The sequence below is a fragment of the Longispora fulva genome (assembly GCF_015751905.1).
GTDB classification, from domain to species: Bacteria; Actinomycetota; Actinomycetes; order Mycobacteriales; family Micromonosporaceae; genus Longispora; species Longispora fulva.
In genome coordinates, this window is sequence record NZ_JADOUF010000001.1 from 1,780,013 (window position 1) to 1,888,645 (window position 108,633).

At 72.5% G+C, this 108,633-nt stretch carries 126 protein-coding genes and 1 riboswitch (2 of these 127 only partly in view); of the genes, 60 read left to right on the top strand and 66 right to left on the bottom strand.

From position 1 onward, the window contains the following. Both IW245_RS07715 and IW245_RS07720 read left to right on the top strand, forming a co-directional pair. Positions 1-15 carry the 3' end of an amidohydrolase gene (locus IW245_RS07715; protein ID WP_197002492.1) on the top strand. It extends 1,122 nt beyond the left edge of the window, so only the last 15 of its 1,137 coding nucleotides appear in the window; its start codon lies off the left edge, out of view; its stop codon occupies positions 13-15. A 109-nt stretch (positions 16-124) separates the two neighbouring features. Beyond that, a complete protein-coding gene (locus IW245_RS07720; RefSeq protein ID WP_197002493.1) occupies positions 125-697 on the top strand; it encodes a hypothetical protein in 573 nt (190 codons plus the stop codon). Positions 698-701: 4 nt separating this feature from the next. Here the strand turns inward: IW245_RS07720 and IW245_RS07725 are convergent, their stop codons facing one another. Both IW245_RS07725 and rpsD read right to left on the bottom strand, forming a co-directional pair. Next, a complete protein-coding gene (locus IW245_RS07725) occupies positions 702-1,382 on the bottom strand; it encodes a thymidine kinase (protein WP_233472498.1) in 681 nt (226 codons plus the stop codon). A gap of 36 nt (positions 1,383-1,418) precedes the next feature. After that, positions 1,419-2,027: a 30S ribosomal protein S4 gene (gene rpsD, locus IW245_RS07730; protein WP_197002494.1), complete on the bottom strand. Its 609-nt coding sequence runs from the start codon at positions 2,025-2,027 to the stop codon at positions 1,419-1,421. A gap of 67 nt (positions 2,028-2,094) precedes the next feature. Between rpsD and IW245_RS07735 the strand changes: the two genes are divergently transcribed. Beyond that, positions 2,095-2,547 carry a hypothetical protein gene (locus IW245_RS07735; RefSeq protein ID WP_197002495.1) on the top strand — a complete coding sequence of 151 codons (453 nt, stop codon included), beginning with the start codon at positions 2,095-2,097 and terminating at the stop codon, positions 2,545-2,547. Between the two features lie 72 nt (positions 2,548-2,619). Here the strand turns inward: IW245_RS07735 and IW245_RS07740 are convergent, their stop codons facing one another. The 7 genes from IW245_RS07740 to IW245_RS07770 all read right to left on the bottom strand — a co-directional run bounded on the left by IW245_RS07740 (position 2,620) and on the right by IW245_RS07770 (position 7,087). Continuing rightward, positions 2,620-3,489 carry a GNAT family N-acetyltransferase gene (locus IW245_RS07740; RefSeq protein ID WP_197002496.1) on the bottom strand — a complete coding sequence of 290 codons (870 nt, stop codon included), beginning with the start codon at positions 3,487-3,489 and terminating at the stop codon, positions 2,620-2,622. 118 nt (positions 3,490-3,607) lie between these two features. After that, positions 3,608-4,522 (bottom strand): tyrosine-type recombinase/integrase, encoded by a 915-nt coding sequence (locus IW245_RS07745; protein ID WP_197002497.1) that lies wholly within the window; start codon positions 4,520-4,522, stop codon positions 3,608-3,610. A 49-nt stretch (positions 4,523-4,571) separates the two neighbouring features. Further along, the gene (locus tag IW245_RS07750) at positions 4,572-4,979 is read right to left on the bottom strand and encodes a hypothetical protein (protein ID WP_197002498.1); all 408 of its coding nucleotides are present in this window, start codon (positions 4,977-4,979) and stop codon (positions 4,572-4,574) included. Positions 4,980-5,012: 33 nt separating this feature from the next. Continuing rightward, complete coding sequence (locus tag IW245_RS07755; RefSeq protein ID WP_197002499.1) at positions 5,013-5,294, bottom strand: NIPSNAP family protein; 282 nt, start codon at positions 5,292-5,294, stop codon at positions 5,013-5,015. Further along, positions 5,294-5,752: an SRPBCC domain-containing protein gene (locus IW245_RS07760; RefSeq protein ID WP_197002500.1), complete on the bottom strand. Its 459-nt coding sequence runs from the start codon at positions 5,750-5,752 to the stop codon at positions 5,294-5,296. Before IW245_RS07760 ends, IW245_RS07755 begins: the two co-directional genes overlap by 1 nt. Beyond that, positions 5,749-6,090, bottom strand: coding sequence for an ArsR/SmtB family transcription factor (locus IW245_RS07765; protein WP_197002501.1), 342 nt, complete (start codon positions 6,088-6,090; stop codon positions 5,749-5,751). Before IW245_RS07765 ends, IW245_RS07760 begins: the two co-directional genes overlap by 4 nt. 79 nt (positions 6,091-6,169) lie before the next feature. Continuing rightward, positions 6,170-7,087 (bottom strand): LysR family transcriptional regulator, encoded by a 918-nt coding sequence (locus IW245_RS07770; protein ID WP_197002502.1) that lies wholly within the window; start codon positions 7,085-7,087, stop codon positions 6,170-6,172. Positions 7,088-7,168: 81 nt separating this feature from the next. On the opposite strand from IW245_RS07770, the gene IW245_RS07775 reads away from it, so the two are divergent. From IW245_RS07775 to IW245_RS07785, 3 genes are read left to right on the top strand one after another with little or no spacing between them, the layout of a single operon-like run. After that, a complete protein-coding gene (locus IW245_RS07775) occupies positions 7,169-7,852 on the top strand; it encodes a succinate dehydrogenase cytochrome b subunit (RefSeq protein WP_197002503.1) in 684 nt (227 codons plus the stop codon). Beyond that, positions 7,853-9,781 carry a fumarate reductase/succinate dehydrogenase flavoprotein subunit gene (locus IW245_RS07780; RefSeq protein WP_197002504.1) on the top strand — a complete coding sequence of 643 codons (1,929 nt, stop codon included), beginning with the start codon at positions 7,853-7,855 and terminating at the stop codon, positions 9,779-9,781. Next, positions 9,781-10,521 (top strand): succinate dehydrogenase/fumarate reductase iron-sulfur subunit, encoded by a 741-nt coding sequence (locus IW245_RS07785; RefSeq protein ID WP_197002505.1) that lies wholly within the window; start codon positions 9,781-9,783, stop codon positions 10,519-10,521. The genes IW245_RS07780 and IW245_RS07785 overlap by 1 nt, the downstream gene beginning before the upstream one ends. Before the next feature lie 113 nt (positions 10,522-10,634). Here IW245_RS07785 and IW245_RS07790 read toward each other — a convergent pair whose 3' ends face one another. Continuing rightward, entirely contained in the window at positions 10,635-10,832 is a 198-nt protein-coding gene (locus tag IW245_RS07790) for a hypothetical protein (RefSeq protein WP_197002506.1), read from the bottom strand. Between the two features lie 78 nt (positions 10,833-10,910). Between IW245_RS07790 and IW245_RS07795 the strand changes: the two genes are divergently transcribed. Both IW245_RS07795 and IW245_RS07800 read left to right on the top strand, forming a co-directional pair. Continuing rightward, positions 10,911-11,390, top strand: coding sequence for a SigE family RNA polymerase sigma factor (locus IW245_RS07795; protein ID WP_197002507.1), 480 nt, complete (start codon positions 10,911-10,913; stop codon positions 11,388-11,390). Next, on the top strand, positions 11,383-12,759 hold the full coding sequence (locus IW245_RS07800; RefSeq protein WP_197002508.1) for a beta-propeller domain-containing protein: 1,377 nt from the start codon (positions 11,383-11,385) through the stop codon (positions 12,757-12,759). Before IW245_RS07795 ends, IW245_RS07800 begins: the two co-directional genes overlap by 8 nt. A gap of 9 nt (positions 12,760-12,768) precedes the next feature. On the opposite strand, the gene coaA is transcribed toward IW245_RS07800, so the two are convergent. The 4 genes from coaA to IW245_RS07820 all read right to left on the bottom strand — a co-directional run bounded on the left by coaA (position 12,769) and on the right by IW245_RS07820 (position 16,714). Next, positions 12,769-13,737, bottom strand: coding sequence for a type I pantothenate kinase (gene coaA, locus IW245_RS07805; RefSeq protein WP_197002509.1), 969 nt, complete (start codon positions 13,735-13,737; stop codon positions 12,769-12,771). 181 nt (positions 13,738-13,918) lie between these two features. Further along, complete coding sequence (locus tag IW245_RS07810) at positions 13,919-14,761, bottom strand: ABC transporter permease (RefSeq protein ID WP_197002510.1); 843 nt, start codon at positions 14,759-14,761, stop codon at positions 13,919-13,921. After that, positions 14,748-15,674 (bottom strand): ABC transporter ATP-binding protein, encoded by a 927-nt coding sequence (locus tag IW245_RS07815; RefSeq protein WP_233472496.1) that lies wholly within the window; start codon positions 15,672-15,674, stop codon positions 14,748-14,750. Before IW245_RS07815 ends, IW245_RS07810 begins: the two co-directional genes overlap by 14 nt. Beyond that, positions 15,671-16,714: a LolA family protein gene (locus IW245_RS07820; protein ID WP_197002511.1), complete on the bottom strand. Its 1,044-nt coding sequence runs from the start codon at positions 16,712-16,714 to the stop codon at positions 15,671-15,673. The genes IW245_RS07815 and IW245_RS07820 overlap by 4 nt, the downstream gene beginning before the upstream one ends. A gap of 80 nt (positions 16,715-16,794) precedes the next feature. Here IW245_RS07820 and IW245_RS07825 point away from each other — a divergent pair, with 80 nt between their 5' ends. The 4 genes from IW245_RS07825 (at position 16,795) to IW245_RS07840 (ending at position 19,820) form a co-directional block, all read left to right on the top strand. Continuing rightward, entirely contained in the window at positions 16,795-17,475 is a 681-nt protein-coding gene (locus IW245_RS07825; RefSeq protein ID WP_197002512.1) for a response regulator transcription factor, read from the top strand. Continuing rightward, positions 17,475-18,680: a sensor histidine kinase gene (locus tag IW245_RS07830; RefSeq protein WP_231398702.1), complete on the top strand. Its 1,206-nt coding sequence runs from the start codon at positions 17,475-17,477 to the stop codon at positions 18,678-18,680. Before IW245_RS07825 ends, IW245_RS07830 begins: the two co-directional genes overlap by 1 nt. Positions 18,681-18,756: 76 nt before the next feature. Further along, complete coding sequence (locus IW245_RS07835) at positions 18,757-19,212, top strand: hypothetical protein (RefSeq protein ID WP_197002513.1); 456 nt, start codon at positions 18,757-18,759, stop codon at positions 19,210-19,212. Between the two features lie 65 nt (positions 19,213-19,277). Then, positions 19,278-19,820 (top strand): LysM peptidoglycan-binding domain-containing protein, encoded by a 543-nt coding sequence (locus IW245_RS07840; protein ID WP_197002514.1) that lies wholly within the window; start codon positions 19,278-19,280, stop codon positions 19,818-19,820. 72 nt (positions 19,821-19,892) lie between these two features. Here IW245_RS07840 and IW245_RS07845 read toward each other — a convergent pair whose 3' ends face one another. Both IW245_RS07845 and IW245_RS07850 read right to left on the bottom strand, forming a co-directional pair. Beyond that, positions 19,893-20,657 (bottom strand): nucleotidyltransferase domain-containing protein, encoded by a 765-nt coding sequence (locus IW245_RS07845; protein ID WP_197002515.1) that lies wholly within the window; start codon positions 20,655-20,657, stop codon positions 19,893-19,895. Positions 20,658-20,712: 55 nt separating this feature from the next. Continuing rightward, positions 20,713-21,318, bottom strand: coding sequence for a superoxide dismutase (locus tag IW245_RS07850; protein WP_197002516.1), 606 nt, complete (start codon positions 21,316-21,318; stop codon positions 20,713-20,715). A 201-nt stretch (positions 21,319-21,519) separates the two neighbouring features. On the opposite strand from IW245_RS07850, the gene IW245_RS07855 reads away from it, so the two are divergent. After that, positions 21,520-22,188, top strand: a complete 669-nt coding sequence (locus tag IW245_RS07855) for a nitroreductase family protein (RefSeq protein WP_197002517.1) — start codon at positions 21,520-21,522, stop codon at positions 22,186-22,188. Here the strand turns inward: IW245_RS07855 and IW245_RS07860 are convergent. Beyond that, complete coding sequence (locus IW245_RS07860) at positions 22,165-22,533, bottom strand: DUF3052 family protein (protein WP_197002518.1); 369 nt, start codon at positions 22,531-22,533, stop codon at positions 22,165-22,167. The genes IW245_RS07855 and IW245_RS07860 overlap by 24 nt on opposite strands. 9 nt (positions 22,534-22,542) lie before the next feature. Next, positions 22,543-23,457, bottom strand: a complete 915-nt coding sequence (locus IW245_RS07865) for an alpha/beta fold hydrolase (RefSeq protein ID WP_197002519.1) — start codon at positions 23,455-23,457, stop codon at positions 22,543-22,545. A gap of 55 nt (positions 23,458-23,512) precedes the next feature. Between IW245_RS07865 and IW245_RS07870 the strand changes: the two genes are divergently transcribed. The 3 genes from IW245_RS07870 (at position 23,513) to IW245_RS07880 (ending at position 26,022) form a co-directional block, all read left to right on the top strand. Beyond that, positions 23,513-24,055 (top strand): TetR/AcrR family transcriptional regulator, encoded by a 543-nt coding sequence (locus tag IW245_RS07870; protein ID WP_197002520.1) that lies wholly within the window; start codon positions 23,513-23,515, stop codon positions 24,053-24,055. A 46-nt stretch (positions 24,056-24,101) separates the two neighbouring features. Continuing rightward, positions 24,102-25,364 (top strand): DUF2254 domain-containing protein, encoded by a 1,263-nt coding sequence (locus IW245_RS07875; protein ID WP_197002521.1) that lies wholly within the window; start codon positions 24,102-24,104, stop codon positions 25,362-25,364. 91 nt (positions 25,365-25,455) lie between these two features. After that, entirely contained in the window at positions 25,456-26,022 is a 567-nt protein-coding gene (locus IW245_RS07880; protein WP_197002522.1) for a hypothetical protein, read from the top strand. Between the two features lies 1 nt (position 26,023). Here the strand turns inward: IW245_RS07880 and IW245_RS07885 are convergent, their stop codons facing one another. Then, positions 26,024-26,512 (bottom strand): VOC family protein, encoded by a 489-nt coding sequence (locus IW245_RS07885; RefSeq protein ID WP_197002523.1) that lies wholly within the window; start codon positions 26,510-26,512, stop codon positions 26,024-26,026. 70 nt (positions 26,513-26,582) lie between these two features. Between IW245_RS07885 and IW245_RS07890 the strand changes: the two genes are divergently transcribed. From IW245_RS07890 to IW245_RS07905, 4 genes are all read left to right on the top strand, one after another. Continuing rightward, entirely contained in the window at positions 26,583-27,035 is a 453-nt protein-coding gene (locus IW245_RS07890) for a MarR family winged helix-turn-helix transcriptional regulator (protein WP_197002524.1), read from the top strand. Between the two features lie 105 nt (positions 27,036-27,140). Beyond that, positions 27,141-27,683 (top strand): MOSC domain-containing protein, encoded by a 543-nt coding sequence (locus IW245_RS07895; protein ID WP_197002525.1) that lies wholly within the window; start codon positions 27,141-27,143, stop codon positions 27,681-27,683. A 3-nt stretch (positions 27,684-27,686) separates the two neighbouring features. Further along, on the top strand, positions 27,687-28,301 hold the full coding sequence (locus IW245_RS07900; RefSeq protein ID WP_197002526.1) for a class I SAM-dependent methyltransferase: 615 nt from the start codon (positions 27,687-27,689) through the stop codon (positions 28,299-28,301). 98 nt (positions 28,302-28,399) lie between these two features. Beyond that, on the top strand, positions 28,400-29,458 hold the full coding sequence (locus tag IW245_RS07905; protein ID WP_197002527.1) for a cobalamin-independent methionine synthase II family protein: 1,059 nt from the start codon (positions 28,400-28,402) through the stop codon (positions 29,456-29,458). Between the two features lie 136 nt (positions 29,459-29,594). On the opposite strand, the gene IW245_RS07910 is transcribed toward IW245_RS07905, so the two are convergent. From IW245_RS07910 to IW245_RS07920, 3 genes are read right to left on the bottom strand one after another with little or no spacing between them, the layout of a single operon-like run. Further along, positions 29,595-29,945 carry a hypothetical protein gene (locus IW245_RS07910; protein ID WP_197002528.1) on the bottom strand — a complete coding sequence of 117 codons (351 nt, stop codon included), beginning with the start codon at positions 29,943-29,945 and terminating at the stop codon, positions 29,595-29,597. After that, the gene (locus IW245_RS07915; protein WP_197002529.1) at positions 29,942-30,415 is read right to left on the bottom strand and encodes an HIT family protein; all 474 of its coding nucleotides are present in this window, start codon (positions 30,413-30,415) and stop codon (positions 29,942-29,944) included. Before IW245_RS07915 ends, IW245_RS07910 begins: the two co-directional genes overlap by 4 nt. A 7-nt stretch (positions 30,416-30,422) precedes the next feature. Beyond that, entirely contained in the window at positions 30,423-31,319 is an 897-nt protein-coding gene (locus tag IW245_RS07920) for a LysR substrate-binding domain-containing protein (RefSeq protein ID WP_197002530.1), read from the bottom strand. A gap of 70 nt (positions 31,320-31,389) precedes the next feature. On the opposite strand from IW245_RS07920, the gene IW245_RS07925 reads away from it, so the two are divergent. Further along, the gene (locus IW245_RS07925; protein WP_197002531.1) at positions 31,390-32,271 is read left to right on the top strand and encodes a dihydrodipicolinate synthase family protein; all 882 of its coding nucleotides are present in this window, start codon (positions 31,390-31,392) and stop codon (positions 32,269-32,271) included. 64 nt (positions 32,272-32,335) lie between these two features. On the opposite strand, the gene IW245_RS07930 is transcribed toward IW245_RS07925, so the two are convergent. Next, positions 32,336-33,763 (bottom strand): MFS transporter, encoded by a 1,428-nt coding sequence (locus IW245_RS07930; protein ID WP_231398703.1) that lies wholly within the window; start codon positions 33,761-33,763, stop codon positions 32,336-32,338. 102 nt (positions 33,764-33,865) lie between these two features. Then, on the bottom strand, positions 33,866-34,759 hold the full coding sequence (locus IW245_RS07935) for a class I SAM-dependent methyltransferase (protein ID WP_197002532.1): 894 nt from the start codon (positions 34,757-34,759) through the stop codon (positions 33,866-33,868). Between the two features lie 77 nt (positions 34,760-34,836). On the opposite strand from IW245_RS07935, the gene IW245_RS07940 reads away from it, so the two are divergent. Further along, positions 34,837-35,421: a helix-turn-helix domain-containing protein gene (locus IW245_RS07940; RefSeq protein ID WP_197002533.1), complete on the top strand. Its 585-nt coding sequence runs from the start codon at positions 34,837-34,839 to the stop codon at positions 35,419-35,421. Positions 35,422-35,563: 142 nt separating this feature from the next. Here IW245_RS07940 and IW245_RS07945 read toward each other — a convergent pair whose 3' ends face one another. Together IW245_RS07945 and IW245_RS07950 are read right to left on the bottom strand one after the other, a co-directional pair. Next, positions 35,564-36,208 carry a response regulator transcription factor gene (locus IW245_RS07945; RefSeq protein ID WP_197002534.1) on the bottom strand — a complete coding sequence of 215 codons (645 nt, stop codon included), beginning with the start codon at positions 36,206-36,208 and terminating at the stop codon, positions 35,564-35,566. Then, on the bottom strand, positions 36,208-38,142 hold the full coding sequence (locus IW245_RS07950; RefSeq protein WP_197002535.1) for a sensor histidine kinase: 1,935 nt from the start codon (positions 38,140-38,142) through the stop codon (positions 36,208-36,210). Before IW245_RS07950 ends, IW245_RS07945 begins: the two co-directional genes overlap by 1 nt. Before the next feature lie 156 nt (positions 38,143-38,298). Between IW245_RS07950 and IW245_RS07955 the strand changes: the two genes are divergently transcribed. The 3 genes from IW245_RS07955 (at position 38,299) to IW245_RS07965 (ending at position 40,060) form a co-directional block, all read left to right on the top strand. Continuing rightward, complete coding sequence (locus IW245_RS07955) at positions 38,299-38,997, top strand: hypothetical protein (protein WP_197002536.1); 699 nt, start codon at positions 38,299-38,301, stop codon at positions 38,995-38,997. Next, positions 38,994-39,344, top strand: a complete 351-nt coding sequence (locus tag IW245_RS07960; protein WP_197002537.1) for a hypothetical protein — start codon at positions 38,994-38,996, stop codon at positions 39,342-39,344. The genes IW245_RS07955 and IW245_RS07960 overlap by 4 nt, the downstream gene beginning before the upstream one ends. A 134-nt stretch (positions 39,345-39,478) precedes the next feature. After that, positions 39,479-40,060: a TetR/AcrR family transcriptional regulator gene (locus IW245_RS07965; RefSeq protein ID WP_197002538.1), complete on the top strand. Its 582-nt coding sequence runs from the start codon at positions 39,479-39,481 to the stop codon at positions 40,058-40,060. A gap of 78 nt (positions 40,061-40,138) precedes the next feature. Here IW245_RS07965 and IW245_RS07970 read toward each other — a convergent pair whose 3' ends face one another. From IW245_RS07970 to IW245_RS07980, 3 genes are all read right to left on the bottom strand, one after another. After that, positions 40,139-41,026 carry a bifunctional 5,10-methylenetetrahydrofolate dehydrogenase/5,10-methenyltetrahydrofolate cyclohydrolase gene (locus IW245_RS07970; RefSeq protein WP_197002539.1) on the bottom strand — a complete coding sequence of 296 codons (888 nt, stop codon included), beginning with the start codon at positions 41,024-41,026 and terminating at the stop codon, positions 40,139-40,141. Continuing rightward, the gene (locus IW245_RS07975; protein WP_203787444.1) at positions 41,023-41,598 is read right to left on the bottom strand and encodes a cyclodeaminase/cyclohydrolase family protein; all 576 of its coding nucleotides are present in this window, start codon (positions 41,596-41,598) and stop codon (positions 41,023-41,025) included. Before IW245_RS07975 ends, IW245_RS07970 begins: the two co-directional genes overlap by 4 nt. A gap of 18 nt (positions 41,599-41,616) precedes the next feature. After that, positions 41,617-41,702: riboswitch (ZMP/ZTP riboswitch) on the bottom strand. Positions 41,703-41,795: 93 nt separating this feature from the next. Beyond that, a complete protein-coding gene (locus tag IW245_RS07980; protein WP_197002541.1) occupies positions 41,796-42,239 on the bottom strand; it encodes a MarR family winged helix-turn-helix transcriptional regulator in 444 nt (147 codons plus the stop codon). Positions 42,240-42,314: 75 nt separating this feature from the next. Between IW245_RS07980 and IW245_RS40410 the strand changes: the two genes are divergently transcribed. The 3 genes from IW245_RS40410 to IW245_RS07995 all read left to right on the top strand — a co-directional run bounded on the left by IW245_RS40410 (position 42,315) and on the right by IW245_RS07995 (position 43,999). Continuing rightward, a complete protein-coding gene (locus IW245_RS40410) occupies positions 42,315-42,686 on the top strand; it encodes a cupin domain-containing protein (protein ID WP_197002542.1) in 372 nt (123 codons plus the stop codon). A gap of 217 nt (positions 42,687-42,903) precedes the next feature. Continuing rightward, complete coding sequence (locus IW245_RS07990; protein ID WP_197002543.1) at positions 42,904-43,524, top strand: GTP cyclohydrolase II; 621 nt, start codon at positions 42,904-42,906, stop codon at positions 43,522-43,524. 1 nt (position 43,525) lies between these two features. Beyond that, the gene (locus tag IW245_RS07995) at positions 43,526-43,999 is read left to right on the top strand and encodes a MarR family winged helix-turn-helix transcriptional regulator (RefSeq protein ID WP_197002544.1); all 474 of its coding nucleotides are present in this window, start codon (positions 43,526-43,528) and stop codon (positions 43,997-43,999) included. Here the strand turns inward: IW245_RS07995 and IW245_RS08000 are convergent, their stop codons facing one another. From IW245_RS08000 to IW245_RS08015, 4 genes are read right to left on the bottom strand one after another with little or no spacing between them, the layout of a single operon-like run. After that, positions 44,000-45,988 carry a DUF8189 domain-containing protein gene (locus tag IW245_RS08000; protein WP_197002545.1) on the bottom strand — a complete coding sequence of 663 codons (1,989 nt, stop codon included), beginning with the start codon at positions 45,986-45,988 and terminating at the stop codon, positions 44,000-44,002. A gap of 50 nt (positions 45,989-46,038) precedes the next feature. Continuing rightward, entirely contained in the window at positions 46,039-46,899 is an 861-nt protein-coding gene (locus tag IW245_RS08005) for an ABC transporter ATP-binding protein (RefSeq protein ID WP_197002546.1), read from the bottom strand. Then, complete coding sequence (locus IW245_RS08010; protein WP_197002547.1) at positions 46,896-47,696, bottom strand: ABC transporter ATP-binding protein; 801 nt, start codon at positions 47,694-47,696, stop codon at positions 46,896-46,898. Before IW245_RS08010 ends, IW245_RS08005 begins: the two co-directional genes overlap by 4 nt. Beyond that, on the bottom strand, positions 47,693-48,733 hold the full coding sequence (locus tag IW245_RS08015; protein ID WP_197002548.1) for an ABC transporter permease: 1,041 nt from the start codon (positions 48,731-48,733) through the stop codon (positions 47,693-47,695). Before IW245_RS08015 ends, IW245_RS08010 begins: the two co-directional genes overlap by 4 nt. 78 nt (positions 48,734-48,811) lie before the next feature. On the opposite strand from IW245_RS08015, the gene IW245_RS08020 reads away from it, so the two are divergent. Then, on the top strand, positions 48,812-49,426 hold the full coding sequence (locus tag IW245_RS08020; protein ID WP_233472488.1) for a TetR/AcrR family transcriptional regulator: 615 nt from the start codon (positions 48,812-48,814) through the stop codon (positions 49,424-49,426). Between the two features lie 90 nt (positions 49,427-49,516). Here IW245_RS08020 and IW245_RS08025 read toward each other — a convergent pair whose 3' ends face one another. Beyond that, on the bottom strand, positions 49,517-50,242 hold the full coding sequence (locus IW245_RS08025; RefSeq protein WP_197002549.1) for a metallophosphoesterase: 726 nt from the start codon (positions 50,240-50,242) through the stop codon (positions 49,517-49,519). Between the two features lie 76 nt (positions 50,243-50,318). Here IW245_RS08025 and def point away from each other — a divergent pair, with 76 nt between their 5' ends. Together def and tsaD are read left to right on the top strand one after the other, a co-directional pair. Continuing rightward, entirely contained in the window at positions 50,319-50,840 is a 522-nt protein-coding gene (gene def / locus IW245_RS08030; protein ID WP_197002550.1) for a peptide deformylase, read from the top strand. Position 50,841: 1 nt separating this feature from the next. Continuing rightward, a complete protein-coding gene (gene tsaD, locus IW245_RS08035; protein ID WP_197002551.1) occupies positions 50,842-51,879 on the top strand; it encodes a tRNA (adenosine(37)-N6)-threonylcarbamoyltransferase complex transferase subunit TsaD in 1,038 nt (345 codons plus the stop codon). Here the strand turns inward: tsaD and IW245_RS08040 are convergent. After that, positions 51,860-52,633: a GNAT family N-acetyltransferase gene (locus IW245_RS08040; RefSeq protein WP_231398705.1), complete on the bottom strand. Its 774-nt coding sequence runs from the start codon at positions 52,631-52,633 to the stop codon at positions 51,860-51,862. The genes tsaD and IW245_RS08040 overlap by 20 nt on opposite strands. Before the next feature lie 66 nt (positions 52,634-52,699). On the opposite strand from IW245_RS08040, the gene IW245_RS08045 reads away from it, so the two are divergent. Further along, the gene (locus IW245_RS08045; protein ID WP_233472486.1) at positions 52,700-53,950 is read left to right on the top strand and encodes a class I SAM-dependent methyltransferase; all 1,251 of its coding nucleotides are present in this window, start codon (positions 52,700-52,702) and stop codon (positions 53,948-53,950) included. Beyond that, the gene (locus tag IW245_RS08050) at positions 53,943-54,515 is read left to right on the top strand and encodes a histidine phosphatase family protein (RefSeq protein ID WP_197002554.1); all 573 of its coding nucleotides are present in this window, start codon (positions 53,943-53,945) and stop codon (positions 54,513-54,515) included. Before IW245_RS08045 ends, IW245_RS08050 begins: the two co-directional genes overlap by 8 nt. Positions 54,516-54,636: 121 nt before the next feature. On the opposite strand, the gene IW245_RS08055 is transcribed toward IW245_RS08050, so the two are convergent. Beyond that, positions 54,637-55,140, bottom strand: a complete 504-nt coding sequence (locus tag IW245_RS08055; protein WP_231398706.1) for a gluconokinase — start codon at positions 55,138-55,140, stop codon at positions 54,637-54,639. 74 nt (positions 55,141-55,214) lie between these two features. Between IW245_RS08055 and IW245_RS08060 the strand changes: the two genes are divergently transcribed. From IW245_RS08060 to IW245_RS08080, 5 genes are all read left to right on the top strand, one after another. After that, positions 55,215-55,976: a VOC family protein gene (locus IW245_RS08060; RefSeq protein WP_197002555.1), complete on the top strand. Its 762-nt coding sequence runs from the start codon at positions 55,215-55,217 to the stop codon at positions 55,974-55,976. 602 nt (positions 55,977-56,578) lie between these two features. After that, complete coding sequence (locus tag IW245_RS08065) at positions 56,579-58,036, top strand: S1 family peptidase (RefSeq protein WP_197002556.1); 1,458 nt, start codon at positions 56,579-56,581, stop codon at positions 58,034-58,036. Between the two features lie 225 nt (positions 58,037-58,261). Further along, a complete protein-coding gene (locus IW245_RS08070) occupies positions 58,262-59,329 on the top strand; it encodes a hypothetical protein (protein WP_197002557.1) in 1,068 nt (355 codons plus the stop codon). Between the two features lie 90 nt (positions 59,330-59,419). Further along, positions 59,420-60,613 (top strand): endonuclease, encoded by a 1,194-nt coding sequence (locus IW245_RS08075; protein WP_197002558.1) that lies wholly within the window; start codon positions 59,420-59,422, stop codon positions 60,611-60,613. Positions 60,614-60,880: 267 nt separating this feature from the next. Next, the gene (locus tag IW245_RS08080) at positions 60,881-61,870 is read left to right on the top strand and encodes a hypothetical protein (RefSeq protein WP_197002559.1); all 990 of its coding nucleotides are present in this window, start codon (positions 60,881-60,883) and stop codon (positions 61,868-61,870) included. Between the two features lie 75 nt (positions 61,871-61,945). Here IW245_RS08080 and IW245_RS08085 read toward each other — a convergent pair whose 3' ends face one another. Next, complete coding sequence (locus tag IW245_RS08085; RefSeq protein ID WP_197002560.1) at positions 61,946-62,845, bottom strand: oxidoreductase; 900 nt, start codon at positions 62,843-62,845, stop codon at positions 61,946-61,948. Between the two features lie 60 nt (positions 62,846-62,905). Here IW245_RS08085 and IW245_RS08090 point away from each other — a divergent pair, with 60 nt between their 5' ends. Together IW245_RS08090 and IW245_RS08095 are read left to right on the top strand one after the other, a co-directional pair. After that, positions 62,906-63,478: a TetR family transcriptional regulator gene (locus tag IW245_RS08090; protein WP_233472484.1), complete on the top strand. Its 573-nt coding sequence runs from the start codon at positions 62,906-62,908 to the stop codon at positions 63,476-63,478. A gap of 4 nt (positions 63,479-63,482) precedes the next feature. Then, a complete protein-coding gene (locus tag IW245_RS08095; RefSeq protein WP_197002562.1) occupies positions 63,483-63,980 on the top strand; it encodes a GNAT family N-acetyltransferase in 498 nt (165 codons plus the stop codon). Here IW245_RS08095 and IW245_RS08100 read toward each other — a convergent pair. The 6 genes from IW245_RS08100 to IW245_RS08125 form a co-directional block, all read right to left on the bottom strand. Further along, on the bottom strand, positions 63,967-64,524 hold the full coding sequence (locus IW245_RS08100; RefSeq protein WP_197002563.1) for a dihydrofolate reductase family protein: 558 nt from the start codon (positions 64,522-64,524) through the stop codon (positions 63,967-63,969). The two genes, IW245_RS08095 and IW245_RS08100, sit on opposite strands and share 14 nt — an antisense overlap. A gap of 31 nt (positions 64,525-64,555) precedes the next feature. Beyond that, entirely contained in the window at positions 64,556-65,311 is a 756-nt protein-coding gene (locus IW245_RS08105; protein ID WP_197002564.1) for a dienelactone hydrolase family protein, read from the bottom strand. A gap of 143 nt (positions 65,312-65,454) precedes the next feature. Then, positions 65,455-67,980, bottom strand: a complete 2,526-nt coding sequence (locus tag IW245_RS08110; protein WP_197002565.1) for an ABC transporter permease — start codon at positions 67,978-67,980, stop codon at positions 65,455-65,457. Further along, positions 67,980-68,726, bottom strand: a complete 747-nt coding sequence (locus IW245_RS08115) for an ABC transporter ATP-binding protein (RefSeq protein WP_197008394.1) — start codon at positions 68,724-68,726, stop codon at positions 67,980-67,982. The genes IW245_RS08110 and IW245_RS08115 overlap by 1 nt, the downstream gene beginning before the upstream one ends. Before the next feature lie 117 nt (positions 68,727-68,843). Next, a complete protein-coding gene (locus IW245_RS08120; RefSeq protein WP_197002566.1) occupies positions 68,844-69,347 on the bottom strand; it encodes a GNAT family N-acetyltransferase in 504 nt (167 codons plus the stop codon). Positions 69,348-69,449: 102 nt separating this feature from the next. Continuing rightward, complete coding sequence (locus tag IW245_RS08125; RefSeq protein ID WP_197002567.1) at positions 69,450-69,893, bottom strand: hypothetical protein; 444 nt, start codon at positions 69,891-69,893, stop codon at positions 69,450-69,452. A gap of 30 nt (positions 69,894-69,923) precedes the next feature. On the opposite strand from IW245_RS08125, the gene IW245_RS08130 reads away from it, so the two are divergent. Together IW245_RS08130 and IW245_RS08135 are read left to right on the top strand one after the other, a co-directional pair. Beyond that, the gene (locus IW245_RS08130; protein ID WP_231399451.1) at positions 69,924-70,334 is read left to right on the top strand and encodes a GNAT family N-acetyltransferase; all 411 of its coding nucleotides are present in this window, start codon (positions 69,924-69,926) and stop codon (positions 70,332-70,334) included. A 70-nt stretch (positions 70,335-70,404) separates the two neighbouring features. Beyond that, positions 70,405-71,631 carry an MFS transporter gene (locus IW245_RS08135; protein WP_233472482.1) on the top strand — a complete coding sequence of 409 codons (1,227 nt, stop codon included), beginning with the start codon at positions 70,405-70,407 and terminating at the stop codon, positions 71,629-71,631. Positions 71,632-71,747: 116 nt separating this feature from the next. Here IW245_RS08135 and IW245_RS08140 read toward each other — a convergent pair whose 3' ends face one another. Beyond that, complete coding sequence (locus IW245_RS08140) at positions 71,748-72,317, bottom strand: copper resistance CopC family protein (RefSeq protein WP_197002568.1); 570 nt, start codon at positions 72,315-72,317, stop codon at positions 71,748-71,750. A gap of 128 nt (positions 72,318-72,445) precedes the next feature. Here IW245_RS08140 and IW245_RS08145 point away from each other — a divergent pair, with 128 nt between their 5' ends. The 6 genes from IW245_RS08145 (at position 72,446) to hypF (ending at position 79,793) form a co-directional block, all read left to right on the top strand. Beyond that, positions 72,446-72,979, top strand: coding sequence for a copper chaperone PCu(A)C (locus IW245_RS08145; RefSeq protein WP_197002569.1), 534 nt, complete (start codon positions 72,446-72,448; stop codon positions 72,977-72,979). Further along, positions 72,972-74,159: a Dyp-type peroxidase gene (locus tag IW245_RS08150; RefSeq protein ID WP_197002570.1), complete on the top strand. Its 1,188-nt coding sequence runs from the start codon at positions 72,972-72,974 to the stop codon at positions 74,157-74,159. Before IW245_RS08145 ends, IW245_RS08150 begins: the two co-directional genes overlap by 8 nt. 184 nt (positions 74,160-74,343) lie before the next feature. Further along, the gene (locus tag IW245_RS08155) at positions 74,344-75,375 is read left to right on the top strand and encodes a DNA polymerase IV (protein ID WP_197002571.1); all 1,032 of its coding nucleotides are present in this window, start codon (positions 74,344-74,346) and stop codon (positions 75,373-75,375) included. Then, positions 75,372-76,697 (top strand): MFS transporter, encoded by a 1,326-nt coding sequence (locus IW245_RS08160; RefSeq protein ID WP_197002572.1) that lies wholly within the window; start codon positions 75,372-75,374, stop codon positions 76,695-76,697. The genes IW245_RS08155 and IW245_RS08160 overlap by 4 nt, the downstream gene beginning before the upstream one ends. Positions 76,698-76,768: 71 nt before the next feature. After that, entirely contained in the window at positions 76,769-77,428 is a 660-nt protein-coding gene (locus IW245_RS08165) for a hypothetical protein (RefSeq protein WP_197002573.1), read from the top strand. A gap of 97 nt (positions 77,429-77,525) precedes the next feature. Beyond that, on the top strand, positions 77,526-79,793 hold the full coding sequence (hypF, locus tag IW245_RS08170) for a carbamoyltransferase HypF (RefSeq protein ID WP_197002574.1): 2,268 nt from the start codon (positions 77,526-77,528) through the stop codon (positions 79,791-79,793). Positions 79,794-79,853: 60 nt separating this feature from the next. On the opposite strand, the gene hypE is transcribed toward hypF, so the two are convergent. The 21 genes from hypE to IW245_RS08270 all read right to left on the bottom strand — a co-directional run bounded on the left by hypE (position 79,854) and on the right by IW245_RS08270 (position 96,985). Next, positions 79,854-80,942, bottom strand: coding sequence for a hydrogenase expression/formation protein HypE (hypE, locus tag IW245_RS08175; protein ID WP_197002575.1), 1,089 nt, complete (start codon positions 80,940-80,942; stop codon positions 79,854-79,856). Next, positions 80,939-82,066: a hydrogenase formation protein HypD gene (gene hypD, locus IW245_RS08180; RefSeq protein ID WP_197002576.1), complete on the bottom strand. Its 1,128-nt coding sequence runs from the start codon at positions 82,064-82,066 to the stop codon at positions 80,939-80,941. The genes hypE and hypD overlap by 4 nt, the downstream gene beginning before the upstream one ends. Positions 82,067-82,077: 11 nt before the next feature. Further along, positions 82,078-82,404, bottom strand: a complete 327-nt coding sequence (locus IW245_RS08185) for a HypC/HybG/HupF family hydrogenase formation chaperone (RefSeq protein ID WP_197002577.1) — start codon at positions 82,402-82,404, stop codon at positions 82,078-82,080. Positions 82,405-82,420: 16 nt separating this feature from the next. Beyond that, positions 82,421-82,930 carry a YceI family protein gene (locus IW245_RS08190; RefSeq protein ID WP_197002578.1) on the bottom strand — a complete coding sequence of 170 codons (510 nt, stop codon included), beginning with the start codon at positions 82,928-82,930 and terminating at the stop codon, positions 82,421-82,423. 4 nt (positions 82,931-82,934) lie between these two features. After that, a complete protein-coding gene (locus IW245_RS42605) occupies positions 82,935-83,039 on the bottom strand; it encodes a DUF6893 family small protein (RefSeq protein WP_372445110.1) in 105 nt (34 codons plus the stop codon). After that, positions 83,036-83,548 carry a hydrogenase maturation protease gene (locus IW245_RS08195; protein ID WP_197002579.1) on the bottom strand — a complete coding sequence of 171 codons (513 nt, stop codon included), beginning with the start codon at positions 83,546-83,548 and terminating at the stop codon, positions 83,036-83,038. The genes IW245_RS42605 and IW245_RS08195 overlap by 4 nt, the downstream gene beginning before the upstream one ends. Further along, entirely contained in the window at positions 83,545-84,936 is a 1,392-nt protein-coding gene (locus tag IW245_RS08200; protein ID WP_233472476.1) for a hypothetical protein, read from the bottom strand. The genes IW245_RS08195 and IW245_RS08200 overlap by 4 nt, the downstream gene beginning before the upstream one ends. Then, positions 84,933-85,574: a DUF6084 family protein gene (locus IW245_RS08205; RefSeq protein WP_197002580.1), complete on the bottom strand. Its 642-nt coding sequence runs from the start codon at positions 85,572-85,574 to the stop codon at positions 84,933-84,935. Before IW245_RS08205 ends, IW245_RS08200 begins: the two co-directional genes overlap by 4 nt. Next, positions 85,571-86,188 (bottom strand): DUF5947 family protein, encoded by a 618-nt coding sequence (locus IW245_RS08210; RefSeq protein WP_197002581.1) that lies wholly within the window; start codon positions 86,186-86,188, stop codon positions 85,571-85,573. The genes IW245_RS08205 and IW245_RS08210 overlap by 4 nt, the downstream gene beginning before the upstream one ends. After that, entirely contained in the window at positions 86,185-86,760 is a 576-nt protein-coding gene (locus tag IW245_RS08215; protein ID WP_197002582.1) for a NifU family protein, read from the bottom strand. Before IW245_RS08215 ends, IW245_RS08210 begins: the two co-directional genes overlap by 4 nt. A gap of 11 nt (positions 86,761-86,771) precedes the next feature. Continuing rightward, positions 86,772-88,559: a nickel-dependent hydrogenase large subunit gene (locus IW245_RS08220; RefSeq protein WP_197002583.1), complete on the bottom strand. Its 1,788-nt coding sequence runs from the start codon at positions 88,557-88,559 to the stop codon at positions 86,772-86,774. Then, positions 88,556-89,611, bottom strand: a complete 1,056-nt coding sequence (locus tag IW245_RS08225; RefSeq protein ID WP_231398707.1) for an NADH-quinone oxidoreductase subunit B family protein — start codon at positions 89,609-89,611, stop codon at positions 88,556-88,558. The genes IW245_RS08220 and IW245_RS08225 overlap by 4 nt, the downstream gene beginning before the upstream one ends. Then, positions 89,611-90,333: a D-sedoheptulose-7-phosphate isomerase gene (locus IW245_RS08230; protein WP_197002584.1), complete on the bottom strand. Its 723-nt coding sequence runs from the start codon at positions 90,331-90,333 to the stop codon at positions 89,611-89,613. Before IW245_RS08230 ends, IW245_RS08225 begins: the two co-directional genes overlap by 1 nt. Further along, the gene (locus IW245_RS08235; RefSeq protein ID WP_197002585.1) at positions 90,330-90,593 is read right to left on the bottom strand and encodes a HypC/HybG/HupF family hydrogenase formation chaperone; all 264 of its coding nucleotides are present in this window, start codon (positions 90,591-90,593) and stop codon (positions 90,330-90,332) included. The genes IW245_RS08230 and IW245_RS08235 overlap by 4 nt, the downstream gene beginning before the upstream one ends. After that, entirely contained in the window at positions 90,590-91,210 is a 621-nt protein-coding gene (locus IW245_RS08240; RefSeq protein ID WP_197002586.1) for a D-sedoheptulose-7-phosphate isomerase, read from the bottom strand. Before IW245_RS08240 ends, IW245_RS08235 begins: the two co-directional genes overlap by 4 nt. Before the next feature lie 137 nt (positions 91,211-91,347). Continuing rightward, positions 91,348-92,013, bottom strand: coding sequence for a hypothetical protein (locus IW245_RS08245; RefSeq protein ID WP_197002587.1), 666 nt, complete (start codon positions 92,011-92,013; stop codon positions 91,348-91,350). Between the two features lie 63 nt (positions 92,014-92,076). Further along, positions 92,077-93,066, bottom strand: coding sequence for a dTDP-glucose 4,6-dehydratase (gene rfbB, locus IW245_RS08250; RefSeq protein WP_197002588.1), 990 nt, complete (start codon positions 93,064-93,066; stop codon positions 92,077-92,079). 8 nt (positions 93,067-93,074) lie between these two features. Then, complete coding sequence (locus IW245_RS08255; RefSeq protein ID WP_197002589.1) at positions 93,075-93,830, bottom strand: GntR family transcriptional regulator; 756 nt, start codon at positions 93,828-93,830, stop codon at positions 93,075-93,077. A 54-nt stretch (positions 93,831-93,884) separates the two neighbouring features. Then, positions 93,885-95,456: a phosphonate degradation HD-domain oxygenase gene (locus tag IW245_RS08260; protein WP_197002590.1), complete on the bottom strand. Its 1,572-nt coding sequence runs from the start codon at positions 95,454-95,456 to the stop codon at positions 93,885-93,887. Continuing rightward, entirely contained in the window at positions 95,456-96,181 is a 726-nt protein-coding gene (locus IW245_RS08265; RefSeq protein WP_197002591.1) for a GntR family transcriptional regulator, read from the bottom strand. The genes IW245_RS08260 and IW245_RS08265 overlap by 1 nt, the downstream gene beginning before the upstream one ends. 102 nt (positions 96,182-96,283) lie before the next feature. Next, entirely contained in the window at positions 96,284-96,985 is a 702-nt protein-coding gene (locus IW245_RS08270) for a TetR/AcrR family transcriptional regulator (RefSeq protein ID WP_197002592.1), read from the bottom strand. Positions 96,986-97,090: 105 nt separating this feature from the next. On the opposite strand from IW245_RS08270, the gene IW245_RS08275 reads away from it, so the two are divergent. The 10 genes from IW245_RS08275 to IW245_RS08320 all read left to right on the top strand — a co-directional run bounded on the left by IW245_RS08275 (position 97,091) and on the right by IW245_RS08320 (position 107,134). Beyond that, the gene (locus IW245_RS08275; RefSeq protein ID WP_197002593.1) at positions 97,091-97,978 is read left to right on the top strand and encodes an NAD-dependent epimerase/dehydratase family protein; all 888 of its coding nucleotides are present in this window, start codon (positions 97,091-97,093) and stop codon (positions 97,976-97,978) included. A gap of 55 nt (positions 97,979-98,033) precedes the next feature. After that, a complete protein-coding gene (locus IW245_RS08280; RefSeq protein ID WP_197002594.1) occupies positions 98,034-98,975 on the top strand; it encodes a threonine/serine dehydratase in 942 nt (313 codons plus the stop codon). 160 nt (positions 98,976-99,135) lie between these two features. Beyond that, positions 99,136-100,164, top strand: coding sequence for a hypothetical protein (locus tag IW245_RS08285; protein ID WP_197002595.1), 1,029 nt, complete (start codon positions 99,136-99,138; stop codon positions 100,162-100,164). Positions 100,165-100,172: 8 nt separating this feature from the next. Next, entirely contained in the window at positions 100,173-101,771 is a 1,599-nt protein-coding gene (locus IW245_RS08290; protein ID WP_197002596.1) for a substrate-binding and vWA domain-containing protein, read from the top strand. Continuing rightward, complete coding sequence (locus IW245_RS08295) at positions 101,758-102,315, top strand: hypothetical protein (RefSeq protein ID WP_197002597.1); 558 nt, start codon at positions 101,758-101,760, stop codon at positions 102,313-102,315. The genes IW245_RS08290 and IW245_RS08295 overlap by 14 nt, the downstream gene beginning before the upstream one ends. Positions 102,316-102,357: 42 nt before the next feature. Further along, the gene (locus IW245_RS08300; RefSeq protein WP_197002598.1) at positions 102,358-103,725 is read left to right on the top strand and encodes a type I glutamate--ammonia ligase; all 1,368 of its coding nucleotides are present in this window, start codon (positions 102,358-102,360) and stop codon (positions 103,723-103,725) included. Next, the gene (locus IW245_RS08305) at positions 103,713-104,759 is read left to right on the top strand and encodes an amidohydrolase family protein (protein ID WP_197002599.1); all 1,047 of its coding nucleotides are present in this window, start codon (positions 103,713-103,715) and stop codon (positions 104,757-104,759) included. The genes IW245_RS08300 and IW245_RS08305 overlap by 13 nt, the downstream gene beginning before the upstream one ends. Positions 104,760-104,848: 89 nt before the next feature. Beyond that, on the top strand, positions 104,849-105,418 hold the full coding sequence (locus IW245_RS08310; RefSeq protein WP_197002600.1) for a hypothetical protein: 570 nt from the start codon (positions 104,849-104,851) through the stop codon (positions 105,416-105,418). A gap of 434 nt (positions 105,419-105,852) precedes the next feature. Continuing rightward, positions 105,853-106,479, top strand: a complete 627-nt coding sequence (locus IW245_RS08315; RefSeq protein ID WP_197002601.1) for a carbonic anhydrase — start codon at positions 105,853-105,855, stop codon at positions 106,477-106,479. A 127-nt stretch (positions 106,480-106,606) separates the two neighbouring features. Then, a complete protein-coding gene (locus IW245_RS08320; protein ID WP_197002602.1) occupies positions 106,607-107,134 on the top strand; it encodes a GNAT family N-acetyltransferase in 528 nt (175 codons plus the stop codon). Between the two features lie 47 nt (positions 107,135-107,181). On the opposite strand, the gene IW245_RS08325 is transcribed toward IW245_RS08320, so the two are convergent. Beyond that, positions 107,182-107,358 (bottom strand): hypothetical protein, encoded by a 177-nt coding sequence (locus IW245_RS08325; protein WP_197002603.1) that lies wholly within the window; start codon positions 107,356-107,358, stop codon positions 107,182-107,184. Positions 107,359-107,544: 186 nt separating this feature from the next. Between IW245_RS08325 and IW245_RS08330 the strand changes: the two genes are divergently transcribed. Together IW245_RS08330 and IW245_RS08335 are read left to right on the top strand one after the other, a co-directional pair. After that, entirely contained in the window at positions 107,545-107,694 is a 150-nt protein-coding gene (locus IW245_RS08330; RefSeq protein WP_197002604.1) for a hypothetical protein, read from the top strand. Between the two features lie 192 nt (positions 107,695-107,886). Then, positions 107,887-108,633: the 5' portion of a geranylgeranyl reductase family protein gene (locus tag IW245_RS08335; RefSeq protein WP_197002605.1), read on the top strand. The gene runs 381 nt beyond the window's last position; 747 of the gene's 1,128 nt are visible here — the first part of the coding sequence; the start codon lies at positions 107,887-107,889; its stop codon lies beyond the right edge, outside the window.

A 108,633-nucleotide genomic window follows, 5' to 3' on the forward strand; every position in this document is an offset into this window, starting at 1 on the left:
CAGATAACGAGATAATTGCGAATCAACCTCTTTTTTCCATGCTTATCAACTACGGTGCGTAACTATCGGTTGCTGCCAGTATGCGGTCGCCGGCGGGGGTTCTCCCAGTTCGGACGGAGGAAAGATGATCGGCACCAGGAAGATCAAGATTCTCGCGGTGTCACTCGCCGCGATGTCCGCCTTCGCCGTGTTACCGGCGTCGGGGGTCTCGGCGTTCACCGACCGGCCCGAGGGCCAGGCGGCGTGCGCCGACCTGACCGGTGAACTGACCAGCGTCATCGGTGAGGTCACCGCGGCGCTCACCCCCCAGGTGACCATCCCGCCGACCCTGCCCGACGTGGGCAAGGCCACCGCGGTCGTTGGCAAGCTCGCAGGCCTGGCGACGAACCTGGTCAACCTCGGGTGCCTGCCCGACCCGACGAAGCTCGCCCCTGTGCCGCTGCCGGTCGCCGAGGGGACCGACGCGCCGGCGCTTCCCGCGGTGCCCGCGTGCGCCGCACCGGCCGCCGGACTGCTCAGCCAGATCTTCGGGCTGCTGCAGAACCTGCTCAAGGCCCTCGGCGGCGGACTGCCCGACATCCCGGCGCTGCTCGGCCAGGTCACCGGGCTGACCGGTACCGTCACCGGGCTGACGTCCAGTGTGGGCGGCGCGACCTCGTGCCTGCCGGTGCCGCTCCCGGCGCCGGTGAACCGGTAGCCGCTCAGGCCAGGCGCAACTGGCCGGCGTTCGGTGCTACCGGACCGAGGTCACCGGTCCGGTAGTGCCGCCGGCACATCACCTGGTAGCGCACGCACTCCCCGGCCGTGTCGCCGATCACCACCTGCGCGCCGTGCCGGATGACGGCGTCACCGACGATCCGGGCGTTGAAGTTGCCCTCCCGGCCACACCAGCACAGCACCTCCACCTGAAGCCGCGACACCGAGTCGGCCAGCTCGAACAGCCGGCGCGCGGCCGGGAACAGCTCGGAGCGGAAGTCGGTGGCCAGGCCGAAGGCGTACACGTCGACGTCGGAGCAGTCCACCAGATCGGCGAGCTGCTCGACCTGCTCGAGGGTGTAGAACTGCGCCTCGTCGCAGATCAGGTAGTCCACCCTCTCCCCGGCCGCCCAGTTCGCCCGGACCAGGTCGCGCAGGTCCATGTCGTCGCGCAGTTCGATGGCGTCGCGGCCCAGGCCGATCCGGCTGGTGATCTGCGCGGCCCCGGACCGGTCGAGCTTGGTCAGCAGCAGCCCGCGGCGGCCCTGGCGGGCGTGGTTGTGGTTCATCTGCAGGGCCAGGGTGGACTTGCCGCAGTCCATCGGGCCGTAGAAGAACTTGAGGGAGGCCCCGTGGCGGAGCCTCCCATCACCGGCTGCCGGCACCGCGAGAGCGTCTGGGGTCACGGGGAGCCACCATACCGGCACGGCCCCGTGCGCCCGTTATCGGCTGTAGAACTCCACGATCATCTGCACGTCACAGATCACCGGCACCTGGGCGCGCGGCGGCACGGCCAGCAGCGTCGCCCGCAGCGCGCTGATCGTCACGTCCAGGTACGGCGCCGGGTTGCCGCCGACGTGCGCGCCGGCCGCCGACACCACGAACGGCTCCATGGTCCGGCTCTTGGCGGCCACCTCCACGGTGTCGCCGGGGCGCAACCGGTAGGAGGGCTTGTCGACCCGGCGACCATTGACGAGTACGTGACGGTGCGTGACGAACTGGCGGGCCTGGTAGATGGTGCGCGCCATGCCGGAGCGCAGCACCACGGCGTCGAGGCGCTGCTCGAGGAGCGCGATCAGGTTCTCGCCCGTCTTGCCCGGCATCCGTGCCGCCTCGTCGAAGGCGCGCCGCAACTGCTTCTCGCTCACGTTGTACTGGTGGCGCAGCCGCTGCTTCTCCAACAGTCGGGTGCCGTAGTCGGTGATCTTCTTGCGGCCGCGACCGTGCACACCGGGCGGGTACGGCCGCCGCTCGAAGTACTTCACGCACTTGGGCGTCAGCGGGATGCCGAGCGCGCGGGATAGCCGCGCCTTGGGCCGGGCCTGGTTCACACCGTCTCCTGAATAGGTTAGCCTGCACTAAGTTAGGTAAGGCTAACATGCATCGGAGGTCGGTCATATGTACCCCAGCCCTGCCGCAGTCGCCCGGACCATGGCCACCGGCCGCCTCCTCGGCACCGCCCACGTCCGGGGCTACCGCTGCCCGCTGCGGGTCCGGCACGCCACCGGCGCCGACGGCAGGCCCCTGCTCCTCGTGCACGACCACAGCCACCTCGCCACCGCCCTTCGCCCGGAGCCGGGCGACACCGACACCGGCGTGATCCTGTCCGTGGACCACTGCGAGCACGGCAGGCTGTGGCTGTCGGGCTGGGCCACCCGCCTCGACGGCGCCGAGGCGCGGGCCGCGGCGTGCGAGTTCGCCGCCGTCAACCCGCTCCCCGACCTACTCGGGGTCGGGGAGGAACACGCGCTCTACCGGCTCGACGTCGCCGAGGTGCGCCTCGCGCACGGGGAGAGCCTGGTCGACGTGGACGTGGACGAGTACCTGGCGGCGGCCCCGCTGCGCGGATAGCCAGCCGGCCCTCTGTCGTCATGCCGGCTGGCCACGAGACCGGAGCCGCCGACCGGGGCGGCCCCACCCGAGCTACCGGGTCCGCGCGTAGGACACTGTGCGCGCGTAGCCCGTGAAGCCCAGGTCCGTGTACAGGGCCAGGGCCTGCGGGTATTCGTCGTCGCCCCGGGGACGCACCACGGCCGACTCGCCACCGGCGGCCCGGAACGCGTGCAGCACCGACGCGCACACCGCCCGCGCCAGCCCCAGCCGACGGAACTCCGGCCGCGTCCCGACCGGCTCGAACTCCCCCACCCGGTTCGCCTCGTCGTACCAGCCGAGACAGTAGGCGGCGAACCGGCCGTCCGGGGCCACCACGACATGGTCGAACGCCGCCCGGTACGGCCACGCCGCCGTCACGTTCAGGTAGCTCTCGGCGGTCACCCGCGACGGGTGGAACGCCGACCCGTGCACGTCGGCCCACCCGGCGGCGTCGGCGGCTCCGCGTACGGGGCGGACCGTGAACCCGGCCGGCAGCGCCGGGGTCGGCACGTCCTCCAGGGGCCGCGCCGTGTGCAGGAAGAAGGGTCCGTCCGTGCGGGCCGCGAAATCGGCGCGGACCAGGCCGGCGGCCAGGTGCTCCTCGGCGTCGAGGATCCACGCCTCGTGCGCGGCCACGTCGAAGGCGGCCAGCCCCCATGCGAGCACCTCGTCGACGAGGTCGGCGCGGGCCGGGTCGACGCACAGGCTCACCTCGCCGGACTCCTCCGCCCAGCACCAGGCGACGACCTCCCCGTCGAACTCCCACAGGGACGTGGCCCACTCCGGCTCGCGGCCCACGTGCAGGTACCGGTTCCAGGCCAGGTCACCGACGTGCCACCGGGAGCGCGGGGACCACAGTCGAGCGGCCAGGCCCTGCATCGCCCGCAGATCTGCCGGGCCGGCGTAGTCGAAGCGTGTCATGTCCGGCAGCATCGCAGCGCGCCCGACCCCGGGCCACCGGTTTACCCCCCCGAGACACTGACGCTGCAGGCTCAGGAACGCGGCGTAACCGTCAAAGGATTTTGATCTGGTACTTGATCTACGGCGCCGAGGGTAGGAGCAGAGCCAGTTGGTGGCTGGGTGAGCGGTCGAGGCTGAACCGGGCCCGGTCGTACCGGCGGGTCGTGCGCGGGTCGGCGTGCCCGAGGAGGTCCTGTACGTCGCGCAGCGCGGCACCCGCGTCCAGGGCCAGGGTCGCGCACGTGTGCCGCAGGTCGTGCGGGTGCAGCCGGTCGGCCAGGTGCGGGACGGCCACGGCCGCCAACCGGCGGATCAGCCGCCACAGGGCGTGCCGGTCGAGGGGCTTGCCGGTGGACGTGCACAGCAGGGGGCCCTCGCGGCGCTCGCCCAGGTAGTCGTCGATCGCGGCGGCGGCCCGGGGCGGCACGGCCATGGTCTGGCGCTTGCCGCCCTTGCGGGTCACGGTCAGCACCCGGTGGCCGCGCTGGAAACTCAGATCCGCGACCGTGGCCGTGCACAGCTCGCTGACCCGCAGGCCCAGGAGCAGGGACAGCAGCACGATGACGGCCGCGCGGGGCGAGTGCGCCTCGGCGGCGGCGATCAGCTGGCCGGCCTCGGCGACGGTCAGCCCGGTGGACTGGACGTTGTCGCCGGCGGCGGGGCGGCGGACCCGGGTCGCGGGGCTGCGGGTGATCAGGCCCTCGTCGACGGCGTAGGCGAAGAAACCGGCGACGGCCGACATCCGGCGGCGGATCGTCGTGGCGGCGGCCCCGTCGCGGGTCTGCTGCTCGACGTAGGCGTCGAGGTGCGCCCGGGAGCAGGCGAGCACGTCGACGTCGAGGGTCGCGCACCACCGGCCGAAGTGGGTCAGGTCCGCGGCGTACGCGGCCCGGGTGTTGCCCCGGTAGGCGAGCAGGAACGCGGCGGCGATCCGCGCCGCGACCGGGGTCTGGAAACCTACGGGCAGTGCTGTGGCGGCGGGGGCCAGCTCCATGGTGTCAAGAAAACCACACCGGTGTACCGGCCCCGCACCGCCCGTGCCGTCAGTGACTGCTCATCGCGCTCGTGAGGAAACTGCCGCAGCAGCACAGCACGATGAGGACCAGCGGCACGACCATCAACAGGATGCCCGCGAGCTTGCCCGGGACCTCCACCGGCTGGTTGCCGATGGCGCCCTTCATGAACGTGATGGCCGGGGCCGCGTAGAACACCGGGACGTTCGTACCCGGGTGGACGGTCACCTGGATGACAGCCTGGCCGATCTTCCACAGGTACGGGACCCACACCTCGATGGTGTGCGTGCCCGGCGGGACCGGGATCGGGTTGTCGCCCCACACGAGGTTGACCTGGTGGCCGTTGATCAGAGCCTTCGGCTTGAACATGGCCAGCATGAAGGCTATCCACATGTACTTGGTGTTGATCGTGATGCCCTGAGGCTGTTGAGGATGCACGACGCTGGATGCTAGTGGATCCCCGCCAGCCCGCTAGGCCGGGTGCAGATGCATGCTGTCGGGCGGTTTTGTCCACCAGTCCGTCAGCGGATCGTCGGCCACCACCGCGAAGATTCCCGGGGCGGCCGCCTCGAACGCCTCCTGCGACTCCCACATCGCCAACCCGATCAGCCGGTCGGACTTCGCGTCCCGCCAGGCTCCGATCCGGATCAGTCCCGCCGCGCCCTGGGCCGCGGCGTCGACCCGGTGCATCGAGGCGAGCACGTCGTCGTGGTGCTCGGGCTTCGGGTAGTGGACCACCAGGTGGACGAACATCACCGCACCCCGGGGGTGTCGGCGAAGAAGCCGAGCAGCTCGGCCCAGCCCTGGGCGTACTGGCCGTGGAGCGCGACCCCGTCGGGCAGCCCGTCCCAGCCACTGTGCTCGATGACCACCCGGGTACCGCCGCCGGCCGCCTCGAAGCTGACCGCCACCTCCGTGCTCACGCCGGCGGGCCAGTCGGCGGTGCGCCACCCGAACACCAGTCGCCTGCCGGGCTCCCAGGCGCTGATCCGGCCGATCTCCAGGCCCTCGCCGGACGTGGCGTCGTACACCTCGACGAGGCGGCCGCCGACATGGGGCTCGAAGCGCATCGCGACCCCGCGCTCGGCGTCGTTCCAGTAGTGCGTGCCGCGCCTCCACCACGCGCCGATGTCGCGGGTGAAGACCTCGAACGCCGTCTCGGGATCGCAGGCGACCTCGACGGCGGCGGTGGCCGTGCCGATTGTGCTCATCGTTCCTGTCCTTCGCTGAGTCGCTCGGCGTGCACTTTGAACGCGCCGAGCTGATCCGTCCAGAAGGCCTGCACCTGGTCCAGCCAGGCCCGCAGACCGACGAGGGCCTCGGGGCGCAGGTGGTAGACCCGCCCGCGCGCGTCGGCCTCGACGAACCGCTCCTCGACGAGGCCGGCCTGGCGCAGCACCCGCAGGTGCCGGCTCACGGCCGGGGCGGTGATGTCGAAGGCGGCCGACAGCTCCCCTGCCCGGTGGGGGCGCTCGCGGAGCAGCTCCAGGATGCGCCGTCGGGTGGGGTCGGCCAGCGCCGTGAACGTCCCATCCAGATCGGTAGCCATACCGTTAATTATTAACTGCTAGGTTAATGATCTGTCAAGGGTGCGCAGGTCGGCGAGGGCCTGGTTCCAACTCTCAACCTCACGTTGAGCTTGACGTCAAGTGCAGGTTGAGGGTTGGGCCGCCCAGGTAGCCGAGCAGGATGTCCTGGAAGGCCTTCGCCGCGTGCGAGGGTTCGACGTCCCGGCGGCGGGCGAGCGCGACGGTCCGGGGCACGCCGGGCGCGGCCAGGGGCGTCGCGTGCAGCCGGGGCCGGCCGGCGAGGACCATGCGCGGGACCAGCGCCACCCCCAGCCCCACCTCCACGAAGCCGAGCACCGCGTCCATCTCCCCGCCCTCCACCGCAAACGTCGGGGTGAACCCGGCCTTCGCGCACGCCTCCAGGGTCGCGTCGCGCAGGTCGTAGCCGGGTCGGAACATCACCAGGTCCTGGTGGCGCAGGTCCGTGATCCGCATTTCGCGGTGGTGCAGCGGCGAGGCGGAGGCGACCACGAGGCTCTCGGTCAGCAGCGGCTCGGTGTGCAGGGCCGGGTCGGTGCCGGACTCCGGCAGGATGATCAACGCGAGATCCAGGTACCCGCCGGTCAGCGCGCGGACCAGGTCCTGCGATCCGCCCTCCTCGACCTGCAGCCGGATGTCGGGGTGGGCGTCGCGGAACAGTTTCAGGGTCTCGGCGACCAGGGAGGTGCACAGGCTCGGGGTGGCCCCGAGGCGCAGCCGACCGGTGCGCAACCCGATCAGGTCGCCGATCTCGTGCCGGGCGGTCTCGGCGTCGGCGACGATCCGCTGGGCCAGGGGCAAAAGCGCCTCGCCGGCCTCGGTCAGGGTGATCGCGCCCCGGTTGCGGTGGAACAGCGCCGCCCCGAGGTCGGACTCCAGAGTGTGAATCTGCTTACTCAGCGTGGGTTGAGTCACACCCACCGCCTCGGCCGCCTGGGTGAAATGCCGGGATTCTGCGACCGCCAGGAAGTACCGGAGCTGTTGGAGCTGCATGACCATAGCCTAGAGGAATGGACCATGGAGCCGTGATGCATTAGACGACTGGTCGATCCGCGCCTAGCGTCGGGCGATGTGGCAGTTATGACGAGGTCCAGGTCGTTGACGCGGTCGACGGTCGGCAAAAAAGCGGTAATGGCGGTGACGGGCGTGATGCTCGTCGGGTTCCTGTTCTTCCATGCGCTCGGGAACATGAAGGTGTTCCTCGGCCAGGAGTCCTTCGACCACTACTCGCACTGGCTGCGGACCGTGCTCGAGCCCATCCTCCCGCACGAGGGCTTCCTGTGGCTCGCCCGGATCGGCCTGCTCGCCGCCGTCGGCGGGCACATCTGGTCGGCCGCGGCCCTGACGATCCGGGCGAAGAAGGCCCGGCCGGTGAAGTACGCGCACCGCAAGCCCGTGCAGGGCTCCTACGCCGCGCGCACCATGCGCTGGGGCGGCGTGATCGTCGTGCTGTTCGTGATCTACCACATCCTCGACCTGACCACCGGGACGCTGAACCCGGTCGGGGCGGCAGGCAAGCCCTACGGCAACGTGACCGCCGACTTCGCCCCGTCACGCTGGTACGTGACCTTCTTCTACGTCCTGGCCATCGTGGCCATCGGCTTCCACCTGCGCCACGGCCTCTGGAGCGCGATCCAGACCCTCGGGCGCAGCAACGCGCGCCGGGAGAGGTTCCTCAAGGGCGTGGCCCTGGGCTTCACGCTCCTGCTGTGCGCGATGTTCCTGTCCGTGCCGTTCGCGGTCCTCACCGGATTGGTGAAGTAGATGAACTACACCGAAGGCGAACCGATCAAGGACACCAAGGCCCCCGAGGGCCCGGTGGAGACCCGCTGGGACAAGCGCCGGTTCGGCGCGAAGCTGGTCAACCCGGCCAACAAGCGCAAGCTGAAGGTCATCGTCGTCGGCACCGGCCTGGCCGGCGGCGCGGCGGCGGCGACGCTGGGCGAGCTCGGCTACCAGGTCGAGTCGTTCTGCTACCAGGACTCCCCGCGCCGGGCGCACTCCATCGCAGCCCAGGGCGGCATCAACGCCGCGAAGAACTACCGCAACGACGGCGACTCGATCCACCGGCTGTTCTACGACACCGTCAAGGGCGGCGACTTCCGCTCGCGCGAGTCGAACGTGCACCGCCTCGCCCAGATCTCCGTGGAGATCATCGACCAGTGCGTGGCGCAGGGCGTGCCGTTCGCCCGCGAGTACGGCGGCCTGCTGGACACCCGGTCCTTCGGCGGCGCGCAGGTGTCGCGGACGTTCTACGCCCGGGGGCAGACGGGCCAGCAGCTGCTGCTCGGCGCGTACCAGGCCCTCGAGCGGCAGATCGCGGCCGGCACGGTGAAGATGCACGCCCGGCACGAGATGCTCGACCTGATCGTCATCGACGGCCGGGCCCGGGGCATCGTGGTCCGCGACCTGGTCACCGGCGAGGTCGCCACCCACTACGCCGACGCCGTGGTGCTCGCCTCCGGCGGCTACGGCAACGTGTTCTTCCTGTCCACGAACGCCAAGGGCTGCAACGTCACGGCCACCTGGCGGGCGCACCGCCGGGGCGCGTACTTCGCCAACCCGTGCTACACCCAGATCCACCCGACCTGCATCCCGGTCAGCGGCGACCACCAGTCGAAGCTGACCCTGATGAGCGAGTCGCTGCGCAACGACGGCCGGGTGTGGGTGCCGCTCAAGGGCGGCGACCCGCGCAAGCCCGCCGACATCCCCGAGGACGAGCGCGACTACTACCTCGAGCGGATCTACCCGGCGTTCGGCAACCTGGTGCCGCGCGACATCGCCTCGCGCGCCGCGAAGAACGTGTGCGACGAGGGCCGCGGTGTCGGCCCCGGCGGGCTGGGCGTGTACCTCGACTTCGCCTCGGCGATCGCCCGGCTCGGCCAGCCGGCCGTGGAGGCCAAGTACGGCAACCTGTTCGAGATGTACGCGCAGATCACCGGCGAGGACCCGTACTCCACGCCGATGCGGATCTACCCGGCCGTGCACTACACGATGGGCGGCCTGTGGGTCGACTACGACCTGCAGTCGACGATCCCGGGCCTGTTCGTCGCCGGTGAGGCCAACTTCTCCGACCACGGGGCCAACCGGCTCGGCGCGTCGGCGCTGATGCAGGGCCTGGCCGACGGGTACTTCGTCCTGCCGAACACGATCGGCGACTACCTGGCCGCCGGCCCGTTCGAGAAGGTCGACGACAGCCACCCCGCCTCGCAGGAAGCCCTGGCCAAGGTCAACGACCAGGTGCAGCGGCTGCTGAACAACGACGGCGACCGCACCGCCGACTCCTTCCACCGCGAGCTGGGCCAGCTCATGTGGGAGTACTGCGGCATGGAGCGTTCCGAGTCCGGCCTGCGCAAGGCCCTCGAGCGGATCCCGGAGCTGCGGGCGGAGTTCTGGAAGCGGGTCAAGGTGTCCGGCACGGGCGAGGGGCTGAACCAGGCCCTGGAGCGCGCCGGCCGCGTCGTGGACTTCTTCGACCTGGCCGAGCTGATGTGCCTCGACGCGCTGGTGCGTACCGAGAGCTGCGGCGGGCACTTCCGGGCCGAGAGCCAGACCCCGGACGGGGAGGCCCAGCGCGACGACGAGAACTTCAGCTACGTCGCCGCCTGGGAGCACGCCGGTGACACGCCGGTGCTGCACAAGGAGGAACTGGTGTTCGAGTACGTCAAGCCGTCGCAGAGGAGCTACAAGTAATGAACCTGACTCTGCGCATCTGGCGGCAGCCGAACGCCGACACCAAGGGCAAGATGGTCAGCTACCAGGTCGCCGACGTGTCCCCGGACATGTCGTTCCTGGAGATGCTGGACGTCCTCAACGAGCAGCTGATCCTCGCCGGTGACGAGCCGGTCGCGTTCGACCACGACTGCCGCGAGGGCATCTGCGGCGCGTGCAGCCTGGTGATCAACGGGACGCCGCACGGGCCGAAGAAGGCCACGACGACGTGCCAGCTGCACATGCGGTCGTACAAGGACGGCGACACGATCGACATCGAGCCGTGGCGCGCCAAGCCGTTCCCGGTGATCAAGGACCTGGTCGTCGACCGGACCGCCTTCGACAAGATCATCCAGGCGGGCGGCTTCATCTCCGCGCCGACCGGTTCCGCCCCCGACGCGCACGCCGCGCCGGTCGCCAAGCCCGACGCCGACGCCGCGTTCGAGGCCGCGACCTGCATCGGCTGCGGCGCGTGCGTGGCCGCGTGCCCGAACGGCTCCGGCATGCTGTTCACCGCCGCGAAGATCACCCACCTGGGGCTGCTGCCCCAGGGCCAGCCCGAGCGCGACGCCCGGGTGCTGGGCATGGTCGCCGCGCACGACGACCTGGACTTCGGCGGCTGCACCAACACCGGCGAGTGCACGGCCGTGTGCCCCAAGGGCATCCCGCTGGAGACGATCTCCCGCCTGAACCGGGACTTCCTCAAGGCCAGTAAGGCCTAAAATCTTCAGACGGTTACGGGGCCCGACCCGGTTCCGGTCGGCGGGCCCCGGCCGAAGGACAGCGGAAGCCGCGCCCGGTCAGGTGTCGAACACACCTGACCGGGCGCGTGTGCTCAGTGGTGCCGGTAGCCGTGGCCCCCGTGCCGGTAGCCGTGCCCACCGTGGCGGTAGCCGTGGCCGTAGTGGTGCGGCGGGGGCGGCGGGTAGCCGGGGTGACCGTAGTGGCCGTGGCCGCCGCCGTAGTGCTTGCCGTATATCTTCCGCAGGATGCGGTGCTTGATCGAACGTTTGATGTGCCTGAACAACCCCATGCCCGCCACTATGACCGGCCCGCGCCAGTCCCCGAATCGGCCGTGCAACCGAACGGCCCGCTCGTGCGCCTAGGACCCGTGACCGTACTGGCCGATCGGGTGGACGACGACGCGGCGTTCCGCGCCGTCTACGAGAACCACTTCGCCCCGATGACCCGCCTCGCCTACGTGACCACCGGCAGCCTCAGCGCCGCCGAGGACGTGGTGCAGGACAGCTTCCTCGACTACTACCACCACCGCCACCGGGTCACCGACCCGGTGGCCTGGCTGCGCCGCGCCGTGGTCAGCCGGTGCACCTCCTGGGTGCGCCGCCGGGTGCTCGAACGCCGCCACGCCCCCCGCGGCGTCGCGGACCAACCGGCCCTGAGCCCCGACGCGGTCGCCGTGCGCCGGGCCCTGACCCATCTCAACCCCCGGCACCGCGCCGCCGTGTTCCTCCGGTACTACCTGGACCTGTCCGAGGCCCAGATCGCCCAGGCGCTGGGCTGCCGGCCCGGCACCGTCAAGTCCCTCCTGCACCGTGGCCTCGCCGTCCTCAAGGAGCAACTCGATGACTGAGCAGCGGATCCGCGCCGGGCTGCGCGAGGTCGCCGACAGCGTCCCGGCCCGGCCCGGGGCCTTCACCGTGCCCGCCCGGCGCGGCCGGCGGTGGCTGGTGCCGGCGCTCGCCGCCGCCGCGTGCGCCCTGGTGCTGTTCGGGGTCTTCGCGTGGCCGACCCCGCGCGGCACGACCGCACCCGGCGGGGCCGGCGCGACCCTGCCGAGGGAGTTCCCCGGCCACTCGTTCCTCGCCGGCTACCTCGACAGCTCCCCCACCGGGCCCGCCGTCGCCTTCTATCAGCAGTCCTACGGGCACGAGGACTTCCCGTTCGCCCAGGCCCGGGTCGTCGGCGCGTACGCCGACACCTACCGCCGGCTCGACATCCCCGCCCAGGCCATGGTCCGGCTGTCCCCCGACGGCACCCGGGTCGCGGTCGGCGACCCTGACGGCGGGTCCGGCGTGACGCTCATCGACCTGGCCACGGCACACGAGCGGACGTGGCGGGTGTCGAGCCAGGCGAAGACGTTCCCCCGCGCGTGGTCCCCCGACGGCCGGTACGTCGCCGTCAGCGTCGAGCCGCGGTCGTGGCAGCCGGGAACCCTGGTCGGGCCGGTGTGGCTGCTGGACACCGGTACCGGGACGAGCGCGATCCTCACCGAGGGCTCCGCCCCGGACAGCAGCGGCTCGGCCGACCCGACGATGGTGGCGTTCGCCCCGGACGGTGGGCACGTGGCCGTGCAGGCCGACCGGAAGCTGATGGTCGTCGGCCTCGACGGGCGCGGCGCGCGCGAACTGCCCCTCCCGGACGGCCGGACCCTCGCCGGACCGGAGGCGTGGAGCCCCGACGGGCGGCTGCTGGCGCTCGGCGAGGCCGCCCCGACCGCCGCCACCACGTCCGCCGAGCGCAACCTGCGCGACCTGGTGTTCCTCGACGCGACGGGCTCCGGGGCCCCGTTGCCGGGCCCGGTCACCGTCGGCACCCTGCCACCGGCCGGCTTCGCCCCGCCGGTGCTCGGCTGGCGCGACGCCGACACGTTCCTGGCGGTGGTCACCGACGGCACGGCGAGCGACACCGGCGAGCGCAGCTACTGGGGATTCCAGGGCCGCACCCGGGCCCAGATCGTGGAGGTGGACCTGGCAGGCGGCCCGCCCCGGGTGCTGGCGAACTTCGTCACCGACCCCGACGGGGACCTGACGAGCAGGGACATCCAGCTGGCCACGGCCCTGGTGCCGGCGATGGGCGGCCGGGCGGGCGGCGGTCAGGACATGGGCTGGTGGCCGGCCGGAATCATCTTCGGCGTCGCCGGGTGCCTGGCGGTGCCGGTCGGGCTCGCGGCGCTGGTCGGGTGGGCCCTGGTGCGCGGCCGGCGGCGGCGGGCCCGGTGACCGGCGCGGTCAGTGCCGGACGAGGACCCGTTCGACAGCGTGGTCCGCGCCCTTCCTGAGCACCAGGTTCGCCCGGGAGCGGGTCGGCTGGATGTTCTCCACCAGGTTCACCTCGTTGATCTCCCGGAAGATCCGCTGGGCGGTGGCCTCGGCGTCGACGTCACTCAGCGAGGAGTACCGGTGGAAGTACGACGCCGGATCGGCGAACGCCGTCCGGCGCAGGGTGAGGAACCGTTCCATGTACCAGCGGCGCACGTGCTCCAGGCGCGCGTCGACGTAGATGGAGAAGTCGAAGAAGTCCGACACGGCCAGCTGGCTGCGCTTGTTCGGGCCGGTCCGGGGCGGCTGGAGCACGTTGATGCCCTCGACGATCAGCACGTCGGGGCGGGCGATGGTGACCCGCTCGCCGGGCAGGACGTCGTAGGCCAGGTGCGAGTACACCGGGGCGGAGACCTTCTCGGCCCCGCCCTTGACCGCGGCCAGGAACCGGCGCAGCTCGCGGGCGTTGTAGGACTCGGGGAACCCCTTGCGGGTCATCAGCCCCCGGCGTTCCAGCTCCGCGTTGGGCAGCAGGAACCCGTCCGTGGTGATCAACTCGACGTTCGGGTGGCCCGGGCCCCGGCTGAGCAGCTCGCGGAGCACCCGGGCGACCGTGGACTTGCCGACGGCCACCCCGCCGGCGATCCCGATCACGAACGGGGCGTGCGGCGGGCCGGGGGTGTCGACGCTGGCCAGGAGCGTGTCGAGGGCGTTCTGCCGGGCCTGGGTGCCGGTCGCGTACGCCTCCACGAGCAGCGCCACCGGCAGCAGCACCTGGGCCAGTTCCGCGGCGTCGAGGCGGTCCCCGAGGCTGCGCAGCGGTTCGAGTTCGGCCGGCGTGAGCCGCGAGGACCAGCCGGCCGCGAGCCGGGCCAGAGCCGATCGTTCCAGCTCCCACCAGGGCGCGGGCGGCGCCACCGTCTCGCCGAGGAAGGTCATGGCCCCCATCGTGTCACCGCCGGACACCGTCGTGAACAAAGTGTGAATTACCTCCCTCTGCGGCGCGTCGCGCGCACCCGCCGAGGCACGACCGCGCCCACGCGCGGACGGACGATCACGGACCGTGGGTCCGGACAGCCGGGGGTGACGGGCCCGCGTCACCCCCGGCGGACAGCCCGGGCTAGCTGGTCACGTCCTTCGTGGAGAACCGCGCCCAGGCCGCGGTCGTGAACACCGCGGTGTAGATCGCCGCCGACACCAGCCCCGGACCGACCGAGGTCATCGTCAGCGGGTCGCGCAACAGGTCCCCGAACGCGTACCAGTAGTGCGTCGGCAGGTACGGGCCGATCGCCGAGAGCTGCGGGATGCCGTCGCAGATCGCGCTCACGATGGTCAGCATCAGCACCGCGATGCCCGCGCCGATCGGCTGCTCGGTCAGCGTGGAGCAGAACAGCCCGACCGCGGCGAGCGCCGTCAGGCACACCGTGATGTACCCGCAGATCAGCAGCAGCCGGCCGACGCCGCCCCAGAACCCGATCTGGGTGCCCGACAGTAGGGTCATCTTCCCGCCCCCGAACAACACCAGCCCCACGATCACCCCGGTCATCGCCACCACCAGGGTCGCCACGGCGCAGAACACGACGAGCGCGCCGAACTTGACCGACAGCAGCCGGATCCGGGTGACCGGGACGGCCAGCAGGTAGCGCAGGGTGCCCTGGTTGGCCTCGCCGGCCACCGCGTCGCCGGCGATGGTGGCCACCGCCAGGGGCAGGAACAGCGGGAGCTCGACGAACAGGGCGGCCAGGGCCACGAACAGTCCGTTGGAGGTGATCGAGGAGAAGAAGTCCCCGCCCGACGGGCCCTCCGGCGAGTCGATCTTCACGGCGACCGCGATGATCACCGGCACGGCGGCGAGGATGGCCAGGCCCACCCAGTTGCGGCGGCGTCCGAAGATGAGCATCAGCTCCGAGCGGAAGAACCTGGTCGACGCTCGGCGCGCGACCGGTGCGCTAGCCGCTGACATCGAAGCCCTCCCCGGTGAGCGTCACGAACAGTTCCTCCAGGTCGGGGCGTTGGACGGCGAAGCCGCGGACCGGCACGCCGTCGCCGACGAGCGCGGCGACGACCTTCTCCGGCGCGATCGGGCCGAGCAGTCCGGTGGCGTGCTCCTCGCCCACGGCGACGTCGGTGAGCCCGAGGCCGCGCAGCGTGGCTGCGGCCTGCCCGGGCAGGCTGGTGTCGACCCGGGCGGTGGGGGCCGTGCGGCCCCGGATCGCCTCGATCGAGCCCTGCGCGACCAGTTTGCCCAGGTGCATGACCCCGACGTGGGTGCAGATCTGCTCGACCTCCGACAGCAGGTGCGTCGACAGCATCACCGTGGAGCCCTCGGCGGCCAGGTGCGTGATGATGGACCGGACCTCCCGGGTGCCCTGCGGGTCCAGACCGTTCGTCGGCTCGTCGAGGATGAGCAGCTCGCGGGGCTGCAGCAGGGTCGCGGCCAGGGCCAGGCGCTGGCGCATGCCCAGTGAGTAGGCCCGGTAGCGCTTGCGGGCCGCCGGCAGCAGCCCGACCCGGTCGAGAGCCCCGTCGATCCGGGTCGCGGCCGTGGCCCCGTCGGCGGTGCGGTCGGCCGCGTCGAGCCGGCGCAGATTGTCGCGACCGGACAGGTACGGGTGAAATGCCGGTCCCTCCACCAGCGAGCCGACCTTCGACAGGGCCGCGGCGGCCGGTACGCCGAGGAGTTCGTGGGTGCCGGCCGTGGGGCTGATCAGGTTGAGGAGCATGCGGATCGTGGTCGTCTTGCCGGAGCCGTTCGGGCCGAGGAAGCCGTACACGGCGCCGGTCGGGACGGCCAGGTCGACGGCGTTCACCGCGACCTGGGTCCGGAACCGCTTGGTGAGGCCCTGGGTGCGGACCGCCAAGGGGTGGTAGGTCACCTGGCCGCCTCGTACAGCCGCTGCGGGGCGACCGCGCCGGCGATCAGGCGACCGTCGTCGGTGAGCAGGACGGAGAACAGTTTGGCGCTGAGCAGCCGGCCGCTGCCCCAGTCGCCGCTGACCTTCGGCAGCTGGCCGAGGATGCCCGCGGCCTCCTTCGGGGCCTGGCCGGCCTGGGCGACGACGACCGTGGTCCAGCCGGTGCCCTTCAGGACCGGCTTGGCGGCGTCGACGGCCGGCGGGACGGCGTCGGGGCCGGGGGCGTCCGGGGCCTCGGACTTCTCGGTGCCGGGCGGCGGGGTGAACGCGAAGTTCTCCGCACCCGGCCGGTCGAAGGAGACCTGCTGGAAGCCCACCTCGAAGGCCGCAGACGCGGAGTTCTTCGCGAACACCTGCACCCGCAGGGGCACGTGCCGCTCGCCGTCGACGGCGACGTGCACGGAGCCGACGAGCGAGTCGCGGTCGCGCGGGGCGAGGATCAGGTCGTACGCCGAGCGGCCGGCGACCGTGACGTTGCTGGCCGTGGTGACGACCGTGGACGGGTCGATGCTGGCCAGGAGCCGGTCGGCGGCCTCCTGCGGGGTCTTCGGCAGGTTCCGCGGGTCCAGCGGGCCCTGGCCGGCCTTGTCCTGGTCGGCGGACAGCACGGTGTGGGTCGACCGGTGCTCCTTGCTCGACCACACCCACACGTCGGAGCCGTTGCGGATCACGTCGGACTCGCCGAGCGTGCCGAGGAGGGCGAGGCGGACCTTGTCGGGGCCGGCGTACCAGACCTTGAGGGTGTGGTTGCCGCTCACCAGGGACGTGAAGTCCGAGCCGTTGGCGGCGATGGCGGGCAGGCCCAGGTCCGCGCGCTGCACGACGGTGCCGCTCAGCGCGTCGAGGCGGGCGTTCTGCAGGTCGACGAGGAGTTGGGACGCGGTGCGCTTGGGGAGGTCGGGCGCGTCGGTGGCGCCCGCGATCTGGCTGAATCCCACGACGGCCGCGACGGTGGTGACGATGCCGACCGGTACCGCCCAGCGAAGCCTGTTGTCAGTCATGTCCCCATCGTGCCCCGCGAACCCTGTGAAGCGCCTGAGACCGCCACCGCCCCGGGGAGTGACCATGGCAGGCTGGGGGCATGCGGCTGCTGGTGGTGGAGGACGAGGAACGCCTGGCCCGCGCGCTCAAGCGGGGTCTGGAGGCCGAGGGCTTCGTCGTGGACCTCGCCGCCGACGGGATCGAGGGCCTGGAGGCCGCCCGGTACGGCGACTACGCCGCCGTCGTCCTGGACATCATGCTGCCCAGCCTGTCGGGGTACCGAATTGTGGCCACCCTGCGCGCGGAGGCCAACTGGGTGCCGGTCCTGATGCTGTCGGCCAAGGACGGCGAGTACGACCAGGCCGACGGGCTCGACGCCGGGGCCGACGACTACCTGACCAAGCCGTTCTCCTTCGTCGTCCTGCTCGCCCGGCTGCGGGCGCTGCTGCGCAGGGGCGCCCCCGAACGGCCGGCCGTCCTCGCGGTCGGGGACCTGACCCTGGACCCGGCGAGCCGCCAGGTGCGCAGGGGCGACGTGGAGGTCACGCTGACCAGCAGGGAGTACGCGCTGCTGGAGTACCTGATCCGGCACGCCGGGGCCGCCTGCTCCAAGATCGCGATCCTCGACCACGTGTGGGAGGCCGGCGCGGACACCGACCCCAACGTCGTCGAGGTGTACGTCGGGTACCTGCGGCGCAAGATCGACACCCCGTTCGGCCGGCGGTCGGTGCAGACGGTGCGCGGCCTGGGCTACCGGCTCGCCGACGACCGGGCCGGCTGATGCGCCGCCTGGGGCTGCGCGGCCGGCTCATGCTGCTCGGCACCGCCGGGGTCGCGGCGACGCTGGCGGTCGGCGGCCTGCTGCTGGTCCTCGCGCTGAAGTTCGCCCTGCTGCGGTCGCTGGAGGACACCGCCCGCCACACCGCCAACGACGTCGCCGAACTCGCCGTCGCCGGCGAACTCGCCGACCCGGTGCCGTCCGGGGGCACCGGCGTCGTGCAGCTCGTCGACGGCGACGGCCGGATCCTGGCCGCGTCGATCGGCGCGGACCGGCTCGTCGCGGTGCTGCGCCCGGCGGACCTGGACCGGGCCCGCACCGGGCGGACGATCATCCTGCACGGTCCCGAGGGCACGACCCTGGTGGTCGCGGCCCCCGCGCACGGGGTCGGCACGGTGCTCGTCGCGGTGTCCGCCCGCGACGCCGAGCAGACCGTCGGCGCGCTGCGCACCACCCTGCTGGTCGCGTTCCCGGTGTTCCTGGCCTGCCTGGCCGCGATCGCGTGGCGGCTGGTCGGGGCGACCCTGCGGCCCGTGGAGGAGGCGCGCGCCCGGCAGCGGGCCTTCGTCGCCGACGCCGCGCACGAGCTGCGCAGCCCCTTGGCGAGCCTGCGGACCCAACTGGAGGTCGCGGCCCACCTCGGCGAGGCGGCCGACCCGGAGGAACTGCTCGCCGACGTCGCCCGGCTGGGCCGGCTCACCGACGACCTGCTGCTGTTGGCCCGGGTGGACGAGCGGGCCTCCGCGCGGCGCGATCCGGTGGAGGTCCTCGGCCTGGTCCGGGGGCTGCGGGCCCGGTACCCGACCGTGGCGGTCACCGGGTCGGCCCAGTCCACCACCGGGGACCGGGGCCAGTTGGAGCGGATCGTGGCGAACCTGGTGGACAACGGGTTGCGGCACGCGCGTACCCAGGTGGCGGTCGACGTGTCCCGCGACGGTCCGCAGGTGCTGATCACGGTGACCGACGACGGGCCGGGCATCCCGGCGGCCGACCGGGAGCGGGTGTTCGGTCGGTTCACCCGCCTCGACGGCGCGCGGGGCCGCGACGGCGGCGGCAGTGGTCTGGGGCTGGCCATCGTCCGCGAACTCGTCGCCGCCCACAACGGCACGGTCCGGCTCGCCGACGCCGGGCCGGGCCTGCGGGCCGAGGTGCGGTTGCCGCGGCTCGGCGGGCCCGCGGAGACGGCCGATCGGCCGGCGCGCCCGTAGCCGGACCGGGCGGCCCGTTCCGTAGCCGCCGGGCAGGGGGGTAGCATCGCGCAACCCACCCTTCTGGAGGAACGCAGTGCACCGCATCGTCCGCACGGCCGGCATCGCCGTCCTCGTCCCCCTCGCGCTCGCCGGCTGCGGATCGAGCACGAAGGACACCGCGACCCCGCCGCCCGCCACGACCGCCGCCGCTCCGAGCCCGACGCCGAAGTCCACGGTGAAGGCCACGCCGGCCGCCCCCGGGGTCAAGGCGTGCCCGGTCGACGCGGTCAAGCTGCTGGCGGACCTGAAGACCTACGACGCGGTGTACATCGGAGCGGGCGCCCCGGAGAAGCTGGAGAAGGTGGCCTGCCAGGACAACTTCGCGATCGCCAGCGCCGTCGGCCCGATGCAGAGCAACCGGGTGGTGTTCGGCTACGACGCGACGAAGAAGGTGTGGCAGGCGTTGACGTTCGGCGCGGGGACGATCTGCACGGAACAGTACGTGCCGGCGGAGACCGCGAAGAAGCTGAACTGCCAACCGGCGGGTTAATACGTCCCTTTTACCCCGATGCGCGTACGCTTCCGCGTGACCGGTACATCGGAGAAAGGGATCAGATGGACACCTTGAAGTCCGGAGACAGTCTCGGCGTCGAGCAGAAGCTCACCTCCAACAACGGCAAGCACGCGCTGCGGTTGCAGGGCGACGGCAACCTGGTGCTCTACACCGACGCCGACGTGGCCTGGTCGTCCGGCACCGAGGGCAAGAACGCGGTGCGGGCCGAGTTGCAGGGCGACGGCAACTTCGTGCTCTACACCTCGGACAACACCGCGGTGTGGGCGACCGGCACGTCCGGCTCGGACACGACGCTGACCCTGCGCAACGACCGCGAGCTGGTCCTGTCCGGCGGCGACGGCACCGTGCTGTGGACGTCGAACACGTCCAACGGGGAGCCCCTGGAGGAGCCGTCCGCCGCGCCAGCGCCCGCTGCGCCCGCCGCCGCGGCGGCCCGGACGTACACCGTGCAGTCCGGCGACACGCTGTGGGGCATCGCCGAGCAGTTCTACGGCGACGGCAACCGCTACATGGAGATCGCCAACGCCAACGGCATCTCCAACCCCGACCTGATCAACCCCGGCCAGGTCCTGACCATCCCGTAGGACCGCGCGATAGAAAGGGGCCCCTCGCAGGGCCCCTTTTCTCGTGCCTGACGGGCGGCTCGCGGTGCCGGGTCACCCCAGGACGTCGCACCCCTCCCGCCGCAGATGCGCCACCAGTGCCGTGTGCAACTCCTCCGGAAACCGGTCCCCGCACAGTTCCCGCGCCAGCGGCACGAATGCCGCCCCGCATGCCCGGTGCACGGCCAGCACCGACTCGCCGGTCGCCTCGATGGCCGGCAACGTCTCCAGCACGGCCCGGTGCCCGGCCGACAGCGCCGCGTAGCGCCGAGTCGCCCCGCCGGGATCGACGGCCGGCACGGACAGGTCCATCAGGTCGTTGAGCAACCGGCGCACGAGAGTCGCCCCGGACGCCGCCAGCACCCGGTCGCCCCGGAAGAGCACCATCGGCAGCAGCCCCACGACCCGGAGGAACTCCTTCGTCACGGCCACGGCCCGGTCGGCGTCCACGTCCGGCGGCGGCAGGGGCCCGGCCAGTTGGGTGTGCAACCCGGCCCGGTCGAGTAACGGCACCAGCCCCACCCGCGACCGGCCGGGCACGTCGGCGACCGGGCTCACGGACAGGTCGAACCGCAGCCAGTCGGGCGTGACGTGGGTGAACACCGGCGCGCCGCCGACCTGTTCGCGCAGCACCGTCGGGGTCACCGTGTCACACAGTGCGGGCCAGTCGGCCACGAACGCCCCGACGTCGTCGACGACGAGCCACAGGTCCACATCGCTGTACCGGTCGTGGTCGCCACGCCCCCGGCTCCCGGCGAGCCACAGCCCGAGGGCCCCCGGGTGCCCGGACAGCGCCGAGGTCAGATCATCGACCAACACCGGCGCAGCCTACGCGAAAGGGGCCCCACCCGGGGGCCCCTCCGCAACGCGTGGACTACTTGGCGCCGCGCGCCGCGTCGAAACGGGCCGACACGTCCGACCAGTTGACGAGGTTCCACAGCTGGTCGACGTAGTCCGGGCGGACGTTCTTGTACTGCAGGTAGTACGCGTGCTCCCACGCGTCGAACACGAGCACCGGGGTGGTGCCGACGCCCACGTTGCCGTGGTGGTCGTAGACCTGGGTGACCTGCAGGCGACCGGACAGCGGCTCGTAGCCGAGCACGCCCCAGCCCGAGCCCTGCACCAGCTTGGTCGCGTTGGACAGCTGCGCCTGCAGCGCCTCGAACGACCCGAAGTACTCGTCGATCGCGGCGGCCAGCTCGCCCTCCGGACGGTCGCCACCCTCCGGGGACAGGTTCTCCCAGAAGATCGAGTGCAGGACGTGCCCGGAGACGTTGAAGGCCAGGGTCTTCTCCAGGCCGACGATGCCAGCGTAGTTGCCCTTGTCGCGGGCCTCGGCGAGCGCGTCGAGCGTGGCGTTGGAGCCGGCCACGTACGCCGCGTGGTGCTTACCGTGGTGCAGCTCGAGGATCTGGCCACTCATGGCCGGTTCCAGAGCGGAGTAGTCATACGGCAGGTCGGGCAGGGTGTAGATGCTCATCGGCTTCCTCCGGAGAAAAGAATTGCGCGAGCAAGCGCGGGCGCATGTGTGCGGGGCTGGGGATGAGGTGTGAGTTCGACCGGACCAGTGCGACACAGGGAAACGCCTCGCACACCCTGGATGTCACCTCCCCGCACGAGTGAAAACTATACCGGCGCAGGAAACGGAAGATCGCGAAGACTGTTGCGTAGACTGCCGTCTATGGAGTTTCGCGAGGTTCTGCGACGCCGCCGGATGGTCCGCGAGTACGACCCCGGCCGCCCCCTGTCCCCCGAGGTCGTCGAACGCGTCCTCGCCCACGCGCTGCGCGCCCCGTCCGCCGGGTTCTCCCAGGGCTGGGGGTTCCTGGCCCTGCAGGACAAGGCGGACCTGGACCTGTTCTGGGAGGTCAGCACGTTCGGGAAGGACAGCCGCAGCGGCCGGACGGCCGCGGCGAGCACCCTCGACGAGTGGCTGGCCGGGATGAGCACGGCGCCCCTGGTCGTCGTGGCGCACTCGCACAAGGACGCCTACCTCGACCGCTACGCCCGGCCGGACAAGGGCTGGACGGACCGGGCCGAGGACCGCTGGCCGGTGCCGTACTGGGACATCGACGCGGGCATGGCCGCCCTGTTGATGCTGCTCACGGCGGTCGACGAGGGGCTGGGCGCGTGCCTGTTCGGGATCCAGCCCGAAAACCACGACGCGTACCGGGAGGCCTTCGGCGTGCCGGAGGGTTTCGTGCCGGTCGGCGCGGTGTCGGTGGGCTACGCGGCAGACAAGGTCACTCCGGAGCGCCGGGCCTCGTTCGCCGCGCGCCGCCGGCCCGTCGAGGAGGTCGTGCACCGGGGGCGCTGGTCAGCGCAGCTACCGGCGGATGACGAGGCGTAGCCCGGACCACACGGCGTCGATGGCGCACACCTTGTTGTCGACCAGCCCGGTGGGCAGCGCGACGGCGCGGACCACGTCCTCGGTCATGTCGGTGGGCACCTTCGACGCCTTCTTCGGCCACGCCACCCAGAAGCCGGCCGCCGGGGTCATCGCCGCCCTGACCTGGGCCAGGCGGCCTTCGAGGTCGGCGCGGCTGGTCACGAACAGCACGATCACGTCGTACGGGCCGGCGTCGAGGGTGTCGTCGGCCTCGACGCCGGGCACCGTCCCGCCGAGGACGGCCACGGCCAGTCCGGGGGCGATGCCCAGTTTCTTCGGCAGGGGCGTGTCGGAGTAGCCGGCCATCCGCCCAGCCTACGGTGTGGCGAACAGCTCCAGGGCCTTGGCGACCACGACGTCCGGCCGGTCGTCGGCGAGGAAGTGCCCGGCGCCGCCGACGAACTCGATGGTCAGGTCGTCGGTGTAGTCCTCGTACCCGGCCATCAGCAGGGCGGTCGTGGCCTGGTCGGCGACCGGGTCCGCCGCGCCGGCCAGGATCCGGGTCCGGGTGCTCAGCCGGGTGTCGCGGTACGCCCCGGACATGAACCGGCGGGCCTCGGGCAGGATGAGGCCACGGTAGAGCTTCCCCGCCGCCCGGGCCCTGGCCGGGTCGCGCAGCGGGGCGAGGAACAGGGCGATGTCCGCCTCGGTGAACGCGTCGGGGGTGGCGGCGTAGCCGGTCAGCAGGTGCCGGGCCAGGCGCTGGCGGCCCCGGCCGAGCAGCCGGGGGCCGAGGCCCGGGGTGGCGATCACCCACTGGAACCACAGCTTCGGCATGACCGACAGGAGTCGGACGTTGAACCGCACGTACGGGTGCGGGCCGCCGAGCACGAGGTAGTCCCGGACCCGGTCGGGGTGCCCCAGGCAGAGCTGGAAGCCGACGATCGCGCTCCAGTCGTGGGCGATCAGGTGCACCCGGTCCAGGCCGAGGGCGTCGAGCAGGTGCGTGACGTCGGCCAGCAGCGGGCCGCTGGAGTAGCCGTCGGGCGGGGCGTCCGTCCAGCCGGCGCCGCGCAGGTCGGGGCAGATCACCCGGTGGTGGCGGGCGAGGCCGCCGATGACGTGCCGCCATTCCCACCAGTGTTCGGGGAAGCCGTGCAGGAGGAGGACCGGGTCGCCCCGGCCGGCCTCGGCCACGTGCATGCGCAGCCCGGGAAGTTCTACGTAGCGGTGCTCGACGCCGTCGAGCTGGGGGAAGGTCCCCTCGTGGGAGCGCGCTGTGATGTCCATGCCCTTCACGCTACTACTTTCATAGTGGCCAAGTCACTACATTTATAGTTTGGTCATGACGTCCACGAGAACCCGAGCGCTCGACGCCGCGATCGACCTGGTCGGGACCGAGGGCCTGCGCGCGCTCACCCACGCCCGGGTCGACGAGCGGGCCGGCCTGCCGAAGGGGTCCACCTCCAACCACTTCCGCACCCGTGCGGCCCTGCTGTCGGGCACCGTCGACGCGATCGCCGCCCGGGAGACCGCCGACCTCGGGAGCCCGTACTCGCCGGAGACCGCCGCCGACCTCGTGGAGATGCTCTGCGGCGTCATCGAGTACGCGACCACGGTCAACCGGACCACCACCACCGCCCGCCTCGTGCTGTTCATGGAGGCCAGCCACGACGCCACGATCCGCGAGGCCGTGTCGCGGGGCCGGGTGATGATGGAGGCCTGGGCCGTGCCGGTCCTGGCCCGGCTCGGCGCGCAGGACCCCCCGACGGCCGCCGCGGCGCTCATGGCCTGCGGCGAGGGGCTGATCCTGCACCGGATCGCCCGGCACGACACGTCCGACCCGCGCCCGCCCCTGGACCTGGTGGTGCGGGCCGCGCTCGACTGAGGCGGATTCGCCCTTTCCCGCCGGTCGCGTCATGCACGATGGGGACATGCGGCACTGGCGGGAGCGGGTCCGGTCGGCGTTCTGGCCGACACCCCTGTTCCTGCTGTTCCTCGGCATCGTGCTGCCGACGTTCACCGAACCCCTCGACGAGCTCGTGTCCCTGGACCCGACCCTGGTCACGGGCACCCCGCTCACCGACGAGACCAACCGGGCGGTCATCTCCACGATCGCCGCGGCGATGCTCAGCTTCCTGGGCGTGGTGTTCTCGATGTCCCTGGTCGGGCTGCAACTCGCCGCCAGCCAGCTGTCGCCCCGGGTGCTGCGGATCTACGCCCGGCTGCGGATCACGAAGATCACGCTCGGGGTCTTCCTGGCCACGTTCGCCTACTCGGTGACGGTGCTCGGCGTGATCGGCGAGAACAAACTCGACGACGGCACCTCCTACGTGCCGATCGTGTCCCTGGCCCTCAACTGGCTGCTGCTGTTCACCAGCCTCGTGCTGTTCGTGTTCTACGTGAACACGATCCTGCGCCTGATGCGCAGCACCTACATGATCGAGGCGGTGGCCAGCGAGGCGCGCGGGGTGATCGACGAGTGGTACCCGGCCGCCCGCCCCGACGAGTCGGCCACCGTCCCCGACCGCGCGCCCGACGGGGTGGTGCTCGCCGCCGAGCCGTCCGTGCTGACGTCCCTGAACTTCCGCAGGCTGGTCCGCACCGCCGCCCGTCAGGGGGTACTGCTGCGGGTCGTCCCCCGGGTCGGCGACTTCGTGGCCCGCGGCGCGCCTCTGGTGCAGGTCTGGGGCGAGCGGCTGCCGTACGCGTCGACGGTGCGCGGCGCGTTCCACTGGGGCCGGGAGCGGACCCTGCACGACGACCCGTCCTACGCGCTGCGGCTGCTCGTGGACATCGCGATCCGCGCCCTGTCGCCGGCCGTGAACGACCCGACGACCGCCGTGCAGGCCATCGACCGGATCGTGGACCTGCTCGCCGACATCGGCGCCCGCCCCGACGCCGCCGGGGTGCACCGCGACCGCCGGGGCGTGCCGAGGGTGATCGCCGAGGTGCCGGACTTCGCGAGCCTGACCCGGCTGGCGTTCACCGAGATCCGCCGGTACGGCGCCGACGCGCCCCAGGTGAGCCGCCGGCTGCTCGCCGCGCTCGACGACCTCGCGGTGATCCTGCCGCCGGAGCTGACGGGCGTGGTCGCCGCGCACCGGGAACTGCTGGCCGCCGCCGTGCGCAGGGCCGTGCCCGCGGGGGCGGAGCTGGCGATCGCGCTCACCCCGGACCGGCAGGGGCTCGGGTAGGGGTCACCCGTACCCAAATGATGATCTTGTGAAGGGTTCTGTCGGATTCCTGATAGGAGCGCGACGGGCGGGCACTGTGTACCTTGCTTCCATGGTCGAGGACAACGGGCTGGCCGCACGTCAGAAGCTGCCACCCCGGGTGCTGCCGTGGCTGCAGACCCTGCGGGGTTGGGAGAGCATGGAGCCGCCGCCCCGACCGCCCCGGTGGCGCAGGCTCAGCGCCACGGTGATCAGCGTCGCCGCCACGGTCGTGCTGCTGTCGCTGGGCATGGTCGGCTGGGACCGCGAGCACGGCCCCGTGGACACCGCCTCGGCGGTGCCGAGCGTGCCCGGCACCGGTGAGCGCACCACGGTCGCCGTGCGGGTCACCCCCGACACGCTGACCTCCTCGTGCGTCCCGAACGCCATGGCGGCGGCCGGCGTGTTCGTCACGGTGCGCCCGATCGGCCAGCCGGCCGAGGTCACCTACCGGGTCACCTACGGCGACGGCGCGTCGGAGACCGTCACCCGGAGCCTGGCCACGGGCGAGGCGTCCTTCGTCGACGAGCGCCGGCACGCCTGGGCCGCCGACGTCCGGCGCGCCTACCGGGTCACGGTCGAGGTGCTCGCGCCCGCGCCGGCCGGCGCCGCGGAGGGCCTGGTCACGATCCGGTGCTAGGTCAGGTGGCCGATCCGGCCGCCGCGCCGGTCGCCCGGTCGGTGCCCCAGCGGGCCACAGCCGCCTCCAGGTCGAGCTGGCGGCTGCGGGCCTCGCCGTCCCAGTCCTCGGCCGGCACCCGCCACATCACCTCGAACTCGATCCCGTCGGGGTCCTTGGCGTAGATCGACGTGGACACGTGGTGGTCGGTGGCGCCGACGATCGCGCCGCGTTCCTGGAGCCGCTCGGCCACCGCGAGGAGCTCGCCGAGGGTGCCGACCTCCCAGGCCAGGTGGTAGAGGCCGACCTGGCCCCGGCGCGGCGTGGTGGCCTGGGGGCCGACGGCGAACAGGCCCAGGTCGTGGTCGTTGGCGCTGCCGGCGGCCTTGAGGAACACCGCGCCCGGGTGGGCGGCGGACACCTCGAACCCCAGCGTGTAGGTGTAGAAGTCCACGGCGACGTCGGTGTCGCGGACGTAGAGCACCGCGTGGTTGAGCCTGCGGACGGCCATGTCGACTCCTTTAGTTGACGTGTCAACCAACCTAGCACATGGTTGACGAGTCAACCAATATGATGTGGGGGTGGATACCCGCTGGTTGACCCCCGAGGAGCTGCGCTCGTGGCGCTCCTACACCACCCTCACCGAGCTGCTCGAGGTCGAACTGGGCCGGGACCTGGGGCCCAGCGGCCTGTCGTACCCCGATTATCTGGTTCTCGTCATGCTCTCGGAGGCCGAACGGCACCGGCTGCGGATGCAGGACCTCGGCGCGGCCCTGTCGTGGTCCAAGAGCCGCCTGTCGCACCAGCTGCGCCGGATGGAGGGCCGCGACCTGGTCACCCGGGAGGACTGCCCGTCCGACGCGCGCGGCACCTACGCGGTGCTCGCCCCCGCCGGGCTCGCCGCGATCCGGGCGGCGGCCCCGCTGCACGTGGCGAGCGTGCGCCGCCTCGTCGTGGACGTGCTGACCCCCGACGAGCTGGCCAGTCTCGGCGCGCTGTCGGCGAAGCTGCTCGACCGGCTGCGCCCGCGGTGACGTGACCTGGGTCAACCGCCGCGATGGCGGGCGCCGGGCCGCCGATCCGGTGGGGGAGGATCCTCCTCCCCCACCGGATCGCACCGGGGATGCGAAGATCAACTCATGCAGGGAATCGTCACGGCCGTGAGCCGAAGCGGGGTACACGAGTTCAGCAAGGACAACCAGCCGTCGATCCGGCTGCTCGCCGGCCTCGGCGTGCAGGACGACGCGCACCTGGGGGTGACCGTCCAGCACCGGTCCCGGGTCGCCGCGGATCCGACGCAGCCGAACCTGCGGCAGGTGCACCTGATCGCCGCCGAACTGCTCGACGAGTTGGCCGCCGCCGGCTTCGACGTGGCCGCCGGCCAACTGGGCGAGAACGTCACCACCCGGGGCCTGGACCTGATCGCACTGCCCCGGGGGGCCCGGCTCCTGCTCGGCGACACCGCCGTCGTGCGGGTCACCGGACTGCGCAACCCGTGCGAGCAGATCAACGGGTTCCAGACCGGGCTGCTCAAGCAGGTCGTGGGGCGCGCCGACGACGGCACCGTCGTGCGCCGGGCCGGCATCATGGGGATCGTCGTGACCGGTGGCGAGGTGCGCCCCGACGACCCGATCTCCGTCGAACTGCCGCCGCCGCCGCACGAGCCGCTCGAGAGGGTCTGAGCCATGCGCTATCAGGATGTGGTAGGCGCGCTGCGCACCGCCTACGACGGCGGGGCCGCCGGCCGCGACCGCGAGGTCAAGGATCCGTGGAAGGTCACCGAGCGCGCGGACTTCCTCCGCCGGCTGACCGACGAGGGCCGCGAACGGCTGCTGGAGGTCGGCGCCGGCACCGGCCAGGACAGCTCCTACTTCCGCGACAACGGCCTCGACGTCGTCGCGGTCGACCTGTCCCCGGAGATGGTGGCGCACTGCCGGGCCAAGGGCCTGACCGCCCACGTCCGCGACTTCCTGGACCTGGGGTTCCCGCCCGGTTCCTTCGACGCGGTGTACGCGCTGAACTGCCTGCTGCACGTGCCCGACGCCGACCTGCCGGCTGCCCTGGAGGCCATCGCGGCCGTGCTGCGCCCCGGCGGCCTGTTCTTCCTGGGGGTGTACGGCGGCGTGGACTACGAGGGCCCCCTCGACGAGGACGAACACGACCCGCCGAGGTTCTTCTCCTGGCGCACCGACGCGCGGATCCGGGAGTTCGCGGCCCGGTCCTTCGAGGTCGTCGACTTCCACGTGGTCGGCACCGGCAACCAACGCTTCCAGTCCCTGACCCTGCGCAGGCCCGTCTAGCCGCTGCCGTGCCCCACCCCCCGACGCCGCCGATGTCGGGGGGAATTTCTTGATGTGGCGGTATCGATAAGAATGAAACTTTGATACCGTTTTGTACTATGAGTCTTTCCACGGAACAGATCGGCAGCATTCCGCGCCCCGCAGAGCTCATCGCCGGCGTCCAAGCACACGCCGCGGGCACTCTGTCCTCCGAAGACCTAACTGTGTTGTCCGACAATGCGTTACGGGACACCATCGAACGACTTGAGGCGACCGGATCCCCGGTCGTCACCGACGGCGAGCAGACCAAGCCCAGCTTCGCCACCTACCCGGTCGGGCCGCAGTTCGACGGCGAGGGCATCGTGCTGCCCTTCGCCGACGGGCACACCCGCCAACTCCCCCGCCTGGTCACGGGCCCGTTCCGCTACCAGGTGTACGCCGACGAGTACCTGGTGGCCGCCCAGCGTTTCGCCACCGTCCCGGTCAAGCAGGCCGTGATCGCGCCGTCCGCGCTGAGCCTGTTCTACCCGGCCGACGGCGTCGCGGGGTATCCGCGCGAGGAGTTCCTCGCCGACCTGATCGACGGGGCCGAGGCGGACGTGCGCCGCAGCCTCGACGCCGGGGCGCACGTCGTGCAGCTCGACTTCACCGAGGGCCGCCTCGCCGTCAAGCTCGACCCCAGCAAGGAGCTGCTGCGCTCGCTGATCGACCTGAACAACCGGCTCCTGGAGCGGTTCTCCGACGCCGAGCGGGCCCGGATCGGTCTGCACACCTGCCCGGGCGGCGACCAGGACTCCACGCACAGCGCCGATGTCGACTACGCGGAGCTGCTGCCGGACCTGTTCCGGATCGAGGTCGGCAACGTCTACGTCGCCCTGGCCGGCGAGTCCGACCCGGAGCGCGCCCTGTCGGTCATCGCACAGCACGCCCGGTCCGACCAGAAGGTGTTCGTCGGGGTCACCGACCCGATCGACCCCCGGGTGGAGACCGCGGAGGAGGTGCGCGACCGGGTGCTGACCGCCGCCCGGCACATCCCCGCCGACCGGCTGGGCACGTGCGACGACTGCGGATTCTCGCCGTTCGCCGACGACGTGTCGACGTCGCGGGAGATCGCGTTCGCGAAGATCGCGGCGCGGGTGGAGGGCACCAGGCTCGCCGCCGAGCAGCTCGGGGTCTGACCGGGTGGCGGGGGCCGCCCAGGGTCCCTGCCGCCCCAGCCCCTGCATGGGGTCACGGAGCCGATCTGCCCGGCGGCGCGAGTTCGCCGGGCAGATCGGCGAGCCGGCCCGCGCACAGTCGTACCGTGACGAAAGCCTAACCCCGGGTCAGCCACCGCCAGCGCGGCAGTTCCGTGACCACTGTGGCCGCCGCGAGCACCGACACCCCGACGGCGACCGGCGCCGGCCACGCCCACCACGACGACACCACCGCCGCGACCAGCTGCAGCACGACCAGCAGCACTGTCACGGCCCCGGGCACGGCCACCAGCACCTGCTTCTTGTCCCCCGGCGTGCCGAACACCGTCGGCAGCCCGATCAGGACCAGCACCGACACCACGGCTAACACCACTGAGTGCCGGGCAAGGGCCCACGGGGTGGCCACCCACGCGAACAGCTCGGTCGCGAACCGCAGCACGGACGGCAGCCGGTCCCCCGGCCGGGTCACGACGGCGACCCGTCGAAGTGGGCCCGGAGCCGATCGGCGTACGGGCGGCGCTCGGCGGCGGTGGCGTACTCGGGCAGCGGTCGCGTGCCGTAGAGGAGGTCGTCGGGGTACCGGGGGAACACGTGCACGTGGTAGTGCCACACGTCCTGGTAACCGGCGGGTTCGTTGTGCTGGCGGGTCGACACGCCGGCGCATCCGTAGCTGGCGCGCAGCGCGACGGCCACCTCGCGGACCAGGTCGTGCACGGCGTGTCCGGCGGCGGACGGCAGGTCATAGAGGGTCTCATGGTGGGCGGTCGGCACGACGAGCACGTGGCCCCGGTTCTTCGGCCACATCCGGGGCGAGATCAGCGCCAGGGCGGCGTCGGTGCGGCGCACGATGTCCGGCGGGCCGCTCAGGGCGTCGCCGCCGCCGGCCGCGAGCCGGCAGAAGGGGCAGTCGTAGTCGGGGGGCGCGTGGGTCACGGTCACCCGATGATCATGCCAGGGTCCATGCCGCCGTGGCCTCGTGCAGAGCCGCCACGCACGCGGCCACGGCGGGGTGGGTGGCCGCGCCCCGCCGGTAGGTGACCCGGGTGCGCCGGCGGGCGGCGAGCGGGACCAGGCGCACCCCGACCGGCGGCTGTGCGGCGGCCAGTTGCGGCACGAGCGACACGCCCTGCCCTGCCGCGACCAGCGCGAGCACCGCGGCGAAGTCGTCGGCGTGGTGGCGCACCAGCGGGGTGAAACCGGCCGTGCGGCACACCTGCGTGGCCACCGCGTGGCAGGCCGTCCCGGGACTGCCCACGATCCAGGCGGCGTGCCGTGCCCCGCCGACCGGGTCACCGCCCAGGTCAGGGCTGTCGACGGGTACGGCAAGATAGACCGTCTCCTCCAGCAGCGCCACCGCGTCGAGGGCCTGGTCGGGCTCGACCGGCATGATGTCGTAGTCGTGCACCAGGGCCACGTCCAGCCGCCGTTCGCGCAGCGCCTCGGGCACCGCGACCGGGTCGAGCTCTGTCACCCGCAGTTCGAGCCCGGGGTGCTCGCGGCCCAGCGTGACCAGTGCCGCCGGCAGCAAGGTCCGCACCGCGGTGGGGAACGCGCCGATCCGCAGCGGTCCCGACAGTCGCCCGCCGACCGTGGCCAGCGCCGCACTGGCCCCTTCGAGGGCGGCCAGCACCGCCTCGGCGTGCCGGACGAGCACGACACCGGCCGGGGTCAGCACCACCGTGCGCCCCGTCCGTTCGAGCAGCGGCACACCGGCCTCGCGTTCCAGCACGGCGAGCTGCTGGGAGACGGCGGACGGCGAGTACGTGTGCGACCTGGCCACGGCGGCGATCGTGCCCAGCTGCGCCAGGTCGCACAGCAGTCTGAGTCGGCGGACATCGAGCATCAGTTCAGCTTACGGTGGTGCGCACAAAGCTGAACTGGACCTGACGGTCGCGCCCGGCGAGGCTGGACTCATGACACTCACCGGCCTGTACGTGCCCCTGATCACCCCGTTTGACACCACCGGAGCCGTGGCCCTCGACGCGTTGGAAGCCCTCGCCCGCCAGGTTCTCGCCGCCGGGGCCACCGGGGTGGTCGCGCTGGGCACCACGGGAGAACCGGCGGCCCTCACCGGCCCGGAACGCCGGGCCGTCCTCGACACCGTCGCGCGGGTCTGCCGGGAACGCGGCGCGGCACTCCTGGTCGGGGCGAACACCCCCGCCGAGCTCGACGCGCTGCGGGACCGGCCCGAGGTCGTGGCCGCGCTGAGCCTGGTGCCGCCGTTCACCCGACCGGGCGAGGCCGGGGTGCTGGCCCACTTCCGCCGGCTCGCGGGCGGCAGCCCCGTACCCGTCGTGATCTATCACGTTCCCTACCGGACCGGGCAGAGCCTGTCGGCGGTGGCCCTGCGGCGGCTGGCCGCGCTGCCCGGCGTGGTGGGCGTCAAGTACGCCGTCGGCGGGATCGACGAGGACACTGTCGCGTTGATGGCCGACCCGCCGGCCGGGTTCGCGGTCCTCGGCGGCGACGACGTGTTCGTCTCACCGCTGCTGGCCCTCGGCGCGCACGGCGCGATCCTCGCCTCGGCCCACGTGGCCACGGAACGGTTCGTCGAACTCGTCGAGGCGTGGCGGTCCGGGGACGCCGTTCGGGCCCGGGCCCTCGGACACCGCCTCGCGGAACTGGCCGCGGCGCTGTTCGCCGAGCCGAACCCCACCATCGTGAAGGCGGTGCTGCACGCCCGGGGGGTCATTCCCACGGCCGGCGTCCGGCTGCCGCTGCTGCCCGCGGGTGGGGAGACGACGCGCGCGGCCCTGCACCACGCCGAGGCGCTGCGGCCGGCACACGTCGGGTAGCCGCCCGATGCCCGACGTGACCTGCAGCCCTTGCCCGGCGCGGCGGGGCGGGCGACCCGAAGGGCTACGCCCGCTGGGCGTTGGCCGGCCGCGTCCTCGCCGCGACCGTGAGGGCGACGACGACCAGCCCCGCCGCGACCGCGAACGTGATCCGCATGCCGGTGGCCACGGCCCCCGGGCCCGCCGTCGTGACGTCGGTCGTCGCCGAACCGAGTGCGAACACGGCGCCCATGACGGAGGCGCCGGTGACGAGTCCGAGGTTGCGCGACAGGTTGAGCATGCCGGAGACCACGCCCCGCCGGTCCGGGCTGACATCCGTCATGACGGCGGTGTTGTTGGCCGTCTGGAACACCGCGTAGCCGACCGTGGTGACCGCGATGGGGACGATGTAGCCGGCGACGCCCGACGACGCCGGCAGTACCGCCAGCAGGCCGCACCCGGCGGTCATCGCGGCGAGTCCGACGACCGTCATCCGCCGCACCCCGAACCGGTCGGCGATCCGGCCGGCCGGTACCCCGGTCACCGCGGTGACCAGCGGTCCGACGGACAGCGCGAGTCCCACGAGCGCCTCTTTCAGCCCGAGGGCGCGCGACAGGTAGAACGGCCCGACCACCAGCGTCGCCATCATCACCGTCGAGACGAGCGCGCTCATGGCCAGGCTCGCGCTCAGCGCCCGGTCGCGGAACATCGCCCACCGGATCAGGGGTGATGCGGCCGTCGCCTCGGCGCGGACGAACAGGGCGACCCCGACGGCCGCCGCGATGAGGAGTGCCGCGTTGAGCGTGCCGAACCTGCCCCGCCCCAACGTCATGGCCAGCGCGTACGCCGCGAGGGTCCCCGCCAGCAGCAGCGTGCCCACGTGGTCGAACCGCGCCCGGTCGGCTTTCGGCTCCCGGCGGTCGGCCGGCAGGTGGCGGTGGGCGAGGACGAGGGTGAGGACGCCCAGGGGCGCGTTGACGAGGAAGATCGACCGCCAGCCCAGTTCGGCGATCAGGACGCCGCCGAGTGAGGGCCCCAGGGCGGTGCCGATCGCCGACATCGTCCCGAGCAGTCCCATGGCGCTGCCGGTCCGCGCCTTGGGCACCGTCTCCCCGACGAACGCCATGGTCAGGGCCATCATGATGGCGGCCCCGAGTCCCTGGGCAGCGCGGGCGGCGATCAGCAGCGGCAGGGTCGGCGCGGCCCCGCACAGCACCGACGCGGCGGTGAACAGGGAGATACCGGCCAGCAGGAGCCGGCGGCGGCCGATGATGTCCCCGAGCCGGCCGACGCTGACGATCAGGGTGGTGATGGCCAGCAGGTAGGCCAGGACGATCCACTGGACCTCCTGGAAGGAGGCGGTGAACGCGTGCGCCAGCGTCGGCAGGCCCACGTTGGCGATGCTGGTGCCGAGGGAGGCCAGCAGCATCGACAGCGAGAGGCTGGCGAGCGCCCACCGGGCCGACGACGTCAGCCCGGTGGGCTGGTCCTGTAGTGCGCTGGGCGATGTCAAGGTTCGGCTTCCTTCTCCCGGCGACTCCCGGTCCCGGGACGCCTGGTCCGTGCTTCCTGTGGTCCGGGCTGCCCGGCGGATGGTGGGAGCGGTGCCTGCCGGTCACCGCGGCTGGTGCACGCCTGTGAACACCGTGGTCGCCGACAGCAGGAACGCGTCGGGGCGCTGCAGGACGCCCTCCGGCGCCTCGGGGTCGACCAGCACGTCGAGCGTCGCGCGGTCCTCGGCGTCGAGGGCCTCGGCCATCGAGTCCCGCAGCCGGGACAGGTGGGCGTGCAGGTAGGCGCGGGCGGCCGGGCTAAGCGGCGCCGGCAGGTCGAGCAGGGAGGTGAAGCCGCCGACCCCGGTGAGCCCGGCGCGGGTGAACATCGCCGGCCAGTCCTCGACGACCCGGGTACTGCCGGGCAGTTCGGTCCGCATGACCTCGAACCACTGCTCCTGGATGACGTCGAGCCGCGCCTGCAGTCCCGGCCGGCCGAGGCCGATGTCGCGCGGCAGGAACCGCATCGGCAGGCCGCCCTCCGCCACGGCGAGCACCCCGCCGGGCCGCAGCAGGCCGGCGAGTCCGTCGAGCGCCGCCTGCTGGTCGCCCAGGTGGTGCACGGCCCTGCTGCTCCACACCAGGTCCGCCGTGCCGAGGCCGCCGTCGAAGCCCGCGGGCAGTTCCGCCCGCTCGACGGCCACCCTGCCGCCGAGGCCGAGCCGGCCCGCGCGGGCCAGGGCGCGGTCGAGCAGCCCCGGCGCGCCGTCCACGGCGACCGCCTGGGCGGTCGGGAAGGTCTCGGCGAACACGCAGGTCATGACGCCCGGCCCGCTGCCGACGTCCAGGACCCGCCGGACCTCGCGGTCCGGGCCGAGCAGGTCACGCAGTCGGGCGGCGGTCGCGCGCAGCACGGGCAACTGCAGTTCGCCGTTGGTCTCCAGGTGGCTGGCCATCACCTCCCAGTCGATGTCGGTGTCGTGGTGTGCGTGTCCGGAATGGCTGTGTGCGCTCATGTCCCGAAGCGTGCACCGACCGGGTGATCCCGGCAACTTCTGTTGCCATTTCCGGGACGGCGCTGTGCAATGGCCGCATGGACACCCCAATGCCCTACCAGGCGGTCCTCGACGAGGTCGCCCCCCGGCTCCGGCGGCTGCGCACCAAGCGCGGCATCACCCTGGCCGCATTGTCCGAGGCCACCGGCATCTCCAAGAGCACCCTGTCGCGGCTGGAGTCCGGCCAGCGCCGCCCCAGCCTGGAGTTGTTGCTGCCGCTGGCCGGCGCGTACAACGTGCCGCTCGACGACCTGGTCGGCGCGCCGGAGGTGGGCGATCCCCGGGTGCGGCTGACGCCGCGGACCATGCCGAACGGCGGGACGGTCGTGCCGTTGACCCGGGGGCCGGGGCCGCTGCAGGCGTACAAAATGATCATCACGGACCGGGGTGCCGACCCGGACCTGCGCACCCACGAGGGCTACGAGTGGTTGTACGTGCTCGACGGCCGGCTGCGCCTCGTCATCGGCGAGCACGACCTGGTCCTCGGCCCCGGGGAGGCCGCGGAGTTCGACACCCGGGTGCCGCACTGGTTCAGCAGCGCCGACGGGCGGCCGGTGGAGATCCTCAGTCTGTTCGGCCGGCAGGGTGAGCGGATGCACGTCCGGGCGAAGCCCCGGACATAACGCCGTGCCCACATAACAGGAATTATGGTGTACCCCACGAAGGGGGTTTCCTGCCCTCATTATCGGATTAGCGGTAACGATAATCCGATAATGACCCGGGAGTGGTCCACACTCGAGTACCCCCGGGTTTCGTCACGGTACGTCAGTGCTGGCGGCCGAGTCCCCCGTCGCGGGCCCGCACGATCGCCTCCGCCCGGGTGGCGACCTGCAACTTGGCGAAGATCGTCGAGATGTGGTTCCCGACGGTCTTGCCCGCCAGACCCAGCCGGCGCGCGATCGTCGCGTTGGGCAGCCCGGCGGCGATCAGGTCGAGGACCTCGCGTTCCCGGGGCGTGAGTTCCGGGAACGGCGGCTGCGCCGTCGGCGACGGGTTGCCGAAGAAGTTCAGCACCCGGCGGGCCACGCCCGGGCCGAACACCGCCCCGCCCCCGGCGACCGTGGTGATGGCCCGGGAGATGTCCTCCTGCGACGCGCCCTTGACGAGGTACCCGCGCGCCCCGGCCCGCATCGCGGCGAACACGGTCTCGTCGTCGTCGAACATCGTCAGCACCAGGACCGCGACGTCGGGTGCGAGCCGGCTGATCTCCGCGGTGGCCGCGACGCCGTCGAGGTCGGGCATGCGCAGGTCCATCACGAGGACGTGCGGCTGGTGGGTGACGGCGGCGCGGACGGCCTCGCGACCGGTCGCGGCCTCGGCGAGGAGTTCGATGTCGGGCAGGGAGGAGAACAGCACCCGCAGGCCGTCGCGGACCACGGGATGGTCGTCGGCGATCACGACTCGGATCATCAGGGCACCGCCAGGGGCAGGACGGCCGTCACCCGGCCGCCGGTGGGCGTCGGGCCGGCCGTGCAGGTGCCGCCGAGTTCGGCGGCGCGTTCGCGGATCGAGGTCAGCCCGACGCCCGGGGTCCAGGCGCCGTCGGCCGGCCCGTCGTCGACGATGGTCATCCGCACCGCCGAGTCGACGACCAGTTCGACCCGCGCGGTGCCGGCGCGGGCGTGCCGGGCCACATTGGTCAGCGCCTCGGTGCCGATCCGGTACGCGGCCACCTCCACCGCCGCCGGCAGTACCGGAAGGACGGCCGGGGCCTCGACGGTCACCGTCAGCGGCAGGGCCTGGCCGTGCCGGCGGAGCGCCCCGGCCAGGCCGAGCTCGTCGAGGGCCGGTGGTCGCAGGCCGTAGACGAGGCGGCGCAGGTCGTCGATCGCGTCGCGGATGTCGCGGCGCAGCTCGGTCAGCAGGGCCGCGGCCCGCTCCGGTGCGCCGGCCACGAGGTTGTGCGCGGCGTCGGCCTTGAACCCGGCCCCGGTCAGCGCCGGGCCGAGTCCGTCGTGCACCTCGCGGTGCAGCCGGCGGCGTTCCTCCTCCCGGGCGGCGACGATCCGTTCGCGGGACGCCTGGACCTCCTCGGCGAGGGTGGAGGCGTGCAGGGCCGCGGCCAGCGGGGCGGCGAGCAGGTCGAGAACGGCCAGGTCCGCCGGGGCCAGCCGCCGGTCGCCGGGGCGCACGCCGACGAGCAGTTCGCCCGCGCGGGTGCCCCGGAACACCAGCGGCACGGTGTGCAGGGTGGTCGGTGGCTGGCCGGACGCGGCGAGTTCGTGCCCGTCACGGCGCAGTGCGGCGAACGGTAGCCGTAGCGCGTCGCGGGTGCCTTCGAGCACCCCGGTGAGGTCGTCGGCCGCGAGCCGCGCGCCGACCCGTGACACGGCCCGGACCGGGTCGGACCGTGAGCCGTACAGCAGCCGGTCCACGCCGCGTTGCAGCCGGACCCGGGCCGGGTTGAACGCGAGCGCGATGACGAGGGTGGCCACGACCGGCGCCCCGCTGCCGCGCAGCAGCGCGTCGAAGGCCGCCAACAGTCCGGTGTAGGCGGCGATCACGGAGGCGGTGAGCAGCAGGTAGCCGACGGTGCGGGACAGGACGAGGCGGATGTCGAGCAGCTGGTGGCGCAGGATCGCGATGGTGATCGCCACCGGGACGAGCGGGACGGCCAACAGCAGCAGGATCGGGCCGCCGCCCACGAGCCAGCGCGGCAGGTTCAGCCCGACGGCGACGGTGACGGCGAGGACCAGCCACAGCAGTTGGCGGCGCAGCTGTTCGTCGCCGCGCCGGTAGCGGACGACGAGGCCGGCGAGCGCGGCGAGCAGGGAGAACAGCGGGGCCAGGTTGCCCACGAACGCCAGCGGGCCGGGGAGGGCCAGCGCCAGGTACGAGTGGATCCCCCGCACCGGCTCGGACTCCGTGGACATGGCCAGCGCGAACAGGGCTCCGAAGAGCACGGTCAGCCCCAGCGTCCACCGCCAGCGTGGCGACACCGGCCGGCCGGTCGGGAACAGGTGCAGCGCCAGGGGCCAGAACATGCAGATGCCCCAGGGCCAGGCGAGGTAGAAGACGCTCAGCAGGGTGCGCAGTACCGGATCGGGCCAGTGGTGGGTGGCGCCGTACAGCCCGACCTGGCCGGCTGCCGCGGTGGTCAGCGGGGCCAGGCCGGTGGCGAGCAGGAGCCAGCCGACCGGGTTGCGGGGCCGCTGGGTGGCGAGGATGCCGCCGCACACCGCGAAGCCGACGCCGATCGCGGTGTTGGTGACCACGTACGAGTCGATCAGGTCACCGGCCGCCACCCGCTGACCGAGGGCCACGACGGACACGGTGAGCACCTCGACGGCCGCGACCGCGCACAGCGCCCACGCCAGGGTCCGTTGCCATCTCGGTGCGCTCACCACCCCATCCTGGGCCATGGATCCCGGATGCGGAGGGGGGCTGGCCCCTAATCGTGCCGGGCATCTTCCCGACCGCGGCGGGACGCCGGCCTCAACCGGTCGGGGGCGGGTGGGCTGGAACGTGGACGGTGTTCCCGTTCCCGAAAGGAGTGTCCGATGACCACCCCACGCGACACCCGCACCGTCCGACGGGTCGGTGCCGCTGTGCTCCTGCCGCTCGGACCGCTGTCGATCGCCGTGCTGCGCGGCGTCCTGCCGTACTTCGGCACCGGCGACGACCAGGAGACCATCACCGCCACGGCGGCGCACCTGGGCCGGCAGGACGCCGTGCTGTGGCTCAGCGTGCTCGCCCTGGTCACGCTCATCCCGTCCGTGCTGGCCGCCGGACGGCTCGCCCAGCGGCGCGCCCCGGCGCTCACCCTCGCCGGCCTGGTACTGCTGGTGCCGGCTTTCGCGGCGCTGCCGTTCTTCGCCGTCGACCCGACCGTGCGGGTACTGGCCAGCGGCACCGTCGATCCGCGCACCGCCGCGACCCTGCTGACCGAACTCAGTGGACTGGCGCCGGTGGCCGTCGCCGGGGTGATCTTCGTGGCCGGTCACGTGGTCGGCATGGTGCTGCTCGGTGCGGCCCTGTGGCGGTCCGGCGCGGTACCGGCCTGGGCGGCCGTCGCCGTCCTCGTGTCCCAACCACTGCACGCCGTGTGCACCGCCGCCGGGTTCCAGCTGCTCGACGCCTGCGCGTGGGGGCTGACGGCGCTCGGGTTCGCCGTGGCGGCCTGGCGCGTGCTGCGCACCCCGGATGACGCCTGGGACCTGGGTCCCACCGTTGCCGTACCCGTCAGGAGGACGTCATGAGAATGTTGCGTACTGGTCTGGTCATCGCCGCTCTGCTGGGTTTGGCCGACATCGGCTCGGCCTTCGCCGGCGGGGAGCAGGGCCCGCCCACCGCGGTCGTCGTCGCCGACGTGATCCTGGGCCTTGTCACCGTCGTGGCCGTCGGCCTCGGGTGGCGGGGCCGCCGGGTCGCCGTCGGCACGGTCGTCGGCGCGCGGGTGCTGTCGGCGCTGAGCGCGGTGCCGGCGTTCTTCGTGGCCGACGTGCCCACGGAGCTCAGGGTCGTCGTCGCCGTGATCCTCGCGTTGACTGTCGCGGCGGTGGGACTGCTGCTCGCAGCGCCCCGCGTCGCCGGGGAGCGCCGGTAGACGGGGCCGGTCGGCCCGCCGCGCCTGAGGGGGCGGAGTCGGCATCGGGTGAGTTCTGAGCGGGGCGCGGACCACATGGTCCGCGCCCCTTCGGACAATCTGCGCTCGGATGGCTAGCAATGCTAGGGTGAGGTGTGTCCATCCACGCGCGCCGTGAGCGCGAACGCACCCAGCGCCACGAGCTGATCGTCACCGCCGCCCGGGAACTGGCCGAGGCCGAGGGCTGGGAGGCGGTGACGACCCGCAGGCTCGCCGACCGGATCGAGTACAGCCAGCCGGTGCTCTACAGCCACTTCTCCGGCAAGGACGCGATCGTCGCCGCGGTCGCGGTGCGCGGCTTCGCCGAGCTGGCCGGGGCACTGGCCGCCGCGCGCGGTGCGGGGGAAGCCGGGGAGCCCGGGGCGGCGCTGGCCGCCGTCGCCCGGGCCTACGTCGACTTCGCGCACGCCAATCCGGCGCTCTACGACGCGATGTTCAGCCTGGCCACGGACCTGCCGTTCGGCGGGCCCGACGCGCCCGAGGCGCTGCGGGAGGCGTTCGGCCAGCTGCTGGGCGTGTTCGTCCCGCTCGCCGGGGATCGCGACGCCGAGACGTTCACCGAGGTGGGCTGGAGCGCGCTGCACGGCCTGGTGACGCTGACCCGGGGCGGCAGGCTCCGCCCGGACCTGGCCGAGCGCCGCCTCACGATCCTGGTGGACCAGCTCTCACGACCCTGAAAACCAGGAATATTCTCCGGTTACGGCGACACCTGATCCGGTTTCCAGCGGCCCGACACCTCGCGGGACCCGGCGACGTCACGCCCGGGCCGCGTCCAGGGTGTGCCGCAGCAGCAGGGCGGTGGTCACGGGACCCACCCCGCCGGGTACCGGACTCAGCGCCCCCGCCACCGCGGCCACCGACCCGGCGTCGACGTCCCCGACCAGTCCCCCGTCGGCCGTCGGATGGGTGCCCACGTCGATGACCACCGCGCCCGGGGCGACGTGGTCGGCGGTGACGAGGCCGGCCCGGCCGACCGCGACGACCAGGATGTCGGCGCGCCGGGTGACGGCCGGCAGGTTCACGGTCCGCGAATGGCAGACGGTGACCGTGGCGTCGCGGTCCAGCAGCAGGTGCGCGAGGGGTTTGCCGACCACCGTGGACCGGCCGACGACCACGACCTCCTTCCCCGCGAGGGCGATCCCGTGGTGGTCGAGAAGCGCGACGACGGCCTCTGCGGTCGCCGGTGCGTACGCCGGCAGGCCGGTGGCCAGCCGACCGAGGCTGACCGGGTTCGCGCCGTCGACGTCGCGGGCCGGTTCGATGGCCAGGGCCACCTCGCGGGCGGACACCCCGGCCGGCAGCGGCGTCTGCAGGATCACCCCGTGGGTGCCGGGGTCGGTGCCCAGCGCCACCAGGGTCGCCGTGATGGTCGCGGCGTCGGCGTGCGGGCCCAGGTCGACGACCTCGCAGGTGATGCCGACCTTGCCGGCGGCGCGGGCCAGGGAGCGCACGTACCAGGCGCTGGCCTCGTCGGCGGTGGCGGTGACGATCGCGAGCTTCGGGGCCGGCCCCTGGGCGACCATGGCCGCGACCTCGGCCCGGATCGACGCGGCGAGATCCTTGCCCGACAGGGGCGACGCGACGCCGTCACCGGGCAGGCGTGCGCCACCGGAGGTGAGGTCCGCTGCCGCGTGCCCGGTCATGCCGCGATCCGTGCGCGGACGGCGGTCGTGACGGCCTCGGCGCGGGCGATCAGGTCGTCGACCCCGTCGAGGGCGGCCAGAAGTTCCCGGCGCGCGTCGGGGTCGACGACGCCGGCGAGGTTGACCTCCACGTTGACCCGAGAGGTGGTCGCGGCGGCGCGGGCGGCCTCGGCGGCTGCGGCGATGTCGGTGACGACGTTGCGGTTGCCGACCGGGAGCAGGTCCTCGGCGAGGGCCACGAGCCGGGCGGCGACACCCAGTACGGCGGCCGGCGGCCGGGCCGCAGCGACCAGGGCCGCGGCGAGGACCTCGCGGGGTCCCCGGTACGCGGCGGCCACGGCGGCGAACGCCTCGGCGTCCTCGGCGACGAGGGCCACGGCGCGGGCGCGCAGCCCTTCGGCCTCGGCGAGCACGGCCCCGATCAGCGGGGCGTGTTCGGTGTACTTCGGGCCGTCGCTGTAGCGGGCGACCATCGCGAGCAGGGCCGCGCCCTGGGCGGCGTGCAGCGCCGCGGACGCGCCGCCGCCGGGTGCCGGACTGCGGCTGGCCAGTTGGTCGAGAAATGTCTGCACACGAACCTCCGTCGTCGACGAAGGTGCCCAGGCGGTCGACACCGTGCGTTGTGTGGCTGCCGCTCCCCGGTGGTGATCCACCCTCGCCAGTCGCGACTGCCTCCGAATCTACCAGGCGCGCGGAATCGGCCCGGATCGCGCGGGCGAGCCGGCGAGCGCGGCCGTGGACGGCGTCGGAGCGCCGCGGCGCGCGGCGGCTACCAGGTGGGGCGCAGCCGGCCGGGGGCGGCGACCCGGGCCAGGTCGGCGACCATGGCCGCGACCCGGTGCTCGCCGATCACCGCGGCCCACCGGGCCGCGGCCTCCTCGGCGGCGGCGTCGGCGGCCCGGGTGCAGGCCCAGCCGCGTTCGGTGAGGGTGACCAGGCGGGCGCGGGCGTCGCGCGGGTGGGGCTGGCTGGTGACGTACCCCTTGCGGGTGAGTTCCTCCACGAGCTGGCTGGCGGCCTGTTTCGTCACGCCCAGGTGTTCGGCGACCTGCCCGACGGTGGCTCCGGCCGGGGCGAGCCGGACGAACGCGAAGCCGTGCGCGGGGCGCACGTCGTCGAAGCCGCGGGCGACCACGCCCGAGTGGATGGCCTCGCTGAGGGTGTTCGCGGCGGCGAGCACGAGGTAGGCCAGCGCCCGGTGGTCGGTACTCATGAAAGCAGTTTGACATCCCGGACAAGATCCTTGACCATTTTAGTCAAGCCACTTGTCTAGTTCCGAGGAGTCACCGTGCCCGTCATCCACCCCTCCGACGCCGTCGTCTACGAGATCCACGGCAGCACCTTCACCTCCTACGCCGCCCCGCGCAGCGGCAGCGCCGAGCTGTGCGCGTGGCGGGTCGACGTCCCGGCCGGCGTGACCGGCGTCGCGCACCGGGTCACCCGCGAGGAGATCCTGCACATCACGGCCGGATCGGCCACCGTCACCCTCGACGACGAGAAGCAGGACGTGACCGTCGGTGACGTGATCATCGTGCCGGCCGGCAGCCTGTTCGGGATCGACACCGGGGCCGAGGCGCTGTCCGCGTGGGTGAACACCAGCGTGGGTCTGCGCGCCGCCCTGGCGGACGGTTCGTGGCTCACGCCGCCGTGGACGGTCTGACACTGTGGTCGGGTCCCGCGGTCGGCTCCGGCCGACCCGCGGGACCCGACTGCGTTCTGCGACGCCGCAGCGACCGACCGCCCTGGTCGCGGGCGTATTCCCGCCGCGTGCGGTGGGACACGTCAAATTCCGCGAGGTTGCTCACATTGATCGTTAAGGAACCCGGCCGTATCGTCGACAGGGAAACTTGAACGCTCAAGCACCGTGGAGGACAACGATGATTGCTCCGGCCGGAATACGGACCAGGGTCCCGGTGCCGCTGCGTTTCGGCGACGGTTTCACCACCCCCGCCGAGATCGTGACCTTCACCGGGCTCGCTGACGGTAAGGAGCACCTGGCCATCGGCCTGGGCGATGTCACCGGCGTGGACGTGCCGCTCGTGCGGGTGCACTCGGAGTGCATGACCGGCGACGTGTTCGGCTCGGCCCGCTGCGACTGCGGTCCCCAGTTGCGCGAGGCCGTCGAACGCATCGCCGAGCACGGCGGCTGGCTGCTGTACCTGCGCCAGGAGGGCCGCGGCATCGGGCTGTACGCGAAGCTGGACGCCTACGCCCTGCAGGACACCGGCCTGGACACCTACGCGGCCAACCGCGCCCTCGGGCACGCCGACGACGAGCGCGACTACACCGCCGCCGCCCAGATGCTCGCCGCGCTGGGCGCCCCCCGGGTGGACCTGCTGACGAACAACCCGGACAAGGCCGCGCAGCTGCGCGACCTGGGCGTGGACGTGCGCGTCCTGGCCCGCACCGGGGTGCACGCCACCGAGGCGAACCTGCGCTACCTGCACGCGAAGGTCGAACGGACGGGTCACACCATCGACCTGACGCCCGCCGCCTGACATGCCGAACAGCACGCTCTCCGAGCCCCGCTGGCTGACCGAACCCGAGCGGCGCGCGTGGCTGGCCTTCCTGGTCACCACGCGCCGCCTCGACGAGGCGCTCGACCGCCAGCTCCAGCGGGACTCGGGGATGCCGCACACGTACTACATGATCCTGGCGATGCTGTCGGAGACCGAGGGCTGGTCGCTGCGGATGAGTGACCTGGCGGAGCGGACGAACTCCTCGCAGAGCCGGCTGTCGCACGCCGTGGCGCGGCTGGAGGAGAACGGCTGGGTCATCCGCAAGAAGTGCTCCAGCGACGGCCGGAGCAACTGGGCGACCCTGACCCGGGCCGGGTTCGACACGCTGGCCGCCGCCGCCCCCGGACACGTCGAGGCGGTCCGCCGGTACCTGTTCGACGCGCTGACCCCCGAGCAGGTCGAGCAGTTGGCGACGATCAGCGAGGCGGTGCTCGACCGGCTCGACCAGGACTGATCAGGGCAGGGGCGCCCACGGCCGGAACGGGCTGTCGGGGCCGGGGTTGTTCTGCGCTGCGGCGTAGAGCCGGCCGTTGGGGGCGAGGTGGAACACGACCACCCGCCCGGACGCGTCGACGCCCGCCGCCGGGGTGTCGATCGAGGCGCCGGCGGCGTCCGTCCATCCTGACGGCCCCCAGCCCTGCGGGGTCTGGCGGATGTGGCTGATCCCGGTGGCCTCGTTGCGGGCGAACACGAGGATCCGTCCGCCGCTGGTCAGGGTCGCCGGTTCGCCGACGCCGCCGGGGCCGCCGAGGTCCAGCGGGCCGTTCCACTCGCCGCCCGGGGTCGTCTGGTAGACGTGTTCGAGGGTTCCGCTGTCCCCGGCGCGGTAGAAGATCTCCAGCCGGCCGTCGCCGTTGCGCGCCGCGCTCACCGGGCTGCCGGGGTGCCCGGGCAGGGTGTGGGACACGAAGCCGGAGTTCGGGGCCGTCTGGGAGCGGTGGTCGATCGTGGTGCGGGTCGCGGCGAACACCTCGATGCGACCGTCGGCGCCGGTGACCGACACCGGCACGCCCTGGATGTCGCTGCCGCCCATGTCCAGCCACGTCGGCGTCCACGTGCCGTTGGCCGACGTCTGCCACTTCGATCCCAGGCCGCCGTTGCCGTTGGTGACGAAGATCTGCATCCGGCCGTCGGCGTTGATCCCGACGGCCGCGCCGCTGACGGCCCGGCGGACCTGCGGGGTGATGTCGTCGTTGGGGTTGCCGAAGTTGTCCCAGCGCCCGACCCACGCGCCGTCGGTGGAGGTCTGCCAGGTGGTGAACACGCCGGCGTCGGGGTTGGCGCCGACGGCGAAGATCTCCAACCGGCCGTCGGCGTTGTTGCCGACCGTCAGGACACCCGTCAGGGGCACGCCGGGATTGCCGAGGTCCACGGGGCCGCTGTACGCGCCGTCGCCGGTCTGCCGCCAGGTCAGCACCCGGCCGTCGAGGACGACGAACGGTTGCAGTTGGCCGTTGGCGTTGCGGCCGACCCACGCGGTGCCCCGGGGGAAGCGCGGGTACATGACCTTGCTGTAGGCGACGTACACCGGGGCGGGGTTGCCCGCCGGGTCGCGGGTCGCGTCGTCGTAGGGGATGTAGTGCCGGAACACGGCGTCCTTGAGGTCGCGGTCGTGCGCGGTCAGGTTCGGCACCAGGGTCTGGATGTTGTTCTGCCGGTAGTACTGCACCGCCAGGCGGTGGTTGTCGCCGGGCCCGGTGTACCACCCGGTGACCTCCTCGGTGAACAACGCCGAGGCGACGTGGTCGTAGTGGTCGTCGAACGTCTGGCCCAGGCAGCGGTAGCCGGGCTGGTAGCGGTGGTCGGGGTGCGGGTCCTGGCCCCGGACGAGGGTCGGCCGCACGGCGCGCAGGATCGCCACGACCGTGTCGCGCAGGGTGACATGGGTGTAGCGGGTGCGGCCCACCGCGTCGGGGTCCGTGGCGTCGTCGGGCACGACCGGGGTGGCGGTGAACCCGCCGTCGGTCCACAGGTGCATCAGGTCGCAGCTGGCGCCGTCGTCGTAGCCGTCGCGGACGTTGAGGAAGATCAGCTGCACCGCGGGGCGGGCGGTGAGGGTGAACCGCTGCACGGTGGACGGACCGATGGTGGGCGCGTCCTGGGTCCAGCAGGCGCGCGGGGTGGCGCAGGGGGCCACGCCGGCCATGTGCCGGTGGGCCTCCATGGCACCGTCCTGGCGGGAGCGGGAGTACTCCGGGCCCCGGTCGGCGTCGCCTGCGGTCAGGTAGACGGTGGTGTTGGCGTACCCGGCCTCGGCGGAGCGTTGCAGGTCCGGGTTGAGGAACAGGATCTCGTCGTCGGGGTGCGCGACGATCTGCGCGAGGCGTTCGGGGGTGGGCCCGTCCTCGGCGTGGGCCGGCGGGGCGCTGCTCGCCCCGGTCAGTCCGGCCGCGGCGAGTAGTACGGACAGCATGGCGACGGGCCCACGACGCAGGATTCTCACGGAGACCTCCCTTGGCACGTGACTTCGACGCTACCAACGGAAAGTCCAATTTATAGGTCTATACGGCAGATGCGAGTCATCTTCTCCTCGAGGGTGGCGGGCACCTGACGGACGTCGGCGGGCACCCCGGCCGCCCGCAGCGCGGCGTCGACGGCCGCCGGGTCGGTGTCGGCGACCCGCACGTGCCGGCCGGCGAGGGTCACTGCCAGGCCGGCGCGGTGCAGGGCGTCGAACGCCGCCGTCCAGTCGGCGGTGCGGACCTCCACGGCCGTGGTGTCGGCGACGATGTCGGCCTCGGTGCCGGCGCCCACCGCCGCGCCCCGCGACATCAGCACGAGGCGGTCGCACTGCTGGGCCTCCTGCATGTAGTGCGTGGTGACCAGGACGCCGACGCCGCGTTCTGCCTCGTCGTGGATGACGTCCCACAGCCGGGCGCGCGCGAGGGCGTCCACACCGGAGGTGGGTTCGTCCAGGACGAGCAGCGCCGGGCGGTGCGCGAGGGCCGCGGTGAACGCGAGCTGGCGTTGCAGGCCCAGGCCGATGTCGCCGACGAGCCGGTCGCCGGCGTCGGCGAGCGCGCCGGTCAGGGCCGGCGGGGACTTGCGGCCGTAGGCGGCGGTGACGAAGGCCAGGTTCTCGGCGACGGTGAGGGTGGCGTAGAGGCCCAGGCCCTGGGCGACGTACCCGAGGCGGGTGCGGGTGGCCCGCGACGGGGCGGCCCCGAACAGCCGGATCCGGCCGGAGGTGGGGGCGGTCAGGCCCAGGATCATCTTGATCAGGGTGGTCTTGCCGGCCCCGTTGGCGCCGAGCAGCCCGACGATCTCGCCCTCGCCGACGGTCATGGACACGTCGTCGACGGCGGTGAAGGAGCCGAACCGGCGGGTGACGCCGTCGGCGGTCACGAGGCTCATGAGGTCCTCCCGGCCAGGGTCGCGGCGATCACGGCGTCCTCCATGTCGGCGGGCAGCGGGGTCTCGCCCGGGACCGGCGGGCCGGGGTGCCAGGCGTGCCAGCGCCGGCCGCGCCGCCACGCCAGGTCCCGGTCGGGCGGGTCGTCGGTGACGGTGATCGTGCCCGGGGTCGAGGCCGTCACCTCCTCGGGCGGGCCGGAGCGCAGGACCCGGCCGTTGTCCAGGACGCACACGGTGCCGGCCCTTTCGGCCTCGTCGAGGTACGTGGTGGACAGCACCACCGCCGCGCCGTCGACGGCGGCCTGGGCGATCAGTCGCCACAGTTCGACCCGGCTGACCGGGTCGACGCCGGTGCTGGGTTCGTCGAGGACGAGAAGGCGCGGGGCGTGCAGCATGGCGAGGGTGAAGGCGAGTTTCTGCCGCATGCCGCCGGACAGGTCGCCGGCGAGGCGGCCGGTGACGGCGGTCAGGCCGGCGGCGTCGAGGAGGTCCGCGCGGCGAGTGCGGTCGCGGACCCGGTAGGCCGCGGCCACGAAGTCGAGGTTCTCGGCAACGGTGAGTTCGCGCCACACGCCGGTGCTGGTGGGCATGAACCCGATCTCGCGCAGCGCGGGGGCGTCGACCCGCCCGGACGTGGGCCGCACCGCTCCGACGAGGCTGCGCAGCAGGGTGGACTTGCCGGCCCCGTCGCCGCCGACGACGGCGGAGACCTGCCCGGCGGGGGCGGCGAAGGTGACGGCGTCCAGGGCCAGGGTGTGCGGGTAGCGCACGGTCAGGTCGGTGGTTCCCCAGGTCATGACGCGCTCCCGGCGGGCGCGGGCCGCGGGGAGGCGGGCTCGGCCGGTCGGCTGGGGGCCAGGTCGCGGCGGAAGCGGGTGACCGCCGCGGTGAACACGACCACGGCCATGCCGGCGAGGACGACCAGGGGCAGCCACAGGGAGGCGAGGTCGCCGCCGCGGAGCATGACGCCCTGGGAGAGTTTGGTGAAGTAGGTCAGGGGCAGCAGGTAGCCGATCCAGCGGACGCCGGGTGCCATCGCGTCCAGCGGGAAGATCATGCCCGACAGCAGGATCTGCGGCATCATGATCATGAGGGCGAGTTGGATGGCCTGGCCCTGGTTCTGCGACACGGTGGAGATCAGCACCCCGACGCCCAGGACGACGAACAGGAACAGCGCGGCGCCGAGCGCGAAGACGCCCACGTTGCCGTTGAACGGCACCCCGAACAGCACCCGGCCGAGGACGGTCACGATGACCATGTCGAGGGCGGCGAGGACGTAGTACGGCACGATCTTGCCGATGATCACGTCGGCGGGCCGAAACGGCATCACGGCCAGCTGTTCCAGGGTGCCGGCCTGGCGTTCGCGGACCAGGCCGATGGCGGTGACGATGGTGCCGATGAAGGTCAGGATCAGGCCGACGAGGGCCGGGACCATCACCCAGGAGGTCTTGAGGTCCGGGTTGTAGAGAACCTCGACCCTCATCTGGGTACGCCCCAGCGCCGCCTTGGCCGCCTGCGCGCCGAACAGGTTGGACCCGTCGACGAGGGCGACCGGGGTCTGGCCGGTGACGATGACGACGTCGGCCTTGTCGGCGCGCAGCCGGTCGCGGGCCCAGGCGTCACCGGCGGTCTCCTCGACGCGTCCGACGGCGAACGGGGCCCGCAGCGCCGACGCCGCCTGGGTGGCCCCGGGGCCGACGACGTCGGTGGTCAGGGTGGACACGTTGAAGCTGGCCGCGTAGCCGAAGACGACAAGCAGGAGCAGGGGTAACACGATCAGCATGGCCATGGTGCGCCGGTCGCGGCGCAGCTCCAGGAACTCTTTGAAGATCATCGCCCACATCGCGGGACTCCGCATCTCTCAGGCACATCATCAAGTGTTGAAGATGGGCTGAGCGTAGCATCGTGAGGCGTGACGCAACAGATTCCCCAGCGCGCCCGACGCTCCGAGGGCGACGACACCCGCGAGACGATCCTGGTCGCGGCGCGCCACGAGTTCTCCGCCAGCGGGTACGCGAAGACGACGATGCGCGCCATCGCCCGCACCGCGGGGGTCGACCCCGCGCTCGTGCACTACTACTTCGGTAGCAAGGAGAAACTGTTCGCCACGGCCGTGGACCTGCCGGCCGTGCCCGGCGAGGTGCTGCGCCAGGTGCTCGACGGGGACCCGGAACAGACCGGGGCCCGGATCCTGCGCACGGCGCTGACGGTGTGGGACACCGAGGCCGCCGGCGGGGGCGGGCGGTTGACGGCGCTGCTGCGCTCCCTCGCCGACGACCACGGGCCGGCGACGATGCTGCGGGAGTACCTGACCAACCAGGTGTTCGCCCGGATCACCACCCACCTGGGCAGCGACCAGCCGCAGTTGCGGGCGGCGTTGTGCTTCTCGCAGGCGGTCGGGCTGATCCTGACCCGGTTCGTGGTGCGCGCCGAACCGATCGCCAGCGCCGACCGGGAGTTCCTGGTGCAGTGCTACGCGCCGACGTTGCAGCGGTACCTGACGGGGCCGTTGCCGGCGGCACGGTAGCCGCGCGGCGGGTGACTGGAGGCGGCCCTCGTCGGGTGCCGGCGGGCGGGGGGACGCGCGCGGCGTCACCGGATGATGGTTGTGGGCTTTTTAGGGGAGCACCCGGTAGTGGGTGGTCAGGTGGGTGCCGTCGAGGACGTGGAAGGCGATGCCCGGCGGGTCGTCGAGGGAGAGGTGGCCCCGGTCCTCCCAGGGCAGCATCAGCGTGGACACCACGCCCGGGGCGACGAGCAGCGGCAGACCGGCGAAGGTGCTGGCGGCGGCGGTGTGCGCGTGCCCGCACAGCACGGCCACGACGTGCGGATGGCGGCGCAGGACCCGCTCCAGGCCGGCCGGCACGGTCAGCAGCAGGGTGTCGAGGATCGTGTTGTACATCGGCGTCGGCGGGTGGTGCAGGGCCACGAACGCGCGCCCGGTGGCGGCGGCGAGGGTGGAGTCGAGCCAGGCGAGGGTGTCCTCGGTCAGGGCGCCGTCGTCGCGGCCGGGGATGGTCGAGTCGCACAGCGCGAACGTGACGCCGCCGACGACGTGGACCTGGTTGACCGGCCCGGCGCCGTCGCGCTCCAGGAGGCCCTTGCCGAACGCGGCGCGTTCGTCGTGGTTGCCGGGCAGGACCAGCACGGGAACGTCGGCGGTGAGCAGCGCGGCGGCCTCGGTGTACTCCCCCGGCGCCCCGTGGTCGGCGATGTCGCCGGTGACGAGGATCGCGTCGAGAGGCTGGCCGCGCAGGTAGTCAATGACGGCGGCGGTGCGCTCCGCGGCCCGGGGCGACCCGTCGAGGTGGGTGTCACTGATGTGCGCGAACACAAAAGGCATGCCAAGATCATGCCACGGCCACGGGGCCGACAACGGCGCGTGAGGCCCCGAAACGGCCCGTATATATTTGTCAACCATGACAAACTCCGAGGGCACGGCGCGGCGCATCACCTATTACGGCGAGGCCGTCCTACACAAGCCCTGCCAGCCCGTGACCGAGTTCAACTCCGAGCTCAAGGCCCTGATCGAGGACATGTTCGCCAGCATGTACGAGGCGAACGGGGTGGGCCTTGCGGCCAACCAGATCGGGGTGGACGCGAGGGTGTTTGTCGTCGACTGCCCCGACGCGTCCGAGGAACACGTCGTCGCGCACATCGTCAACCCGGTGCTGGAGCTCCCGCCGCCGCCGCGCGAGCTGGTCACCGAGGGCGAGGGTTGCCTGTCGGTGCCGGGCCAGTACGCGGAGCTGGGCCGCCCCGGCGTGGCCACGGTCACAGGTTTCGACATGGACGGCAAGCCGATCACGATCGTCGGCACGGGCCTGCTGGCCCGCTGTCTGCAGCACGAGGTGGACCACCTCGACGGCACCTTGTACGTGGACCGCCTGCCGGCGGCGCAGCGCAAGGAAATCCTCGCCGCCGCCGGTCTGGGCAACTAGGGTGCCGCTGATCCTGGGCATCGAGACGTCCTGCGACGAGACGGGCGCCGGCCTGGTCCGTGACGGGGTGCTCCTCGGTGACGCCCTGGCGTCCAGCGTCGACGAGCACGCCCGGTTCGGCGGGGTGGTGCCGGAGATCGCGGCGCGCGCGCACCTGGAGGCGGTGCGCCCCATCGTGCAGCGCGCGGTGGACGCGGCCGGGGTGCGTTTCGCCGACATCGACGCGGTGGCGGTGACGGCCGGGCCGGGGCTGGCGACGGCCGTGCAGGTCGGGCTGGCGGCGGGCAAGGCGTACGCGCTGGCGCTGGGGGTGCCGCTGTACGGGGTGCACCACCTCGCCGGGCACGCCGCCGTGGACGTGCTCGAACACGGGCCGCTACCGGCGAGGTGCGTGGCGTTGATCGTGTCGGGTGGGCACACGTCGATCCTGCTGCTGGGCGACCTGGCGCGTGATCCGATCGTGCACCTCGGTGACACGGTCGACGACGCGGCCGGGGAGGCGTTCGACAAGGTGGCGCGCCTTTTGGGCCTGCCGTACCCGGGTGGGCCGGTCATCGACCGCATCGCCCGCGACGGCGATCCGGCGGCGATCGACTTCCCGCGGCCGATGACCGGTCCGAAGGATCCGCCGTACGGGTTCTCCTTCTCCGGGCTCAAGACGGCCGTGGCCCGCTGGGTGGAGCGGCACGAGGGCCCGCTGCCGGTGGCGGACGTGGCGGCCAGTTTCCAGGAGGCCGTGGCCGACACGTTGACCCGCAAGGCGTTGCGGGCGTGCGCGGAGCACGGCGCGGACACGCTGCTGATGGTCGGCGGGGTGGCGGCCAACAGCCGGGTTCGGGCCCTGGCCGAGGAGCGTTGCCGGGCCGCCGGGGTCACGTTGCGGGTCCCGTCGATCCGGCTGTGCACGGACAACGGGGCCATGATCGCCGCCGTCGGGGACCTGGTGGTGCGGGCCGGCGCGCCGGCGGCCGACCTGTCGTTGGGGGCGCAGCCGTCGGCGGTGCTGACCGGGGCCCTGGTCACCGGGCCGTGGCGCTGACCTCCTGGTAATCGGAGACGGTGACGAATCCGAGACGTTCGTAGAGGCCGACGGCCGCGGTGTTGTCGGCCTTCACGTTGAGTCCGATGTGCTCGACGGTCTCCCGCAGCCGGGTGCACAGCGCGGACACGGCGACGGCCGCCAGGCCCTGGCCCCGCACCTCGGGCAGGGTGGTGACGTTGCCGATCGCGGCGATCCTGCGGGTGGTCGAGCGCACGTGCAGGCCGGCGACGGCGACGAGCCGGCCGTCGCGGCGGATCCCGGTGTAGTCGCCGGCGTCGAGCATCCGGGCGTCGAACGAGTTGTCCGGGTACGCCGCCGCGTACAGTTCCCGCAGGTCGGCGAGGTCCGCGCGGGTGAGCGTGACGGTGGGCTCCCCGGTGACGGGGGCGAAGTTCTCCAGAGCCATCTTCCGGTGTACGCCGTGGTCGACGACCTTGTAGTCGTTGTCCAGCACGTCCTGGGCGCCGCCGGTGACGTGCGCGTAGAAGCTGCGGGGCAGCACGGGCAGCAGCTCGGTGACGAGGGCGCGTAGTTCCGCCGCCCGGTCGGGTCGGCTCAGCGCCAGCAGGATCGGGCCGAACTCCGCCCCCGTGTAGAGCAGGGCCACGCTGTGGCCGCCGCGCAGCCGGTACCAGGTGGTGTAGGGCCAGAAGTGGTCGTCGAGGTCGCCGAGCTCGTAGGCGTGCAACGCCGGATCTGCGGCGAAAGTGGCGGCGAGGTCTGCGCGGTCGTGCACGGTCGTCAACAGCATTGGATCATCCTGACGCATCGCTTCATCCCCGCTAGTCTGGGTATGACTCACGGAGAGGGGCGGACTGTGACTGTTGCCGACCGGCTGCTGCGCATGTTCACGCTACTGCTGGGAGAGGGCCCGCCGTTGCGGGTCCGCGGGTGGGATGGTTCGACGGCCGGGCCTCCGGACGCCCCCGTCGTCGACATCCGGTCCCGGCAGGCCATCAGAAGACTCGTCCACGAACCCAACCAGCTCGGCCTGGGCCGCGCGTACGTGGCCGGCGAACTCGACGTCGAAGGCGACATCTACGACGTCCTGGACACCCTGTCGGTGATCAGCGGCCGGCAGGTCGGGGCCGTGGACAAGGCCTCCCTCCTCAAGGAGGCCACCCTCCTCGGGGCGATCGGCAAGGAACCGGCCCCGCCCCCGGAGGAGATCCACCTCGCGGGCGCCAAGCACAGCCGCGACCGCGACAAGGCCGCCATCAGTTCCCACTACGACGCCGGCAACGAGTTCTACCGCCTCCTGCTGGGCCCGTCGATGGTGTACTCGTGCGCCTACTGGGCCGGCCCCGACTCCAGCCTGGAGGAGGCCCAGCGCGACAAGTTGGCGCTGATCTGCAAGAAACTCGACCTGGGCCCCGACTCCCGACTCCTCGACGTCGGCTGCGGCTGGGGCTCACTCGCCCTGCACGCGGCCCGCGAACACGGCACCCGCGTCGTCGGCGTCACCCTGTCCGTCGAGCAGCTCGACCTCGCCAGGGCCCGCGCCGCCGAGGCCGGGCTCAGCGACCGGGTCGAGTTCCGGCTGCAGGACTACCGCGACGTCACCGACGGCCCGTTCGACGCCATCTCCAGCGTCGGCATGGCCGAACACGTCGGCGACGAGATGTACACCGCCTACTGCGCGCGCCTCTACGACCTGCTGCGGCCCGGCGGCCGGCTCCTCAACCACCAGATCTCCCGGCACCCGAGCCACCCGCCGAGCAACCCGTCGTTCATCGCCTCGTTCGTGTTCCCCGACGGGGACCTGGCCCCCATCGGCACCACCGTCGACCTGATCGAGGGCGCCGGGTTCGAGGTCCACGACACCCAGTCCCTCCGCGAGCACTACACCACCACCCTGCGGGCCTGGTCGGCGAACCTGGACGCCGCCTGGGACCGGGCCGTCAAACTCACCGGCGAGGGCCGCGCCCGGGTGTGGCGGCTGTACATGGCCGCCACCGCCCTGTCGTTCCGCTACGGCCAGATCGGCGTCCACCAGGTCCTCGCCGTCAAACGCGGCCCCGGCGGCGCCAGCGGCATGCCCGCCACCCGGAAGGCCTGGCTTGGGTGACATCGTGCTCCTGCGGCATGGCGAGACCGCCTGGAGCCTCGCCGGCCGGCACACGTCCACCACGGACCTGCCGTTGACGGCACGCGGCGAGGAGCAGGCGGCACTCGTGGCGCCCGCCCTCGCCGGGTGGCGCTTCGCCGCCGTGTGGGTGTCACCGCGGCTGCGCGCGCACCGCAGCGCCCACCTCGCCGGCCTGACCCCGACCGCGGTGGAACCCGACCTCGCCGAATGGGACTACGGCGACTACGAGGGCGTCACCACCGCCGACATCCGCGCGGCACGCCCCGGCTGGGACCTGTGGCGCGACGGCTGCCCCGGCGGGGAGTCCCCCAAGGAGGTGGGCGCGCGCCTCGACCGGGTCCTGGAGCGGGCCCGGCCGCTGCTCGCCGACGGGGACGTCGCGTTCGTGGCGCACGGGCACAGCCTGCGGGTGTGCGGGGCGCGGTGGATCGACCTGCCGCCGTCGGGGGGCGCGTCGCTGCGGTTGGACACGTCGACGCTGTCGGTCCTCGGGTACGAGCGCGACACGCCGGTGTTGTTGCGGTGGAACGCGCCGGTGGGGTGACACCGCGCCGGGTGGCCCGAGCCCAAGCCCCGCCGGGGTTTGCGCTCGGGCCACCCGGCGCGGGCGGGGGCCGTCATGGGGCTGGGGTGGCCCCCGGCCGTCGGGTCGCCAGGCCGGGCGGTCAGGTGAGGCCGGCGACGATCCGGTCGACGATCTCATCGGGCGTGCCGTGCAGATCCACGACGAGCGGGTCCTCGTCGGCGCCGGGTTCCTCCAGGTCCGCGAACTGGCTGGCCAGGAGCTTGTCGGGAAAGAAGTGCCCGTGCCGGGCCAGCAGCCGCGCGGCGATGAGGTCATGGTTGCCGCGCAGGTACACCAGCGCCACCTGCGGGCGGCCGGCGCGCAGCAGGTCGCGGTAGGAACGCTTCAACGCCGAACACGTCACCACCGCCGGTTCGCCGGCCGCCCGGCGCGCGTCCATCCAGGCGGCGATCGCCTCCAGCCACGGCCACCGGTCGGTGTCGGTCAGTGGCTCCCCGGCCGCCATCCTCGCCACGTTCGCCGCCGGGTGGAAGTCGTCGGCCTCCGCGTAGCGCCACCGCAGCCGGCCGGCGAGCATCGCCCCCACCGTCGTCTTCCCGCTCCCGGACACCCCCATGACCAGCAGCAGCGTGTCGTTACCCATCTGTTCACCCTAGCCGGGCGCCGTTACCGTGGAGTTCGGCGGAAAATGTCGGTGCCCCGGGTGAGGATGGGGGGATGGCAGACACCTTCCCGCCGGGCGCCCCCAACTGGGCGGACCTCGGCAGCACAGACGTACCCGGCGCCGTCGCTTTCTACACCACCCTGTTCGGCTGGACGGCTGAGGACATGGGCCCGGAGGCCGGCGGTTATCACGTACTGCGCCTCGACGGCGCGCAGGTCGGCGGCCTGGGCCCCGCCACCGACCCGACCCGCGGCACGTCGTGGGTGGTGTATTTCGCCACCGACGACGTCGACGCGACCTCCGCGAAGGTCGCCTCCGCCGGCGGCACCGTCGTCGTCGAGCCGATGGACGTGATGGACCTGGGCCGTATGGCCGTGTACACCGACCCGGCGGGGGCGTACTTCTCGGCGTGGCAGCCGGGCACCCACCGCGGCTGGGAGGCCACGGCCGTGGCCGGCGCCGTCGGCTGGTCGGAGCTGTCCACCACGGACCTCGACGGGGTGAAGCCCTTCTACGCCGCGGTCCTGCCCGTGTCCCTGCGCGACATCGGCGACGACGTGACGCAGATGCCCTACACCCTCCTGGAGGTCGGCGGCCAGGCCGTCGCCGGGGCCATGGGCAGCGCCGACGGCACGTCACGCTGGGGCGTGTACTTCAACGTCGACGACGTCGACGCCACCGCCGACGCCGCAGTCGCCGCCGGGGCCACGGAGTTGTTCCGGCAGGACTCCCCCGCCGGCCGGATGGCCGGGCTCGTCGACCCGCAGGGCGGCGTGTTCTCGATCATCACCCCGGATCCGGACTTCCGGCCGTAGACCGTGCGGGGGTGGACAGGTCGACTGTCCGCCCCCGCACGCGGCCGTCCGGACCATTTTTTCCGAGGCCGGCCGTTCTCGGACGCGGGCGGGTCGGGACGCGGCGATCGCGGTCGGCGGCGCCATAGCCTGCCTCCGGTGAGCGGAACGGGGGCGGCCTGACCGGTGCCGCCGCCCGGCCGACCAGCGCGGCCCGCTGCCGCAACAGGCCCGTGGCGGCTGGGTCGCCGGCCCCGGCCCGCGCGAGCAACGCCGGCAGGTCCCCCGGACCCGGCCACCGCCGTGCCCTCGGCCGCGGCGGCCTGCGAGCAGCCCACCCTGCCGCACACGCACGTTCGCTCGTCCAGCGGTAGATGCCCGACCACGCCGTCCGCGGAGCCCGGACCGTGGTGCGCGGGCACCCGCGGTCACGATCGCCGCGTCCACCACGTTGCCGACGAACAGGTGCACCAGACTGCCCGTGGCGCGCGTCGGGCCACCGACCGCCGGTGGTATGACCACAATGACATCTACCTGTCTCGATATATGCTCGCTAGCCTTCCCTCACCCCGGAGGCGGCGGGCGCCCGCCACCTCCTTCCCCTCCAGGAGGAGCACACGAACATGAAACGCACACGCACGACCATGGCCGTGGTGGCCATGACGGCGGGAGTCGTCTCCGCCATGAACCTCCCGGCGCTCGCCGGCCCCGCACCCCTCACCGGGCCGTCCAGCTCCATCGCACCCGAGGTGTACGGCGCGGTCCAACGCGACCTGGGCATCAGCCCCGACCAGGTGGCCGCACGCTTCCGCCTCGAGGAGCAGGCCTCCCGGATCGAACCCGTGCTCCGCCGCCAACTCGGCCCCGACTTCGGCGGCGGCTTCCTCACCCCCGACGGCACCGCCTACCACGTCGGCGTCCTCGACGACGCCGGCGCAGCCAAAGCCCGCGCGCTCGGGGCGCGACCGGTCACCGTGACCCGCACCGAACAGCAGCTCGACGCGATCCGCGACCGGCTCGGCACGCTCCTGCACGACACCGACGTGCCGTACTGGTACACCGACGTCACCACCAACACCGTCGTCGTCAAGGCGCACCCCGCGGCGGTGGCGCGGACCCGGGCACTGATCACGACCGCCGGCGTGGAGGCCTTGGCGGTCAGGGTCGTGGAGACCACCGAAGCCCCCCGGCCGCTGATCGACGTGGTGGGCGGCAACGCGTACTACATCGGCTCCGGCACCCGCTGCTCCGTCGGCTTCTCGGTCACCACGGGCTTCGTCACCGCCGGGCACTGCGGCCGGCCCGGCTCGACGACCAGCCAGCCGAGCGGCACGTTCCAGGGCTCCTCGTTCCCCGGCAACGACTACGCCTGGGTACGCGTCGCGGCGGGCAACACGCCCCGCGGCCTGGTCAACAACTACAACGGTGGAGCCGTCAGCGTCGCCGGCTCCGCCGAGGCCCCCGTCGGCTCCTCGATCTGCCGGTCAGGGTCGACGACCGGCTGGCACTGCGGGACCATCCAGGCCCGCAACGCGTCGGTCACCTACCCCGAGGGCACCATCTACGGCCTGATCCAGACGAACGTGTGCGCCGAACCCGGCGACTCGGGCGGCTCGGCGATCACCGGCAGCCAGGCCCAGGGCGTCACCTCGGGCGGATCGGGCAACTGCAGGTCCGGCGGCACGACGTTCTTCCAACCCGTCAACGAGATCCTGCAGACCTACGGCCTGACCCTCCTCACGTCCGGCCCCCAGCCGACACCGACCAGCGGTCCCGGCGGCTGCACCGGCTACAGCGGCACCGTGCCCGCCGGGGGCAGCGTCGTGGAACCGAACGACAGCTACTACCAGTCCACGGAGGCCGGCACCCACTCCAGCTGCCTGCGCGGCCCCGCCGGCACCGACTTCGACCTCGCACTGCAGAAGTGGACCGGGAACGCGTGGTCGCAGGTCGCGATCTCCGACAGCCCGTCCAACGCCGAGCAGATCACCTACCGGGGCACCGCCGGCTACTACCGGTACGTGGTCACGGCCTACGCGGGGTCAGGCTCCTACACCATGAGCATCACCAGGCCCGCGTAACGGGCCGGCCGCGGCCCCTCTCCCAGGGGCCGCGGCCACCCTCGCGGGTGTGAGACCGCCTCACCTGGCCGACCATCCGCAGCGCCCCGCGACAGGCCCCGGGCGGAGCCGACCGTCGCGCACCGTTCGTCCGGCGTGCACCCCGGCGCGGGCCCCCCGCGGTCTCCGGGGTGCACGATTGCTCCTCTTCGCCCCGCCCGGGGTGGCGAACACGGGGGAAACACTGTGAAGCTCCCACACAGGACGCTGGTCCCGCTCCTGGCGGCGGTCCTGGCCACCGCGACAGGTACGCCCGCGGCGGCCGATCCGGCCACCGGCACCTACGCCACGCTCGCCGGCCTCGGTTCCGCCACCACCGACCACGTGCAGAACGCGCTGGCCGGCACGATCGGGGGCGGGTGGCTGGCGACCTGGAACGCCCGGTACGGCTCCGACACGATCCAGACCCGCGCCACCGGGTGCGAGTTCCCCAGGCCCAGGACCCCGGCCGACGCGCGCCTGGCGCTGCGGGCGTCGCACGAGGGCCGGTTCGGGGCCCGCTACCGGGGCCTTGACATCACGGGGTGCGTGGACTTCGTCGGCGCGGCGGCCTACGACCCCGACGTGCCGGCGTTTCCGGCCCCGGCGCGCACCCTGACCTACGTCCCGTTCGGGGTGGACGCGCTCAGCTACGCGGTCTCCAACCACAGCGACCTGCCGGACAACCTGACCTTCGTCCAGCTCCAGCGCATCTACCGCTGCCTGACGAGCGCCGTCGGCGGGGTCGCGGTCACCCCGCTGCTGACCCCGCCGGGTAGCGACACCCGGACCGTCTGGCTCGAACGGATGGGCGTCAGCGAGGCCGACCTGGCCGCCGGGGACTACCCCTGCCTGGGTCGGACCATCGAGGAGCACGACGCCGTGCCGCTGGCCGGGCACGTCGACCACCTGATGCCGTTCGCCGCGAGCCAGTGGATCGCCCAGCAGAACGCGGCGGCCCTGCTGGCGGAGACCGGGGTGGTCATCTCCGACCGCCGGGCCGGTGCGGTCCTCGGCCGGGTGGACGGCAGGTCCCCGGTGTCCGCGGCGGGCACCCAGGACCTCGGCTTCCAGCCCCGCCTCCAGCACGACGTCTACACCGTGGTGCCGTCCGACCTGCTGGACTCTCCGTACGTCTCCCACATGTTCGTCGGGCCCAACGCGGCCGTCTGCGAAGAGTGGGCGTTGATCCGCAAGCTCGGCTTCGGTTTCCGGTACACCACCGTGGACGCGACGCACCAGGGCTGTGGGGACGCCGTGCACCAGGGCAACTGAGGCCGGCCACGGGAATTGCACTGATGTTCGCCGGCTCGTGGTGCGATGGGCGCTTCAAACCCGGCGTCGACCCAAGTACCATGCGCATCTATGGTAGTCAATAGATTCGGGCGGCCGGGTCCTCGCTGGACGGCCGCAGTCCTGGCGTTCGTGGTCACCGCCGGCCTCGCGGTGATCGCGGGCACGGCCTCGGCCGCATCGAGCATGACCGTCGCGACCGCCCTGGCCACGCAGAACGGCCAGACGGCCACCGTCGTCGGCTACGTCGTGGGGGAACCGACCGCCACGAACACCGTGCTGCGGTCCACCTTCACCGGCGACACCGCCATCGCGATCGCCGACACGGCGTCAGAGACCGGCACGCCGCGCATGCTCTACATCCAGGTGACCACCAGCTACCGCGGCACCTTCGGCCTGCGAACGAATCCGAACCTGATGGGCCGGTCCGTCACCGTCACCGGCACCCTGACGGCGTACTTCACCCACGGCGGGCTCAAGAACCCGACATCGATGGCCCTGACCGGCGCGCCGCCGACCCAGCCGCCGACACCCACCGCCACCCCGACGCCCATCCCGACGCCGACCGGCGGCCCGTACGACGCGACCTACTACCGCGACGCCGTCGGCAAGACGGGCCCCGGCCTGCGCGGCGCTCTGCACACCATCATCAAGGCGCAGACGAAGGTCACCTACGACCAGGTCTGGGACGCCCTCAAGTCGACCGACCAGGACCCGGCCAACCCCAACAACGTCATCCTGATCTACACCGGACAGAGCATCAGCAAGGCGCGGAACGGCAGCGGCGTCGATGACTGGAACCGCGAGCACGTCTGGGCCAAGTCGCACGGCGATTTCGGCACCGCGACCGGGCCCGGCACCGACCTCCACCATCTGCGCCCCTGCGATGTCTCGGTCAACTCCACCCGGGGCAACAAGGACTTCGACAACGGCGGCAGTCAGGTCACCGAAGCGCCCGGCAACTACACCGACGCCGACTCGTGGGAACCGCGCGACGCCGACAAGGGCGACGTCGCCCGCATGATCATGTACATGGCCATCCGGTACGAAGGCGAAGACGGCTGGCCCGACCTCGAGATGAACCAGTCCGTCACCAACGGCACCGCGCCCTACATCGGCAAACTGTCGGTGCTGCTGCAGTGGAACATGTCCGACCCGCCATCGGCGTTCGAGAAGAACCGCAACCAGGTGATCTACGACAGCTGGCAGGGCAACCGCAACCCGTTCATCGACCACCCGGAATGGGCGACCGCGATCTGGGGGTAGCTGAACCAAGCCCTCCCGGATCTCCCCGGGAGGGCTTCGACCCGCAACCCACAGACCTCGGCCGTCACGTCGCCCGAACTGCCGCACCGTAGGGCGCCGAACGCCTGCCACAGCGCCGGATGCCCCGTCGGCGCGCGGGAAATCCGCATGCAGCCCAAACCTCGAAGCGTTCTCACGGCGCACGCTGGCCGGAGAAAATGTCATACCCCCCGCGTAGCGTCAGCGTCGACAACCGATGCTTTCCCTACGCGGAGGTCACCTGTGCCCGTGTCCGAAACCCTGTCCACCGACACCGCCAACCCCGCCAACAACGGCGAGGTCTGGACCGAGCACCACCACGCCGAACTCGTCGCCGAGCTGCGCACCGGAGCCACCATCGACCAGATCGCCGTCGACCTCGGCCGCTCCGTCACCGCCGTGGAAGCCCAACTCAAGCAGCTCACCCCCCTGCACCTGGACATCCGGCGCACCGCGGCCGCCGAGGAATGGCTCCGCGAACGCCTCGCCGACGAACCCGACTACGACTGGCGCAGCGTCATCCTCAGCAGGTACGCGGCGGAGGGCCGCCAATACTGGACCGTCGCCGACGACGACGTCCTCCGCGACGGCTGGCAACGCCGCACCCCCCTGCCCCGCCTGGCCCTGGCCGTCCGCGCCTCCGAGATGCTCGTCGCCCGACGCCTCGTCACCCTGCACCTCGCCGACGACCTGATCAGCGTCGTCGACCAGCTCGGCTGCGCCCCCGGCGGCAGCGTCGAAGCCCGCTACCGCATCGCCCGCGACGACCGGGCCGTCACCCTCCACACTCTGGTCGTTGACACCCCGAGGGGCTGGCACGTGTCCGTGCACGGCAGCGTCGAGGAGGCCCGCGCCACCCTCAACCGCGTCGACCCCGACCGCCGCCTACCCTGGCGCATCGCCTCCCGCACCCCCGGCGGCGGCGTCGACGGCCCCGTCCTCGGACCCGGCATGTCCGCCGGCCACGTCCCCGGCGGCCAACGCCCCGGACCCGACGAACGCTACCCAGTCGCCCCCGGCACCATGCGCAACTACATCTGCGCCGACTGCGCCCAACCCGTGCACTGGTCCGCCGACCACGGCTGGACCCACCACCAGCCCGGCCGCGGCGAACAGGTCTACTGCCCCTACTTCGACACCGGCCCGCAGAAAGTCCTCGCCGTCGAACTCGCCCCCGCCGGACCCGGCGACTTCAGCCCCAGCCTGCGCATCATCGGAGCCCAGAACCTCAAGCACTGACCCGACGCACCGGGCGTCGGCCCACGGACCTGCGGGGCGGGGAGTCTACGGGGCTCCCCGCCCCGCACGCACCGCTCACACCGCGACGCCGGTCAACTCCTCCGACACCGTCCACAAACGCGCCGCCTCCTCCAGCGACAAAGCCGAAGCCACCGGCCGCACCACCTTCGGAAACCCCCGCATCTCCCCCAGACCCGCCGGGCCGATGAACATCCCACCCACCGCCCCCGGATCACTCGCCGCGTACAACTGGCTCAACGCACCCGTCGCCACATCCTGCGCCATCACCGCGTTCGACACCCGCATCGCCCGCCGCAACCACCCCGTCGGCCCCGTTGACTGCAGATTCGTCGCCGCATACCCCGGATGAGCCAACACACTGAGCACCGCATCCCCCGCCGCACGCAACCGCCGGTCCAACTCCAACCCGAACAGCACATTCGCGAACTTCGACTGCGCGTAGTACGCCGTCGGGGAGTAACGGCGCGCACCCGTCAGGTCGTCCCAGAAGATCGCGCCCCGCCGGTGCAGGGACGAACTGACCGTCACCACCCGCGCGTCACGGCCCGCCCGCAACCGGCCCAGCAACAACCCCGTCAACGCGAAGTGCCCCAGATGGTTCGTGCCGAACTGCGACTCATGCCCCTGCGGGGTCAACGCGCGCGGCGGCATCATGATGCCGGCATTGTTGACCAGCACGTCGACGCGCTCCACGGTGTCGGCGAAGGCGCGCACCGAGTCCAAGTCGGCCAGATCCAGATGGCGCACGTCGACGGCGGCGTCGGGGACCTCGGCGAGCAGGGCGGCGCGCGCGGCCCTGCCGGCGGCCACGTTGCGGACGGCCATGATCAGGTGGCCGCCGTGGCGGGCGAGTTCGCGGGTGGTGACGTAGCCCAGGCCGCTGTTGGCGCCGGTGACGACGATGGTCCGGCCGGCCTGGTGGGGGATGTGTGTGACGTTCCAACGAGCCCTCATTGGCATAGCCTGACAGTCATGGCACTCAGTGTCAACGATGGCAGCTGGTATTGTCCGAGCGTGAGAAACCTCGCCGACCGCAAACGCCAACTCGTCCGCGACGAAATCGCCGAGGCCGCCCTCAAACTCCTCGCCCACCACGGCTTCGACGACACCACCATCGAACACATCGCCGCAGCCGCCGGCGTCTCCAAACGCACCTTCTTCCGGTACTTCCCCGCGAAAGAGGACGTCATCCTCGACGTCGTCGGCGAACTCGGCGAACTCGCCCGCGACACCCTCGCCACCAGCCCCACCGACGAGCCCCCCGCCACCTCCCTGCGCCGCGCCCTCGGCCGCTACGTCGACGCCATCGCCGACGGCGAACACAAAGCCCTCCTCCTCACCCGCCTCATCCTGGGCACCCCAGCCCTGCGCGCCCGCTACCTCGACCGGCAACTCGCCGCCCAGGACGACATCGCCTCCGTCCTCACCACCCGCGGCATGCCCCAACCCCGCGCCGCCGTCGTCGCCGCCGTCGCGTTCGCCGCCTACCAGACAGCCGTCCGCCGCTGGGCTGACCTCGACGGCACCCCACCCCTCACCGACCTTGTCGATCAGGCCTTCGCGCTGGTCAAGGACTCGCTAGCGTAGACAGATGATCGTTCGCCCCGAGACGCCGCGCGACGGCGGCGCCATCCACCGGGTACACGTCGCGGCCTTCGGCGACACCGACGAAGCCGACCTCGTCAACGCCCTCCGCGCCAGCGAAGCGTGGATCGACGGACTGTCCTGGGTCGCCGACGACAACGGACTCGTCATCGCCCACGCCCTCATCAGCCGGGTCGAGATCGACGAGGCCCCGGCCCTCAGCCTCGCCCCCGTCTCCGTGCTCCCCGAACGCCAACGCCAGGGACACGGCACTGCCGTCATCCGCGCGGCCCTCGACGCGGCCAGAGCCACCGGACTCCCCCTCGTCGTCGTCCTCGGCGACCCCGCCTACTACCGGCGCCTGGGCTTCCAACCCGCCGCCGACTACCACCTCAGCGCACCCTGGCCCGGCGTCGCCGACGCCTTCCAGGTCCTCCTCCTGCCCTCCTACGCCGGACAACCCCAGGGCAAGGTCAGCTACCCGGTGCCCTTCAAGGAGATGTGACCTCATACGTCAGGTACGCGAACTGGCCCACCCGCTCCACGTCCACCAACCGCAGATCCGCCGACAACAACCGGCGCGGCAACACCGGCGCACCCGCGCCCAACGTCACCGGAGCCACCCCCAGCACTATCCCGTCCAACAACCCCACGTCAGCGAACGCCCCCACCAGCTCGCCACCACCGACCAGCCACACGTTCCTGCCGGCGGCCGCCTCCACCATCGCCGCGTGCACCGGACCCACCGCGCCCCGCACGAACCTGATGTCGACACCCGGCACCCGCGGCAGGTCACGGTGCGTGAAAACGCAGCACGGCACCCCGCCGTAGTACCCCGACCACTTCTCCGGACGCTCCAGCAACCTCTCGTGCTCCAGGACCCACTCATAGGTGGTCGCGCCCATCGCGAACGCCCCCACTCGTGCGAAGAAGGCCGTGAACTGGTCACGACCCTCCCCATCGACCTGGAACAACCAGTCCAGGGAGTTGTTCTCATCGGCGATGAAGCCGTCGACACTGGTCGCGGTGTAGTACACGGTCCTGGTCACCGCACCATTCTCCCGCCACCGCCCGGCCGTGTCAGACCGCCAGCAACTCCAGGACCCGCGCCACCACCCGACGCACCGCCTCCCGCGACTCGTCCGTGTCATCCACCGCGTCGAAAGCGTGCCGGCCGTTCGGCACATCCACGACCTCCACCGCCACACCCGCCTTGCCCGCCGCCACCAGGAACGACTCCACCCGCTCCGCGAGCGCCTCACGCTCCAGACCCACCCGGGTGACAACCACCGGCGGCACCGGTGCACCCGGCTCACCGACCGCCTCCGCCGGCAGGAACCGCCCGTCCACCGCACCCCACTCCGGCATCGGCGCCAGCAACGGATACGTCAACGCCACCCCGCGCAGCCACGCCGGCCGCTCCCGCAACCACTCCGCACTCAACAGACCGCCACCCGAGAAGAACCACAACACCACCCGGTCAGCGTCCACCCGCGGATCAGCCCGCACCGCGGCCACCGCCGACGCCACGTCCTCCGCAGCCGTCGGATAGTCCACGACCGCCCCGTCGGGACCCGCCACCACCCGCAACCGGTGATCCACCGTCGCCGCCACCACCCCCAGGGACGCCAACAAGGAGCCGTAACCCCGATACACCGGCCAGTCACGCGGCAGTGGAACCATATCCGCGGGCAGCGGACCACCGTGCACGAACACCACCGCCGGACGCGGACCGTCACCATCCGGCAGGTACAGATCCACGTGCCCCACGCGAAGCGCCGCACGCTCCGGGGTCGCCACGACGAGCGGACGCAGGAAATCAGGCGTGTCAGTCATGACCGGCATTCTCCCTCACCCACCCGACACCCACCATCCGTTTACAGTGGACCGACCCTCGCCGGACCGCCCGCCTGGAAGGACGTCCCGCAGGACGCGGAGGAGCCCCACCCTCTCCCGGAGGACGGGGCCCGACCGCCCACTCACTCGTAGGAGATCGCCTGCAACACGTTCACCCGCGCCGCCCGGATCGCCGGCAGAATCGCCGCGAACAACCCCACCACCACCGACAGACCCAGGAACAGCAGCATCCGCGTCCACGGCACCGACAACACGTCGAAACCCTGCCCCTTCAACGCCCGCACCACCGCCACCCCCAGCCCCGTACCCACGGCCAGGCCCAGCAACGCGCCGAACACCGAGATCACCACCGACTCCACCGTGATCATCCGCATCGCCGACCACCGGCTCATCCCCACCGCGCGCAGCATCCCCAACTCCCGGGTCCGCTCCAGCACCGACAGGGCCAGGGTGTTCACGATCCCCAGGATCGCGATCAGCACCGCCAGGGCCAACAGCGCGTACAACATGTTCAACAGGGTGTCAACCTGACCCGTCTGCTGCTTGATGAAGTCGGCCTGACTGGCCACGTTCACCTCCGGCGAGTCCACCAGCAACGCCTCGATCTGTTTGCGGATCCCCACCGCGTCCGCCCCCGGAGCCAACCGCACCGCACCCAGCGCCGGCGACGGCACCTGGAAGTACTCCTCCGCGTCAGCCACCGACATCAACGGCTCGGACAGCAACTCCTGCTTGGCGTACACGCCGACGACCACGAACGTCTGCTCACCCGCCCGCGACGTCCTCAACCGCAAAGACGAACCGGTGCCCAGCCCGCGCTTCGCCGCGAACTCCTCCCCGACCACCACCTCGTTGTGCCGCAGATCCCGCAACTCACCCGACTCCACCTTCAGGTTGAACAGGTCCTTGGCCACCGCGAGATCCGTACCAGTGACGTAAACGGTCTTGCCCGTCACATCCGTCGTGACGTCCCCGTACAGCCCCACCGCCGCGGCGACCCCCGGCATCCGCCGCGTCTTGTCGATCACCGACGCGTCATAGGAGGCGTCCCCGGAATCGCGGTCGATCACCAGATCCGCCCGCAGATCCCGCGTGAACACCTTCGACATGCTCGCCTGGATCGACGCCGCCAACACACTCACTCCCGTGATCAACGCCAGGCCGATCATCAACGCCGCCGCCGTGTTCGCGGTACGCCGCGGGTTGCGGGCCGAGTTGCGCCGACCCAGCTTCCCCGGAAGCGACCACGAGAACAGCCGACCGATGACCCCCACCGTGGGCCGGGCGACGCTCGGGGTGAGCAGCGCGACGCCGATGAACGTGAGGAGGACACCGGTGAGGAGTACCCCCCAGATCGCATTGCCTTTCAACGAACCGAACAGGGCCCAGCCGACACCACCCGCCCCGACGGCACCCAGGATCCCCCCGACCAGAGTCACCTTCACCAGCGACTTGTCCGCCGTCGCCGCGTCCCGCAACGCCGCGATCGGCGCCACCCGCGACGCCCGCAGAGCCGGCACCACCGCCGCGACCAGCGTCACCAACACACCCACCAGGTAGGAGGCCGCCACAGCGGACCCCGTGAACCCGAGCGTCGCGTCCGCCAGCGAACTGAACAACATCTGCTTCAGCAGCAGCGCCACCCCGTACCCGGCGAACAGACCCAAGGTCGACGCCACGACCCCCACCACCAGCGCCTCCACCAGCACCGACCGGATCACCTGCCCCCGGCCCGCACCCAACGACCGCAGCAGCGCCAACTCCCGGGTCCGCTGCGCCACCAGAATCGAGAACGTGTTCAGGATCAGGAAGATCCCCACGAACAACGTCACCGCGGCGAACCCCAACAGGAAGTTCTGGAAGATCGTCAGGAACTGCTGCACATCCTTGGCCTGCGCCTTGGCGACCTCCGCACTGGTACGCACCACCCCGCTCGACCCCAGCGCCGCCGCCACGTTCGCCTTCACCACCGCCGGCGTCACCCCCGCCGCGGCCCGCACGTCGATCGAGCTGTACACGCCCTCCTTGCCCAGCATCAACCGCTGCGCCACCGGCTCCGTGAACGCCACGACCGTCTCGCCACCCAGCGAATCCCGGTTCCCCGTCATCCCAAACACGCCACTGACCGTGAACGACCGCTTCGCCGCCAGAGTCAGCACCTCGATCCGGTCCCCTACGGCGAACGGACCCTGCTTGGCCAACAACGCGTTGATCGCGACCTGGTCATCGGCCTTCGGACCGGTACCCGTCCGCATCTGCGCGATGCCGCCACCGTCCCGCCACGCCATCCCCAACCGGGGCGGACCCTGCGTGACGATCACCTTCCCGTTACGGCCCACCACCCGGGCGCCGTCCGCGCTCACGTCCCCCACCGCCGACGCCACGCCCGACACCGCACGGACCCTCTCCACCGCCGACGCCGGCAACGGCTCCGGCCGCGAACCGTTCTCGCCCCCCGCCGAGACCCCCGAGACCTGCACGTCCACATTCGCGTTCACCGTACGGAACATGTCGTCGAACGACGCACTCAACGAATCGGTGAGAATCAGGGCGCTGGACACCGCCATCACACCCAGCACCACCGCCATCCCCGACAACAGCAGCCGCAGCTTCCGGGACAACAAAGACTTCCACGTGGCCTTGAACATTACCGGGCACCCTGCCCGTCGAGCCGCTTCATCGTGTCCAGCACGGCCTCGGCGGTCGGGTTCCGCAACTCCGAGACCACCTTGCCGTCCGCCAGGAAGATCACCCGGTCCGCGTACGACGCCGCGTTCGGATCATGCGTCACCATCACGATCGTCTGCCCGTACTCCCGCACCGAATCCCGCAGGAACCCGAGCACCTCCGCCCCCGACCGCGAGTCGAGATTACCCGTCGGCTCATCGGCGAAGATCACCTCCGGGCGCGACACCAACGCCCGCGCGCACGCCACCCGCTGCTGCTGACCACCCGACAACTCCGTCGGCTTGTGCCGCAGCCGGTCAGCCAACCCCACCGTCCGGATCACCGTCTGATACCACGTCGGATCCGGCTTACGGCCGGCGATCGACAACGGCAACAGGATGTTCTCCTCCGCCGTCAACGTCGGCAACAGATTGAACTGCTGGAAGATGAACCCGACCTTCTCCCGGCGCAACGCCGTCAGACCCCGGTCCGACAGCCCCGTCACCTTCGTGTCCCCGATGCTCACCTCACCGCGGGTCACCGTGTCCAACCCCGCCAGGCAGTGCATCAACGTCGACTTGCCCGACCCCGACGGCCCCATGATCGCGGTGAACTCGCCCCGCGCCAGATCCACACTCACCCCACCGAGGGCGACCACCTGGGCCTCGCCCCTGCCGTACACCTTCCACACCGCGTCGGCCTTCGCCGCGATCCCCGTGGCGCTCATCACTGCTTGAGAGGTCATACCCCACATCGTCGGTGCCGGGCGGGCGCGGCTCGTCCCCCCTCGGTATGACCGGGGCACCGATTTCCGGGTCGGGGGTCACCTGACCCGCTCTCAGGGTTAACCCCCATCACCGGCCAGGGTCGCGAATCGCACCGAGTCGCGCCACACGCCACCGACCTGCAGGTATCCACGGGTGCGGCCCTCATACCGCATGCCGATCTTCTCGCACACCCGCTGGGCTCCCCCGTTGTCGTCGTCCACCGTCGCCTCGATCCGGTGCAGCCCGAGGTCGCGGAGGCCGAGATCCACCAGGAGCCGCGCCGTCTCCGTCGCCAGGCCCTGGCCCCACCAGTCCGGGTGCAGCACGTAGCAGATCTCGCCGCGGCCGTGCGTGGTGCTGGTGATCCGGAGTGCTCCGCCGCCGACCACCTCGGCGTCCTTCTCGACGACCAGGTGGTACGCCGCCCGGGGCTCCCCCACCGGCACGCGCAACGGGGTCTCCTCGCACGGGAACCGCTCGGCCACCAGCGGGTGGCCGAGCACGCGTCCGACGGCTTCGGCATCGGCGGTGGTGACCTCCCGCAGGGTCACCCGGCGACCGACGAGACGCACGGGGAACATGCCGACAGGCTACCTACGATCGTCAATGTCCTCATGGTGGAGCCCCCGCTCTTTGGTGGATAGTTGTGTTCCTGTGTCGGGTGGTACACCCGCTAGAGCATCCTAGGAGGCTGGTTTTCCGCAGTTCTTCGTCCACCAGGTGGTGAACCGGTCCATCGCCGCCTGGTAGTCCGGGCTGGTCATCCGCTGTGGGGAACCCGGCTCGCCGTTGATCAGGGCGACATCCGCGTCGATCACGAACGACAGGTCCTTCTTGATCTCCGCGGGCGCGGCGTCGCCGAGCGCGCGGAGTTCCCGCTTGGCCTTCTCGCGGTCCAGGTCGCCGTAGTCGCCGGCACCCGCGAAACTGTTGAGGATCATGTCGTCGCCGAACTTGGAACAGAAGTCGGCGACGCTCACTCCCCCCTTCGGCGCCGCCGCGGCCGGGGCGGCAGCTCCCGTCGCGGCCGGCTGGCCGGAGCCCGCGGCCGGGGCCGACGGGGTGCAGCCGAGCAGCGCGAACGGCAGCACCGCCACGGCGGCGAGTGTTCCGAGACGTCGATTCATGGGGTACTCCTCCGGCTGGCCCTCTACGGTCTGCGGTCAGCGTCGCCGAACCCGGTCAAGACCCGCTCAAGGTCGAGGCACCCGTCCTGCGGCCCGGCGGGGCGCTGGGCCGCCGTCGAGCGTGGCACCGGCGGGTTCCTCGGTTGGTTCGCGCTCGCGCCCACGGCCTCCGTCGACGAGTTCGAGCTCGGCTACCGGCTGCGCGCCCGGGCCTGGGGACTCGGGTACGCCACCGAGGGGGCCCGGGCACTTCTCCGGGTGGCGTTCGACGACCTCGGGGCCCGGCGGGTGTACGCGCGGACGATGGCCGTGCACCTCGCCTCGCGCCGGGTGATGGAGAAGGCCGGCCTGCGGTACGCGCGGACGCTCCATCTGCTGTTCGACGACCCGATCCCGGGGACCGAGCACGGCGAGGTGGAGTACGAGCTGTCGCGGGAGTGATCCAAAACATTTTGCAGGCTTCTTTCCAATAAGGAAGGCTGAACGCCTGAGTCCCGCTGGAAGGAACCCCGTGGCCACCCTCGCCCCACCCATCGGCCACACCAGGCTCTGGACCCGCAACTTCGGCCTGTACTTCGTGGCCCGCTCCGTGGCGCTGCTCGGCGACGGCATGCTGCCCGTCGCCGTGGCCCTGGCCGTCCGGGGCGCGGGCTACGGCGCGAGCGGCGTCGGGTACGTGCTCGCCGCCTGGATGACGCCGCTCGTCCTGCTGATCCTGTTCGGCGGGGTGTTCGCCGACCGGTTCACCCCTCGGCGGATGATGATCGGCGCCGACGTGGTCCGGGTCGGCACCCAGGCCGTGGTCGCGGCGGCGCTGCTGTCCGGCCGGCCGTCTCTCGGGCTGATGATCGCGATGTCGGCGCTGGCCGGCGCGGCGACCGCGATGTTCGAGCCGGGCGTCAAGAGCATGGTGCCCCGGGTGTCCGAGGACGCCCAGCGGGCCAACGCCACTCTCCGGGTCGCCGACGCCGTCGCCCAGCTCGCCGGACCGGCCCTGTCGGCGACCCTGATCGCCGCCGTCGGCGCCGGCATGGTCTACGTGGTCAACGCCGGCACGTTCGCGGTCAGCGCGGTCTGCCTGCTGGCGCTGAGGCTGGCACCGGCCCCGCCGCCGGAGCAGGCCGTGGGCATGCTGCGCAACCTCCGGGAGGGCTGGCGGGAGTTCCGGTCCCGGACCTGGATGTGGACCACGATCGTGATCTTCATGGCGCGCGGGATGCTTGTGTTCGCCCCGGTGTACCCGCTCGGCTCCGGCCTCGTCACCGACCGCCTGGGCGAGCAGGCCTACGGCTGGGTGCTGTCGGCGCTCGGCGGGGGCACCATCCTCGGCGGCCTGATCGCGATGCGGTACCGGCCGCGGCGACCGCTGGCCGCCGGTTCCGTCGCGCTGTTCGGCTTCGCCCTCATCCCGCTCAGCTACGCCGTGCACGCGCCACTGGCCGGGCTGATCGCCCTGCACGTCCTGGGCGGGGCGGCCTGGGCGTTCTGGTCGGTGGTGTGGTCGACCAGCGTGCAGACCCAGGTGCCGCCGGACGTGCTCAACCGGGTGATCGCCTACGAGGTGGCCGGCTCCGTCGGGTGCATCCCGATCGGCCAGGCCCTCGCCGGACCGGTCGCGGGGCTGGTCGGCGCGGAGGCGGTACTCGGGTTCGGGGCCGTTGTCGGGGTGGCCTGCTGCGTCGCGCAACTCGCGGTGCCGGCGATCCGGAACCTGCGGCGGGTCGCCGACCAGCCCTGAGAGGCCTGGAACCCATCCGGCGCACCGTCGATGGCTGAGTAACGCCGTCCCGGCGCGACGTGGGATCGCGGGTCCGAGGCGCGGCGTCTCGACCGGACGCCGAGCCCGGGCGGTGTTCAGGTGCGCCGTCGTGGGCTGCTCCAGAGCAGGGTGCCGGCCGCCGCGGCGAGGAGTACGACGCCGCCGGCGAGGAGCCACGGCCAGCGGCGCGGCCGGCCGGGCGGAGTCGCGGTGACGGCGACGTCCGGGTTCGACACGCCGGTCGTCGGGGTCCCGGCAGCCGCCGGCCCGGCGGGCACCGCCCCGTCGGACGCGCCCACCGTGAACGTGAACGCGCCCTCTACCGGGTGGCCGTCCTGCGACACCGTCCGCCAGGCGACCCGGACCTGGCCGGCGGGCAGGCCCGTGACCTGCTGGGTGACCGTCGTACCGGACACCTTCGGCGCGCCGTCCGCGTGCGCCCCTCCCCCGCTGCCGGTCACCACCACCGTCGTGAACTGCTCCTTCAGCGGGTCCGTGAACGTCAACGTCACCGCGGTGACCGTAGCGGGGACCGTCGTCCCGTCCGTGGGGGTGGTGGACAGCAGCCGGGCGTGCGCCGACGCCGGGGTGGCCACCGCCACCGCCGCGACCAGGCCGGCCGTGAGTGTCAGGACCAGCCGGCGGACGGTACCGAGATTCGTCATATGTCGTTGGTCGGCCGGCGGCGGCGAATGGTTCCCGGCGTGGTTCAGGCCACATCCGCCGTCGGGAACCGGTGACGGCCCCGCGGCGACTACCCGTGCGACAGTCCGCTGACCACACAGGAGTCGCCATGCGCCAGCAGTCCACCCTCCGTAGATCCGTCCGGGTCCTGGCCGCGGCGGGCGCGCTCGCCGTCGCGGTCGGGCTGGCCGGCTGCGGGGGGACCGACGCGCCCACCGCGAAGGCCAGCGGGCCGGCCGTGCCCGGGCTGACCGTGGTCGACCCGTGGGTCAAGACGGCCGACAGGGGGATGAGCGCGGCGTTCGGTACCCTGCGCAACGACTCCGACGTCGAGCTGACCGTCGTGTCGGCCACCTCGACGGTGTCGATGTTGGAGCTGCACGAGGTGGTGATGGACGGCGGCAAGATGGCCATGCGGCCCAAGGCCGGCGGGTTCGTGGTGCCGGCGCACGGCAGCCACGAGCTGCGGCCCGGGTCCGACCACCTGATGCTGATGGAGCTGACGTCCCCGGTCCGCGCCGGGGAGCAGGTCCCGTTCACCCTGACGTTGAAGGACGGCCGCACCGTGGCGTTCACGGCACCGGCGAAGCCGTTCGCCGGGGGGAACGAGACCTACGTGCCGTCCCCCGCCGCCCATGGCTGACCCGGTCAGCCGGCGGCGGCTACTGGCCGGCGGGGCGCTCGCGGTGGGCGGGGCGGCGCTCGCGGGGGCAGCGGCCGGTTCGGCGCTGGCGGCACCGGCGGAAACGGCGCCCGTCCCCCTCGGGTCGGCCACCGAGCCGTTCTGGGGGCCGCACCAGGCCGGGATCGCCACCCGGCCGCAGGCGCACGCCGTGTTCCTCGCCCTCGACCTGGGACCCGGCGTCGACCGGGCGGCGGTCGTCCGGCTGATGCGGCTGCTCACCGACGACGCGGCCCGGCTCACCCAGGGCCGGCCGGCGCTCGGCGACACCGAGCCGGAGCTGGCCGCGCAGCCCGCCCGGCTGACCGTCACGTTCGGCTTCGGGCCCGGGCTGTTCCGGGCCGCCGGGCTGCCGAGTCCCGTCGCGCCCCTGCCGGCGTTCGGGATCGACCGGCTGGAGGACCGGTGGTCGGGCGGGGACCTGCTGGTCCAGGTCTGCGCCGACGACCAGCTGACCGTGGCGCACGCGCACCGGATGCTGGTGAAGGACGCCCGGCCGTTCGGGACCGTGCGGTTCGGCCAGCACGGGTTCCGCCGGGCGGCCGGCGCGGGGCCGGTCGGGGCCACCCAGCGCAACGTTCTTGGGCAGCTCGACGGGACGGCCAACCCTGCCGGCGACTCCACGGACTTCGGCGCGGCGGTGTGGATCGCCGACGGGCCGATGGCCGGGGGTACCACTCTCGTGCTGCGCCGGATCCGCGCCGAGCTGGAGGCCTGGGACGCCGTCGACCGGGCCGGCAAGGAGTTCGCCGTGGGCCGCCGGTTGGACTCCGGCGCGCCCTTGACGGGTACTTTCGAGCACGACACCCCCGACCTCACCGCCCGCGACGCGCTGGGCTTCCCGGTGATCGCCGACGGCGCGCACGTCCGGCGGGCGCGCACGACGGAGCCGGGCGCGCGGATCTACCGGCGGCCGTACAACTACGACGGGCCGGCCGGGCCGGACGGGCGACCGGACAGCGGGCTGGTGTTCGCGTCCTACCAGCGGGACGTGGCCGGGCAGTACCTGCCGATCCAGCGCCGGCTCGCCGAGGCGGACCTGCTCAACGAGTGGACCACCCCGATCGGCTCCGGGGTGTACGCGATCCCGCCGGGTGCCGAACCGGGCCGGTACGTCGGTCACCAGCTGCTGGAGTCCTGAGGCCGGGCGGGCGGTCCTCGGCGGCTGGCCCGCGCGCGTCCAGCCGGGTTGTGCGGCACCGGGCCGGTACGTCGGGCACACAGTCCTGGAACCGTGACCGTGCATAAGTTGCATGTGCATCAATTGCGGCGACATGCGCGGGCATTCGCGCGCGCCGTCGGGCGGCGCGGGGCGAGACTGGGGTGTGACCCGTTGGGTGCTGCATGTCGATCTTGACCAGTTCGTGGCGGCGGTGGAGGTGCTGCGCCGTCCCGAGCTGCGGGGCCGCCCCGTGGTCGTCGGCGGGGACGGCGACCCGACGAAGCGCGGGGTGGTCAGCACGGCGTCGTACGAGGCCCGGGAGCGCGGGGTGCACTCCGGCCTGCCGTTGCGGATCGCCGCGCGCAAGTGCCCGGAGGCGGTGTTCCTGGCCGTGGACGCCGACGCGTACCTGGCGGCGTCGGAGGACGTGATGGCCACCCTACGCGGGTTCGACGCCGTCGTGGAGGTGCTGGGCTGGGACGAGGCGTTCCTCGGGGTCGACACCGACGATCCGGAGGCGGTGGCCCGCGAGATCCAGCGCCGGGTGCTCGCGGCCACGGAGCTGCACTGCACGGTCGGGATCGGAGACAACAAGCTCCGGGCGAAGCTGGCCACCGGGCTCGGCAAGCCGGCCGGGGTGTTCCGGCTGACCGGGGACACCTGGTTCGCCGTGCTCGGGGACCGGCCGACGGACGCGTTGTGGGGCGTCGGGTCGCGTACCGCGAAGAAGCTCGCTGCCGCGGGTGTGGACACCGTCGCCCAGCTCGCCGCGGCCGACCCTGCGGACCTGGCCGCACGGTTCGGGCCGGCGACCGGGCCGTGGCTCGTGCGGCTCGGTCGCGGGGAGGACCACTCACCGGTGTCCGACTCGCCTTGGGTGGCGCGGTCCCGGAGCCGGGAGACCACGTTCCAGCAGGACCTCGACAACTGGGACGAGGTGCGCCGCGAGGTCGCCGTGCTGGCCCGGCGGGTCGCCGACGACGTCGCCGGGGAGGACCGGGCGGTCGTACGGGTGGTGGTGAAGGTGCGGTTCGCGCCGTTCGCCACCCACACCCACGGGCACCCGCTGGCCGCCCCGACCACCGACCCGGGCGCGATCGAGGAGGCCGCGTCGACGGCCCTCGACGGATTCGCCGACCGACGGCCGGTGCGGCTGTTGGGGGTCCGGGCGGAGTTTGAGAAGGTGGAACCGTGATCAACACCCCGCGAACGGTCACCCGCACCTACTACGTGCTCGCCCTCGGCAACACGCTCGCCGCCTCGCTGATCTGGGGCATCAACACGATCTTCCTGCTCGACGCCGGCCTGTCCAACCTGGAGGCGTTCGCCGCCAACGCGTTCTTCACCGCCGGCATGGTGCTCTTCGAGGTGCCGACCGGCATCGTGGCCGACATGTGGGGCCGGCGGGTGTCGTTCCTGCTCGGCACCATCACCCTGGCCGCGACCACCGGGTTGTACGTGCTCCTCTGGCACCTACACGCCCCCTTCTGGCAGTGGGCGGTGGTGTCCCTGCTGCTCGGCCTCGGATTCACGTTCTTCTCCGGCGCGACGGAGGCCTGGCTGGTCGACGCGCTGGCCGCCACCGGGTTCACCGGGGCCCTGGAATCCGTGTTCGCCCGGGCCCAGGTCCTCGCCGGGGTCGGGATGCTCGGCGGTTCGATCGCCGGCGGGTACATCGCGCAGATCACCAACCTCGGCGTGCCGTTCGTGGTCCGGGCCGTCGTGCTGGCCGTGATGTTCGCGCTCGCGTTCGTGCTGATGCGCGACATCGGGTTCACCCCGCAGCGGGGCGGCCGGCCGCTGACGGAGATGCGCAAGCTGATGACCGACTCGATCGACTACGGCTGGCGGATCCCGGCCGTGAAGTACCTGATGCTCGCCGCGCCCTTCACCGGCGGCGCGTCGATCTACATCTTCTACGCCCTGCAGCCACACCTGCTCAACCTGTACGGCGACCCGCACGCGTACGGCATCGCCGGCCTGGTCGCCGCGATCATCGCCGGGGCCCAGATCGTCGGCGGGCTGCTCACGCCGAAGGTCCGCACCCTGTTCCGGCTGCGCACCTCGGCGCTGCTGTTCGCCGACGGGCTCGGCGCGATCGCCGTGATCCTGATCGGTGCGATCGCGAACTTCTGGGTGGTCCTCGGACTGATCGTGGCGTGGGGCCTGTTCTTCGCCGCGTCCACGCCGATCCGGCAGGCGTACCTCAACGGGCTGATCCCCTCCCAGCAGCGGGCCACGATCCTGTCGTTCGACTCGCTGATGGGCTCCACGGGCGGGATCGTGGCGCAGCCGGCTCTCGGGCGGGCCGCGGACGTGTGGGGGTATCCGACGTCGTTCGTGCTGGGCGGGGTGCTGTCGGCGTTCTCGCTGCCGTTCATTCTCCGGTCCCGGGCGCAGCACTCGGCCGCCGACCACGGCTCGGAGCCGGGCGGCGGGCCCACGCCGGAGGGCGGGCCGGATGCCGGGTCCGCACCCGGTCCGGGCGTCGGGGTCGAGCCGCCGTCGGGAAATTGACATAGTCACAGCTCGATGTACCTGCCGGTCGTGGCCTGCGCCGGGTGGCGCGGTCCGGCTAGCTTCGGGGCATGGGCATCGACGAACTCGCGGGTGCGGCACTGATGGCGGTGCTGTCCGACCCGGACGGCACCGGCCGCAGCTGGCCGGCGATGATCGTGCGCACCCGGCTCACCGCCGCCCCGGCCGGCCGGGGCGCGCTGGCCGCGCTCGTCGCCGACCCCGACAACGCCCAACTGCGGGCGCTGACCCGGGCCACGATCGCGGCGGACCTGGCGGCGGACCCCGCCTTCACGACCGAGGTGCGCAGGGCGCTGGGGTTCGACGGCCGGCCAGGGCTGTCCCGGGGCGCGGTGGCGACCGGGTTCGTCGCCGTGCTGGCCGTGGTGCTGATGGCGGTCGGCGCGATCGAGTACTGCGCTGCGGCCCGCGCCGTCGCCCTGCGGCCCCTGGAGGGCACCTGGACCGCCCAGGGCCCGAACGCGGGGATCTGGGCGCCGCCGGCCACGCTGACGGTGGGCCCCGACCACCATTTCCGGTACCGGGCGCCGCTCGGGACTGAGGGCGACGCCGGACCGAACACCGTGGACTGCGCGGGGGATGTGGACACCGACGGCGACGGGTTCGTGTTCCGCAGCGCGGCGCGGGGCTGCCGGACGTTCACCGCCACACTGACCGCCGACCGGCACTGGCTGGCCATCGACGGGGCGACGCTGTTCCGGCTACCCTGACCGGCCCGGGCCGACGGGCCTGACCGGACCCCGCGTGCCGGGACCGGGCGAAGCGGATCCGGCCCGCGCCGCGCCTCCGGCGGCGCAGAATACGGGAATGTCGGTCACACGGACCCGGGTCCGGGTCGAGGGCGTGGTGCAGGGCGTCGGGTTCCGGCCCTTCGTGCGGTTGCTCGCCACCAGCCTGAGCCTGGTCGGCTATGTCCGCAACGACTCCGCAGGCGTGCTGATCGAGGTCGAGGGCGCCCCGGTGGCCGTGCGGGAGTTCCTCGCGACCCTGGAGCGGGAGCCGCCGCCCCTCGCGGCGATCGAGCGCGTGACCAGCGGGCCCGTGCCGACCGCGGGCGGGGTCGGCTTCGACATCGTGGCCAGCGAGGCCGGGGCGGCGCGCAGCACGCTCGTCGCGGCGGACACCGCCACGTGCGCGGACTGCCTGCGGGAGCTGTGGGACCCGGCCGACCGGCGGTTCCGGTACCCGTTCGTGAACTGCACGCACTGCGGGCCGCGTTTCACCATCGTGCGCGACGTGCCCTACGACCGGCCGATGACGACGATGGCCGGGTTCGCGTTGTGCGCGGACTGCGAGGGCGAGTACCACGATCCGGGCGACCGGCGGTTCCACGCCCAACCGGTGTGCTGCCCGGCGTGCGGGCCGGCGCTGCGGCTGACCGACCCGGCCGGGGGGCTGCTGGCCGGCGAGCCGGTCGCCGCGGCGGCGGAGCTGTTGCGCCAGGGGGCTGTCCTGGCCGTGAAGGGCTTGGGCGGTTTCCACTTGGCCGTCGACGCCGGCAGTGAGGACGCCGCCGCGGCACTGCGGGCCCGCAAGCACCGGGAGGACAAGCCGTTCGCCGTGATGGTCGCCGACGTCGACGCCGCCCGGGCGTTGTGCGTGGTCGACGACGTCGAGGAACGGCTCCTTGCGGGTACCGGGCGACCGATCGTCCTGCTCCGCCGGCACCCCCACGCCCCGGTCGCCCCGTCGGTCGCACCCGGGAACCCGTTTCTCGGGGTGCTGCTGCCGTACACGCCGCTGCACCATCTGCTGCTCGCCGAGGTCGGGCGTCCCCTGGTGATGACCAGCGGCAACGTGTCCGACGAGCCCATCGTGTACCGCGACGAGGCGGCGTACGCCCGACTCGGCCCCCTCGTCGAGGCGTTCCTCACCCACGACCGGCCGATCCACGTGCGCGCCGATGACTCCGTCGCCCGGGTGTCGGCCGGCCGGGAGCTGCTGATCCGCCGCTCGCGCGGGTACGCGCCCCGGCCCGTCACCGTGCCGTGGGAGTTCCGCCGGCCGGTGCTGGCGTGCGGGGCGGAGCTGAAGAGCACCTTCTGCCTCGGGCGGGGCCGGCACGCGTTCGTGTCCGGGCACCTCGGCGACCTGGAGAACTACGAGACCCTCCGGTCGTTCACCGAGGGCGTCTCTCACCACCGCCGGCTGTTCGACGTGCGGCCGGAGGTGGTGGCGCACGACCTGCACCCGGAGTACCTGTCCACGAAGTACGCCCTCGACCTCGGCGGGGTGGACCTCGTCGGGGTGCAGCACCACCACGCGCACATCGCGTCGTGCCTGGCCGACAACGGCGAGGCCGGGCCGGTGATCGGGGTCGCGTTCGACGGTCTGGGCTACGGGACCGACGGGACGCTGTGGGGCGGGGAGTTCCTGGTCGCGGACCTGGCCGGCTACCGGCGCGCCGGGCACCTGGAGCAGGTGCCGATGCCCGGCGGGGCGGCGGCCGTGCGGGAACCGTGGCGGATGGCGGCGGCGTGGCTGGACCGGGCGTTCGAGGGCGACGTGCCCGAGGGGCTGGGCGTGGCCCGGCGGCACGGGGACCGGTGGGCGGATGTGGTGCGCCTCGGCCGGGCCGGGCTCAGTGCGCCGGTGACCTCCAGCGCCGGCCGGCTGTTCGACGCGGTCGCCGCCCTGGTCGGGGTCCGCGACACGGTCAGCTACGAGGGCCAGGCCGCCATCGAGCTGGAACGCTTGGCGGACGCGGGTCGCGACGGGTCCTACGAGGTGCTGCTCGGCGGCGGGGACCCGTTCGTGGTGTCCGGGGCGGCGATCGTGCGGGGGGTCACCGCCGACGTGCTCGCGGGGACGGCCGGGGCGGTGGTGGCGGGGCGGTTCCACCGGACCATGGCGCGGGTGGTGCTCGCGGGGGCCGTGCGGCTGCGTACCCGGGAAGGGTTGTCGGTCGTGGCTCTTTCCGGCGGGGTGTTCCAGAACGTGGTGCTGCTCGGTGAGGCGGTGGCGCTGTTGACCGACGCCGGGTTCCGGGTGCTCACCCACTCGCGGGTGCCGCCGAACGACGGCGGGATCAGCCTCGGCCAGGCCGTGGTCGCCGGAGCCCGCGACCGGGCGTGAGTCGGCGGCCCGGAACGAGCCCGGGCCGGCGGACCGGATCCGGTCCGCCGGCCGCGCGGTTCAGCAGATCCGGGGCAGCGGGTCCCCGACCAGCATGTCCACGATCCGGGTGCCGCCGAACGCCGTCTTGAGCAGCACCAGGCCGGGCGGGTCCTCGGCTACCCGGCCGATCACCGCCGCCCCGGCCCCGAGCGGGTGCGCCCGCATCGCCGCGAGGGCTACGTCGGCCTCCGCCCCGTCGACGACGGCGACGAGCCGGCCCTCGCAGGCGACGTACAGCGGGTCGATGCCCAACAGCTCGCACGCGCCGCGCACGTCCCGGCGGACCGGAATCGCCTCCTCCCGCACGATCACGGCCGTCCCGGACGCGGCGGCGATCTCGTTGAGGACCGTCGCGACGCCGCCCCGGGTGGCGTCGCGCAGGCAGCGCACCCCGTCAGTGGCGTCGAGCAGGGCGGCGACCAGGCCGTGCAGGGCTGCGGTGTCGGAGGTGACGTCGGAGGAGATGTCCAGCTCGCCCCGGGCCAGCATGACGGTCACGCCGTGCTCCCCGACCGGGCCGGACACCAGCACGACGTCGTCGGGCCGGGCGGCGGCGGCGCTGAACGCGCCCTCGCGTTCGACCACCCCGACGCCGGCCGTGGTGATGTAACAGCCGTCGCCCTTGCCGCGCCCGACGACCTTGGTGTCGCCGGTGACGATCGCGACCCCGGCGGCCGCGGCGGCCCTGGCCATCGAGGCGGCGATCCGGCGCAGGTCGGCCACCGGGAAACCCTCCTCGAGGATGAAGCCGGCCGACAGGTACAGCGGGCGGGCCCCGCACACCGCCAGGTCGTTGACCGTGCCGTTGACCGCGAGGTCGCCGATGTCGCCGCCGGGGAAGAACAGCGGGGACACCACGTAGGAGTCGGTGGTGAACGCCAGGCGCGCGCCGTCGACGGCGAACCGGGCCCCGTCCTCGAGGGGTTCGAGCAGCGGGTTGCGGAACTCCTCGAGGAACACCGCGTCGATCAGGGTGTGGGTGGCCTTGCCGCCGGCCCCGTGCGCGAGGGTGATGCGTTCCTCGCGGACCGTCGGCCGGCGGCGGCGGGCCCTCTCGATCCGGTCGAGGACCTGCTGTTCGCGGTTGATCAGGGGAAGTTCCCTCATGCGCGCGTCGCCTCCCGGACCCGGTCGCGGCTGAACCTGCCGAAGTTGTAGTACGCGGCGCAGGCCCCCTCCGAGGAGACCATGCACGTGCCGATCGGGGTCTCCGGCGTGCACGCGGTGCCGAACACCTTGCACTCCCACGGCTTGAGCACGCCCTTGAGCACCTCGCCGCACTGGCACGCCTTGGGGTCGGCGACCCGCACGCCGGGCACCTCGAAGAGCCGTTCGGCGTCGAACCGGGCGTACTCCTCGCGCATCCGCAGCGCCGAGTGCGAGATGAAGCCGAGGCCGCGCCACTCGAAGTAGGGCCGCAGTTCCATCGTGCGGCCGATCGCGGCCAGGGCGACCGGGTTGCCGTCCCAGGGCACAACCCGGGAGTACTGGTTCTCCACCTCGCACCGCCCCTCGGAAAGCTGGACGAGCAGTTGGTGGACGGACTGCAGGATGTCCAGCGGCTCGAACCCTGCGCACACCAGGGGTTTGCCGTAGTCGCGCGCGATGAACTCGTACGGCCGGCAGCCGATCACCGTGGACACGTGCCCGGGGCCGATGAACCCGTCGAGGCGCAGGTCCGGGGAGTCGAGGATGGCCTTGATGGCCGGGATGATGGTGACGTGGTTGCAGAAGATCGCGAAGTTGTCGACGCCCTCGGCCTCGGCGCGCAGTACCGTCATCGCGGTGGACGGGGCGGTGGTCTCGAAGCCGATCGCCATGAACACCACCCGCCTGTCCGGGTTCTGTCGGGCGATCTTCAGGGCGTCCAGCGGCGAGTAGACCATCCGGATGTCGGCGCCGGCGGCCATGGCGTCGAGGAAGGAACCCTGGCCGCCGGGTACGCGCATCATGTCCCCGAACGAGGTCAGGATGACATCGGGCTGCTCGGCGATGTGCATCGCGTCGTCGACCCGGCCCATCGGGATCACGCACACCGGGCAGCCGGGGCCGTGCACGAGGGTCACGGACTCGGGCAGGTAGTCCTCCAGGCCGTGCTTGTAGATGGTGTGGGTGTGCCCGCCGCACACCTCCATGAACTTGTACTGCCGGCCCGGCTCGCACAGTGCCGCGATCCGGGCGGACAGGGCCCGGGCGACGTCGGCGTCGCGGTACTCGTCAACGAAACGCACGCGAACCTCCCTTACTCGGCGGCGGACGCGGGGGCGGCCAGGTCGGCCGGGCGCGGGATGAACACGTCGTGCTCGACGATCCGGGAGTCGGCGAACGCCGCCAGCTCGTCGGCATAGGCCTGGCCGATGCCCTCCAGGAAGTCCAGCGCCGACCGCGCCTCGGCCTCGTCGATCCTGGACAGCGCGAAGCCGACGTGGATCAGGATCCAGTCGCCGGGCGCCAACGCCTCCTCGACGAGGCCGATGTTGATGGCCCGGCGGACGCCGCTCACGTCCACCAGGGCCAGGTCCGGTTCGGCGAGGATCTCCACGATCTCACCGGGAATGCCCAGGCACATCCGGGTACCACCTCTCTCAGTCGACTGCGCGTACCGCCAACAGACGGACGCGGACCGTCACGTCCGGGTGGACCCGGAGCATCAGGATCCTCGGCGGGTCGATCCCGAAGTCGCGGACGTCGAAGGCCCGCTCCCCCGTGATCTCCACCGTGTCGGGGTCGGGGAAGACGACCAGCACCTCGCCGTCGACCGTCCGGGTCACCCCGTGGAACGTCAGATCGCCGCGCACCCGGTAACCGCCGGCCGTCGCGGTGACCTCCCGGACCTCCGCCGTGATCTCCGGGTACCGGCGGGCGTCCACCCGGCGCAGCAGTTCGCCGTCGTAGAGCCGGTTGCCGGACCGCAGCCGACCGACCGCCAGCCGGAGCCGGCCGGTGGGCCGCGGTTCCAGGAGCACCGTGCCGCCGTCGACCTCCAGGTCCAGCGCGCCGGTCACCCCGTCGGCCTCGCCGTGGATCGGGTGCACGCTGGTCCGCGCGTCGATCCACACCCGGGAGCGGTCCGGCAGGATCCGGAAGGTCGCCACCGGCTCACATCCGGCGGATCCGCAGGTACCGCCGGATGTCGGGTAACGCGAGCACCACGGCCACGACCGCGCCGGCGAGCACCACGCCGGCCACCACCCGTCCCATCATCGGACTCCCCCTCTCGTGTGATCCTCTGCCGCCTCCGCGGCCAGGGCCCGGACCAGCAGCACCGCCTCGTCCACGGCCGCGGCGACGGGCGGGCTCAGGCCGATCCCGTCGCCCAGGTCCTCCGGTTCGCAGCCGACAAGCAGCACCCGGCCGATGTCGGCACCCATCCGGTGCAGCAGGGCCAGGACGGCGTCGGGCTGCATGCCGTGCGCGTCGAGCAGTACCTGCGGGGCGGACCCTGCCGGTGGTCCAGCCAACTCCGCCGACAGGTCCAGGGCGTAGACCGTGCCCGGGGGTTCGCCCCGCGACGTCGCGTCGACCAGGATCGCCGTGTCGTACCCGGACAGCAGCTCGTAGGCCAGGTGCACGCCCCGGATGCCGAAGTCCCCGACCTCGGCACCGGCGGGCAGGTCCCCTTCGGCGGTCAGCCTGCGGGCCACCTCGACCCCGAAGCCGTCGTCGCCGAGGAAGATGTTGCCGAGGCCGGCGACGAGCACCCGGGCGGTCACGGGGACACCCCGTCCGGTCGCAAGGGTTCGACCTCGTCCGGGGAGAAGTACAGGTATCGGCCGTGCCAGCGGTGCAGGTCCGCCGCCGGGTCGTCGTCGAGGGTGACGGCCAGGTAGCGCACGTCGTCCACGTCGAGGAGCACGGCCTCGACCGTGGCGTCGCGGCCGGCGAGGAAGATGTCCTGCGCGTCGGAGCGGCGTGCGCCCGGACGCAGCCGGACCCGGGTGCCCCTGGCCACGGCGACCCCGGCGACGGTGACGCTGTCGCGGTCCGGGTCCACGGCGGCGTCGGCGGCCGGGTCCCACCACGGGGCGGCGCCCGGGTCGAAGAGGCCGACCTGGGCGGTGGCGGAGGCGCGGTCGTGGGTCGGGGACGTGGTGCGGCGTAGGTAGCGGACCGCGCCGTGCAGCCGGTCCAGGACCTCGGCCGGCATCGTGTCGACCCGGTCCAGGATCGCCGCCGCCCGGTCGTCGGTGGCCCGCGCCTCCCGCTTCTCCGCGTCGGTGAGCGTCATCGTGCGCAGGGTCAGGATCTCGTCGATCTCCAGCGCGTCGAACAGGTCCCCTGGGCTCTCCGGGGCGATGTGCGGGTGGTCGTACAGGATGATCGGGGAGGACAGGACGACCTCGTGGCCGGGTTCGCCGACGAGTACCGGATAGGTGTGTTCGTTGTGGCACGACGCCGCCGCCGGCCGGGCCCACTCCGGGGGTTCCAGAAGCGACACGAAGGTGCCGTTGCCAGCGGCGAGCAGGGTGTGCGCGGAGATCAGGGCGCGGCGCAGCGCCCGGTCCCGCCCGGGACGGCCGTCCCCCGCGGAGGCGTTGGCGACCCGGACCCGGAGCTTGAGCAGGCCGTACGGGCCGTCGAACCGCTCGGCGGACACATGCACGTCCAGCCGGACCGGCCACCGGCGCCGGACCAGCCGGCCGACCTCCGCACCGGTGGCGTCGAGGACGGGTTCCACGTCGCGGCCCTCGGGGACGTCGAACCGGATCACCCGCTCCTCGTCGAGCAGGTCGTGCACCGACAGCGCGGCGTCGCACTGCCGGTCGACGGCCTCCTCCCAGGTGAGCACGTCGCGGCCGTCGACCGGCAACGACTCGACGGGTACGTACCCCGCCGGGTCGCGGCGCTCGACGGTGCGCGCCTGGAGCTGCAGGAACCGCACCCGCAGCCGCACGGTCGCGTCCGGGCGGGGTTCCAGCAGGCACTCGGTGACCGCGGCCGACGGCTCGCCGCTGGCCTCGGCGTAGCGGGGCGGGACGAGGACCCCGAACTGCCAGCGGGCCTGGTTCTTGGCCGCCGACGCCCGGTACGGGTACAGCAGGTACCCCTCGTAGAGCACGGCGTCGGCGACCCGCAGGGCCGCGTCGAACACGTCGGTCACGGCGCGGCTCCCTCGTGTTCGCCCAGCAGGGTCTCCACGGTCTCGTCCCAGCCGGTCAGCGCCGCCCGGGACCGGTAGTTCTGCAGGGCGCTGAGCGTGTCGCGGCGCAGCCGGATCCAGCCCTCGCCGGGGAAGTACCGGTCCATCAGGTCGCGCCAGACGGCGACCGGCAGCCGGTAGCGGGCCTCGTGGTGCCACGGGACCTGCTCCACGGACAGACCGCCCGGGCCGGTGGTGAACACCGTGCCGCTGAACAGGAACAACAGCGGGATCTCCCCGTCGTCGAGGGCGTGGAAGTACTTGGCGGCGGCGACGTCGAAGTCGTAGGTCACCGGCACGGCCAGGGTCACGTCCGTGGTGTCAGCGAAGCCGGCGACCAGGGTCGAGCTCTGGGCGAACTGGAGCGGTAGGAGGGTCTCGCCCCACCGGGCCGGCTCGCCGAACACGTCGTTGAGCAGTTCCGTCTCGGCCGGGGCGTAGTGCCGGCCCCGGGGTTCGATCCGCAGCTGGCAGCGCAGGGCCAGGGTGTGCACCCGGACGCCGGTGGACTCGCCGATCCGCAGGGTGAACAGGAGCGTGGGCGCCACGCCGTGGGGCTCGGGCCGGGCGTCGACGCAGGCGAAGGACAGGTCGCTCATCCGGTGCCCACCACCCGGCTGCGGGCGCGCAGGTCGGTGAAGAAGGTGTCGATCGCCGCCCACGCCTCGGTGCCACCGTCGAAGCCCTTCCAGTGCGTGCGGACCAGGCCGACGAGGCGGTAGCACGCGTCGATCGGGACCAGGAAGCACTCGAACCCGTCGGCGGTCCGGCGGACCAGGACGGCCTCCACGTCGTCGGCGGCCGGCGGCAGGTGCGGGTTGGCGGCCAGCACCCGGTCCCAGGAGTCCACGTCCAGCAGGGACTCCGTCGCGCCGGCCGGGCTCGGGTAGAACGCGACCGGGCGGCCCAGCGCGGAGTTGCGGAAGAAGAACGCCATCCGGACGGGGATCCGCAGCACCTCCCAGTCCGCGTCGGTGAGCACGAAACCGGCGGCGCGCACGTACCGGTCGGGCACCCTGCGGTACCGGCCGCCCGCCGCGCCCTCCAGCGCGAACAGCGAGGCGCAGTCCGGGCAGGCGCACAGCAGGCCCCGGTTCTCGGTGTCCACGACGTGCGGGTGCCCGGCGAGCAGGGTCCTGGCGCACATCTCGCAGCGTTCCACCCGGGGCGTCGCCGGCAGGGGCGCGCGGAACCGGCGTAGTCCCGTGGTCATGGCCGCGCCCCGGGTACAGGGCATTCCAGGCCGGACAAGGGCAGGTCGGGGAGCCTGGCCGCGACGTACCCGGGAGTGGGTTGGATCTGGAGGAGGTTTCCGCCGACCGGGGGCGGTGCCACGGTGCCCTCGACGTCGACCCGGGTCACCTCCGGCGCGGCCCGGCGCACCGCTGTCTCGATCGCCGTCGTCGCGGTGACCGTGGACGACGGGCAGCCGTGGCAGGTGCCTTCCAGCCGGAGCCGGACCACGCCGTCGTCGTCCACGCCGAGGAGTTCCACGCCCCCGGCGTGCGAGCCGAGGTAGGGCCGGACCTCCTCCAGGGCGGCCGTTACCCGCTGCGTCGTGTCCCGCGGGTGCAGGTCGTGCACGACGAGCAGTTCGGACACCACGGGGTCGGCGGCGAGCCGTTCCAGGACCCCGGTGTCGCGGGCCACGGCGGCGATCCGGGTCAGGGCCTCGCCGTAGAGGCCGACGAGCAGGCGGACCAGCTCGTCGGCGCGCGCCGGGTCGGTGCTTTCGGCGACCAGCCGCTCGATCCGGGTACCGGTGGCCCCGACGTCATAGGTCACGTGCCCTCCGCTCAGACGGCGTTCATCATCGTGGGCGAGTGCATCTTCTGTAGCGTCTTGCCGTCGCCGAGGTACATGTGCACTCCGCAGGGCAGGCACGGGTCGAAGCTGCGGACGGCGCGCATGATGTCGATGCCCTTGAAGTTCTCCGGCGTGTTCTCCTCGAAGATCGGCGTGTTCTGCACCGCGTCCTCGTACGGCCCCGGCGTGCCGAACGAGTCGCGCACGCTGCCGTTCCACGGCGTCGGCGGGTACGGGTGGTAGTTGGCGATCTTCCCGTCCCGGATGACCATGTGGTGCGACAGGACGCCCCGCACGGCCTCGGTGAAGCCGACGCTGACCGCCTCGTCGGGCACGGTGAACGGCGACCAGGTGTCGGTGCGCCCGGCCCGGATCTCGACCAGCGCCTTCTCGACGAAGTGCAGGGCGGCGGCGGCCATGTACGCCTGGAAGTACGTCCGGGCCCGGTTGCGTTCGATGGCGTTGCTCCACTGCGGGATCTTCCACTCGAAGCTGACCTCGGGCTTGGTCATGGTCCTCGGCAGGTTGATCTGCACGCTGTGCCCGGTGGACACGACGTACCCGCCGATGTTCACCAGGCCTGCCAGGGCCGTGGACCACAGCCGGGCGATCGGACCGCCGCCGGTGTCCAGGGCCAGGTGGTCGGTGCCGTCGAACCAGCGCGGCGACATCACCCAGCTGTAGTTGTCGCCGAAGTCGCGCTTCTGCGGGTGCGGGATGGTGTGCTGGTTCCACGGGTGCCGGGGGTCGACCGGGTTGCCCAGCGGGTCGTGGGTGACGAACTGCTCGCGGCCGACCCAGTCGTCGTAGTAGGAGCTGCCCAGCAGGATCCGGATGCCCAGGTTGATGTCCACGAGATCGGTGGTCACCAGCCTGCCGTCGACCACGACCCCGGGGGTGACGAACATCTTCCGGCCCCAGTTGGTCATGTTCTCGTACTTGAAGTCGCAGTGCTCCGGGTCGTTCAGGCTCCCCCAGCAGCCGAGGAGCACCCGGCGGCGGCCGACCTCCTCGTAGCCGGGCAGCGCCTGGTAGAAGAAGTCGAACAGGTCGTCGTGCATGGGGACGACCTTCTTCATGAACTCCACGTAGCGCATCAGCCGGGACAGGTAGTCGGTGAACAGCTGGATGGTGGCCACGGTGCCCACGCCGCCCGGGTACAGGGTGGAGGGGTGCACGTGGCGGCCCTCCATCAGGCAGAACATCTCCCGGGTCATCCGCGACACCTGCAACGCCTCGCGGTAGAACTCGCCCTCGAGCGGGTTGAGCGAGCGCATGATGTCGGCGATCGTCCGGTAGCCGTGCTCGGCGGCGTGCGGCGAGGCCGTGTTCTCTGCGAGCGCGAGGACGCCCGGGTTGGTCTCCTTGACCATCTTCTCGCAGTAGTCGACGCCGACCAGGTTCTCCTGGAAGATGTTGTGGTCGAACATGTACTCGGCCGACTCGCCCAGGTTGATGATCCACTCGGCGAGGTGGGGCGGGCGTACCCCGTAGGCCATGTTCTGGTTGTAGACCGAGCATGTGGCGTGGTTGTCCCCGCAGATGCCGCAGATCCGGCTCGTGATGAAGTGCGCGTCGCGCGGATCCTTGCCCTTCATGAAGATGCTGTAGCCCCTAAACACCGATGAGGTGCTGTAGCACTCGGCGACGGTCTTGTTCGCCCAGTCGATCTTCGTGTAGATGCCGAGGCTGCCGACGATCCGGGTGATCGGGTCCCAGGCCATCTCGATGAGACCGTCGCCGGGCCGTTCGGGCGCCTTCCGCGTGGTACTGGTCATCGCGCGCTGCCTTTCGGACGCTGGTATCCGGTGTCGAGATCGGGGCCGGTGTGCCGCCAGTGCGGTTCCTTGTCGAGGGTGCGGGCCGTGAAGCCGCGCAGGAAGCGCACCATCCCGCCCGAGACGTTGCTGACCTTCGACGACACCTTCGCGCCCGGCGGCTCGTCCATGAACGGCATGAACTTGTCCGGGAACCCCGGCATCGTGCAGCCGATGCAGATCCCGCCCACGTTGGGGCAGCCGCCGATGCCGTTGATCCAGCCGCGTTTGGGCACGTTGCACTTGACGACCGGGCCCCAGCAGCCGAGCTTGACGATGCACTTCGGGGAGCCGTACTCCGTGGCGAACTGGCCCTGCTCGTAGTACCCGGCACGGTCGCAGCCCTCGTGCACGGTCGCGCCGAACAGCCACCGCGGGCGAAGGTGCTCGTCCAGCGGGATCATCGGGGCCTGGCCGGTGGCCTGGTAGAGCAGGTAGAGGATCGTCTCGGACAGGTTGTCGGGCTGGATCGGGCAGCCGGGCACGCACACGATCGGGATGCCGGCCTTCGACGTCCACTCCCAGCCGAGGTAGTCGGGCACGCCCATCGCCCCGGTCGGGTTACCGGCCATGGCGTGGATGCCGCCGTACGTCGCGCAGGTGCCCACCGCGAGGACCACCAGCGCCTTCGGGGCGAGGCGGTCCAGCCACTCGCTCGTGGTCATGGGCTGGCCGGTGGCGGGGTTGTTGCCGAAGCCGCACCAGTACCCCTCGTCCTTGATCGCTTCGTTGGGGATCGACCCCTCGACGACCAGCACGAACGGCTCCAACTCGCCCCGGTCGGCCTTGTGGAACCACTCGATGAAGGTGTCGGCGCCGGTCTCCGGGCCGCACTCGTAGTCGATGAGCGGCCAGTGCACCGCCACTTTCGGCAGCCCCGGCAACGCGCTGAGCGCGATCTCCTCGATGCTCGGCTGGGTCGCCGCCGTCAGGGCCACCGAGTCGCCGTCGCAGCTCAGGCCGGCGTTGATCCACAGAATGTGGACGACCGGGTCCTCTGTCAGTGTCGCCATCACACCTCACCCCCAGGGAGATGTCGTACTCGCGCCGCGGGCCGGGAGCCCGGGTCGCCGTGCGTGGGGAGGTCGCGCCGTGCGGGCAGCTGGTCGACGACCAGCTGCCACAGGACGTGGTAGAGGGTGGTCTGGGCCTCCTGGATCCGGTGCACCGAGGCGGACGGCACCACGAAAAGGTGGTCGATGGTGTCCAGCTCTGCCATCACGCCGCCCTGCCCGCCGGCGAGGCCCACGGTGCGCAGCCCGCGCCGGGCCGCCTCGTCGAACGCCCGGACCAGGTTCTCGGAGTTGCCGCTGGTCGACAGGCCCAGGGCGATGTCACCGGGCCGGCCGAACGCCGCGATCTGCCGGGCGAACACCACCTCGAAACCGACGTCGTTGGACAGCGCGGTCACGACGGCCACGTCGCTGGTCAGAGCGATGGCCGGCAGGGGACGGCGCCCGCCGCCCGGATGCATGAACAGCGTCGCCACGTCCTGGGCGTCGGTGCAGCTGCCGCCGTTGCCGAACGCGAGCAGCCGCGCGCCGGTCGCGAACGCCACGGCCAGGTCGTGCGCGCACGCGAGCAGCCGGTCGCCGTCGCGGGCGAACAGGGCGTGCCGCAGGGCCGTGATCTCCCGGGTCTTGTCGACCGTCGACTGCCGGACGGCGGCGAGGACGGACTGCAGGTCGCCGCTGGTGGCGTACAGGAACGGGTACAGGGCCTCGATCGACGTCATGGCGTGGCCGCCTGTTCGGCGAGGACGGCGTCGGTCGCACGCGCGGGGGCCTCGTCCTCGCGTGGGAGGACCGCGATGGCCTCTTTCGCGTGCACCAGGACGGTGTCGCCGACCCTGGCGGTGACCAGGGCGACGCTGACCTCCTCCAGGTCCCCGCCGCCCGGGTCGACCAGGGCCAGCCCGTCGTCGAGGAGCTCGGCGATCCGGACCGGCACCGCCTGGTCGGAGCACGTGACGCAGACGTCGTCGTGGCAGTTCACGACACCACCGCCGGGCCCAGAAGTCCCGGCTGCTCCAGGAAGACGTGGGTCAGTTCCCACAGGATGTGGTACGTCGTCACGTGCACCTCCTTGACCACCCGCGGATCGCCGGACCGGGCCACCAGGGCGTGCGCGACGGCCGGGCTGACCGCGAGCGCCCCGCCGTCCCCGCCGGTGAGCGCGACGGTGAGCAGCCCGAGCCGGTGCGCCTCCTCCAGGCCGCGCCGCACGCTCGCGCACCGGCCGTCGGCGGAGATGCCGAGCGCGATGTCGCCCGGGTCGGCGAGCAGGCCCAGTTGCAGGGCGAACACCTCGTCGAGGCCCTCGTGGTCGGCGATGCCGGTGAGGGTGGCCACGTCGGCCGTCAGCGACAGTGCGGGCAGGGCCCGCTTCCCGACGATCACCGGGTGGACGAACTCGACGGAGACGTGCTGGGCGTCGGTGGCCCGCGGGCCGGTGCCGAAGACGATCAGTTTGCCGCCGCCGTGGAACCGGGCGGCCATCGCGTGGCAGGCCCCGGCGACCAGGGCCGCGTCGGCCGCCAGGTCCTCGACCGGGGCGTCCCGCTCGGCGAGTAGCCCGGTGAGGACGGACGCCGACGACGATGGTTGAGCCATCGCAAGCCTTCCTCGCAGGGGCATGACCCCTCGGCGGACATGGCCACTGCGATTCGTGCAGCTCAGGCGATAATATCGACGAAATCCGGCCAAGGGGCGCAAACCGAGATTGCGACCGGAGCGTCCGATTCGGTGGGTCAGCGATGCCGGGAGCAGTACTCGACGTGCAGTTCGGCGAACGGACGGCGGCGGTCGGTCCCGGCCCTTCCCATCAGGATCTCCGCGCAGCAGTGCGTGTCGGGAACCTGCGCGATGTGCGCCGGGCAGTCCTCGGCGAGAGTCCGGATCTGCTCGCCCGCCAGCTCGAACGCCGCCCGGCTGCCGGTCAGGAACAACGTGTCGGCGGCGACATCCCAGCGCAGGTGGTCACGGAACCCGCGGTGGTGTCTCCGGTCGTGGGCCGCCGGCCCGAGTGCCGGGAGCACGGAGGACGGCAGTGTCACCTGGTGCGGGGTGCCGGGGCCGAGTCGGGCGCGGACGTCCTTCCACCGCGACACCGGAAACGCGAGGCTGTGGTGCAGCAGTACGAGGTCGAGCGGGAGTTGACCGGGCTCCCGCTCGCTGTCGGGACGGGCGGCGCGGAGCGGCAGGTGGACCAGAGTGTGCGGCGAGCGGGCCGCGAGGGCCCAGGCCATCGCGAGATCGACCGTGGCGGCCTTGTCGACGGTGAGCTGCGCGCCGAGCCGGCCCTCGTAAAGCATCGCGTGCCGGATCGGACGGGCCGGCCTCAGGACGCGGTACTCTCGCGGCCCCAACCGCACCGTGTCGATCACCGTCCGCCAGGTCACATCCGCCAACCGCACCCGTTGCCCCCTCCGTCGGCCGCCCCGGACTGTAGACGGCCGGGGCGGCCGGGGGCGAGCGGGTTACGTCCAGGCGTTCTCGTTCACGGCCGCGCGGTCGAGGAGGGGCCGCCACCAGGCCTGGTTCTCCGCGTACCAGGTCACCGTGTCGGCCAGGCCGCTGTCGAAGTCCACGGCCGGCGCCCAGCCCAGCTCGGTGCGCAGCCGGCTGGAGTCCAGCAGGTAGCGGCGGTCGTGGCCGGGCCGGTCGGGCACCGTCTCCACCTGGGTGCGGGGCAGGCCGAGCTGGTCGAGGATCCGGGTGGCCAGGTCGGCCACGCTGGCCTCCACCCCGGAGCCGATGTTGTACGTCTCCCCCACTCGCCCGTCGGCGAGCACCCGGTCGATCGCCGAGCAGTGGTCGTCCACGTGCAGCCATTCGCGGCGGTTGGCGCTGGACGCATACACCGGCAGGGGCAGGCCCGACAGTGCCCGGCTGACGAACAGGGGGATGACCTTCTCCGGGAACTGGTACGGGCCGTAGTTGTTCGCGCAGTTGGAGATGGTCACGGGCAGGCCGAACGTCTCGTGGTAGGCGCGCACCGCGTGGTCGGCCCCGGCCTTGCTGGCGTTGTAGGGGGTGCGCGGACGGTACGGCGATTCCTCCGTGAAAGCGCCGGGGTCGTCGAGGGCCAGGTCGCCGTACACCTCGCAGGTGGAGACGTGGTGGAACCTGGCCACGCCGACCCGCCGGCAGGCCTCGAGGAGGCGCTGGGTGCCGAGCACGTTGGTGCGGAAGAACAGCTCCGGGTCGAGGACGGCGAGGCTGTTGTGCGACTCGGCGGCGAAGTTGACCACCACGTCGATCCGGTGCTCGCGGAGCAGGGCCTCCACGACGGGCAGGTCGCCGATGTCGGCGTGCGCGAAGGTCAGAGCCGGGTCGAGGTTGGCGGCGTTGCCGGCGTAGGTGAGGGCGTCGAGGGCGAGGATGTGGTCGGCGGGGTGGGTGCTGGCCCAGTACCGGGTGAAGTTGGTGCCGATGAAGCCGGCCGCGCCGGTGATCAGGATGTTCATGTCCGTCCTTACGCGATGGGTGTCATGCCGGGTGGGTCGGTGGCCGCCGTGCCCGGCCAGCCACGGAACTCCACGTCGAGGCGGAACCGGTGGCCCAGGTAGCGGTGTTCGGACAGTGCGAGGGGCCGGGAGTCGGCCAGCAGCGCCAGCCGGCGGACCAGGAGCACCGGGGTGCCCTCGGCGACGTCGAGGAGCGGCGCCACGGTGGCGCTGGCGGCGGTCGCGGCGATGCTCTGCCGGACGACGTCGATGTCGTGGCCGTTGCGGCGCAGGGTCTCCCATACGCCCGGGTCCTCGGCGTCGGCCCGGCTGACCGGGGCGGCGAATTCGAGGGGCACCCACTCGGTGACGACGTCGAGCGGGTGCGAGCCGGCGAACCGCACGGCCTGCACCCGCAGGGTCTCCACCTGCCCGAGCAGCCGGGCCACGTCCGCCGGGGCCGGGCGGTACTCGTAGCCGGAGACCCGGCGGATGAGGGGCACGCCGGCCTCGGACACCGCCGAGCCGGCGTGCTGGAAGCTGCCGAGCGCGATGGACTGGCCGAACGAGGCCCCGGAGATGACGAACCAGCCGGAGCCCCGCCGGGCCGCGATCAGCCCCTCGTCGCGGAGCTGTTCGAGGGCCCGGCGGACGGTGACCCGGCTGACGTCGTGCCGGCGGCCGAGTTCGGCCTCGCTCTCCAGGCCACCGGAGGCGGCGTAGTCGCCGAGGGAGATGCGTTCGCGCAGCTCGGCGGCGAGCCGGAGGAACCGTGGACCTGTCATGGATTTGTATCGTACAGGTGGCGTCAGATATCGCAAGACCACCATGCAGGTGTACTAGTAGCGCAGCACCCGCTCCAGTACCGGGCGGAAGTGGGCGAAGTCCCTGGTCAGGGCCTCCGGGTCCTTCGCCTCGTCGTCCCACCGGCGCAGCGCCACGGCCGCCATCGCGTGCGGCCCCGCCTCGAACTCGGCGACCTCCCCGGCGGACATCGGCCCGCCCTGCACGCCGAGGGTGTACACCGAGGCCTCGGACAGCCGGCCGAGATACTCCGGCTGCACCGCGCACAGGTACCGCTTCGCCGCGACGTGCAGCCGGACCGGCTCCGTGACGGCCGGCGGGAACCACCGGGCCAGCCAGTCCGCGCCGGTGTGGCTGTGCCGGTTGTCCGTGCCGGCCATCAGGTCCGCGCCGCTCACCTCGCCGGTGAAGTGCCCGACGTCGTGCAGCAGGGCCGCTGCGATCAGGGCGTCGGAGGCGCCGGCGGCCTCGGCGAGGGTCGCGGCCTGGATCATGTGGACGGCCTGGGTGACGGCCTCGCCCAGGTAGTCGGCGGCCCCGGCCCCGGCGAACAGGTCGGCCAGGGTGTCCAGGGGCGCGCGGCGGCGCAGGACGGCCAGGTCGCTGGCCACCGCGTCCAGGTCGGCGTAGCAGCCCTGCAGGTGCCGGGCGCCGCTCTCCGTGAACGCCGTGCGCGCGTGCAGCATCCGGGTGTTGTCGAAGACCAGGCAGTCGCCGGGTACGAGCCGGAAGTCCAGCCTGCCGGCGGGGCGCGCCAGGATCGCGGCGAACGCCCGGTACGCGGCGTAGAAGGCGACGAGCTCGTCGTGCGGGGCGCGCGGCGGTCGGGCCGAGCGGTTGTTGAACCGCACCTCCCGGATCCGGCCGCGCGGGTCGAGCCCGATCAGGGGACGGCTGGCGGTCAGCTCGGTGTCGGGGTCGGCGTACCGGAAGGTGACCGGGGTGCCGGCCAGGACCGAGAACGCCGCGGGGTCCTCGGTTCGGAGCAGGGCCGCCGCCGCGAAGCCGTCGACCAGCCCGGAGTCCCCACCGGTCGAGCCGTTGACCAGGCAGTGCAACAGCTGGACGGTGGGCACCGGGTCGCGGTACGGGTTGTCGGTGTGCGGGGCGATCGCCAGGCCCGTGAACGCGAGGTTGTGCGGGTTCTCCTCGACCCGGACCTCGAAGAGGGTGCCGTAGTTGGTCTCCCGGACGTACCCGAAGCCGCGCGCGACGTCGAGGACCTTCCGGTCGGCGGTGGGCACGTCGCGGAGCAGCACGAACCCGCGCAGCATGAGGGCGTCGAGCGCCGCGGTGCGGTCGGCCTGGAAATCGGCCCACGCGACCTCCGTGATCCGCAGGTCGAACTCCTTGCCGTCCTCGGTGCGGTCGTCGGGGGCTGGCGGGGCGAGCAGCCGGTCGCGGGCGTAGGTCGACACGTGCCCGTCGGGGGCGAAGGTGACGGTCACCGTGGTCCCGTCGTCGTGCGAGTCGGCCACGGCCAGGTCGGCGGGCAGGTCGGTGACGCCGAACAGTTTCTGGCCGCTGCGCGGGTCGGCGCACTCGGGGCAGCCGCAGTGGTCGCGGAGCCAGACGGCGGGGAGGGCGTGGCCGTCGAGGTACAACATCAGGATTTCTGCCTTTCGAGAACGCTGGCGGAGACGGAGTTGCGGATGGTGACGGCGACGGCGTCGCCCAGGTAGCGGTCCTCTGACCATTCGAGGGGTCGGCCGTCGGGGTCGGTGGCGCGGCGGCGTTCGCGGAGCAGCGGGGTGCCGGGGGCCGTGCCGAGCAGGTCGGCGTCCTCGTCGTCGGCGGGCACCGCGTCGAGGGTGTGTTCGGCGTGCGCGAAGACGATGCCGAGTTCCTCGAGGCGCTCGCAGATCGACTCGGTGTCGGTGTCGATGCCGGCGACCAGCGCGCCGATCCGTTCGACGTAGGCGGTGCGCTCGATCATCACCGGCCGGCCGGACAGCAGCCGGACCCGGGTCAGGTGGTAGATCCGGTCCTCGCCGAGCGCCTCGCGCTCCCCCGGGCTGGCCTCGCGGCGGACGAGGGCGACCTTGCGGCCGGCCGGCACCTCGCCGAGCGAGCGGGCCCACAGCGAGAAGCTGCGCAGTTCGGCGAAGCTCTGTACCCGGGGGGCCGCGAGCACGATCCGGCGGGCGCCCTGCTGGGAGGCGATCAGGCCGTCGGCGCGGAGCAGGGCGAACGTCTGGCGGACCGTGCCCCGGGACACGGCGTAGCGCTCGGCGAGTTCGCTCTCCGAGGGGAGCTTGGAACCCGGTGGGAAGGTGCCGTCGGTGATCGCGGCCCGGATCTCGGCCGCGAGGTCGCGGAATCTGGCTGACATGGCAGCCATGTTTCAACTTGGCTGACCAAGTTGCAAGGGGTATCGCGCGGAGTTCATCCGAGGTTCACTCCCGCCGGTGTGCTTCACCCTCCCCGGTGCGGTTCACCGCAGGCCGGTGTAGGCCGCCATCGCGCGCACCTGGTGGTCGAACCACGCGTCCCGCTCGAGGATCGTGTTGTTGAGCCGGCCGAACAGTTCGAAGCTCAGCGCGCCGAACAGTTCGGTCCACGCGATCAGGCCGCGCACCATCGCGTCCTGCGGCACGTCCACCGCCGCGGTGAACTCCGCGATCCGGCGCACCTCCGCGGCGAGGGCCGCCGGCAGCGGCGGATCGCCCCGGTCGATCAGCAGGCCGGCGCGCCCGGCGTCGGCGAGGATCCCGCCGAGCAGCACGACGGGCCGGGTGGACGGCTCGACGGTGTCCTGCGGGGCCGCGTACCCGGGGACCGGGCTGCCGTAGATCAGCGCGTACTCCTCCGGGTGGGCCAGGACCCAGCCGCGCAACCCGTGCGCGACGGCCAGCCACCGGCCGAGCAGGTCGCCCCGGGGCACCGCGGCCTCGGCGCGCTCGGCCGCGTCGCCCAGCGCGTTGTAAGCGTCGAGGATCAGCGCGGTGAGCAGGTCGTCGCGGCTGGCGAAGTACCGGTAGACGGCGGAGGACACCATGCCCAGGTCGCGGGCCACGGCGCGCAGCGACAGGTTCGCGCCGTCAGCGGCGAGGTGCCGGCGGGCCACGTGCTTGATCTCGTCGACCATCTCGGCGCGGACCCGGGCCCGCAGCGAGGCCGCCTTCTGCTCTGCCATGCGGGCAGTATGTCAGAGCAGTGCTCTTGACAGCGAGCACCGGACCGAGAGAGCATGACTCTTATCAGAGAGCACTGCTCTCATATTGGGACGAGGAGCACCACGATGCACGTCATCATCGGCGCGGGCGCGGTCGGCAGCACGGTCGCGACCCAGCTGGCCGCGCGCGGCGAACAGGTCCGGATCCTCAGCCGGCGCGGCTCGGGCCCCGAGCACCCGGCGATCGAACGGGTCGCCGCCGACGCCACCGACGCCTCCCGGCTCAGCGCGCTGTCGGCCGGGGCCGTGGCGCTCTACAACTGCGCGAGCCCGGAGTACCACCGTTGGCTCACCGACTGGCCGCCGATCGCCACCGCGATCCTCACCGCCGCCGAGCGCACCGGCGCCGTGCTCGCCACGACCAGCAATCTCTACGGGTACGGACCGGTCACCGGCCCGATCACCCCGGCCACCACCCTGGCCGCCACCCACCCGAAGCTGCGCCTGCGCGCCCAGATGTGGCGGGACGCCCTCGCCCTGCACCAGGCCGGCCGGATCCGCGCCACCGAGGTCCGGGGCAGCGACTACATCGAGGCAAACTCGATCTTCTCGTACGTCGCCCGGCCGGTCCGGGCCGGCAAACGCGCCCAGGTGCCGACCCCCCTCGACGTGCCGCACAGCTGGACGTCGATCGCCGACGTCGCGCGGACCCTGATCGCTGCGGCCGGCGACGAGCGCGCCTGGGGGCAGGGCTGGCTCGTGCCGACCCACGCGCCCATGACGGTGCGGGAGCTGACCACCCGGTTCGCGAAGGTGATCGGCGCGCCGGAGCCGAGGTTGCGCCAGCTGCCCTGGCCGGTGCTGTGGACGATGGGGCTGTTCTCGCCGGTCATCCGGGAACTGCGGGCGACCCGGTACCAGTTCGTGCGGCCCTTCGTCATCGACTCGGACCTGACCGAACGCACGTTCGGACTGAGCCCCACAGACCTGGATGACGCGCTGCTGGTCGCATGACCTGGCCGGGCGCGTAGCGTACGAAGTAGTCGATCACGCGCCCTGAGGAGCCAGGATGATCAGCCGTTCCGATGTCGAGGCCGCCGCCGCCCGGATCGCCGGCCGGGTGCGGACCACGCCCGTCGCCCGGGTCGAGCCGGGCGCGTTCGGTGCGACCCCGGATCTGTGGCTGAAGCTGGAGTTCCTCCAGCACACCGGCTCGTTCAAGGCCAGGGGCGCGTTCAACCGGATCCTCGAGGCTGCCGAGGCGGGGGCGTTGCCGGCTGCGGGCGTCGTGGCCGCGTCCGGGGGCAACGCGGGGCTGGCCGTGGCGTACGCGGCGGCGAGCGTGGGCGTGCCGGCCATGGTGTACGTGCCCACCACCGCCCCCCAGGTGAAGGTCGCCAAGCTGCACAAGCTCGGCGCGACGGTCCGCCAGGTCGGCGCGGAGTACGCCGAGGCCTACGCGGCGGCCGTCGCGCACGCGGAGTGGGCCGGTGCCCTGTTCTGCCACGCATACGACCAGCCGGAGATCTGCGCCGGGCAGGGCACCCTCGGCCTGGAGTTGCTCGACCAGCTCGGCGGCGAACTCGACACGGTTCTGGTCGCGGTCGGAGGCGGCGGCCTGTTCGCCGGGGTGGCCGGGGCGCTGGACGGGCACGCCCGGGTGGTGGCCGTGGAGCCCGAGGGCATTCCGACGCTGCACGAGGCCCTGGCCGCCGGCCGGCCGGTCGACATCGCGGTCGGCGGCGTCGCCGTGGACTCCCTCGGGGCGCGCAGGATCGGGGACATCGCCTTCGACGTGGCCACCCGGACGAAGGCCACCAGCCTGCTGGTCTCCGACCAGGCGATCGTCGACGCGCGCCGGCTGCTGTGGGACCGGTGCCGGGTGGCCGTCGAGCACGGCACGGCCGCGGCGCTGGCGGCACTGACGACCGGCGGGTACGTGCCGGCCGACGGCGAGCGGGTCGCGGTGCTGCTCTGCGGGGCGAACACGGACCCGTCCGACCTGGCCTGACGCGTGCACCCGGCGGTGCCGACGCGCGCCGGTCCGGGGACCACCGTAATCGGAGAATGTTTCTCGTTCTTCGTGCCGTGGCCGGTTCACCCGGCGTTCACGGACCGGACACTATGGAGCCCCATCCTGTCGTCATGACATCTACGGGGATGGCGGTACCGTGCGGCGTGCTCTGAGTGTGCTGCTGGCGGTGGTGCTGGTCGGCGGCGTGGTGGCCGCGGTGCTCCTGGGCCGCGACGACGACAGTGGGGCCGGCCCCGGATCCACGACGACCGTGCACGGGGTGATCGGTTCGGAGAAGCTGCCGTTCTTCACCGATCCCGACGTGGTGGTCGCGTTCGCCCGGCACGGGCTGACGGTGAAGGTCGACCCGCTGGGTTCGCGGGAGATGACGACCAGGGACCCGAAGACCTACGACTTCGCGTTCCCGTCCAGCGCGCCCACGGCCGAGCGGATCGAACGCCAACTCGGCACCAGCCGGCACTACACGCCCTTCTCCTCACCCCTCGCCGTGGCCACGTTCGCGCCGGTCGCCGAACTGCTGGCCACCCAGCGGCTGGCCGCCAAGGGCGCCGACGGGCACTGGACCCTGGACATGAAGGCCTACGTCGAGGCGGCGGGCCACGGGTTGCGCTGGGGCGACATCCCCAACAGCTCGGCGGTCGCCCTGCCGTCCCGGCACGTGCTGATCACGACCACGACGCCCCGCGCGTCGAACTCGGCGGCCATGTACGCCGCCGTCGCCGGCTACCTCGCCAACAACGAACGCGTCCTCGGCGACGAGACCCAGGCCAAGGCCGTCCTCGACCGGGTCGCGCCGCTGTTCCGCGACCAGGGCTACCTGGAGACGTCCAGCGAGTACCCGTTCGAGAGCTACCTGTCGCAGGGCATGGGCTACTCGCCGCTGGTCTGGATCTACGAGGCCCAGTTCCTCGGCGCGAAGGTCAAGCCCGACATGGCCCTGCTGTACCCGTCGCCGACGGTGCTCTCCCAGCACACGGTCGTGCCGCGCACCGACGCCGGCGACAAGGTCGGCGACCTGCTCGTCAACGATCCGGAGCTGCGGAAACTGGCCGCCAGGCACGGGTTCCGCACCCCCGACACGGGCACGCTGCCGGCGCTGACCCAGACCGTGCCGCCGCCGTCGTACGACGTGCTGGAGGCCCTCCTCGACGCGCTGCAACACTGAGGACACCGATGCGACGCACCCTGACCGCGACCCTGCTGACCGCGGCGCTGCTGCTGGCCGGCTGCACCGACAACCACCCGGTCGCGCCCGACGACGCCCACAAGGCCCCCGGCGGCACCCTGCGGGTCCTGGCCGGCAGCGAGCTGGCCGACCTGGAGCCGATCCTCGCCGACATGACCAGGACGACCGGGGTGAAGATCGAACTCGACTACACCGGCACCCTCGACGGCGTCGAGCAGGTCACCACCGGCACGGCCGGCAAGAACCACCAGGCGGTGTGGTTCTCCGCCAACCGGTACCTGGAACTGCACCCGGACGCCGGATCCCGGATCGGCACCCAGACGAAGGTGATGAGTTCCCCCGTCGTCCTCGGGCTCAAGCAGTCGGTGGCGAAGTCGCTGGGCTGGGACACGAAGCGGCCCTCGTGGAGCGAGGTCGCCGACGCCGCCGCCGCGCGGAGGTTCAGCTACGGCATGACCAACCCGGCCGCGTCCAACTCCGGATTCTCCGCCCTCGTCGCGCTGGCCACCGCGCTGACCGGTAAGGGCACGGCGCTCACCGCCGAGCAGGTCGGGCAGGTGACGCCGAGGCTGCGGCAGTTCTTCGAGGCACAGTCGCTCACGTCGGGATCCTCGGGCTGGCTCGCGGACACGTTCATGCGCAAGGGCGGCGTGGACGGCCTGGTCAACTACGAGTCGGTGCTGCTGTCGCTGAACGCCGGCGGCAAGCTCGCCGAACCGCTCACCGTGGTGTACCCGACGGACGGGGTCGTCACGGCCGACTACCCGCTGACCCTGCTCGCCGGGGCCGACCCGGCGGTGAAGGACCGCTACCAGGCCGTGGTGGACTACCTGCGCCGGCCGGAGACCCAGAAGGCCCTGATGGAGCGCACCTTCCGCCGGCCGGCGGTGCCCGGGGTGGGCATGAATGAGAAGTTCGGCGGCAGCACACTGTTCGAGCTGCCGTTCCCGGTGAAGCTGGACACCGCCGACGCGCTGATCGACGCGTACAACAACGTCGCCCGGCGGCCGTCCACCACCATCTACGTGCTGGACCTGTCCGGTTCGATGAACGACGACAACCGGCTCACCGGACTCAAGGCCGCACTGCTGGGCCTCACCGGGGCCGACACCAGCCTCTCGGGGCGGTTCTCCGGCTTCCACCAGCGCGAACAGGTGACGCTGCTGCCGTTCTCCAGCGCGCCCATGGCACCGCGGACGTTCACCGTGCCGCCGGACACCCCCGGGCCGGTCCTCGACCAGATCAAGGGCACGGTGAACGGCTTCACCGCCAACGGGTCGACCGCGATCTACGACGCGTTGCGGGAGGCCTACAAGCTGGCCGCCGAGGCCGATCCCGGCCGGGTGACCACGATCGTGCTGCTCACCGACGGGGAGGTGACGGCGGGGGCGAGCCTGAAGGACTTCACCGGGCGGTACCAGAACCTGCCGCCCGGCACGAAGGCCGTGCCGGTGTTCCCGGTGCTGTTCGGCGAGAGCGCCGTCGACGAGATGAAGCAGCTCGCCGCGCTGACCGGCGGACGGACCTTCGACGGCAGGACCGGCACCCTGTCGGCGGTGTTCAAGGAGATCCGTGGGTATCAGTAGGTACCTGCAGTCGACCCGCAACCTGGTCGGCTCGGGCCTCGGCCTCCTCGCGCTGGGCCTGCACGCCCTGTCCCTGGCCGGCCGGTACTGGCCCCTGGTCGTCGCCGGCTCCTACCTCGCCGGGGCCCTGTCCACCCCGCCGGACCGTCGGGTGGCGCTCCGCGAGCCGGAGCCGGCCGAGGAGCTGCGGACCAGTCTCACCCGGCTCACCACCACCGTCGGGCAGCACGAGGTGCGGCTGCCGCTCAGCGCCCTGGAACACGTCCGGCGCACGGTCGCGATGCTCGACGAGCTGCTCAAGGTGCCGGTGGACCTGGCGGCGAACCCGGAGAACTGGTTCACGGTGCACACCGTGATCGGCGTCGAGCTGCCGACGGCGGTGCTGACGTTCCTGAACCAGCCGCGCTGGCACTCCGCGCTCCCCGGGGTCCGGCCCGGGGAGATGACGCTGATCGACGAGCTGGAGGCGATCGAGACGAAGGTGGCGGCGGTCTCCGACGCGGTGTACGAGGTGTCGGTGCGGCGGGCCGCCAACGAACTCTGACCGGGGTGCCACACCGTCCGTTTCGCCTGGAATGATGGCACCGTGGACAGAGAAGAAGCACGAGTCAGGGGCGCGCGGGCCGCAGCGGAATTGTCCGCACGCGACATCCGCGCCGTCGCGGTGACCTGGGTGGACAACGCCGGGGTGACCCGGGTCAAGGGGGTGCCGACCGGCCGGCTCGCCCAGGCCGCGGCGTGGGGCGTGGGGGCCTCCCCGGTGTTCGACGTGTTCCTGGTCGACGACTCCACCACGACCAGCGCGCACGTCGGCGGCCCGGTCGGCGACCTGCGGCTGCACCCGGACCTCGACCAGCTCACCCCGCTCGCGGCGCAGCCGGGCTGGGCGTGGGCGCCGGCCGACAAGTGGACCCAGGAGGGCGTGGCCTCCCCGACCTGCCAGCGCGGGTTCGCCCGCCGGGCGGTCGAGCGGGCCGCGGCCGCCGGTCTCACGTTCAGCATGGCCTTCGAGGTGGAGTGGTTCGTCGGCGCGCCCGACGGCACGCCGGCCTGCGCCGGCTCCGCCTACGGGATGAACCGGCTGGTCGCCGTCTCCGACTACCTCACGGACCTGCTCGAAACCCTCGACCATCAGGGGGTACCGGTGGAGCAGCTGCACCCCGAGTACGCCGCCGGCCAGTTCGAGCTGTCCGTCGCCCCCGCCGACCCGGTGGCCGCCGCCGACCTGATGGTCCTCGTCCGCCAGACCATCCGGGCGGTGTCGGCGCGGCACGGCTTCGGGGCGTCGTTCGCGCCCGTCGTGGTGCCCGACCGGGTGGGCAACGGCGCGCACCTGCACTTCTCGGCGCACGCCGACGGGGTGAACCTGTTCGCCGGCGGCCCCGGGCCGCACGGGATGACCGCGCGCGGGGAGGGCCTGCTGGCGGCCGTGCTGTCCCGGGTGCCGGCCCTCGTCGCGATCGGCGCGCCCAGTGTGTCCAGTCACCTGCGGTTGGTGCCGCAGCGGTGGGCGGGGGCGTACCAGTGCTGGGGGCTGGAGAACCGGGAGGCGGTGCTGCGGTTCGTGACCGGGCCCGTCGGGGCGCGCGACACCGCGGCGAACGCGGAGCTCAAGTGCGTGGACGGGTCGGCGAACCCGTATCTGGTGGTGGGGGCCGTGATCGCGGCGGCGCTGGGTGCCGGGGCCGCAGGTGCGGGTGCCGGTGGTGGCGCGGCCGGTGGGGTGCTGCCCCAGGAGGTGACCGTGGATCCGGCGACCCTCGCCGCGCCGCCGCCCAGGCTGCCCGAGTCCGTGGCCGCGGCCCTCGACGCGCTCGACGCCGACGACGCGCTCCCGGCCGCCCTCGGCCCCGAGCTGTACGCGGCCTACGTCGCCGTGCACCGCGCCGAGGCGGAGCTCTTCGACGGCTGGGCACGCGCGGAGATCGCGGAGGCGGTCCGGTGGACGTACTGATCGACGGGCACTGCCACTCCGTCCTCGCCGACGACGACGTCGACCTGGGCCGGTGGGCCACCGAGGCCGCGCACAGCACCCTCGACGGCGCCCTCGGGCTGGCGCTGCGCCGGTGGTGCGCGCCGGTGGTCGACCTGGAGCCGCACGTACCCGTCGAGGTCTACGCCGCCCGGCGGCGTGAACTCGGCGCGGCGGAGGTGAACCGGCGGATGCTGGCCGCCGCCCGGCTCGACACGCTGCTCGTCGACACCGGACTGGACGCCCCGGGCCTGGTGCCCATGAGCGAACTCGCCCGGGTCCGGGAGGTCGTCCGGCTCGAACACGTCGCCGAGCACGCGACCGGGGACTGGGCCGAGGCGTTGCACGCGGCGACCCGGGGCGCGGTGGCGGTGAAGTCCATCGCCGCGTACCGGTGCGGGCTCGATCTGGATCCGCGCCGCCCCACCGCGGCCGAGGTGCGCCGCGCGCTGGCCGGGCGCTCGGGCAGGCTGGCGGATCCGGTGCTGCACCGGCATCTGCTGTGGCTGGCCGTGGACCTCGGGCTGCCGATCCAGCTGCACACCGGGTTCGGCGACTCCGACGTGCCCCTGGCGCGCGCCGACCCCGCGCTGCTCCAGCCCTGGCTGGTGGCCGTCGAGCCGTACGGCGTGCCGGTGGTCCTGCTGCACTGCTACCCGTTCCACCGGCAGGCAGGCTGGCTGGCCCAGGTGTTCGAGCACGTCTACGTCGACGTCGGCCTGACCGTGGCGCAGACCGGCACCCGGGCGACGGCCGTGCTGGGCGAGTTCTGCGAGCTGACCCCGTTCGACCGGCTGCTGTTCTCCACGGACGCGTTCGGCCTCGCCGAGCTGTACCTGGTCGGGGCGGCGCAGTTCCGGCACTCGTGGCGGATCCTGGTCGACGGCTGGCTGGCCGACGGGGCGCTGTCCCCCGCCGACGCGGCCGCGATCGGCGACCGGGTCGGGGCGGGCAACGCGCGACGGCTCTACCGCCTGGGGCAACCCGACCCGCCGGTCGGCCGCGTGAATGAATAGTACCGATTATGCGGTTTCTCCAATTTTGATATGTCGGAAATTCAATACTGTGCCCTGACCCTAATTTCGGGGGGATCAGGGAGGAAGACATGCGAAAGACACTCACAGCCATCCTCGGCGCGGCACTGTTCGCGCTGACGTTCGCGCCGACGGCGGCCTTCGCCGAACCCGTGGCCGGCCCGCACTGTGCGGTCCAGCTCACCGCGGCCGGCCCCGTCCAGCACTGTTTCCCGACGTTCCGACAGGCGATCGCCTTCGGCACCAACGGGGCGGTCGCCGACGCACCCGACGAGCACGCGGCAGCCACGGACCCGGCGTTCGCCGCGAAGGTGCAGAGCCCCGTGGCCCGCCAGGTGTTCACACTGATCGGCGTGGAGTACGACGCCGCCAACTACACCGGCAACACGTTCTCCGTGTTCCGCGCCGCCGCGTGCACCGGGCCGACCACCGACGTCGACAAGCAGGTCAGCGACCTGGACGTGATCGGCTGGAACGACAAGGTGTCCTCGTTCGCCACGTACAACAACTGCCTGGCCGACCACTTCTTCCTGGCGGACTTCCAGAGCGTGCACACCGGCTACCTGTCCTCGCGGGCGACGATGCCCATCGTCAACGGCACCAACATGAACGACAACGCCCGCTCCATCCGGTGGAGCTGACCGTCCCCGGTGGACTGTGCCCTGTGCCGGGAGCCACCCGTCGCGGGGCACAGACGCACAATCCGTCCGATCCCGCCCGGACCGGCCTGACACGATGGCTCCGGAGCGGAGTTCAAGGAAGTAACCGCCCTGTGCGGCGGCGAACACGTCCGGTCCGCCGGCACCACCGCGGCCGCCCCGGGCCCAGCCCCCGGGGCGGCCACCGCCCCCGCATACCCGGACCCGGGCCGCTCGCGCGTTCGGGGCCCGGGACCGCATTCAGGATCCGGACCGGCACCACGCTCACGCTTTCCGGGCCCCAGACCGCATTCGGGGTCACGGGCCGGCACTTTCGGGACCTGGGAGGGGGACCGCTCTCGATATTCGGGCCCCGGCGGGGCGGCGCAGACACTACGCTGCGGGGGACGACATCGGCCCGCCCCGAGGAGTGACCGATGGTGGAGACGGACCAGCCCTGGCCATCGACCCCGGCCGACGCGCTGCGGCTGCTGTTGGAGGGCAACCAACGTTTCGTCGACGGGGAGCGGCTGCACCCGCACCAGGACGCCGACCACCGCACCGCCCTCGCCCCCGGCCAGCGACCTTTCGCCGTCCTGTTCGGCTGCTCGGACTCCCGGCTCGCCGCCGAGATCATCTTCGACCGGGGCCTGGGCGACCTGTTCGTGGTCCGCACCGCCGGGCACGTGGTGGGCCCCGAGGTCCTGGGCAGCATCGAGTACGGCGTCGCCATTCTCGACGCCCCCCTGGTCGCGGTCCTCGGCCACGACTCGTGTGGGGCGATCGCCGCCACCCTCGACGCGCTCCGCGACGGCAAGACCCCTGGCGGGTTCATCCGCGACGTTGTCGAACGGGTGATGCTGAGCGTGGTGACCGTGCACGAGGAGGCCATGGCGGACTCGGAGGCCGCCGTCGAGGAGCACGTCCGGTACACGGTGGAGATGCTCACCCAGCGGTCCACGGTGATCGCCGAACGCCTGGCCCAGGGCCGGGTCGGCGTGATCGGGCTGTCCTACCGGCTCGCGGAGGGCAGCGTGCGGCGGGTCGCGGGCCACGGCGTGTGACATCGCCCGTCACGGCGTGCGCTGTCGCCTGCCGCGGCTGGACGGGATCGCATGCCACGGCGGGTGGGCCGGGCCTCCGGCGGCCGGAGGGGCAGCCGGGCGGGGCGCGCGCAGGTACCGTTCCGGCATGGCATCCGCTGACTTCGCCGGCCCCCGCGTGACCTTCCGCGAGTGGACCCCCGACCTCCTCCCCGCCTTCATGGCCATCGCCACCCACCCGCTGGTCGTGGAGACCCTCCGCGACGACGAGCAGCCCACCGCCGAGGCCATCGAGCAGTCGCTCGACCTGTGGCGGACGACCACGCCCCGCAACCGGTACGAGTTCGCGATCATGGTCGGCGGCCAGGCGGTCGGCACCTGCGGCCTGGCCCGGGTGGGCATCCCCGGCCGCCACGCCCAGCTCGGCTACGCGCTGCACCCCGACCACTGGGGACGCGGGCTGGCCACCGAGGCCGCGGCGCTGCTGCTCGACTTCGGCTTCGGCGAACTCGGGCTGCACAGGATCGAGGCGGACACCGTCGGCCTACCGGCGTCGGACCGGGTGCTGGAGAAGATCGGCATGCGCCGCGAGGGCGTGTCCCGGCGGAGTGCCTGGGTGCGGGGCGCATGGCACGACCAGAACAATTTCGCGGTACTGGCCGGGGACGCCCGGTAGCCGACGCGGATTGGTCGTCGTCCGGCCAGGGCGGTGGGTCGCCGGACTCACTGGCCCGGGCGGCCCACGTCCTCCGTGTCGTCCGTCCCGTCGTCGGGCAACCACCGCCGGTCGGTGAACTCGTCGGCGTCGTCGAGTTCGCCCGGGTCGGGGTCGAGGACCGGCACCCGGATACGGCCGCCCTCGGCCACCCCGTCGGGTTCGAGATCGAAGTACGCGGCCATGGTGACCTCCCCGCTTGTCCCATAGATAGATTGCCCCTTTTGTTCATTATGTGTTAGGCATTCTCGCCGCCAACTTTCGGGCATACCACCCAGAACATCCCACGATTGCCCTTCTCGGGTGGCCAGACCGGCCATCGCCCCGGTCGGCGCCGGGTAAGTGTCGTACCCGTCGATGAGACTGGTCGGGTGTCAGACGTCGCCGCGCGTTACACCACCCCGCCCGACTTCGAGGACATGGGCCGGCCCGACGTCAACTTCGCGCCGGAGCGCGAGGCGCCGGCCGGGGCGTCCGCAGCGGATCTGCTGGCCGCCTACCTGGGCAGGGAGGTCCACTAACGACCCACCTCTCCGAAAACCTCCCGCTGGCGGGCGGCCACGCCGGTGTGCCCGGGCCAATTGGGCACGGACTGTTCCGTGGTGCCCCACCGGGATCCCTGCCCCGTCCGGCACCTGTCGGGGCCGGGTGGGCACGGACTCGGCTTCGTCGTGTGCCCCGCTGGGGTGTCCGGGCCGCGTAGGCTCGGGCGGGTGGAGAGCTTCGACGTCGCGGTGGTCGGTGCCGGGCCCGCCGGTTCCACAGCGGCGCTCGCCGCCCGGCGCGGCGGGGCGGACGTCGTCCTCCTCGACCGGTCGGACTTCCCGCGCGACAAGCCGTGCGGCGACGGCCTGGCCCCCGAGGTGTTCGACGTGCTGGCGGCACTGGGCGTCGGGGACGCCGCTGCCGGGTACCCTGCGGTGCCGACGCTGCGTCTCGTGTCCCCTGGGGGCGAGGTGGTCGCCCGTGCGCTGCACGCCGGCACCCGCACCATCCCCCGCCAGGTGTTCGACCACAGGCTCGTCGCGGCGGCCGTCGACGCCGGGGTCCGGTTCCGCCGGCACCGGGTCCGGTCGGTCGAGCAGCTCGGCGACCGGGTCGTGATCGACGGGACGTTCACCGCCCGGGTCGTGGTCGGCGCCGACGGGGCGGGTTCCGTGGTGCGCCAGGCGCTCGGACACCCCGGCAACCCGCCCGGCCACGTGGCGCTCGCGATCCGGGGCTACGCTCCCGCGCCGGCAGGCCCGCCCGAGCAGCGGATCGTGACCATCCCCGGGCGCTGGCCGGCGTACGCGTGGTCGTTCCCGATCGGGGACGGGCGGGCGAACGTGGGCTACGGCGAGCTGTTGCGCGGTGAGGCGCTGACCCGGGGGTACCTGTTGGCGCAGCTCGGAGCCCTGCTGCCCGACCTCGAGCTGGACGCCGCCACCGACTGGCGCGGCCACCACCTGCCGCTGTCG

Bases quoted from the DNA above. Each gene is read 5' to 3' on its own strand.
- IW245_RS07720 (WP_197002493.1), top strand. From the start codon at position 125: ATGATCGGCACCAGGAAGATCAAGATTCTCGCGGTGTCACTCGCCGCG.
- IW245_RS07735 (WP_197002495.1), top strand. From the start codon at position 2,095: ATGTACCCCAGCCCTGCCGCAGTCGCCCGGACCATGGCCACCGGCCGC.
- IW245_RS07740 (WP_197002496.1), bottom strand. From the start codon at position 3,489: ATGACACGCTTCGACTACGCCGGCCCGGCAGATCTGCGGGCGATGCAG.
- IW245_RS07745 (WP_197002497.1), bottom strand. From the start codon at position 4,522: ATGGAGCTGGCCCCCGCCGCCACAGCACTGCCCGTAGGTTTCCAGACC.
- IW245_RS07755 (WP_197002499.1), bottom strand. From the start codon at position 5,294: ATGTTCGTCCACCTGGTGGTCCACTACCCGAAGCCCGAGCACCACGAC.
- IW245_RS07760 (WP_197002500.1), bottom strand. From the start codon at position 5,752: ATGAGCACAATCGGCACGGCCACCGCCGCCGTCGAGGTCGCCTGCGAT.
- IW245_RS07765 (WP_197002501.1), bottom strand. From the start codon at position 6,090: ATGGCTACCGATCTGGATGGGACGTTCACGGCGCTGGCCGACCCCACC.
- IW245_RS07770 (WP_197002502.1), bottom strand. From the start codon at position 7,087: ATGGTCATGCAGCTCCAACAGCTCCGGTACTTCCTGGCGGTCGCAGAA.
- IW245_RS07775 (WP_197002503.1), top strand. From the start codon at position 7,169: ATGACGAGGTCCAGGTCGTTGACGCGGTCGACGGTCGGCAAAAAAGCG.
- IW245_RS07780 (WP_197002504.1), top strand. From the start codon at position 7,853: ATGAACTACACCGAAGGCGAACCGATCAAGGACACCAAGGCCCCCGAG.
- IW245_RS07785 (WP_197002505.1), top strand. From the start codon at position 9,781: ATGAACCTGACTCTGCGCATCTGGCGGCAGCCGAACGCCGACACCAAG.
- IW245_RS07790 (WP_197002506.1), bottom strand. From the start codon at position 10,832: ATGGGGTTGTTCAGGCACATCAAACGTTCGATCAAGCACCGCATCCTG.
- IW245_RS07800 (WP_197002508.1), top strand. From the start codon at position 11,383: ATGACTGAGCAGCGGATCCGCGCCGGGCTGCGCGAGGTCGCCGACAGC.
- coaA (WP_197002509.1), bottom strand. From the start codon at position 13,737: ATGACCTTCCTCGGCGAGACGGTGGCGCCGCCCGCGCCCTGGTGGGAG.
- IW245_RS07810 (WP_197002510.1), bottom strand. From the start codon at position 14,761: ATGTCAGCGGCTAGCGCACCGGTCGCGCGCCGAGCGTCGACCAGGTTC.
- IW245_RS07820 (WP_197002511.1), bottom strand. From the start codon at position 16,714: ATGACTGACAACAGGCTTCGCTGGGCGGTACCGGTCGGCATCGTCACC.
- IW245_RS07825 (WP_197002512.1), top strand. From the start codon at position 16,795: ATGCGGCTGCTGGTGGTGGAGGACGAGGAACGCCTGGCCCGCGCGCTC.
- IW245_RS07830 (WP_231398702.1), top strand. From the start codon at position 17,475: ATGCGCCGCCTGGGGCTGCGCGGCCGGCTCATGCTGCTCGGCACCGCC.
- IW245_RS07840 (WP_197002514.1), top strand. From the start codon at position 19,278: ATGGACACCTTGAAGTCCGGAGACAGTCTCGGCGTCGAGCAGAAGCTC.
- IW245_RS07850 (WP_197002516.1), bottom strand. From the start codon at position 21,318: ATGAGCATCTACACCCTGCCCGACCTGCCGTATGACTACTCCGCTCTG.
- IW245_RS07855 (WP_197002517.1), top strand. From the start codon at position 21,520: ATGGAGTTTCGCGAGGTTCTGCGACGCCGCCGGATGGTCCGCGAGTAC.
- IW245_RS07860 (WP_197002518.1), bottom strand. From the start codon at position 22,533: ATGGCCGGCTACTCCGACACGCCCCTGCCGAAGAAACTGGGCATCGCC.
- IW245_RS07865 (WP_197002519.1), bottom strand. From the start codon at position 23,457: ATGGACATCACAGCGCGCTCCCACGAGGGGACCTTCCCCCAGCTCGAC.
- IW245_RS07870 (WP_197002520.1), top strand. From the start codon at position 23,513: ATGACGTCCACGAGAACCCGAGCGCTCGACGCCGCGATCGACCTGGTC.
- IW245_RS07875 (WP_197002521.1), top strand. From the start codon at position 24,102: ATGCGGCACTGGCGGGAGCGGGTCCGGTCGGCGTTCTGGCCGACACCC.
- IW245_RS07880 (WP_197002522.1), top strand. From the start codon at position 25,456: ATGGTCGAGGACAACGGGCTGGCCGCACGTCAGAAGCTGCCACCCCGG.
- IW245_RS07885 (WP_197002523.1), bottom strand. From the start codon at position 26,512: ATGGCCGTCCGCAGGCTCAACCACGCGGTGCTCTACGTCCGCGACACC.
- IW245_RS07895 (WP_197002525.1), top strand. From the start codon at position 27,141: ATGCAGGGAATCGTCACGGCCGTGAGCCGAAGCGGGGTACACGAGTTC.
- IW245_RS07900 (WP_197002526.1), top strand. From the start codon at position 27,687: ATGCGCTATCAGGATGTGGTAGGCGCGCTGCGCACCGCCTACGACGGC.
- IW245_RS07905 (WP_197002527.1), top strand. From the start codon at position 28,400: ATGAGTCTTTCCACGGAACAGATCGGCAGCATTCCGCGCCCCGCAGAG.
- IW245_RS07920 (WP_197002530.1), bottom strand. From the start codon at position 31,319: ATGCTCGATGTCCGCCGACTCAGACTGCTGTGCGACCTGGCGCAGCTG.
- IW245_RS07925 (WP_197002531.1), top strand. From the start codon at position 31,390: ATGACACTCACCGGCCTGTACGTGCCCCTGATCACCCCGTTTGACACC.
- IW245_RS07935 (WP_197002532.1), bottom strand. From the start codon at position 34,759: ATGAGCGCACACAGCCATTCCGGACACGCACACCACGACACCGACATC.
- IW245_RS07940 (WP_197002533.1), top strand. From the start codon at position 34,837: ATGGACACCCCAATGCCCTACCAGGCGGTCCTCGACGAGGTCGCCCCC.
- IW245_RS07945 (WP_197002534.1), bottom strand. From the start codon at position 36,208: ATGATCCGAGTCGTGATCGCCGACGACCATCCCGTGGTCCGCGACGGC.
- IW245_RS07955 (WP_197002536.1), top strand. From the start codon at position 38,299: ATGACCACCCCACGCGACACCCGCACCGTCCGACGGGTCGGTGCCGCT.
- IW245_RS07960 (WP_197002537.1), top strand. From the start codon at position 38,994: ATGAGAATGTTGCGTACTGGTCTGGTCATCGCCGCTCTGCTGGGTTTG.
- IW245_RS07970 (WP_197002539.1), bottom strand. From the start codon at position 41,026: ATGACCGGGCACGCGGCAGCGGACCTCACCTCCGGTGGCGCACGCCTG.
- IW245_RS07980 (WP_197002541.1), bottom strand. From the start codon at position 42,239: ATGAGTACCGACCACCGGGCGCTGGCCTACCTCGTGCTCGCCGCCGCG.
- IW245_RS07990 (WP_197002543.1), top strand. From the start codon at position 42,904: ATGATTGCTCCGGCCGGAATACGGACCAGGGTCCCGGTGCCGCTGCGT.
- IW245_RS07995 (WP_197002544.1), top strand. From the start codon at position 43,526: ATGCCGAACAGCACGCTCTCCGAGCCCCGCTGGCTGACCGAACCCGAG.
- IW245_RS08005 (WP_197002546.1), bottom strand. From the start codon at position 46,899: ATGAGCCTCGTGACCGCCGACGGCGTCACCCGCCGGTTCGGCTCCTTC.
- IW245_RS08010 (WP_197002547.1), bottom strand. From the start codon at position 47,696: ATGACCTGGGGAACCACCGACCTGACCGTGCGCTACCCGCACACCCTG.
- IW245_RS08015 (WP_197002548.1), bottom strand. From the start codon at position 48,733: ATGATCTTCAAAGAGTTCCTGGAGCTGCGCCGCGACCGGCGCACCATG.
- IW245_RS08025 (WP_197002549.1), bottom strand. From the start codon at position 50,242: ATGCCTTTTGTGTTCGCGCACATCAGTGACACCCACCTCGACGGGTCG.
- def (WP_197002550.1), top strand. From the start codon at position 50,319: ATGACAAACTCCGAGGGCACGGCGCGGCGCATCACCTATTACGGCGAG.
- IW245_RS08040 (WP_231398705.1), bottom strand. From the start codon at position 52,633: ATGCTGTTGACGACCGTGCACGACCGCGCAGACCTCGCCGCCACTTTC.
- IW245_RS08055 (WP_231398706.1), bottom strand. From the start codon at position 55,140: ATGGGTAACGACACGCTGCTGCTGGTCATGGGGGTGTCCGGGAGCGGG.
- IW245_RS08060 (WP_197002555.1), top strand. From the start codon at position 55,215: ATGGCAGACACCTTCCCGCCGGGCGCCCCCAACTGGGCGGACCTCGGC.
- IW245_RS08065 (WP_197002556.1), top strand. From the start codon at position 56,579: ATGAAACGCACACGCACGACCATGGCCGTGGTGGCCATGACGGCGGGA.
- IW245_RS08075 (WP_197002558.1), top strand. From the start codon at position 59,420: ATGGTAGTCAATAGATTCGGGCGGCCGGGTCCTCGCTGGACGGCCGCA.
- IW245_RS08085 (WP_197002560.1), bottom strand. From the start codon at position 62,845: ATGAGGGCTCGTTGGAACGTCACACACATCCCCCACCAGGCCGGCCGG.
- IW245_RS08095 (WP_197002562.1), top strand. From the start codon at position 63,483: ATGATCGTTCGCCCCGAGACGCCGCGCGACGGCGGCGCCATCCACCGG.
- IW245_RS08105 (WP_197002564.1), bottom strand. From the start codon at position 65,311: ATGACTGACACGCCTGATTTCCTGCGTCCGCTCGTCGTGGCGACCCCG.
- IW245_RS08110 (WP_197002565.1), bottom strand. From the start codon at position 67,980: ATGTTCAAGGCCACGTGGAAGTCTTTGTTGTCCCGGAAGCTGCGGCTG.
- IW245_RS08115 (WP_197008394.1), bottom strand. From the start codon at position 68,726: ATGAGCGCCACGGGGATCGCGGCGAAGGCCGACGCGGTGTGGAAGGTG.
- IW245_RS08120 (WP_197002566.1), bottom strand. From the start codon at position 69,347: ATGTTCCCCGTGCGTCTCGTCGGTCGCCGGGTGACCCTGCGGGAGGTC.
- IW245_RS08125 (WP_197002567.1), bottom strand. From the start codon at position 69,893: ATGAATCGACGTCTCGGAACACTCGCCGCCGTGGCGGTGCTGCCGTTC.
- IW245_RS08140 (WP_197002568.1), bottom strand. From the start codon at position 72,317: ATGACGAATCTCGGTACCGTCCGCCGGCTGGTCCTGACACTCACGGCC.
- IW245_RS08145 (WP_197002569.1), top strand. From the start codon at position 72,446: ATGCGCCAGCAGTCCACCCTCCGTAGATCCGTCCGGGTCCTGGCCGCG.
- IW245_RS08150 (WP_197002570.1), top strand. From the start codon at position 72,972: ATGGCTGACCCGGTCAGCCGGCGGCGGCTACTGGCCGGCGGGGCGCTC.
- IW245_RS08165 (WP_197002573.1), top strand. From the start codon at position 76,769: ATGGGCATCGACGAACTCGCGGGTGCGGCACTGATGGCGGTGCTGTCC.
- hypF (WP_197002574.1), top strand. From the start codon at position 77,526: ATGTCGGTCACACGGACCCGGGTCCGGGTCGAGGGCGTGGTGCAGGGC.
- hypE (WP_197002575.1), bottom strand. From the start codon at position 80,942: ATGAGGGAACTTCCCCTGATCAACCGCGAACAGCAGGTCCTCGACCGG.
- IW245_RS08185 (WP_197002577.1), bottom strand. From the start codon at position 82,404: ATGTGCCTGGGCATTCCCGGTGAGATCGTGGAGATCCTCGCCGAACCG.
- IW245_RS42605 (WP_372445110.1), bottom strand. From the start codon at position 83,039: ATGATGGGACGGGTGGTGGCCGGCGTGGTGCTCGCCGGCGCGGTCGTG.
- IW245_RS08205 (WP_197002580.1), bottom strand. From the start codon at position 85,574: ATGAGCGACCTGTCCTTCGCCTGCGTCGACGCCCGGCCCGAGCCCCAC.
- IW245_RS08210 (WP_197002581.1), bottom strand. From the start codon at position 86,188: ATGACCACGGGACTACGCCGGTTCCGCGCGCCCCTGCCGGCGACGCCC.
- IW245_RS08220 (WP_197002583.1), bottom strand. From the start codon at position 88,559: ATGACCAGTACCACGCGGAAGGCGCCCGAACGGCCCGGCGACGGTCTC.
- IW245_RS08225 (WP_231398707.1), bottom strand. From the start codon at position 89,611: ATGGCGACACTGACAGAGGACCCGGTCGTCCACATTCTGTGGATCAAC.
- IW245_RS08230 (WP_197002584.1), bottom strand. From the start codon at position 90,333: ATGACGTCGATCGAGGCCCTGTACCCGTTCCTGTACGCCACCAGCGGC.
- IW245_RS08240 (WP_197002586.1), bottom strand. From the start codon at position 91,210: ATGGCTCAACCATCGTCGTCGGCGTCCGTCCTCACCGGGCTACTCGCC.
- rfbB (WP_197002588.1), bottom strand. From the start codon at position 93,066: ATGAACATCCTGATCACCGGCGCGGCCGGCTTCATCGGCACCAACTTC.
- IW245_RS08255 (WP_197002589.1), bottom strand. From the start codon at position 93,830: ATGACAGGTCCACGGTTCCTCCGGCTCGCCGCCGAGCTGCGCGAACGC.
- IW245_RS08260 (WP_197002590.1), bottom strand. From the start codon at position 95,456: ATGTTGTACCTCGACGGCCACGCCCTCCCCGCCGTCTGGCTCCGCGAC.
- IW245_RS08265 (WP_197002591.1), bottom strand. From the start codon at position 96,181: ATGTCAGCCAGATTCCGCGACCTCGCGGCCGAGATCCGGGCCGCGATC.
- IW245_RS08270 (WP_197002592.1), bottom strand. From the start codon at position 96,985: ATGGCAGAGCAGAAGGCGGCCTCGCTGCGGGCCCGGGTCCGCGCCGAG.
- IW245_RS08275 (WP_197002593.1), top strand. From the start codon at position 97,091: ATGCACGTCATCATCGGCGCGGGCGCGGTCGGCAGCACGGTCGCGACC.
- IW245_RS08280 (WP_197002594.1), top strand. From the start codon at position 98,034: ATGATCAGCCGTTCCGATGTCGAGGCCGCCGCCGCCCGGATCGCCGGC.
- IW245_RS08290 (WP_197002596.1), top strand. From the start codon at position 100,173: ATGCGACGCACCCTGACCGCGACCCTGCTGACCGCGGCGCTGCTGCTG.
- IW245_RS08310 (WP_197002600.1), top strand. From the start codon at position 104,849: ATGCGAAAGACACTCACAGCCATCCTCGGCGCGGCACTGTTCGCGCTG.
- IW245_RS08315 (WP_197002601.1), top strand. From the start codon at position 105,853: ATGGTGGAGACGGACCAGCCCTGGCCATCGACCCCGGCCGACGCGCTG.
- IW245_RS08320 (WP_197002602.1), top strand. From the start codon at position 106,607: ATGGCATCCGCTGACTTCGCCGGCCCCCGCGTGACCTTCCGCGAGTGG.
- IW245_RS08325 (WP_197002603.1), bottom strand. From the start codon at position 107,358: ATGGCCGCGTACTTCGATCTCGAACCCGACGGGGTGGCCGAGGGCGGC.